This window comes from Pedobacter yonginensis (genome assembly GCF_003173595.1).
GTDB classification, from domain to species: Bacteria; Bacteroidota; Bacteroidia; order Sphingobacteriales; family Sphingobacteriaceae; genus Pedobacter; species Pedobacter yonginense.
Genome location: NZ_QGNZ01000003.1, coordinates 57,672 through 173,014, shown reverse-complemented (window position 1 = coordinate 173,014; position 115,343 = coordinate 57,672). Strand labels below are relative to the sequence as shown.

The 115,343-nt window shown below is 38.2% G+C and carries 94 protein-coding genes and 1 pseudogene (2 of these 95 cut by a window edge); 41 read left to right on the top strand and 54 right to left on the bottom strand.

The annotated features are described in order from the left end of the window. The 5 genes from DHW03_RS12400 to rlmF all read left to right on the top strand — a co-directional run. Positions 1–309 carry the end of an ABC transporter ATP-binding protein gene (locus tag DHW03_RS12400; protein WP_109926173.1) on the top strand. The gene continues 1,464 nt to the left of window position 1, outside the view, so 309 of the gene's 1,773 nt are visible here — the last part of the coding sequence; its start codon lies off the left edge, out of view; it ends in the stop codon at positions 307–309. A 96-nt stretch (positions 310–405) separates the two neighbouring features. Then, positions 406–594, top strand: a complete 189-nt coding sequence (locus DHW03_RS12395; protein WP_109926172.1) for a hypothetical protein — start codon at positions 406–408, stop codon at positions 592–594. Between the two features lie 40 nt (positions 595–634). Continuing rightward, positions 635–1,660, top strand: a complete 1,026-nt coding sequence (locus DHW03_RS12390) for an isoaspartyl peptidase/L-asparaginase family protein (RefSeq protein ID WP_109926171.1) — start codon at positions 635–637, stop codon at positions 1,658–1,660. Positions 1,661–1,834: 174 nt separating this feature from the next. After that, positions 1,835–3,103 carry a C4-dicarboxylate transporter DctA gene (gene dctA, locus DHW03_RS12385; RefSeq protein ID WP_109926170.1) on the top strand — a complete coding sequence of 423 codons (1,269 nt, stop codon included), beginning with the start codon at positions 1,835–1,837 and terminating at the stop codon, positions 3,101–3,103. A gap of 307 nt (positions 3,104–3,410) precedes the next feature. Then, on the top strand, positions 3,411–4,421 hold the full coding sequence (gene rlmF / locus DHW03_RS12380; RefSeq protein ID WP_109926169.1) for a 23S rRNA (adenine(1618)-N(6))-methyltransferase RlmF: 1,011 nt from the start codon (positions 3,411–3,413) through the stop codon (positions 4,419–4,421). 100 nt (positions 4,422–4,521) lie between these two features. On the opposite strand, the gene DHW03_RS12375 is transcribed toward rlmF, so the two are convergent. Continuing rightward, the gene (locus DHW03_RS12375; RefSeq protein WP_109926168.1) at positions 4,522–5,211 is read right to left on the bottom strand and encodes a VIT1/CCC1 transporter family protein; all 690 of its coding nucleotides are present in this window, start codon (positions 5,209–5,211) and stop codon (positions 4,522–4,524) included. 329 nt (positions 5,212–5,540) lie between these two features. Between DHW03_RS12375 and sucD the strand changes: the two genes are divergently transcribed. From sucD to fabG, 13 genes and pseudogenes are all read left to right on the top strand, one after another. Further along, the gene (gene sucD / locus DHW03_RS12370) at positions 5,541–6,413 is read left to right on the top strand and encodes a succinate--CoA ligase subunit alpha (RefSeq protein ID WP_109926167.1); all 873 of its coding nucleotides are present in this window, start codon (positions 5,541–5,543) and stop codon (positions 6,411–6,413) included. A gap of 804 nt (positions 6,414–7,217) precedes the next feature. Further along, positions 7,218–7,610: a GxxExxY protein gene (locus DHW03_RS12360; protein ID WP_109926165.1), complete on the top strand. Its 393-nt coding sequence runs from the start codon at positions 7,218–7,220 to the stop codon at positions 7,608–7,610. A gap of 362 nt (positions 7,611–7,972) precedes the next feature. Beyond that, on the top strand, positions 7,973–8,470 hold the full coding sequence (locus tag DHW03_RS12355) for a methionine-R-sulfoxide reductase (protein ID WP_109926164.1): 498 nt from the start codon (positions 7,973–7,975) through the stop codon (positions 8,468–8,470). Between the two features lie 143 nt (positions 8,471–8,613). Next, positions 8,614–8,994, top strand: coding sequence for a septal ring lytic transglycosylase RlpA family protein (locus DHW03_RS12350; RefSeq protein ID WP_109926163.1), 381 nt, complete (start codon positions 8,614–8,616; stop codon positions 8,992–8,994). 455 nt (positions 8,995–9,449) lie between these two features. Further along, positions 9,450–10,421 carry a ribonucleoside-diphosphate reductase small subunit gene (locus DHW03_RS12345; RefSeq protein WP_109926162.1) on the top strand — a complete coding sequence of 324 codons (972 nt, stop codon included), beginning with the start codon at positions 9,450–9,452 and terminating at the stop codon, positions 10,419–10,421. Positions 10,422–10,528: 107 nt separating this feature from the next. Further along, complete coding sequence (locus DHW03_RS12340; protein WP_109926161.1) at positions 10,529–12,913, top strand: ribonucleoside-diphosphate reductase subunit alpha; 2,385 nt, start codon at positions 10,529–10,531, stop codon at positions 12,911–12,913. A 121-nt stretch (positions 12,914–13,034) separates the two neighbouring features. Further along, complete coding sequence (locus DHW03_RS12335) at positions 13,035–13,256, top strand: cysteine-rich CWC family protein (RefSeq protein WP_109926160.1); 222 nt, start codon at positions 13,035–13,037, stop codon at positions 13,254–13,256. Positions 13,257–13,655: 399 nt separating this feature from the next. Continuing rightward, the gene (locus DHW03_RS12330; protein WP_109926159.1) at positions 13,656–15,623 is read left to right on the top strand and encodes an SPFH domain-containing protein; all 1,968 of its coding nucleotides are present in this window, start codon (positions 13,656–13,658) and stop codon (positions 15,621–15,623) included. Positions 15,624–15,964: 341 nt separating this feature from the next. Next, positions 15,965–16,840: a carbon-nitrogen hydrolase gene (locus tag DHW03_RS12325; RefSeq protein ID WP_109926158.1), complete on the top strand. Its 876-nt coding sequence runs from the start codon at positions 15,965–15,967 to the stop codon at positions 16,838–16,840. A gap of 223 nt (positions 16,841–17,063) precedes the next feature. Continuing rightward, a pseudogene (locus DHW03_RS19680) lies at positions 17,064–17,407 on the top strand (four helix bundle protein). 127 nt (positions 17,408–17,534) lie between these two features. After that, positions 17,535–18,611: an agmatine deiminase family protein gene (locus tag DHW03_RS12315; protein WP_109926157.1), complete on the top strand. Its 1,077-nt coding sequence runs from the start codon at positions 17,535–17,537 to the stop codon at positions 18,609–18,611. An 11-nt stretch (positions 18,612–18,622) separates the two neighbouring features. Beyond that, a complete protein-coding gene (locus DHW03_RS12310; protein WP_109926156.1) occupies positions 18,623–18,991 on the top strand; it encodes a VOC family protein in 369 nt (122 codons plus the stop codon). Between the two features lie 64 nt (positions 18,992–19,055). Continuing rightward, positions 19,056–19,799 (top strand): 3-oxoacyl-[acyl-carrier-protein] reductase, encoded by a 744-nt coding sequence (gene fabG / locus DHW03_RS12305; RefSeq protein ID WP_109926155.1) that lies wholly within the window; start codon positions 19,056–19,058, stop codon positions 19,797–19,799. Between the two features lie 109 nt (positions 19,800–19,908). Here fabG and DHW03_RS12300 read toward each other — a convergent pair whose 3' ends face one another. Continuing rightward, complete coding sequence (locus tag DHW03_RS12300; RefSeq protein ID WP_109926154.1) at positions 19,909–20,643, bottom strand: L,D-transpeptidase family protein; 735 nt, start codon at positions 20,641–20,643, stop codon at positions 19,909–19,911. Between the two features lie 113 nt (positions 20,644–20,756). Between DHW03_RS12300 and DHW03_RS12295 the strand changes: the two genes are divergently transcribed. The 3 genes from DHW03_RS12295 (at position 20,757) to DHW03_RS12285 (ending at position 24,168) form a co-directional block, all read left to right on the top strand. Further along, positions 20,757–22,841 carry a hypothetical protein gene (locus tag DHW03_RS12295; RefSeq protein ID WP_109926153.1) on the top strand — a complete coding sequence of 695 codons (2,085 nt, stop codon included), beginning with the start codon at positions 20,757–20,759 and terminating at the stop codon, positions 22,839–22,841. A 537-nt stretch (positions 22,842–23,378) separates the two neighbouring features. Continuing rightward, positions 23,379–23,858, top strand: coding sequence for a nucleotidyltransferase substrate binding protein (locus tag DHW03_RS12290; protein WP_109926152.1), 480 nt, complete (start codon positions 23,379–23,381; stop codon positions 23,856–23,858). A gap of 1 nt (position 23,859) precedes the next feature. Then, positions 23,860–24,168 (top strand): nucleotidyltransferase domain-containing protein, encoded by a 309-nt coding sequence (locus DHW03_RS12285; RefSeq protein ID WP_109926151.1) that lies wholly within the window; start codon positions 23,860–23,862, stop codon positions 24,166–24,168. 110 nt (positions 24,169–24,278) lie between these two features. On the opposite strand, the gene DHW03_RS12280 is transcribed toward DHW03_RS12285, so the two are convergent. The 4 genes from DHW03_RS12280 to DHW03_RS12260 all read right to left on the bottom strand — a co-directional run bounded on the left by DHW03_RS12280 (position 24,279) and on the right by DHW03_RS12260 (position 28,853). Further along, complete coding sequence (locus DHW03_RS12280) at positions 24,279–24,578, bottom strand: FtsB family cell division protein (RefSeq protein ID WP_109926150.1); 300 nt, start codon at positions 24,576–24,578, stop codon at positions 24,279–24,281. A gap of 157 nt (positions 24,579–24,735) precedes the next feature. Further along, positions 24,736–26,031, bottom strand: coding sequence for a phosphopyruvate hydratase (eno, locus tag DHW03_RS12275; protein WP_109926149.1), 1,296 nt, complete (start codon positions 26,029–26,031; stop codon positions 24,736–24,738). Between the two features lie 347 nt (positions 26,032–26,378). Beyond that, on the bottom strand, positions 26,379–27,782 hold the full coding sequence (gene dacB, locus DHW03_RS12265) for a D-alanyl-D-alanine carboxypeptidase/D-alanyl-D-alanine endopeptidase (RefSeq protein ID WP_109926147.1): 1,404 nt from the start codon (positions 27,780–27,782) through the stop codon (positions 26,379–26,381). Between the two features lie 81 nt (positions 27,783–27,863). After that, the gene (locus DHW03_RS12260) at positions 27,864–28,853 is read right to left on the bottom strand and encodes an aspartate-semialdehyde dehydrogenase (RefSeq protein WP_109926146.1); all 990 of its coding nucleotides are present in this window, start codon (positions 28,851–28,853) and stop codon (positions 27,864–27,866) included. 48 nt (positions 28,854–28,901) lie between these two features. On the opposite strand from DHW03_RS12260, the gene DHW03_RS12255 reads away from it, so the two are divergent. Continuing rightward, on the top strand, positions 28,902–31,511 hold the full coding sequence (locus DHW03_RS12255) for a lamin tail domain-containing protein (RefSeq protein ID WP_109926145.1): 2,610 nt from the start codon (positions 28,902–28,904) through the stop codon (positions 31,509–31,511). Between the two features lie 491 nt (positions 31,512–32,002). On the opposite strand, the gene DHW03_RS12250 is transcribed toward DHW03_RS12255, so the two are convergent. The 11 genes from DHW03_RS12250 to DHW03_RS12200 form a co-directional block, all read right to left on the bottom strand. After that, complete coding sequence (locus DHW03_RS12250; RefSeq protein WP_109926144.1) at positions 32,003–32,872, bottom strand: sugar phosphate isomerase/epimerase family protein; 870 nt, start codon at positions 32,870–32,872, stop codon at positions 32,003–32,005. Positions 32,873–32,880: 8 nt separating this feature from the next. After that, complete coding sequence (locus tag DHW03_RS12245; protein ID WP_109926143.1) at positions 32,881–33,753, bottom strand: sugar phosphate isomerase/epimerase family protein; 873 nt, start codon at positions 33,751–33,753, stop codon at positions 32,881–32,883. Between the two features lie 10 nt (positions 33,754–33,763). Next, positions 33,764–34,654: a hydroxypyruvate isomerase family protein gene (locus tag DHW03_RS12240; protein WP_109926142.1), complete on the bottom strand. Its 891-nt coding sequence runs from the start codon at positions 34,652–34,654 to the stop codon at positions 33,764–33,766. 1 nt (position 34,655) lies between these two features. Beyond that, positions 34,656–35,894 (bottom strand): nucleoside permease, encoded by a 1,239-nt coding sequence (locus DHW03_RS12235; protein WP_109926141.1) that lies wholly within the window; start codon positions 35,892–35,894, stop codon positions 34,656–34,658. An 88-nt stretch (positions 35,895–35,982) separates the two neighbouring features. Beyond that, entirely contained in the window at positions 35,983–36,663 is a 681-nt protein-coding gene (locus DHW03_RS12230) for a 3-keto-disaccharide hydrolase (protein WP_109926140.1), read from the bottom strand. 15 nt (positions 36,664–36,678) lie between these two features. Next, positions 36,679–38,136, bottom strand: a complete 1,458-nt coding sequence (locus DHW03_RS12225; protein ID WP_109926139.1) for a Gfo/Idh/MocA family protein — start codon at positions 38,134–38,136, stop codon at positions 36,679–36,681. 31 nt (positions 38,137–38,167) lie between these two features. Next, positions 38,168–38,548, bottom strand: coding sequence for a c-type cytochrome (locus DHW03_RS12220; protein ID WP_109926138.1), 381 nt, complete (start codon positions 38,546–38,548; stop codon positions 38,168–38,170). Positions 38,549–38,642: 94 nt separating this feature from the next. Further along, on the bottom strand, positions 38,643–39,695 hold the full coding sequence (locus DHW03_RS12215) for a sugar phosphate isomerase/epimerase family protein (protein ID WP_109926137.1): 1,053 nt from the start codon (positions 39,693–39,695) through the stop codon (positions 38,643–38,645). Between the two features lie 9 nt (positions 39,696–39,704). Continuing rightward, positions 39,705–40,862, bottom strand: coding sequence for a Gfo/Idh/MocA family protein (locus DHW03_RS12210; RefSeq protein ID WP_109926136.1), 1,158 nt, complete (start codon positions 40,860–40,862; stop codon positions 39,705–39,707). A 78-nt stretch (positions 40,863–40,940) separates the two neighbouring features. Next, positions 40,941–42,641 (bottom strand): GMC oxidoreductase, encoded by a 1,701-nt coding sequence (locus tag DHW03_RS12205; protein ID WP_109926135.1) that lies wholly within the window; start codon positions 42,639–42,641, stop codon positions 40,941–40,943. 24 nt (positions 42,642–42,665) lie between these two features. Next, positions 42,666–43,250: a gluconate 2-dehydrogenase subunit 3 family protein gene (locus DHW03_RS12200; protein WP_109926134.1), complete on the bottom strand. Its 585-nt coding sequence runs from the start codon at positions 43,248–43,250 to the stop codon at positions 42,666–42,668. Between the two features lie 508 nt (positions 43,251–43,758). Between DHW03_RS12200 and DHW03_RS12195 the strand changes: the two genes are divergently transcribed. Both DHW03_RS12195 and DHW03_RS12190 read left to right on the top strand, forming a co-directional pair. Continuing rightward, the gene (locus DHW03_RS12195; RefSeq protein WP_109926133.1) at positions 43,759–44,706 is read left to right on the top strand and encodes an NAD-dependent epimerase/dehydratase family protein; all 948 of its coding nucleotides are present in this window, start codon (positions 43,759–43,761) and stop codon (positions 44,704–44,706) included. Positions 44,707–44,783: 77 nt separating this feature from the next. Continuing rightward, positions 44,784–45,512, top strand: coding sequence for a YebC/PmpR family DNA-binding transcriptional regulator (locus DHW03_RS12190; protein WP_109926132.1), 729 nt, complete (start codon positions 44,784–44,786; stop codon positions 45,510–45,512). A 1,545-nt stretch (positions 45,513–47,057) separates the two neighbouring features. Here the strand turns inward: DHW03_RS12190 and DHW03_RS12185 are convergent. The 12 genes from DHW03_RS12185 to DHW03_RS12130 form a co-directional block, all read right to left on the bottom strand. Beyond that, a complete protein-coding gene (locus DHW03_RS12185; protein WP_109926131.1) occupies positions 47,058–47,837 on the bottom strand; it encodes a carboxylesterase family protein in 780 nt (259 codons plus the stop codon). A 67-nt stretch (positions 47,838–47,904) separates the two neighbouring features. Next, positions 47,905–50,202 carry a beta-glucosidase BglX gene (gene bglX, locus DHW03_RS12180; RefSeq protein ID WP_109926130.1) on the bottom strand — a complete coding sequence of 766 codons (2,298 nt, stop codon included), beginning with the start codon at positions 50,200–50,202 and terminating at the stop codon, positions 47,905–47,907. Between the two features lie 24 nt (positions 50,203–50,226). Continuing rightward, entirely contained in the window at positions 50,227–51,972 is a 1,746-nt protein-coding gene (locus DHW03_RS12175; RefSeq protein WP_109926129.1) for a discoidin domain-containing protein, read from the bottom strand. A gap of 14 nt (positions 51,973–51,986) precedes the next feature. After that, positions 51,987–53,357 (bottom strand): glucoamylase family protein, encoded by a 1,371-nt coding sequence (locus DHW03_RS12170; RefSeq protein ID WP_109926128.1) that lies wholly within the window; start codon positions 53,355–53,357, stop codon positions 51,987–51,989. Positions 53,358–53,374: 17 nt separating this feature from the next. Further along, entirely contained in the window at positions 53,375–55,039 is a 1,665-nt protein-coding gene (locus DHW03_RS12165) for a glucoamylase family protein (protein ID WP_109926127.1), read from the bottom strand. A gap of 45 nt (positions 55,040–55,084) precedes the next feature. Beyond that, entirely contained in the window at positions 55,085–56,389 is a 1,305-nt protein-coding gene (locus tag DHW03_RS12160) for a M57 family metalloprotease (RefSeq protein WP_109926126.1), read from the bottom strand. A gap of 130 nt (positions 56,390–56,519) precedes the next feature. After that, positions 56,520–57,344 (bottom strand): LamG domain-containing protein, encoded by an 825-nt coding sequence (locus DHW03_RS12155; RefSeq protein WP_109926125.1) that lies wholly within the window; start codon positions 57,342–57,344, stop codon positions 56,520–56,522. A 19-nt stretch (positions 57,345–57,363) separates the two neighbouring features. Further along, positions 57,364–58,845: a RagB/SusD family nutrient uptake outer membrane protein gene (locus DHW03_RS12150; RefSeq protein WP_109926124.1), complete on the bottom strand. Its 1,482-nt coding sequence runs from the start codon at positions 58,843–58,845 to the stop codon at positions 57,364–57,366. A gap of 13 nt (positions 58,846–58,858) precedes the next feature. Continuing rightward, the gene (locus DHW03_RS12145) at positions 58,859–61,882 is read right to left on the bottom strand and encodes a SusC/RagA family TonB-linked outer membrane protein (protein ID WP_109926123.1); all 3,024 of its coding nucleotides are present in this window, start codon (positions 61,880–61,882) and stop codon (positions 58,859–58,861) included. Positions 61,883–62,239: 357 nt separating this feature from the next. Further along, on the bottom strand, positions 62,240–65,125 hold the full coding sequence (locus DHW03_RS12140) for a triple tyrosine motif-containing protein (protein ID WP_109926122.1): 2,886 nt from the start codon (positions 65,123–65,125) through the stop codon (positions 62,240–62,242). Between the two features lie 183 nt (positions 65,126–65,308). After that, on the bottom strand, positions 65,309–66,256 hold the full coding sequence (gene trhO, locus DHW03_RS12135) for an oxygen-dependent tRNA uridine(34) hydroxylase TrhO (RefSeq protein WP_109926121.1): 948 nt from the start codon (positions 66,254–66,256) through the stop codon (positions 65,309–65,311). A 119-nt stretch (positions 66,257–66,375) separates the two neighbouring features. After that, positions 66,376–68,823, bottom strand: coding sequence for a DUF5686 and carboxypeptidase regulatory-like domain-containing protein (locus DHW03_RS12130; protein ID WP_109926120.1), 2,448 nt, complete (start codon positions 68,821–68,823; stop codon positions 66,376–66,378). Between the two features lie 246 nt (positions 68,824–69,069). Between DHW03_RS12130 and kbl the strand changes: the two genes are divergently transcribed. The 4 genes from kbl (at position 69,070) to DHW03_RS12110 (ending at position 72,433) form a co-directional block, all read left to right on the top strand. Beyond that, a complete protein-coding gene (gene kbl, locus DHW03_RS12125) occupies positions 69,070–70,257 on the top strand; it encodes a glycine C-acetyltransferase (protein WP_109926119.1) in 1,188 nt (395 codons plus the stop codon). Between the two features lie 144 nt (positions 70,258–70,401). After that, positions 70,402–71,442 (top strand): phenylalanine--tRNA ligase subunit alpha, encoded by a 1,041-nt coding sequence (pheS, locus tag DHW03_RS12120; protein ID WP_109926118.1) that lies wholly within the window; start codon positions 70,402–70,404, stop codon positions 71,440–71,442. A 2-nt stretch (positions 71,443–71,444) separates the two neighbouring features. Then, positions 71,445–71,855: a Rieske (2Fe-2S) protein gene (locus DHW03_RS12115; RefSeq protein ID WP_109926117.1), complete on the top strand. Its 411-nt coding sequence runs from the start codon at positions 71,445–71,447 to the stop codon at positions 71,853–71,855. Positions 71,856–71,857: 2 nt separating this feature from the next. Then, positions 71,858–72,433, top strand: a complete 576-nt coding sequence (locus DHW03_RS12110; protein WP_109926116.1) for a TetR/AcrR family transcriptional regulator — start codon at positions 71,858–71,860, stop codon at positions 72,431–72,433. A gap of 14 nt (positions 72,434–72,447) precedes the next feature. Here DHW03_RS12110 and DHW03_RS12105 read toward each other — a convergent pair whose 3' ends face one another. From DHW03_RS12105 to carA, 4 genes are all read right to left on the bottom strand, one after another. Continuing rightward, positions 72,448–73,131, bottom strand: coding sequence for an XAC2610-related protein (locus DHW03_RS12105; protein WP_109926115.1), 684 nt, complete (start codon positions 73,129–73,131; stop codon positions 72,448–72,450). Positions 73,132–73,235: 104 nt separating this feature from the next. Continuing rightward, entirely contained in the window at positions 73,236–74,312 is a 1,077-nt protein-coding gene (locus DHW03_RS12100; protein ID WP_109926114.1) for an ABC transporter permease, read from the bottom strand. A 109-nt stretch (positions 74,313–74,421) separates the two neighbouring features. Further along, positions 74,422–75,186, bottom strand: coding sequence for an ABC transporter ATP-binding protein (locus tag DHW03_RS12095; RefSeq protein WP_109926113.1), 765 nt, complete (start codon positions 75,184–75,186; stop codon positions 74,422–74,424). Positions 75,187–75,353: 167 nt separating this feature from the next. Next, complete coding sequence (gene carA / locus DHW03_RS12090) at positions 75,354–76,466, bottom strand: glutamine-hydrolyzing carbamoyl-phosphate synthase small subunit (RefSeq protein WP_109926112.1); 1,113 nt, start codon at positions 76,464–76,466, stop codon at positions 75,354–75,356. A gap of 509 nt (positions 76,467–76,975) precedes the next feature. Here carA and panB point away from each other — a divergent pair. Continuing rightward, positions 76,976–77,791, top strand: coding sequence for a 3-methyl-2-oxobutanoate hydroxymethyltransferase (panB, locus tag DHW03_RS12085; RefSeq protein ID WP_109926111.1), 816 nt, complete (start codon positions 76,976–76,978; stop codon positions 77,789–77,791). A gap of 74 nt (positions 77,792–77,865) precedes the next feature. After that, positions 77,866–78,552, top strand: coding sequence for an RluA family pseudouridine synthase (locus DHW03_RS12080; RefSeq protein ID WP_109926110.1), 687 nt, complete (start codon positions 77,866–77,868; stop codon positions 78,550–78,552). A gap of 24 nt (positions 78,553–78,576) precedes the next feature. Here the strand turns inward: DHW03_RS12080 and DHW03_RS12075 are convergent, their stop codons facing one another. From DHW03_RS12075 to DHW03_RS11995, 17 genes are all read right to left on the bottom strand, one after another. Further along, complete coding sequence (locus DHW03_RS12075; RefSeq protein WP_109926109.1) at positions 78,577–79,047, bottom strand: hypothetical protein; 471 nt, start codon at positions 79,045–79,047, stop codon at positions 78,577–78,579. Between the two features lie 122 nt (positions 79,048–79,169). Further along, complete coding sequence (locus DHW03_RS12070) at positions 79,170–80,585, bottom strand: glycoside hydrolase family 30 protein (protein WP_240618528.1); 1,416 nt, start codon at positions 80,583–80,585, stop codon at positions 79,170–79,172. 388 nt (positions 80,586–80,973) lie between these two features. Next, positions 80,974–82,389 carry a RagB/SusD family nutrient uptake outer membrane protein gene (locus tag DHW03_RS12065; protein WP_109926108.1) on the bottom strand — a complete coding sequence of 472 codons (1,416 nt, stop codon included), beginning with the start codon at positions 82,387–82,389 and terminating at the stop codon, positions 80,974–80,976. 11 nt (positions 82,390–82,400) lie between these two features. After that, positions 82,401–85,313 carry a SusC/RagA family TonB-linked outer membrane protein gene (locus DHW03_RS12060; protein WP_109926107.1) on the bottom strand — a complete coding sequence of 971 codons (2,913 nt, stop codon included), beginning with the start codon at positions 85,311–85,313 and terminating at the stop codon, positions 82,401–82,403. A gap of 291 nt (positions 85,314–85,604) precedes the next feature. After that, the gene (locus DHW03_RS12055) at positions 85,605–87,509 is read right to left on the bottom strand and encodes a 7TM diverse intracellular signaling domain-containing protein (RefSeq protein WP_109926106.1); all 1,905 of its coding nucleotides are present in this window, start codon (positions 87,507–87,509) and stop codon (positions 85,605–85,607) included. A gap of 62 nt (positions 87,510–87,571) precedes the next feature. Further along, positions 87,572–88,876: a sensor histidine kinase gene (locus DHW03_RS12050; RefSeq protein ID WP_109926105.1), complete on the bottom strand. Its 1,305-nt coding sequence runs from the start codon at positions 88,874–88,876 to the stop codon at positions 87,572–87,574. A 32-nt stretch (positions 88,877–88,908) separates the two neighbouring features. Next, entirely contained in the window at positions 88,909–89,586 is a 678-nt protein-coding gene (locus DHW03_RS12045) for a response regulator transcription factor (protein WP_109926104.1), read from the bottom strand. 244 nt (positions 89,587–89,830) lie between these two features. Next, a complete protein-coding gene (locus tag DHW03_RS12040) occupies positions 89,831–91,036 on the bottom strand; it encodes an aspartate aminotransferase family protein (RefSeq protein ID WP_109926103.1) in 1,206 nt (401 codons plus the stop codon). Between the two features lie 210 nt (positions 91,037–91,246). Further along, positions 91,247–91,684, bottom strand: coding sequence for a hypothetical protein (locus DHW03_RS12035; protein ID WP_109926102.1), 438 nt, complete (start codon positions 91,682–91,684; stop codon positions 91,247–91,249). Positions 91,685–91,689: 5 nt separating this feature from the next. Then, the gene (locus DHW03_RS12030; RefSeq protein WP_165825416.1) at positions 91,690–92,349 is read right to left on the bottom strand and encodes a hypothetical protein; all 660 of its coding nucleotides are present in this window, start codon (positions 92,347–92,349) and stop codon (positions 91,690–91,692) included. Positions 92,350–92,379: 30 nt separating this feature from the next. Then, positions 92,380–92,940, bottom strand: coding sequence for an RNA polymerase sigma factor (locus DHW03_RS12025; protein ID WP_109926100.1), 561 nt, complete (start codon positions 92,938–92,940; stop codon positions 92,380–92,382). A 292-nt stretch (positions 92,941–93,232) separates the two neighbouring features. Continuing rightward, entirely contained in the window at positions 93,233–94,189 is a 957-nt protein-coding gene (locus DHW03_RS12020) for a transketolase family protein (protein ID WP_025145704.1), read from the bottom strand. 185 nt (positions 94,190–94,374) lie between these two features. Further along, positions 94,375–95,220: a transketolase gene (locus DHW03_RS12015; RefSeq protein ID WP_109926099.1), complete on the bottom strand. Its 846-nt coding sequence runs from the start codon at positions 95,218–95,220 to the stop codon at positions 94,375–94,377. 57 nt (positions 95,221–95,277) lie between these two features. Continuing rightward, the gene (bcp, locus tag DHW03_RS12010; protein ID WP_109926098.1) at positions 95,278–95,742 is read right to left on the bottom strand and encodes a thioredoxin-dependent thiol peroxidase; all 465 of its coding nucleotides are present in this window, start codon (positions 95,740–95,742) and stop codon (positions 95,278–95,280) included. A 282-nt stretch (positions 95,743–96,024) separates the two neighbouring features. Further along, the gene (locus DHW03_RS12005; protein WP_109926097.1) at positions 96,025–97,758 is read right to left on the bottom strand and encodes a M23 family metallopeptidase; all 1,734 of its coding nucleotides are present in this window, start codon (positions 97,756–97,758) and stop codon (positions 96,025–96,027) included. Between the two features lie 3 nt (positions 97,759–97,761). Further along, the gene (locus DHW03_RS12000) at positions 97,762–98,373 is read right to left on the bottom strand and encodes a fumarylacetoacetate hydrolase family protein (protein WP_109926096.1); all 612 of its coding nucleotides are present in this window, start codon (positions 98,371–98,373) and stop codon (positions 97,762–97,764) included. Positions 98,374–98,449: 76 nt separating this feature from the next. Then, positions 98,450–98,944: a T9SS type A sorting domain-containing protein gene (locus DHW03_RS11995; protein ID WP_240618527.1), complete on the bottom strand. Its 495-nt coding sequence runs from the start codon at positions 98,942–98,944 to the stop codon at positions 98,450–98,452. Between the two features lie 220 nt (positions 98,945–99,164). Between DHW03_RS11995 and DHW03_RS11990 the strand changes: the two genes are divergently transcribed. Next, the gene (locus tag DHW03_RS11990; RefSeq protein WP_109926095.1) at positions 99,165–101,123 is read left to right on the top strand and encodes a KUP/HAK/KT family potassium transporter; all 1,959 of its coding nucleotides are present in this window, start codon (positions 99,165–99,167) and stop codon (positions 101,121–101,123) included. Between the two features lie 474 nt (positions 101,124–101,597). On the opposite strand, the gene DHW03_RS11985 is transcribed toward DHW03_RS11990, so the two are convergent. Next, complete coding sequence (locus tag DHW03_RS11985; RefSeq protein WP_109926094.1) at positions 101,598–103,550, bottom strand: amino acid permease; 1,953 nt, start codon at positions 103,548–103,550, stop codon at positions 101,598–101,600. Between the two features lie 285 nt (positions 103,551–103,835). Here DHW03_RS11985 and DHW03_RS11980 point away from each other — a divergent pair, with 285 nt between their 5' ends. Further along, complete coding sequence (locus DHW03_RS11980) at positions 103,836–105,059, top strand: MFS transporter (RefSeq protein WP_109926093.1); 1,224 nt, start codon at positions 103,836–103,838, stop codon at positions 105,057–105,059. A gap of 140 nt (positions 105,060–105,199) precedes the next feature. Here DHW03_RS11980 and DHW03_RS11975 read toward each other — a convergent pair whose 3' ends face one another. The 3 genes from DHW03_RS11975 to yihA all read right to left on the bottom strand — a co-directional run bounded on the left by DHW03_RS11975 (position 105,200) and on the right by yihA (position 108,578). Then, the gene (locus DHW03_RS11975; protein ID WP_109926092.1) at positions 105,200–106,906 is read right to left on the bottom strand and encodes a M3 family oligoendopeptidase; all 1,707 of its coding nucleotides are present in this window, start codon (positions 106,904–106,906) and stop codon (positions 105,200–105,202) included. 82 nt (positions 106,907–106,988) lie between these two features. Beyond that, the gene (locus tag DHW03_RS11970; RefSeq protein ID WP_109926091.1) at positions 106,989–107,852 is read right to left on the bottom strand and encodes a UbiA-like polyprenyltransferase; all 864 of its coding nucleotides are present in this window, start codon (positions 107,850–107,852) and stop codon (positions 106,989–106,991) included. Between the two features lie 102 nt (positions 107,853–107,954). Next, positions 107,955–108,578, bottom strand: coding sequence for a ribosome biogenesis GTP-binding protein YihA/YsxC (gene yihA, locus DHW03_RS11965; protein ID WP_109926090.1), 624 nt, complete (start codon positions 108,576–108,578; stop codon positions 107,955–107,957). A gap of 136 nt (positions 108,579–108,714) precedes the next feature. Between yihA and ubiE the strand changes: the two genes are divergently transcribed. From ubiE to DHW03_RS11920, 9 genes are all read left to right on the top strand, one after another. Further along, positions 108,715–109,446: a bifunctional demethylmenaquinone methyltransferase/2-methoxy-6-polyprenyl-1,4-benzoquinol methylase UbiE gene (gene ubiE / locus DHW03_RS11960; RefSeq protein WP_205941001.1), complete on the top strand. Its 732-nt coding sequence runs from the start codon at positions 108,715–108,717 to the stop codon at positions 109,444–109,446. Continuing rightward, the gene (porT, locus tag DHW03_RS11955; RefSeq protein WP_109926089.1) at positions 109,443–110,210 is read left to right on the top strand and encodes a type IX secretion/gliding motility protein PorT/SprT; all 768 of its coding nucleotides are present in this window, start codon (positions 109,443–109,445) and stop codon (positions 110,208–110,210) included. Before ubiE ends, porT begins: the two co-directional genes overlap by 4 nt. Before the next feature lie 92 nt (positions 110,211–110,302). Beyond that, positions 110,303–111,061, top strand: coding sequence for an SDR family oxidoreductase (locus DHW03_RS11950; protein WP_109926088.1), 759 nt, complete (start codon positions 110,303–110,305; stop codon positions 111,059–111,061). A 105-nt stretch (positions 111,062–111,166) separates the two neighbouring features. Next, positions 111,167–111,613, top strand: a complete 447-nt coding sequence (locus DHW03_RS11945; RefSeq protein ID WP_109926087.1) for a GatB/YqeY domain-containing protein — start codon at positions 111,167–111,169, stop codon at positions 111,611–111,613. Positions 111,614–111,997: 384 nt separating this feature from the next. Beyond that, on the top strand, positions 111,998–112,762 hold the full coding sequence (locus DHW03_RS11940; RefSeq protein WP_109926086.1) for an alpha/beta fold hydrolase: 765 nt from the start codon (positions 111,998–112,000) through the stop codon (positions 112,760–112,762). Next, complete coding sequence (locus tag DHW03_RS11935; protein ID WP_109926085.1) at positions 112,762–113,424, top strand: CBS domain-containing protein; 663 nt, start codon at positions 112,762–112,764, stop codon at positions 113,422–113,424. Before DHW03_RS11940 ends, DHW03_RS11935 begins: the two co-directional genes overlap by 1 nt. 9 nt (positions 113,425–113,433) lie before the next feature. Beyond that, the gene (locus DHW03_RS11930) at positions 113,434–114,315 is read left to right on the top strand and encodes an NAD kinase (protein ID WP_109926084.1); all 882 of its coding nucleotides are present in this window, start codon (positions 113,434–113,436) and stop codon (positions 114,313–114,315) included. 2 nt (positions 114,316–114,317) lie between these two features. Further along, positions 114,318–115,115 carry a type IX secretion system protein PorG gene (porG, locus tag DHW03_RS11925; protein ID WP_109926083.1) on the top strand — a complete coding sequence of 266 codons (798 nt, stop codon included), beginning with the start codon at positions 114,318–114,320 and terminating at the stop codon, positions 115,113–115,115. Positions 115,116–115,134: 19 nt separating this feature from the next. Beyond that, positions 115,135–115,343: the beginning of an isoprenyl transferase gene (locus DHW03_RS11920; RefSeq protein ID WP_109926082.1), read on the top strand. 532 nt of this gene lie beyond the right edge of the window; the window shows 209 of its 741 coding nt (coding positions 1–209); its start codon is at positions 115,135–115,137; its stop codon lies off the right edge, out of view.

Below are 115,343 nucleotides of genomic sequence, written 5' to 3'. Positions count from 1 at the left end.
TTAATCTCTTTTATTCGCGCCCTGGTGCATAACCCAGCCATTTTGGTTTTAGATGAGGCCACCTCATCCGTAGATACGGAAACCGAATTATTAATCCAAAAGGCGATTGATAGCTTAATGGAAGGCCGAACATCTATTGTGATTGCCCACCGTTTATCTACCATTCAAAAGGCCGATCAAATTATTGTTCTAGATAAGGGCGAAATTAAAGAACGTGGAACCCACCAAGAATTATTAAAAATAAATGGATATTATAAAAAGCTCTACGATTTGCAATTTTCATCAGAAGGAATTGCCAAAAGTTCATAAAACGTTTCGCTAACGACCTGCACTTTTTGATCCTCAATACCCATCTGAAGGCATTTGAAAGCAACTAAAATAGTACCTAAATCTTTTTAAGCAGAAATGAGTATCAGTTGGCTGGATAGGGCTGGCTGTGCCATTTGTGGCGGGGTCAGCTGTCGCTGCGAAACGGCGGCAAAAAGCTATTTTAATGCGAGTTTAATTTTTGAAATTCCTACCTCGATAAATGGTGGTGGAAACTTTAATGTTGCTAACTTTAAGTTTGGTGAAGCTACCAGTGGAAAATGGTAGTGGATATAAAGTATTTAAATACCACAATCAATAGGAGAAAATGAAAGCATTAAAATTAGTTGCAATAGGGTTAATATCAATTTTAGCTTTAAATGCTTCTGCACAGCAGAAAAAATATGTGATGGTTATTCATGGCGGTGCAGGAACCATACTTAAAAAGAATATGACACCAGAAAAGGAAGCAGCCTATATCGCTGCATTAACTGCGGCGTTAAAAGCAGGCTATGCAGATATAAAAGCGGGCAAAACCAGTTTGGATGCCGTTGAGACCACCATTCATGTGCTAGAAAACGATCCGCATTTTAACGCAGGTAAAGGCGCAGTGTTTACACATGATGGCCGTAATGAGCTCGATGCTGCAATTATGGATGGAAAAACCTTGATGGCGGGTTCGGTTACCGGTGTTACCACCATTAAAAACCCAATTTCTGCGGCCCGTGCCGTAATGGAAAAATCTGAACACGTAATGATGTTTGGAGATGGAGCAGATAAATTTGCTAAGGAAGTGGGTTTAGAAATCGTTAATCCCAAATATTTTTGGACAAAAGAACGTTGGGATGGCTTGCAGGATGCAATTAAACAAGATTCAACCAAAGCCGTTTTAGATCATGGAAGTAAAAAGTCCTCACTTTTAGGTACGATTAATCACGATTATAAATTTGGAACAGTTGGATGTGTTGCCCTAGATCAGAACGGCAACCTAGCTGCAGGCACATCAACGGGAGGCATGACCAATAAAAAATACGGCCGTGTGGGCGATGCACCAATTATCGGAGCCGGAACCTATTGCAATAATGAAACCGCAGGAATCTCTTGCACAGGGTGGGGTGAATATTATATCCGCAACGTGGTGGCAAAAACCATTTCCGATTTAATGGAATACAAAGGCCTATCAGTTGCCGATGCTTCAAAAATTGTATTGGATAAAGTTGGTAAAATGGGTGGCGATGGAGGCTTAATTGCCTTAGATAGAAAAGGAAATGTAGCCATGCCATTTAACACAGAAGGTATGTACAGAGGTACGGTTACTGCTGATGGTAAGATAGAGGTTAACATTTACAAATAATGAGGCACGCTTTTTTATTTCTATTTGTTTTATCCCTTTGCTTTACGCTGAAAGCTAAAATAGGTTTGTGAATGAATTCATTCATCAGGCATTTTTTTATTTCAAAGAGTTGAGGTGAAAATTTTTTCAGCCAAAAAAATAATCTATATTTCATTTTTTTAAAAAACTGATTGAATGAAATCGATTCTTTCCAATTTAACTTTTCAGGTTTTAGTTGCCATTACGTTGGGCATTTTAGTTGGAGCTTACTTCCCTGGCTTTGCGCCAACTGCGAAATTGATTAGCCAAGGCTTCATAAATATGATTAGTATGCTAATCGCGCCGATTATTTTCTTTACCATCGTTTTGGGGATTGCTTACATGGGCGATATGAAGAAAGTTGGTCGTGTAGGGGGCAAAGCATTGTTGTATTTTGAGATTGTAAGTACAGTTGCCATTGCGATTGGATTGTTGGTGGCGAATTTGCTTAAGCCAGGCGTTGGAATGGAAACTGGGCGTGGAGATGCATCAAAAATTGCAACCTACGCAGAACAGGCTAAAGAAATGAATTGGGCAGAGTTTTTTCTGCACATCATTCCACACAATGTTATTGCATCCTTTGCAGAAGGCAATATTTTGCAAATTTTATTCTTTGCAATCCTTTTTGGTTATGGGCTAAATAAACTGGGTAGCGAAGGGACTTCCGTTCTAAACGCTTTTGATAAAATTTCGAAAGTATTGTTTAAAATCATGAAGGTGGTTATGCGTTTAGCGCCAATTGGTGCATTCGGCGGAATGGCTTTCAGCATTGGAACACATGGTTTGCAAAGTATTTTTGGGATGGCAAAGTTAATGGGATCCGTCTATTTAACCTGCCTCCTCTTTATTTTTGTTGTTTTAAATGGAATTTGCAGGTATTACAAATTTAGTCTTTGGCAATATCTTAAATACATTCGCCAAGAAATTTTGATTGTTTTGGGTACCTCATCATCCGAATCGGCATTGCCGAGTATGATGCAAAAAATGGAAGCGATCGGTTGCGACAAGTCTGTGGTAGGCTTAGTTATCCCGACAGGTTATTCTTTTAACCTTGATGGAACCGCAATTTACTTGGCTATGGCTGTAATTTTTCTTTGTCAGGTTTTTCATGTGGATTTATCTATTGGACAGCAACTAACTATTTTAGCCATTTTGATGGTTACCTCTAAAGGTGCTGCGGGCGTTACCGGAAGTGGATTTATCGTATTGGTTTCTACACTAACGGCACTAAAAATTATGCCTATTGAACACATTTCAATTTTAATTGGCGTGGATCGTTTTATGAGTGAAGCGCGAGCGATAACCAACGTAATTGGCAATGGGGTAGCAACAATTGTAATTGCAAAAAGCGAAAATCAATTTGATGAAGCAAAATACCTGAAAGCCATTCAACCCGCCATGATTGAGAGAAACGAAGAAAGTTAGTCATGTTTTAGCCAAATCCTCCATCGTTTTGGCATGTCTTTACAAACAGAAAAGCGTTTGCAGATATATAGCCAAATTTCCGCCACGGAAATACAAGATACACGGTAATGGCAAGATGACTAAATTGAAGTTAAGCTGCGCTGGCTCTTGGTTTCTTATGGGGTTAAAGCTATCCGAAATGCTGCAATTAAACCATCTCACGTTCACCGATTCATCCTAAACCAAACCAGCAAGCAACAATCCAAGTCTTTTACGTACCTTTGCATCAGAAACATGCACACAGCTTGTTTAATTAATCCAGATCACATTGGCCCAGCAAGAACAGAATAACCGCAAAGAAAAAAGCGAGTTACACCCACGCAACAAACACCGTTCGCGTTACAATTTCAAACAACTTATTGCAACATCAAAAGAACTTAAACGCTTTGTTTTTAAAAATGAGCATAACGATGATTCAATCGATTTTGCAGATCAAAGTGCGGTTAAAGCATTAAATAAAGCGTTGTTAAAATACTTTTATAATATTGCGCAATGGGATATCCCTCAGGATTACCTTTGTCCACCAATTCCTGGGCGTGCAGATTATATTCATTATGTAGCCGATCTTTTAGGATCAAGCAATAAAGGGAAAATTCCAAAAGGCGCTAACGTTAATGTATTTGATGTTGGCGTTGGAGCAAACTGCATTTACCCGATAATTGGTCATCAAGAATACGGATGGAGCTTTGTGGGTTCAGAAATTGACCCACTTTCTGTTGAATCTGCCAAACGAATTATTGAAGCGAACAAACCATTACAGGGCGCTTTAGAAATTCGTCAGCAATCTTCAAAAATGGGGATTTTTAGAGGTGTAGTAGGAGGTAAAGAGCGTTTTGATGCAGTGGTTTGTAACCCACCTTTCCATTCCTCTTTGAAAGAAGCAGAGCAAGGCACACGTCAGAAATGGCGTAATTTGGGCGGTAATGAAAAAGAAGTAAAACACGTTTTAAATTTCGGAGGCAACAAGGCAGAACTTTGGTGCCCGGGTGGTGAACGTGCTTTTGTTGAGCAGATGATTATTCAAAGCGAGCAAATCAAAAATCAAGTATTGTGGTTTACTTCATTGGTTTCTAAAAGTGCCAATTTGAAAAGCATTTACAGTGCCCTAGTTAAGGCAAACGCTTTTGAGGTTACAACAGTTCAAATGTCTCAAGGACAAAAGATAAGCCGTTTTGTTGCGTGGACTTTCCATGATGAGGCTGCGCAAGCCGAGTGGGTAAAAGGTTGGAAAACAGAGCCCAAAAAGGAAACTGTAAAACCAGAAGTTAAAACGAAGTAATTCAACAATATAACAAAAGCCGGATTAATGATGACCGTTAATCCGGCTTTTTATTTTATCATGGCGATATTCTGTTGTGAATCAAATTGTTGTCATAAATTTAACTTGTTTTCGCATCGAAAATATAGCCAGCCAAGGCGGTAACAACCATTGCTATGGTTCCCCAAAAGCAGATTCTGATGATACCCTTCGTCATGTTAGATCCACCTGCCTTAGCGGCCAATGCCCCTGATAGAGCCAAGAAAACAATCGCAAATCCATATTGATAAAAGACCATCGATTTAATGGGTGCAAAAAGTGCTACAAGGAAAGGGAGTATGCCACCGCTAACAAATGATGCACCAGATGCTAATGCCGCTTGCAAGGGTTTTGGCTGTGTATGTTCGTTAATGCCTAATTCGTCTCTTGCATGCGCTTCGAGGGCGTCTTTTTCGGTAAGCTTTATGGCAACCTGCATGGCTAAATCTTCATCTAATCCTTGCCTTACATAAATTTTTGCAAGTTCTTTTAGTTCTACTTCGGGTATCGTTTCCAATTCCATCTTTTCTCGGGCCAAATCGGCAGTTTCAATATCAGATTGGGAACTTACAGAAACATACTCTCCTGCGGCCATGGATAATGCACCAGCAACCAAACCTGCTAATGCTGCCAATACGATAGGGCTCCTGGTATCACTTGCTGCTGCAATACCGATAACCAAACTGGTGGTGGAGATGATGCCATCGTTAGCGCCTAGGACGGCTGCCCTTAGCCAACCCGTGCGGTTCGTGTAATGCTTTTCCAATTCCATGCTGTTAATTTAAGGATGAACCCAAATTTACAGAAATACAATCCAGATTATGGATAGAATCATAATACAGAAAGATTCTAATCATAGTTGCTAACACTATCCATAACACCACTAATTTTTGGTGTTGTTTGCTTGCCAAAAGGGATGAACGTTCATATTTAAACCTGATCGGCGCGGGCACGAAGTGTAACGAAGTAAAGCAGAGAGCAGGGCTGAATGCGCCATAGGCTAATTCCTTACATTTTCCTGAAAAAAGCGGGCAAATAATGTGGTTTAAGATTTGAAATCCACTGCAATAATATTAGCTTTGCACAAAAAAATATTGATACATGAGCGTTTTAGTAAATAAAGATTCTAAGGTTATCGTTCAGGGTTTTACCGGAAACGAAGGAACTTACCACGCGGAGCAGATGCTTGCCTATGGTACAAACGTAGTTGGTGGTGTTACGCCTGGCAAAGGTGGGCAATTGCATTTAGATAAGCCTGTTTTTAATACTGTTAAAGATGCTGTTGATCAAACAGGAGCAAATGTATCTATCATTTTTGTGCCACCAGCTTTTGCTGCTGATGCAATTATGGAAGCTGCCGAAGGTGGTATTAAAGTTATTGTTTGTATTACTGAGGGTATCCCAACTAAGGATATGATTCAGGTTAAAGAATATATTTCTGATCGTGATGTTACACTTATTGGCCCTAACTGCCCTGGTGTAATTACTGCTGATGAAGCTAAAATTGGTATTATGCCAGGTTTCATCTTCAAAAAAGGTCATGTAGGCGTGGTTTCAAAATCAGGAACCTTAACGTATGAGGCTGTTGATCAAGTTGTGAAGGCTGGTTTAGGTATCACAACGGCAATCGGTATTGGTGGTGACCCAATTATTGGTACCCCGACCGTAGAAGCCATTAAATTATTAATGAACGATCCAGAAACGCACGGTATCATCATGATTGGTGAAATTGGTGGTGGAATGGAAGCTGAAGCTGCTCGTTGGATTAAAGAAAACGGTACAAAACCTGTAGTTGGTTTCATTGCTGGTCAAACTGCTCCTGCCGGACGTAGAATGGGGCATGCTGGTGCTATTGTTGGCGGTGCTGATGATACTGCTGCTGCTAAAATGAAGATTATGCGTGAGTGTGGCATTCGTGTAGTAGAAAGCCCAGCTGAGATTGGTGCAGCGATCGCTGAAGAATTAGCAAAATAAGATTTAAAAAATCTGAATAGGAGAAGCGCTTCGATTAGGTTCGAGGCGCTTTTTTTGTTTAAGGGTTGCCACGGAAAACACGGAATTAAGTAATTGATTGGTTTAGTTTGGGCGGTGTAACACCAAGTGCAAATATAATTGCCACGGAAGCACGGAAAACACGGAATTATGGAATTGATTGGTTTAGTTTGGGCGGGTGTACACCAATTGCAAATATAATTGCCACGGAAGCACGGAAAACACGGAATTAAGTAATTGATTGGTTTAGTTTGGGCGGGTGTACACCAATTGCAAATATAATTGCCACGGAAGCACGGAAAACACGGAATTAAGTAATTGATTGGTTTAGTTTGGGCGGTGTAACACCAAGTGCAAATATAATTGCCACGGAAGCACGGAAAACACGGAATTATGGAGTTGATTGGTTTAGTTTGGGCGGGTGTACACCAAGTGCAAATGTAATTGCCACGGAAGCACGGAAAACACGGAATTATGGAGTTGATTGGTGCAGTTTGGGCGGGGTGTACACCAAGTGCAAATGTAATTGCCACGGAAGCACGGAAAACACGGAATTATGGAATTGATTGGTTTAGTTTGGGCATGTGTACACCAAGTGCAAATATAATTGCCACGGAAGCACGAAAAACACGGAATTATGGAGTTGATTGGTTTAGTTTGGGCGGGTGTACACCAAGTGCAAATATAATTGCTACGGAAGCACGGAATTATGGTATTCAGTTCAGGAAAAAATGAGAAAGGTCAAATGTGAAAGATTATTATTAGTTTAGTTGAAATTTATCGTTTATGGATTATCATTTGAGTAAAGATAATCTTCCCTATAAAGATCAAACAGATTCAATTATTAATGCGGCTATCGAGGTTCACAAATCTTTGGGTTGCGGATTTTTAGAAATTATTTACAAGGATGCCCTTTGTATCGAGTTTAATAGTAGAGGCCATCTTTTTGAAAGAGAAAAACAATATCCAGTTTATTACAAAGATACTCTCCTACAACGTACCTTCTACACCGACTTCTTGGTATTTGGTCAGGTTGTATTAGAGATTAAAGCAAAAAGTGCCATCGCTAATGAAGATTTAGCACAAACCATAAATTATTTGAAATGCTCTGGCTGTCGTGTCGGTTTAATACTCAATTTCGGTAAACCTACCCTTGAAATAAAGAGAGTTGTTTTCTAAAACAATCTTTCTGTGCTTCTTAGGCAAAGCACAAATATGGTATTGGCTATCGCAAAGGGTATTTCTAGTTTTCCGTGTCTTCCGTGCTTCTTAGGCAAAGCACAAATATGGTATTGGCTATCGCAAAGGGTGGTTCTAGTTTTCCGTGTCTTCCGTGTTTCCGTGGCAAAAAAAATATGTTGCTTCGCTGAGTACATTCTAGTTTTCCGTGTCTTCCGTGTTTCCGTGGCAAAAAAACCATATGTTGCTTCGCTGAGTACATTCTAGTTTTCCGTGTAGCAACGTTTATCATCTTTTTGTAAACACTCCAACCAATCCTCAAAGCCACAAACCAAATCGAAATCTATAGCGTATATTGTACTATGAGAATGATGTTAAATAAACTATTTTTAATTTCGGCTGTTGTTTTAAGTATGAGTCTTACTGCCTGCGCGCAGAAGAAAGATAAGGGAAAACAAGAGCAATCAACAGATCAAGTTATACAAAAGAAAAAAATGAACTGGAATCCATTAACCCCCGAGGAAGAAAGAGTAATTGTTAATAAAGGAACCGAGTACCCAGGTACAGGTAAATATGAACACACAACAGATAAGGGTACTTATACCTGCAAACGTTGTAATGCTGCGCTGTATCGGTCGGAGAGTAAGTTTGATGCACGTTGTGGGTGGCCAGCCTTTGATGATGAAATTAAAGGAGCAGTTAAACGCATTCCTGATGCAGATGGTTCTCGTACAGAGATTGTTTGTGCCAATTGCAATGCACATTTAGGACACGTATTTTTGGGGGAAGGATTCACAAATAAAGACACTCGGCACTGTGTTAATTCGATTTCCATGAATTTTGTGCCAGATAAAAAATAAGGTGGGTATAGTCGGGTTAGGTAGAGGTGTACAGCGTTAGCTGTACGCCTTTTTTGTTGCCTTGTTTCCCGCGTTTTTTCCACAAATTATTGATTATAAACTAAATGCTTATATTTGCAGGCTCAATAGATAAATTTTAGCCTATGAAGTATTTTCTGTTATTAAGTTTCAGCCTTCTGTTTTTGCAGAGTAATGCACAAAAATCTGACGTTTCAAATGAGCCAGATAGCGTAAAAAAATCAGTCCTTGCTACTTATTACAATAGAAAATTCGAAGGCCGCCGAACCACTAGCGGCGCCAAATACAGAGCCAAAAAATTTACAGCCGCCCATCGATCCTTGCCTTTTGGAACGAAGGTTACGGTTACCAATCCCGATAACGGAAAATCAGTTGTAGTTAAGGTAAATGATCGAGGTCCTTTTGTAAAAAGACTCGCTATAGATTTATCAGAAAGTGCTGCAAAACAGATCGGTATCTATCGTAAAGGTATCGCACGTGTGAAGCTCAGCTACACCCTAGAGTAGTACTCTTTTTAACTCTAAATCCCCCCGCATTTACCGCCAAAATTTAAGTTATTAACACTTGTTTTGGTTTACTAAAGCCTTAAAAAGAAATGATTAGCTTTTTTTTCGCTCGAAAATGAGATTTAGCTGATTGAATTATCCACCTATTTCGAAGTAGTGTTAACAACTTTGGTTCACAGAAAAGGGCTCCTGTATATATATTTGTTATAACAAAGTTCTTTAACTTCTTGCGCTTTAAAACAAATGTAAAAGCTTAGTTTTTAGTAATTTATACGTAGATCTCTCTGATTGCAGACTTAAATTTTCCTAATTAAAAACTCAGTAGTTTGCAAAGCGACGAGGTTAGCACTTTCACAACAGCGTTTTGATAAAAGACATTACAATCATCATATAAAATTGGTGGATGCGTGCCTTTGTCGGCTCTGTGCAAATTGAAGATTAAAAAACATCAGCATATGGAACAGGAATTATTACTACAAGAAAATAAAGATAGGTTTGTGCTATTGCCGATTAAGTATCCGGCAATATGGGAAATGTATAAAAGAACTGAAGCTAGCTTTTGGACCGCAGAAGAGATTGATCTTTCTGACGATCAAAAACATTGGGATAGCTTAAACGACGGGGAAAGACATTTCATTTCGCACATTCTTGCTTTCTTCTCGGCTAGTGATGGTATTGTAAACGAAAACCTTGCGGTAAACTTTATGAGTGAGGTTCAGTTGCCAGAAGCACGCTGTTTTTATGGTTTCCAGATTATGATGGAAAACATACATGCCGAAACTTATGCCTTATTAATTGATACCTATATTAAAGATCCAGAAGAAAAAGATCGTTTATTTCATGCGATCGATACCGTTCCAGCTGTAAAAAGAAAGGCAGAATGGGCTTTACGTTGGATTGATAATGGAACCTTTGCCGAGCGTTTGGTTGCATTTGCTGCGGTTGAAGGTATTTTCTTTAGCGGAAGTTTCTGCTCCATCTTTTGGTTGAAAAAACGAGGCTTGATGCCAGGTTTAACCTTCAGTAACGAATTGATATCGAGAGACGAGGGTTCACACTGCGAATTTGCTTGTTTGTTGTACAGCATGTTGAGCAATAAATTGAGTGAAGAGGCTGTGCACGGAATTATTCGCGATGCGGTAGAAATCGAAAAGGAATTTATTACGGATGCCTTGCCAGTAGCGCTAATTGGTATGAATGCAAAGCTAATGAGTCAGTACATCGAGTTCGTAGCCGATAGATGGTTACAAGAACTGGGTTACAAAAAAATCTACAATGCAACCAATCCATTCGATTTTATGGAAATGATTTCATTGCAAGGAAAAACGAATTTCTTTGAAAAGCGTGTTGGCGATTACCAAAAAAGTGGCGTTTTAACTTCGGCAGATAATAACAAACAAGCGTTTTCTTTAGATGAAGACTTTTAAGGGATCCTATTGATACCAAACAATTAATAAAAATTATAAACGCGAAAGATTAAGTTTCGAAACTTGAAGTTCGCTAAACGATACTAAACTAAAAAATCTCATAAAATATGTTCGTACTAAAAAGAGATGGCCGCAAAGAGGCGGTGCAATTTGACAAAATAACTGCACGCATTCAAAAGCTGTGCTATGGTTTAAATGCCGATTTGGTAGATCCAATCGATGTAGCTAAAAAAGTAATTGAAGGTTTGTACGATGGTGTAACCACATCAGAGTTGGATAACTTAGCAGCGGAAACAGCCGCCTCGTTAACAACAAAACATCCTGATTATGCATTATTGGCCTCGCGTATTGCGGTGTCTAACTTGCATAAAAACACTACAAAATCTTTTTCGGGTACGATGAAAATGTTGTACGAATATTTCGACCCGAAAGCGCAAAAAGCAGCTCCGCTTATTGCTGATGATGTTTATGAGATTATCGAAAAAAATAAGGACATTTTAGACAGTAGCATCATCTATGATAGAGATTTTGGTTTTGACTATTTCGGATTTAAAACGTTAGAGAAATCTTACCTTTTAAAAGTTAATGGCAGTATTGTAGAGCGTCCTCAGCATTTATTTATGCGCGTTTCAGTTGGTATCCATAAAGAAGATATCGAAAGCGCAATTAAAACCTATAACTTAATGAGCGAGCGTTGGTTTACACATGCTACGCCAACATTATTCAATGCAGCTACACCAAAGCCACAAATGTCATCATGTTTCTTATTAACCATGCAGGATGATAGCATTGAAGGCATTTACGATACTTTAAAACAAACCGCTAAAATTTCTCAAAGTGCTGGTGGTATTGGTTTGAGCATTCACAATATCCGCGCAACAGGTTCATATATCGGCGGCACAAACGGTACAAGTAACGGTATTATTCCAATGTTACGCGTATTTAACGATACAGCTCGTTATGTAGATCAAGGTGGAGGTAAACGTAAAGGTGCTTTTGCAATCTATTTAGAGCCATGGCATGCAGATGTTTTCGAGTTTTTAGATTTACGTAAAAACCACGGTAAAGAAGAAATGCGTGCCCGTGATTTGTTCTACGCCCTTTGGATAAACGACTTGTTTATGCAACGCGTAAAAGATAACGGCGAATGGACTTTATTCTGTCCGCATGAGGCACCAGGCTTAGCCGATTGTTTCGGTGCAGAGTTTGAAGCTTTGTACACCAAATATGAAGCAGAAGGTCGCGGACGTAAAACCATTAAGGCACAAGAGCTTTGGTTTGCCATTTTAGATTCGCAAATTGAAACAGGTACCCCTTACATGTTGTTTAAAGATGCAGCGAACAGCAAATCTAACCAACAAAACTTAGGTACAATTAAGAGTTCTAACCTGTGTACAGAGATTATCGAATATACCTCTAAAGATGAGGTTGCGGTTTGTAACTTAGCATCATTAGCATTGCCTCGTTTCGTAATCAACGGTCAGTTCGATCACCAAAAACTGTACGACGTAACTTATCAGGCAACGTTAAACTTAAACAAAATCATCGATCACAACTACTATCCAGTTGTTGAAGCTGAAAATTCAAACATGCGTCATCGCCCGGTAGGCTTAGGTGTACAAGGTTTGGCCGATGCCTTTATCTTGTTGCGTTTACCGTTCGAGAGTGATGAAGCGAAACGCTTAAACAAAGATATTTTCGAAACGATTTACTTCGCATCGATGACGGCCTCTCACGATTTGGCAGTGAAAAATGGTCCATACCAAACGTTTAAAGGCTCTCCATTATCAAAAGGTAAATTCCAATTTGATTTATGGAATGTAACGCCAGATAGTGGCCGTTGGGATTGGGATGCATTGCGCAAAAAAGTAGTTAAAAATGGTGTATATAATTCATTATTGGTTGCACCAATGCCAACCGCATCTACCTCTCAAATTTTAGGTAATAACGAATGTTTCGAACCTTATACTTCAAACATCTACACCCGTAGGGTATTGAGCGGAGAATTTGTTGTGGTAAACAAACACTTGTTGAAGGATTTAGTTGCCCTAGGTTTATGGAACAATGAGATGAAGAACCAAATCATCTTGGCGAATGGATCAATTCAAGGTATTCCTTCAATTCCAGATTACATCAAAGAACTGTACAAAACAGTTTGGGAAATTAAGATGCGTAACATCATTGATATGGCTGCAGACCGTGGCGCGTACATCTGCCAATCGCAATCGTTAAACTTGTTTGTAAATGCACCAAATACTTCAAAATTAACTTCAATGCACTTCTACGCATGGGAGAAAGGATTGAAAACCGGTATGTACTACTTGCGTACTCAGGCTGCAAACCAAGCGGTTCAGTTTACGGTAGAGAACCAAGGTGGTAAAGCCATTGAGGCTGTAATTCCAGCTCAAATGACAGCAGACCAAGTGGCAGAAGAAATTGTTGACGGACCAGTTTGTTCAATGGAAGAAGGTTGCATTAGCTGTTCAGGTTAACATAAAATGAAAAAGATTAACGGCCAAAGTAAAGCCTAAATATCTTCTCATTACAAAGCAATAAATTTATAAGGTTTTGGGCAATCGCTCAAAACCTTATTTTTTGTTTATACTTTTGTGTATGTCTTCACCCATCTATAGCGCCAAGCACGAAATCATTCCTTGCGAAAGATGCAATAACGCTATTGAGTGCAAGGCCAATTCTTATACCAAATGCCAGTGTAGCGTGGTACAACTCAGCATTAACGAAGTGCAATATATCTCCGAGTTGTATGAAGGCTGTTTATGTGCCAAATGCCTTTTTGACTTACAACAAGAATATCGGGAAGAGATTGGTGGATAGGACGAAGCTTTCCTCTACAATTATTTTCAACGCTCTAAATTTTCTTCTGAATCCACCGAAATTTGTATCGTTTTCGGCACATGGCTCTAGGTCTGAAATAGGACATCATTAGATAAGTTTTCAACAAAATCACTGCCGCTGTATTCTGTAATTATTCGCCTAAACCTAAATCCTTAGTTTTTGTGGTTTTTATGCGCTATAATTCACGATTTCAAGAAATGCAAAGTGCAGTTGATATTTTAGTTAAAATCGCCCCTGAGCAGTCTCAAGGGCCTTAAATTGAATAAAAATATTGTTAAAAATATTGTTAAATCTCGTAACAAAGCATTTAATTTGCTATCAATATGGTGCTTAATAAATGGTTTATTAGGCCTAAAAAAATAGAAAATACTTAATATTATGGAAACGCTCATTTCTAATTACTGGTGGGTTTTGGTGGCACTGATGTGCATTGTTTTATACAAATATATTTTACGCTTCCTGTTTGGGATGGTGATTGTGCCAGAGGATAGAATCGGCTTAATTACCAAAAAATTTGTGCTCTTTGGTTCAGCAAAGGAATTGCCGGATGGCAGAATTATCGCCATAAAGGGCGAAGCGGGTTTTCAAGGCAAAACCTTAGCGCCAGGCTTATATTTTGGGATGTGGTTTTGGCAATACAGTGTTACCATGGAACAATTTACCATTATCCCAGAGGGAAAAATTGGATTAATTATGGCCAAAGATGGTTCTGAAATACCAACGGGAAACATCTTGGGTCAAAGGGTAGAGTGTGATAACTTTCAGGATGCAGTAAAGTTTCTTGAAAATGGCGGTCAGCGGGGTAGGCAAACCTCCTACATCACATCGGGCTCTTACCGGATCAATACCATGCTTTTTCAGGTTTCTGTTACGGATATGATTCGCATTCAAGAAAGTATGGTTGGTATTGTAACCACTTTAGATGGTTTGCCCATTGAGGCCAATCAAATTGCAGGGAAAATGGTAGAAGGGCACAATAACTTTCAGGATTTTGATGCCTTTATCAAACAAGGTGGTAATCGTGGTTTGCAACCTCAGGTAATTTTAGCAGGTTCTTACAACTTGAATCCTTGGGCCATACAGTTAGAAGAAATCCCAATGACTGAAATTGCAATTGGTTATGTAGGGGTGGTAATCTCGTTTATTGGTACGGATGGGAACGACTTAACTGGTGCAGATTTTAAACATGGTAACATTGTGGCAAAAGGTTCAAAAGGGGTTTGGTTGGAACCGCTCGGCCCTGGAAAGTACCCTATTAACAAATACATTATGAAGGTAGAATTGGTGCCTACAACCAATTTGGTTTTGAACTGGGCATCTGCCCGAAGTGAAGCACATAATTTGGATAAAAACTTATCAACCATTACGGTGCGTTCCAGAGATGGTTTCCCTTTCAATTTGGATGTTGCACAAATCATTCACGTGCCAACAACAGAAGCACCAAAAGTAATTGCTCGTTTTGGTAATATGGTCAACCTCGTTTCGCAGGTTTTAGAGCCTACAATTGGTAACTATTTCCGCAACTCGGCGCAGGGTAGCGATGTAATTGCTTTTTTAAGCACCCGTAAAGAACGTCAGGAATCTGCAAAAGAGCATATCAGAAAAGTGCTTGACGAGTATAACGTAAATGCAGTGGATACCTTGATTGGGGATATTGTTCCACCAGAATCGTTAATGAAAACTTTAACCGACCGTAAAATTGCGGAAGAGCAAAAGGTTACTTACGAAACCCAAAAACAGGCGCAAGAAACGCGTCAGGGGATGGAGAAGGAAACTGCTATTGCAGATATGCAGAAAGATATTGTTAAGGCACAACAAAGTGTTGAAATTGCCGAACGCACGGCTAGTGCTACGGTTAAAAAATCGGAAGGTGATGCAGCGGGTGTTAAACTAGCTGTGGGTGCTGAAGCGGAAGCCACGAAAATGAGAGCCCATGGAGAAGCCGAGGCAACCAAAGCGAGGGCACAGGCCGATTCTGAAGCAATTAAATTAAGAGCCTCAGCAGAGGCAGAGCAAATTTCGTTAACAGGTAGCGCAGAAGCTGGTAAAATTTTGGCCGTAGGTAAATCTACAGCTGAAGCTTACGAATTGGCTGTTAAGGCTTTAGGTGGCGAAAACTTTACCCGATATAAAATTACCGAAGAATTATCAAAAGGTAATGTTAAGCTAATTCCTGATGTTTTGATAGGAGGTAATGGCTCGCAAAACGGTGGCTCGGCCATGGATGGTTTGCTGGGTTTAAAATTGATGGAACTTATGGACCCCCAACAGCGTAAAGAAGTGGTTGCAGTTGCGGAAATTGTGGAGACAAAACCCAAACCCAAAAAGGATAACATCAATCCGTAAATCAATTTGAATAGAGAAAGACCCCGAACATTTGGGGTCTTTTCTTTTATACAATTGCAGCCCCAAATAGCAGCACAATTTTCCTTTCAATAAACGGGATAGCAGTGGCAGCCTCTTGCCGAATGGGAAAGGCAGTGCAGGGTTAGCAAGAGCTATAACGGATAGCCCGAAGGCCATAAAGCGAGCTTATGACTTTGCTTTTCTAAAAAACAATTACATAATTATGCCGTTCTACTTTTAAACAAAATAGTAACTTTGCACATTAATTTTTAATGGGTGTATTTTCCATGATCTCAATACTTTGGGGGAGATGACATTCAATAGATCAATGATTTAAAAACATGAAGAAAGTAAAAGTTGGCCTCGTACAAATGACTTGTACCAAAAACAAGCAGGAAAATTTAGATAAAGCGATTGTAAAAGTGAGAGAGGCAGCTGCGAAAGGTGCTCAAATTGTGTGCTTGCAGGAGCTTTTTACTTCGTTATATTTCTGCGATGTTGAAGATTATGATAATTTCGATTTAGCTGAAAAAATTCCTGGTCCATCAACTGATGCTTTGCAGGAAGTGGCGAAAGAACTGGGTGTTGTAATTATTGCTTCCTTGTTTGAAAAACGGGCGGAGGGCTTATACCACAATACAACAGCGGTTTTAGATGCTGATGGTTCTTATTTAGGTAAGTATCGCAAAATGCACATTCCGGACGACCCCGCTTTTTACGAGAAATTTTATTTCACACCTGGTGATTTGGGCTACAAGGTTTTCGATACAAAATTTGCAAAAATTGGCATCTTAATTTGTTGGGATCAATGGTATCCTGAAGCATCACGCATAACGGCTTTAATGGGCGCTGATATTATGTTTTATCCAACTGCAATTGGTTGGGCAACAGATCAAGACGAGGAAACCAACCAAGATCAATACAATGCTTGGCAAACCATTCAACGCTCGCATTCAGTAGCCAATGGCGTGCCTGTAGTAAGTGTAAATCGTGTTGGTTTTGAGCAAGATGGTACCATGAAATTTTGGGGGGGAAGCTTCGCAACTAATGCCCAAGGTAAATTGCTTTATTTGGCCTCTCATGATAAAGAGGAAACTGAGGTTGTGGAGTTGGATTTAGATCAAAGCGACTTTATGCGCAAGCATTGGCCGTTTTTAAGAGATCGTAGAATTGATTCTTACCAGCCAATTACCAAAAGATATATCGATAACGATTAAAGGTTAGGTGGGTGGGGAAGTCCGGAGTCTTGAGTCTGGAGTTGGAAGTCCGAAGTCGGGAGTTGGGTGTCCGAAGTCCAAGTTTGAAGTTTGGAGTTGAAGTTTACAGTTCAAAAACTGAAGTTGATTTGTTTTGGGTATTAAAAAGTGTTTAATTTGGTTTCTATTCAGTATAGATTAGAAATATACGCTTCCAAATTAGATTACAGAGTATGGCTTTTAAATTCGAGAAACTAAAGGTTGGCAAAAGGCTTTAGATTTAGCTGATGAGATCAATAGGATAACCAAAACCTTTCCGAAAGATGAAGTTTATGTTTTTTTGACCTCTCAAGTTAAACGTGCTGCTGACTCTATTTCAATGAATATTGCTGAAGGCAGTACAGGACAGAGTAACCCGGAATTTAAAAGTTTTTGCGTCATGCTTTGAGATCGGATGTGGAAGTTGTGAATTGTTTGCAATTAGCAATGAGACGAGGTTATATTGATGATGTGATTTTTAACAAACATTATCAGTCTTGCGAAGAAATCCTTATCATGATTTCAGCTCTGATTAAATCATTGCAGTAACAAAGCCAAAAATTTCCACTTTCTGAATAATAAACAATAAGATCCGACTTCAAACAACTGACTTCGGACTAATAAAAAAATACCTTCGGAGCTCGATTAACCGACTTCCGGACTAGTAAAATTATATATGTCACAATTTCCTCCAAGAAAAGATTTAAATATCAATCCATTTGATTATTCGCCAAAAGAACAGGGATTTTCTTTCCCAGCTGAATGGATTAAACATGAAGCCACTTGGTTAAGTTGGCCGCATAAGGAAGCCTCCTGGCCTGGGAAAATTGATAAGATTTACAAACCTTACAGTGAATTTATTAAGATAGTTGCCGAGGGTGAAAAAGTACGCATCAACGTTAAGGATGAGGAAATGCAGGCTTTTGCGGTATCAGAATTAACAAAAGTAGGTGCTGATTTGACTCAGGTTGAGTTCTATTTCAACGAAACTAATGATGCTTGGTGTCGCGATCACGGGCCTGCATTTTTGCTTAAGGGCAATGAAAAGGCTGTTGTAGATTGGGGTTACAACGCTTGGGGCGGAAAATATCCTCCGTTTGATTTGGATGATGTTGTTCCAACAAAAATTGCTAATCATTTCAATTTGCCCTTATTTGCTCCAGATTTAGTAATGGAGGGCGGTTCAGTTGAATTTAATGGTGCTGGAACGATTTTGACCACAACAGCTTGCTTATTGAATGAGAATAGAAACCCACATCTGAACAAAGCCGAAATTGAGCGGTATTTACTTGAATATTACGGACAAGACCAGGTTTTGTGGTTGGGAGATGGCATTGTTGGAGATGATACCGATGGGCATATTGATGATATTACTCGTTTTGTGAACGAGGATACCGTTTTAACGGTTGTGGAAAGCAATCCGCTGGATGAAAACTACTTACTCCTTCAAGAAAATCTGGAAGCCTTAAAAGCCATGAAATTAAAGGATGGGCGCGCTTTGAAGATTGTGGAACTGCCTATGCCATCACCGGTGATTTATGAGGATACTCGATTACCAGCATCCTATGCTAATTTCTATATTGCAAATTCGGCTGTAGTTGTTCCTGTTTTTGATGACGTAAACGATCAAAAGGCCTTGGATATTATTCAATCTTGCTTCCCCGATAGAAAGGTTGTTGGGGTTAACTCTGTAGATTTGATTTGGGGTTTGGGTAGTTTTCATTGCTTGAGTCAGCAGGAGCCAGCGGTATAATTGATTTTTTGATGAAACTAAGCAGAATCATTTTATTTGGTAATAATATTGAAGCATTAAAAGGATTTTATCAATCGATATTTAACTTCCCTGTAGTTGAAGAAATAGAAGGGGAGTGGTTGGTATTTGATGCAGGTGGAATGGAGATTGCTTTTCATAGAATTGGTGAACCTTATAGAAATGAGGAGCCGTTTAGGGTAGAAAGTAATACAAAATTGGTCTTTAGTATCGATGATGATTTGGTAAGTTTTAGAAAAAGACTTGTAGAAAAAAGCGTTAAAATGAAAGATGTTAAGTCTTTCGATGGCATAGATTTTATTTTTTGTGATGGAGAGGATGTTGAAGGAAACATTTTTCAGCTTAGTCAGAAAAAGGCGTAATCTTTTATTGCTTTAAATTATAACTTTACAACATTAAAATATTTCAACTTTACAACATTTCATAATGAAATTATTAGAAGGAAAAACGGCATTAATTACAGGCGCATCGAAAGGTATTGGTCGTAAAATAGCTGAAAAATTTGCCGAGCAAGGTGCGAACGTGGCGTTTACGTATTTGTCATCAGTAGAAAAGGGTGAAGCATTAGAGCAGGAGTTGCAAGGCTTTGGAACGAAAGTTAAGGGTTATCGTTCTGATGCATCTAAGTTTGATCAGGCCGAACAGTTAATCAACGACATTGTGTCCGAATTCGGAACAATTGATATCGTTGTAAATAACGCAGGAATCACCAAAGACGGTTTGCTTATGCGTATGAGTGAAGAAAACTGGGATGATGTAATCAACATCAACCTGAAATCGATTTTCAATGTAACTAAGGCTGCCTCAAAAGTAATGATGAAAGCGCGTAAAGGGGTTTTCATCAACATGAGTTCGGTGGTTGGTGTTACGGGTAACGCAGGACAAGCCAATTACGCGGCATCAAAAGCCGGTATTATTGGTTTCACGAAATCTGTAGCTAAAGAATTGGGTTCGAGGAATATACGTGCTAACGTTGTTGCGCCAGGTTTTATACGTACCGAAATGACGGAGGTTTTAGATCCTGCGGTTGTTGCGGGCTGGGAAAAAGATATTCCACTTAAACGGGCAGGCGAAACTGAAGATATTGCTAATGTTTGCGTTTTTCTTGCATCTGATATGAGCGCCTATGTCACAGGCCAAACCCTATCGGTTTGTGGCGGAATGCTTTAAAATAAAAGGATTATATGTAATTGAAGGTGGAAGGTTCCTTTCCACCTTTTTTTGTAAATGGGATTTCAATCCATGCTTGATGTAGATTACAAATCTCGACTAACTGCATTTATCTAACACTATACTTCCCATCAACTTCTTCAATGTTTGGCATTGTTTTGCTTTTTTCAAAGGCAAAATAGCCCAACTGCAAAGTCTTCCAAAAACTCAGTTGAGCAGGAAAATTAATGGCATACTTGTTTAAATTTGCATTTGTCATTTTGAATGGATAAATATGAACTGGAATTTTTTCCTGCCCAGAATTTCTGGCTTCTACGGCTAAAATATACAGCTCTTTAATTTTTTCATCAGTAAGTGGAATGCAGCCTACGGTTACGCAATCTCCATGAATGTAAATGTCTGAACCAGTCTTCCTATCTTTTCCGGTTCTGGCATAATCTACTGTATTTGGGTAGTTTAAACCAAGAGATAAATGATAGCTGCTCATCGGGTTGAAAACATTAATGTAATAAAATCCTTCGGGAGTTTGCCCATCGCCCTCAATAACTTTTGGGCCGAGGGTGCCAGAATGGGCGCAGAAATCGTAGGTGCGAAATAACGAATATAGTTTAGCCGATTTTGCTTTTAACCAAACTTCAAGTTTTCCCTCTGTTTTGTAGGCATTAATCAACATGGAAAAATCGTTGCCAAAACCACCCGTATGCACAAATTTTGCTAAATCTTCCCATTTCTCATTGTAGGCTTTTTCTACTCTTTCAAATTTAATTTGGGTTTCTTTAAAGTTATTTTGTGCATTAACCATAAAACTTAGGCATAGAAGTAACATTAAAAAGGTAAATTTCATACAATTTGGTTTGTGTAAAGCTAAATAAATTACCGCTTAAAGGGCCAATCTTCCCGAAGGGAAAATTTCTACCCGCTTTGCGATTATTAACAAAATTAGCATCTTTATAAAATATGAAAGGCTTTTTTGCTGATGCTTCTATTTTATATTTTCTGGGTTGCCTAGCGCTAGGTATTTTATATGCATGGTTGCTTTACCGAAGAAATAAAAATATTGAGCGGAAATTACTTTATGGCCTAACTGCAATCAGAATAATTGCCGTTACCGCAATCGCTTGGTTATTGTTTGCCCCCTTAATTAAAACATTAAACTATACCCCTGATAAACCCATCATCATACTAGGGCAAGACAATTCTCTTTCGGTAGGGCAGGTAAAAGCGTTGGGCTTTGATCAGAAATTGTACGAACGAAATTTAAAGGTTTTAGTGGATAAGTTATCTGACCGATACGAGGTGAAAACCTATCATTTTGGAGATGCAGTAAATGATGGATTCGATTTTAAGAACCAAGGAAAATTCACCGATGCCTCTGCTTTTTTTCAAAAGGTTAGAGATGAATATACCAATAGGAATATAGGCGCAGTTGTGTTGGCTACAGATGGTATTTTCAATCACGGGGGAAACCCGCTTTATAACATTGAGCAAATTAATGCACCTGTTTATAGTATTGCTTTGGGCGATAGCATTCCGAAAAGAGATGTGTTGATTTCGAATATCAATTACAATAATATTGTTTACCTAGATGATGATTTTACGATAGAAGTTCAAGTTCAGGCCTTTCAAAGTGGGGGAGAAAACACAATCCTGACGGTTAATCAAAACGGGGTCAAAGTTGGGCAGCAAAACATCAACGTCAACTCAAATTCGTTTCTAAAAACCATTCCGATAAAATTGCATGCCGGAAAAGTTGGGATACAAAAATGTACCATTCAAATAGCGGCGCTTAAAAACGAAATTACCACCAAAAATAACGTACAAACATTTTATATTGAGGTGATAGATGGCAGACAAAATGTATTGCTCGCCTCGGCGGGGCCTCACCCTGATTTATCCGTGCTTAAAGAAGCCATATCGCAAAATAAACACTATGAAGCTAAACTGGCACTTGGTGACGAATTAGATGCGGCAGATCCAACTAAATTCGATTTAGTTGTTCTTTATCAAGTGCCTGATGTACAAAACATTTCTTCAGGTTTTCTGCGTAAGATGAGTGGTTTAAAAAAACCAATCTGGTATATTGTTGGTGCTCAATCCAATGTTAATGCTTTTAACCAAATCCAAAATCAGGTTAATTTGGGTGCTGCAAATGGCTCGATTCAAGAAGTTTTTCCAGATGTTGCAAATGACTTTACGAGCTTTAACCTATCCGAACAAGATAAAAAGCAGTTTTCTATTTATGATCCATTGCTTTCTCCCTTTGGTCGTTTAACGCTTAACGCAAGTACTACATCGGTATTAAATCAGCGGATAGGTAAAGTAAGCACACAACAACCATTGCTGTTTTTTACGAATGATAATGGCCTAAAAGCGGGTTACTTGATGGGGGAAGGTTTATGGCGGTGGAAATTATCTGAAGCACAGCAGGAGGGGGAACAATCCACACTGATTGATTTGATTTCTAAAACCGTTCAATACCTTTCTGTAAAAGACGACAAAAGAAGGTTTAAGGTATTTACTTCCAAATCGGCATATGATGAGAATGAAACCATTCAGTTTAATGGCACACTTTATAACGAAAGTTACGAGCCTGTAAATGAAGCAGAGGTGAATCTGCAAGTCAAAAACGAGTCTGGTAAAATCTTCAATTATATTTTCTCAAAAACCGAAAAAGGTTATCAGCTTGATGCCGGAACGATGCCAGCAGGAAATTATAATTATGTTGCCAGTACCTCATTAGGTGGGAAAAAGTTTACTGCATCGGGAAGTTTTTATGTAAATGCTTTAATTACCGAATACCAGCAAACCACGGCAAACCATCAATTGCTCAACACAATTTCTAAGCAAAGCAATGGGAAAATGTTTATGCCAGCAGATTTGTTGAAGATTGCAGATGAAATTCTTAAAAACGAGAATATTAAAACCATTAGCTACGAAGACCGTAGGTACGACGAGCTCATCAACATAAAATGGCTTTTTGGTTTGATTTTGATTTTATTGAGTACGGAGTGGTTTTTAAGAAAGCGAAATGGGGAGTTGTAACTTAATCTTGATGAATTTAGATGGCTAGAGAAATTGATTGTTGGCACGAATCGGCGATTGAGTTCATAACTTGCCTTTAGATGCTGAAAATAAATTCGGCACTACGGCGGTGCCTATAAGAGCTTTTATAATCTGAGAACAACTTGACTACGTTGAAGCAATAACTATTGAAAGAATTAAAAAGGTAGTCGAACAAAACAAAAACGGTGAATTTATTTACTTAGAACTTAAAAAATACAATCAAACCTTTATTGAGCAAATTGAATCAGCTAAAGACACTAAAGCAGTTTTGAAAATTTGGGAAGAGATGAAAGCAAAATCTTTTCTTAACTACAATGTGGACTTACAAAAGCAAGAAGAACACATTGAAGAATTTAAAGCATTGGCTTTAGAAGAACAAAAAAAAGCATTTGGTTGAGTTTTTAGACAAAAACCAATTGTATGTAAATCTTTCTTCATTGAACGATAAAGACTTTGCAGTTTCCGCAGAAGAAAATAAAGTAACACAAGACTTTCACCAAATAAAAAATAAATAGAATGGAACAAGATATTAGATGGCATCAAAGGTTTTTTAACTATAATAAAGCGTTGCTTAAATTAGAGCAGGCAATTGCTTATATTAAGCATAATTTTATAGAGCACGAAGAGGACAAAATGGACTCCGAAGATTTAGGATATGTGTTAGACGAAATGATCAAAGAGGGTTTAATTCAACGATTTGAATATACTCACGAACTGGCTTGGAATGTGATGAAGGATTATGCGGAATATCAAGGGAATAATTTGGTAGGTGGTTCGAGAGATGCAACTAGAGAAGCACTGCAGTTAAAAATTATTGAAAATGGAGAAGTTTGGATGGATATGATACAAAGCAGAAATAAAACTACTCATACATACAATGAATCAACAGCCAACGAAATTTATCGAAAAATAATAGAAAATTACTTTCCTCTCTTTTTAGCATTTAAAATAAAGATGGAAGAGAAAAGAAGTGGTGAACAACAAAAGCAATTGTAAAATGAATTACGGATTATCAGTATTGCAATTTGAACAAATAGTAAAAGTCTTTGCGAGTCATAAAGAAATTGATGAAGTTATACTTTATGGTTCGAGAGCCAAAGGAACTCAAAAACCGTATTCAGATATAGATATTACCTTTTTAGGCGATAACATAAATTTTAGTTTACAACAAAAAATAGAAATTGAACTTGATGATTTATTATTACCCTACAAATTTGATGTTTCTCTATATAAATCAATTGCCAATATTGATTTAGTGGAACATATTAATAGAGTTGGGAAAACAATTTATAAGAAGGAAAGTTAAATGGCTTTTTGGTTTGATTTTGATTTTATTGAGTACGGAGTGGTTTTTAAGAAGGCGAAATGGGGAGTTGTAATTTAATCTTGATGAATTTAGATAGGAGTTTAAACTAACTAATCCTTCTTTTCTTCGTGGATGATTACAAAAACATCTTCATTATCTTTTTTCATGAAGTATTTTTCACGAGCAAACTTTTCGGCCGTGTTAAGGTTAGTGTTCAGTTCGTTTAAATCTTTTTTAACCTGAGCGGTTTCCTTTTCGAAATATTCCTTTTCCTCCTGCAATTTATTCGCCTGACTCCGGTATTCGTACTGCGACATCATATCATTTTTATCGAAAAACAGCATCCATAGGGCAAAAGCAACCGTTGCAATGAAATATTTGTTGCGGAAAAGGTCTATTAAACGTTTCATATGATGTTATGAGGTTGAGGGATAAGGCTCCCAAATCAATCGAACAAATATAGTATTAAAATAAAAACATCCGAAGATTTAAAATCTCCGGATGTTCTACAAATAAGTTTTTCAACTTCTTAACAATTTAATGCCGATAGCTTAAACTACGGGTAAATTATTTTTTTGCGTATTTAAAGCTTTTTCCGATAAAACGAGCAGTTTCACCCAATTCTTCTTCGATACGTAATAATTGGTTGTATTTTGCAATTCTATCAGAACGTGAAGCAGAACCTGTTTTAATTTGTCCGCAATTTAAAGCAACAGCTAAATCTGCAATGGTAACATCCTCAGTTTCGCCAGAACGGTGACTCATTACCGATGTATAGCCATTTGTTTGTGCTAAAGTAACTGCGTTAATGGTTTCAGTTAAAGAACCAATTTGATTAACTTTTACTAAAATCGAATTGGCTGTTTCCTCGTCAATACCACGTTGTAAACGCGTTACATTGGTTACAAATAAATCATCGCCAACCAATTGTACACGGTCGCCAATTTTATCAGTTAATGCTTTCCAGCCTGTCCAATCGTTCTCATCCATACCATCCTCAATCGAAATAATTGGGTATTTCACAGATAAATCAGCTAAATATTGAGCTTGTTCTTCGCTAGTACGAATGGCACCTTTACTGCCTTCAAATTTGGTATAATCGTATTTTCCGTCTTTGTAAAATTCAGATGAAGCGCAATCCAAAGCCAAATAAATGTCGGCACCTGGTTTGTAACCTGCTTTTTCAATGGCTTTTAATACCGTTTCAATTGCATCTTCCGTACCATCAAAAGTAGGGGCAAAACCACCTTCATCACCAACAGTTGTAGTTAAACCTCTATCGTGAAGAATGCCTTTTAAAGTGTGGAAAACTTCAGTTCCCCAACGCAATGCTTCAGAAAAAGTTGGAGCACCCACTGGCATAATCATAAATTCTTGGAAAGCAATAGGGGCATCAGAGTGAGAACCACCATTGATAATGTTCATCATTGGAATAGGTAAAGTATTAGCATTTACACCACCAATGTAACGATATAAGGGTTGGCCAATTTCATCTGCTGCTGCTTTTGCTGCCGCTAAAGAAACGCCTAAAATGGCATTAGCACCCAAATTACCTTTGTTTTCGGTAGCATCAAGGTCTAACATCATTTTATCAATTGTATTTTGTTCGAAAACATCTATACCTCTCAATGCATCAGCAATTTTGGTATTTACATTTTCTACAGCTTTTAAAACGCCTTTACCTAAATATGTAGATTTATCTCCATCGCGTAATTCAACAGCCTCGTGTTGGCCAGTAGATGCACCACTTGGTACCGCTGCACGCCCGAAAGCGCCTGCTTCTGTTACTACTTCTACTTCTAGTGTTGGATTGCCTCTCGAATCGAGAATTTGTCTGGCATGGACATTAACAATTATGCTCATTTCTATTTGATTTTTGTGATTTTTTTATCTGCTTAGTGTATAAAGTACAATTACTTAGCTCAACACCAAAGTTAGTATATTTTTTAAATAAATAAAGAGATAATAGGCTTAATGTTACGATCGTTATTCCTGCCTTTAAACTTTCCAAGTGGATTTGAAATCTCTTTTTTTGGAAAAGCAATTGCAGTGTTGCATCGGTTAAATCAGTCCCGCTTTTCGTTGCAACAAAAGCAGAAAAAGCTTTTGGTTTACACTACAATCGGGTTTGGAAAACTCGGGTTAATGCAAAATACAAAAACCCGATTTTACCACTAAAAAGCAATATTATTCTTTCTGGATTTTATTTATTATTTCAGTTCATCCAAAACTTTGAATAGTTTTTTGTTAATACCGTTACCGCTGTAGTTATTAATGTTTATTACAATAATGTATTTATTCCCAGCCGAGTCGGTATGGTAACCAGCAAATGCAGAAACATCATTAATGGTTCCGCTTTTAATTTTCATGCCGTTATACTCGGGGAAGGCCTTATAATAATCGGCAAACCAATTTTCCTTTTGGGCTTGAAACAATACATTAGCCATTGCCGAAGTGGTAATCCGATTGCCGGGCGATAATCCGCTGCCATCAATAATATTTAAGGCACTTTTATCAATGCCCTTGCCTGCCCAAAAGTTAATTGCTGTTTCAGCACCTTTTGCTGTTGATGCTGGTTTGCCAGCTTTTAAGGCAATCGTTTTCAGTAAAGTTTCGCCATATAAGTTGATGCTCTTCTTTAAAAACCAGTAGGCAATCTCGCTTAAAGTTGGCGAAGTAATGGTGCTTATTTTTTGGGTTGCAGTAGGTATTGCTTGCTTGTTTATGGCCATCAATCGTGTGGTTGTTGCTTCATTGGCCTCAATGCCTAATCTTTTTAAAGTATCTTGTAATCGGTAGGCACAATCGAAGGCCGGATCGGGCAATGCCACCGAAATACCTGATTTTCCAACACCCATGCCCCAGCTACCACGCAAGTATGCAACATTACTATAAGGCGGAAGAAAAGCATAACTTCTATCGCCCGTGCCAGATGCGCCCGTTGTCAATTCGTTAACAATCTGTAGATAAGGGGTAGTTGGAGAAGTTTTTACAATCTTAGCTTCCTCACCCGTACTCGAACCGGGTCGTAAGTGGATATCGAACTGATTTTCACGCCAAGCCAGGCCAGCGGTTCCTGCGCCATAGTAGTTCCCAATATCTTGCCAAACCCATCCCTCGGGAGTGGTCTGTGTAGCAAAAATACGATCGTCGCCGATAACCGAACCTTCAATCTTTTTAATACCAGCAGCCTTGATTGCCGAAACCCACTGTGTTAAAACCGTATTTTCTTTATTCTGGTATCTCCACGATGCAAGTGTTGGGTCGCCACTGCCAATAATGATTAAGTTTCCCTTTAAAACGCCATCGGCACTAATGTTGCCTGTATAAGCTAAAGTGGTTTGAAATTGAAAATCTTTACCCAACATACTGAAAGCGGTTGCCGCAGTTATGGTTTTTAGGGTAGAGGCAGTGGCCAAACCAATTTGCTCGTTTTTAGCAAATAAAGTTTTTCCCGTATTGGCATCTAATACACAAAGTGAAGCAATGGCGTGTTTGGCTTGCTCATCATTAAGCAAATTGTTAAATGCCTTTTCCAGATTTTGAATTCTGTTTTGAGCAAAGCCATTCAGGGCAATGAAGAGCAAAAATAGGGTGGGTTTTAAAAATTTCATTGGGTAAAATTAAATGAAATAAAAAAAGTGATGTGTAACAAACACATCACTTTCTATAACTAAAGTTGCTGGTATAAATACTTATACCAACTCTTTTTGAATTAAATATTCGGCAATTTGAACCGCATTTGTAGCCGCACCTTTGCGTAAATTATCGGCCACAATCCACAGATTTAGGGCCTTTGGTGCCGATTCATCTCTACGAATTCGACCTACAAAAACTTCGTCTCTTTCGTGTGCATCTTTTGGCATTGGGTATTTCAAATTGGCCACATCATCAACCACGATAATGCCTGGCGATTTTTCTAAAATGCTGCGTACTTCGGCTAAATCGAAATCATTTTCAAACTCAATGTTAACAGATTCTGAGTGACCACCCATTACCGGAATACGAACAGTGGTGGCGGTAACTTTAATATTGTCATCGCTCATAATTTTATTCGTTTCCTTAACCATTTTCATTTCCTCTTTGGTATAACCATTTTCCATGAAAACATCAATGTGTGGTAGTACGTTTAAATCAATTTCGTATGGATATGCTTTTGGACCATCAATGCCTTTACGCTCGTTCATTAATTGTTCAACCGCTTTAACACCCGTTCCAGTAACCGATTGGTATGTAGAAACCACAACACGTTTAATTTTGTATTTATCGTGTAATGGCTTTAAAACCACAACCATTTGGATGGTAGAACAGTTCGGGTTTGCAATTATTTTATTGTCGATGGAAAGCTCATGAGCGTTTACTTCAGGCACTATCAATTTAATGGCTGGATCCATTCTCCAAGCTGATGAATTGTCGATAACCGTTGTTCCAGCTTCTTTAAAACGCGGTGCATGCTCCAATGAAGTATTTCCACCGGCAGAAAACAAGGCGATATCTGGTCTCATCCCGATTGCAGTATCCATGCTAACGATTGGAAACTTCTTACCCTTAAAAGTAATTTCCTTACCAACACTCTTTTCTGATGCTACGGGAATTAACTCTGTTAAAGGGAAATTTCTTTCCTCCAATACTTTTAACATTACAGTGCCTACCAATCCGGTTGCACCAACTACTGCTACTTTCATTTTAAATTTTAATTATTATTTTTATAAACATTTGATATAAGCCCAAATATGAAGAAAATTCTGCTTATATCCCTATTGTTATTTTCTAAAATTTCATTTTCGCAAGTTTACGATTCATTTTATGATGGTGATTTCGCTCAAAACCCCATTTGGAAAGGGGATGTAAGTTATTTTCAAATTAATGCTCAAAAACAACTGCAATCTAACGGGCAACAAGCTGCTTCGCAAACGATTTCTCTATCTACAGTCAATAATTTAAGCTCAAATGCCAGTTGGGAGTTTTTTATGCAACTTAATTTCGACCCAACTACAAGTAATTTCGTTCGTGTATATCTCACTTCTGATCAGGAGAATTTAAAAGGGAGTTTAAATGGATATTTCGTTCAAATTGGGGAGACTGGCGCAACAGATGGCTTTCATTTGTACAAGCAAACAGGGAACTCAATTACAAGGATTATCACTGGTTCGCCGAAAGCCAGACCGAATGCGAACCTAATAATGGCGAAAGTAAAGGTAACTAGAGATGCCTCTGGTAAATGGGAGCTGCTTACAGATGTGACAGGAGGCAACGTTTTCAATTTAGAAGGGACGGTTATTGATAATGCTTTGGCTTCTTCAGAATTTGCGGGTGTGTATTGTAGGTATGTTACTGCAAGTCGTTATAATCAATTTATTTTTGACGATTTTCAAATTGAAGATCTCGTTCCTGACGTTACGCCGCCGAACCTTAAAAGCATTGCTGTGGTGGATGCCTTAAATGTAGATGTCACTTTTTCTGAACCTTTAGATTTAACATCAGCATTAAACAAAAATCATTATACCTTGTCGAATGGATATGGAAATCCTGTGCTTGTTTCCGCAACAGCTTCATCAAATGTTTATCGTTTAACTTTCTCCAATAATTTTATATCAGGTAGTTATAATCTGTTGGCGACTGATTTAAAGGACTTAAAAGGAAATGTGATTTCACCAAATAGTAGTTTGAGTTTTACGTACATCAAACCTTACTTCGCTCAATATGGCGATGTTGTCATCAATGAAATATTTGCAAATCCGGCCGGAAACCTCAGCCTACCGCAAAAGGAATATATTGAACTTTGGAACACAACTAACCAATATATTTTAACGAAAGGTTGGAAATATGCAGATCAAAGCTCTACACACACTTTCTTGACTGATACGATAAAACCCAACGAACATGTAATTTTAACGGCAAAGGCGGATGAGCCGCTATTCAAATTGTATGGGAAAACCATTGGCTTATCTCTTTGGCCAAGTTTAAATAATGATCAGGATGTTTTGACTTTAAGCAATGAGCAGGGTAAAATAATAGATCAGGTTTCGTACGCTGATCGTTGGTATAAAGATGATAAAAAGAAAAAGGGGGGCTACTCCTTAGAGTTGATCGATCCGAAGAACATCTGCAAGGGCATACAAAATTGGAATGCTTCTGTTGATGTGTCGGGCGGAACACCTGGTCGGCAGAACGCTGTTTATCAGGCTCAACTCAGTACCGAAATTCCAAAGCTACAAAGTGCACATGTAATTGATAGCGTGACCATTCAAGTTAACTATTCCAAATCTGTTGATAGCTTAACAGCTGTACAGCTTTCCAATTATTCCCTAAATAATTCAATTGGAAACCCAATTTTTGCCACCATTGAATCTTCAAACTTTAGCTCGGTGACACTAAAACTTGCACAAGAAATGGCAAGAGGAGTGGAAAATAACTTAACCATCCAAAAAGTGACTGATTGCGCGGGCAATTTCATCAGTTCTACAGAAAATTCGGCAACGTTGTTTATGGCAAAACGGATAGGTAGGGGCGACATTCTAATTTCGGAGCTTTTATTTAATCCAAGGTTTGGTGGCGCTGATTTCGTTGAAATTTATAATCATACCAATCATGTTTTGGATTTGAGGGATTTGCAGTTGGCCAATGCAGATGCTACTGGCAAGCCTTCGAACGTTAAAAATATATCCACCAAAAATTTATTTATTCCACCTAACACGTATTGGGTTATAACCACAGATGCGCTTAACATCAAGCAAAACTATGAAACCAAATTTCCCTCGCAATTTGTTCAACTTGCCAGTTTGCCAGCCTTTGGCAATGATAAGGGAGCTGTTATTTTACTTAGTCGTGGTCAGGTTGTAGATCAGTTAAATTATACTTCGGCAATTCATCACCCCCTTATTCAAGATAATGACGGAATATCCATTGAAAGGGTTTCTTTCGAGGTGGATGCAAACAATCCAGATAATTTTAAGTCGGCTGCTGCCACTGTTGGTTATGCTACACCCACGTATAAAAATTCTCAACAAGCTAGTGGGGGCGAAAATTACGTAAACCTCCTGTCAAAAACTTTTTCTCCCGATGGTGATGGATTTGAAGATGTAATGAGCCTTGAATATAAGATGGCGGAGCATGATTGTGTGGCTACGGTGAACGTTTTTTCTGATAAAGGGCATTTGGTTAGGAGATTGTTAAAAAATCAAACCATTTCTACCGAGGGTAGCTTAACTTGGGATGGTTTGGGAGATCATGGGGAGGTATGTGCAATTGGGATTTACGTTATTTCTTTTGATGTGTTTAATCCGAAAGGTAATGTGAAGCATTATAGAAATACATGTGTTTTGGCGGGAAAGTTGAATTAAAATAGGGATTTTTTTTCTTCGCAGATTTTGGTTAACTGAAATTTTCTGTGTCTTCCGTGTTTGGGGGGCAGGCAAGTGCCATATTTTTTCCCGCAGATTAAGGTGATTTAACGCAGATTTTGGTTAACCGAACTTTTTTGTGTTTTCTGTGATTGTGGGGGCAAGTAATTGCGATATTTTTCCCGCAGATTAAGGTGATTTACCGCAGATTAGGTTTAACTGAAATTTTCTGTGTCTTCTGTGTTTCCTTGGCAGACAAGTGCGATATTTTTTCCCGCAGATTAAGGTGATTTACCGCAGATTTTGGTTAACCGAAATTTTCTGTGTTTTCTGTGTTTGAGAGGTAGACAAGTCCGATATTTTTTCCCGCAGATTAGGGTGATGAAACGCAGATTTTGGTTAACTCAAATCTTTTGTATCTTCTGTGTTTCCTTGGTGGGTAAGGGCGATATCACAAAGTTTGAGTTAACCATCTTGGTATTCGGGAATTCCTAAATCAAATTCGTTTTGATGTAGTCGCAACTAGATTCTATCGATCCTATTGGATTTGGGTAATAGTTGTTTTCATGTTCTACAAAGAAGTGTTGCAAACCTGATGCTTTAGCCCTTGCGAAAATGGCTTTGAAATCAATAGAACCTTTTCCCACTTCTGTATTGAGTTCGGGTTTAGCTTTGTCCATATCTTTAACGTGCCACATCGGGAAACGACCAGGATGAGCAGAAATCAGACTCAGTGGATCGTTTCCGGAGCGAACTACCCAATACAAGTCCAGCTCAAAGCCAACCAAATTTTTATCGGTTTCGTTTAAGTACACGTTATATCCTGTTGTATCGCCAATTTTCTTAAACTCGAAATCGTGATTGTGGTAGGCAAACTTTAAACCTGATGCTTTTGCAAGCTCAGCAGCCTTGTTAAATGCAAGTGCTGTACTTTTAAAACCATCTGCACCTTTTGATGTATCCACATGCGCGCCAGCAATTGTGAAATATTTACCGCCTATTGCAGCACAAGATTCAATGTCTGCCTTTAGGGCATCCGTTTTTCCGGTTTTGATGAAATCATCCATCCCGTAATGACCACTTGGTGCCATTAGTCCGTTACTGCTTAATAGATTTTTAAATTCTTTAGGCGTTAGGCCCCAAAATTTTCCGTTTGAGTAGCCATAAGTTTCTACCTCCTTGTAGCCTGCTTTTGCTACTTTTTCGATTATACCTCTTACATCTTTCGGCAATTCGTCTCGAAGCGTATATAGCTGTAAGCCAACATTTTTATTTACTTTATCAAAGGCTAATGAGGGGATAATTAAGGCAGCGCCTGCCACCAATCCAACGTTTTTTATAAATGTTCTTCTTGAGTTCATGATGGTCTTTAAATCAATTCTTTTTTAACGTAGGCGCAACTTGCTGTAACCGAAGCCATTGGATTAGGTTTGTAATTTGTTTCATGCTCAACAAAGAAATGTTTCATGCCTGATAGCTGGGCTTCTGCAAAAATAGATTTAAAGTTAATGGCGCCTGTTCCAACTTCTGTATTTAAATCGGGATTAGATTTATCCATATCCTTAACATGCCACATGGTAAAACGTCCTGGATTTTCTTTAAATAGTTTCAATGGATCATTTCCTGAACGAACAACCCAATATAAATCCAACTCAAAATCGACTAGGTTATTATCCGTTTCTTTTAAAAGTATTTCGTAGCCAGTGGTATCTCCTTGTTTGTCAAATTCGAAATTATGGTTATGATAAGCCAACCTTAAGCCGGCATCTTTACACATTTTACCTGCAACGTTTAGTTTCACTGCAAGTTTCTTATAATCTTCTGCATTGGTTCTAATCGTTGGATCAAGCCATGGTACAGTTACATATCCGCTCTCCAAAACTTTTGCTGCTTCGATGGCCGCTTTCAATTCATCCGTGTTGCCATCAGATAAATAGGTACCCATGCCATAATGCCCGCTTGGCGCCTTTAAACCATTTGCATCCAATAGTTTTTTAAAGTCGCTTGGCGAAAATCCCCAGAACTGGTCTTTGATAGAGAAGCCATAAGTTTCTACCTCCGAGAAACCCGCTTTACCGATTTTTTCGATGGTTTCTTTTACGCCTTTTGGGAGCTCATCTCTAAGCGAATACAGCTGCAAACCAACCGCTTTTTTGCTGGCAACGCAAGCAAAAGATGGAACTAAGAGTGCGGCTGCGGCGGCCATACTGCTACTGATTATAAAACTTCTTCTTGATAACATAAGGCGAATATTAAATATCACAAATGGAAATTGCCTTTTTTAACGAGGCTATTTTATCTTCGTTTTTGGGTATAAATTCTTGTGCAACGAAACCTTTAAAGCCTGTGTCGTGTATGGCTTTCATAATGGCTGGATAATACAATTCTTGGCTATCATCAATTTCGTTTCTGCCAGGAACACCAGCCGTGTGGTAATGTGCAATGTATTGATGGTTTTCTTTAATCGTACTGATTACATTTCCTTCATCTATCTGCATGTGGTAAATGTCGTATAGGAGTTTGAAGTTTTCTGAACCCAAACGCTTACAAAGTTCTACACCCCATGATGTTCGATCACACTGATAATCTTGATGATTGACTTTGCTATTTAAAAGTTCCATCACCAAAGTAACTTTGTGTTTTTTTGCCAATGGAATAAGTTGTTTTAACCCTTCAACACAATTTGCCCAACCTGTTTCATCATCTTTGCCTCTTCGGTTTCCGCTGAAGCAGATTAAATTTTTATATCCCGCCTCAGCCACCAATGGAATCATTGCCGAATAATTTTTGATTAAGGTTTCGTGGAATTGTTTATCGTTAAAGCCATCAACCAAATTAATTTCTGCTCCGTTACACATGGTAGATTCTAAACCATGCTTTTTTAGTATCGCCCAATCTTTCGGGCCAACGAGGTCAATTCCCTTTAAGCCGATTTTTTTTGCTTCAACACAAAGGGTTTCTACATCCAAGCCGCTAAAACACCATCGGCAAACTGAATGGTTGATATTGCCTTTTAATTTCCCAAATGTTGAATTGGGTTCTACTTTATCCATGGCTAAGACAGAAAAACCCGATGAAACACCAATTGCTGCAGTTCCGGCGATGATGTTTTTCAAGGCATTTCTTCTATTTACGTTCGACATTTTAGATGGCTTTAACTTCTATTTCAGATTTGGTTTTATCATTAAACAGGACCGCAAAAAGCACGAAAACTAATGCTGCAATTCCTGCTGGAATAATCCAAACCATTTTCCAATCCGTTACGTCTCCCGTTTTATACATATCGGTAATTAAACCCGCTACTTTAAATCCGATTAGCATACCTACTCCATAGGTAGCAAGTGTAATAATGCCTTGCGCAGCACTTTTGAATTTTTCTCCTGCCTTTGAGTTTGTATAAATTTGTCCGGAAACAAAAAAGAAATCATAACAAACACCATGAAGCGCAATACCTATAATGAGCATAAAGCTTAAGTTACCTGCATTACCGTATGCAAAAAGCACATATCGAACAGCCCAAGCTAACATACCCACAATTATCGTTTTCTTAAAACCATATTTTGAAAAGAAAACGGGTATAGCAAGTAAAAATAAAGCCTCAGAAACCTGTCCAATGGCCATTTTACCAGTTGGGTTAGAAACCTTTATGTCTGCCAAGAAGAGGCCAGCATTTTGATAATAGAATGCTAGAGGAATACAAATCAGAATGGAAGAAATAAAGAAGACAGCGAAGTTTTTATCCTTCAATAATTTTAAAGCATCTAAACCTAAGATATCGCCTACTTTTATTTTTTCATCTTTAGCCACTTTTGGAGGTGTTGCTGGAAGCGCGAAACTAAATAAGCCAAGAACTAACGAAGCTATTCCGGCCATCAAAAATGTGCTTTTTAATAATCCAGCTTGAATGCCTTCAGGAGAATCCCAATGGAAAGCGAAGCTAATTAATAAACCAGCTACAATCCATCCAATTGTACCAAATACTCTGATGTTTGCAAATTCTTTTTCAGCATCTTTCATCTGATTAAAAGAAACTGAGTTAACTAGTGCAAGCGTTGGCATGAATAAAATCATATATCCTAAAACGTAAGGATAGAAAACACTTACATCAGGCGCGGTGTACATTTGGTACATTAAAACAGCACCAATGATGTGTAAAATGCCTAAAATCCGTTCTGCATTGAAGTATCGATCTGCGATAAGTCCTATAATAAAGGGGGCGATAATTGCACCCCAAGATTGCGTTGAAAATACAGAACCAATCTCAGAATTGGTTGCCTTTAAGTTGTTGTTTAAGAAAGCGCCCAGTGTTACAAACCATGCGCCCCAGATAAAAAATTCTAGAAACATCATGGTAGAGAGCTTAAAGCGAGTAGTGGTATTCATTTAGTTTATTTGGTTAGTTATTAAAGATTAAGGGTGTATGATTATGGATTTTCCGCAACCTTACACCCTCAGTCTTTAGCCTTATTTTTTAAAGTTCTTTAATGGAGATATTTTTGTACCAAACTTCATCGCCATGATCTTGCAACGCGATTTTGCCAGTCTTAAATATTCCCCAATCTTTCCAGGTTGCAAATTTACTTGCAGCAACTATTCCTTTCCAATTTTCATCCCAAAGCGTAGTTTGTACAACCGTTACGCCATTTAAAATTAATGTTAATTTTCCATTTTTGCTGATAATTTCTGCTTTATTCCATTCGCCCACTGGTTTTACGGGTTCAGAAGAACTTTTTACCAAGTCATACAAATCGCCCGCACGGTGTTTCGGGAATTTTCCATCTGGATGACCATCATTATCAATAACCTGCATTTCTAAGCCTGTAGAGTACGTGGCGTGATATTTTTGATCTTCGTGAACATAAAAAATTAATCCGCTATTTGCTTTTGGCGCTACCTTCCAATCGTACTTTAAATGGAAGTTACCATATTCTTTGTCGGTAACTAAATCGCCACCACCATCTGCACCTTTTGTGGTCAAATCTAGGTGTAACGCACCATCCTGAACTTGCCATGCGCTACCTACACCTGTTTTATTATAAGTATGCCAGCCCGTTGTTGTTTTACCATCAAATAGTGGTTTGAAACCTTTTTGAGCTTTTGTTATTTGTGTTACTGCAAGTAAGATACAAGCAGAAATCAATATTTTTTTCATCTGTGTTTTTGATAATTATAAAGTTAAGTTATTCCACCCTTTACGGTATTCGCGTTTAACGAATTGATTGGCTTCGTCAAAGTTGGTTACTTTCATGTTGTCGTTATCCCAAAGCATTTTGGTATATCTGCCAGGATAAGTTGTTTTGCCTCCAACGGTTTTTTGAATATCAAAACTTCTTATGGCTAGGTTTGCCATCAATAATGCTTCTGTTAATGGTCCAGCGATTTCAAAAGGCGAGCTCACTTCTTGTTTGCCATAACCAGCAATTGCAGCCTCTACCCATTGTTTGTAATGACCATTAGCACCATCTGGTACGCGGGCATATTTTGGAGCTACCTTAATATCTTTATTTCTACTTAAAGGTAATAATTTAGGGTTAGCACTGTAGGTTTCAGACATCATTTTGCCTTTGGTACCAATAAACAAGGTGCCGTTTCCACCATCACCAAAAGTTTCGTTGGCTTCTAATTCTTCCGGACGCTCCGGTTGGATTCCGCCATCCATCCAATGTAGGGTAACATCGCCTTGGGTTTTATTGGTTTTAGGGAATTTTAACGTTACGTGACTTGATGGAGGACAGCTTTCTGGGAAATACCCGCGCTTAAACTCGTCAACATAAACAGAGCCCACACTTGCTTCCACTTCTTTGGCATATTTTAAGTTTAGTACGCTAAAAGGTGCCTCAATTAGGTGGCAGCCCATGTCTCCAAGTGCACCTGTTCCGTAATCCCACCAGCCACGCCAGTTAAACGGAACCAATTTATCAACAAAATCTTTCTCTGGTGCAGTGCCTAACCACAAATTCCAATCTAATTCTTTAGGGATCTCTGCTTTCTTACTTGGCCAAGGAATACCTTGAGGCCATACTGGGCGGTTGGTCCAAGCGTAAACGGTGTGTACATCGCCAATTAAGCCCGCTTCGTACCATTCTTTCATTTGTCTTGGCCCATCGTTGGATGCACCTTGATTCCCCATTTGGGTAACCACTTTATATTTCTTCGCTGCCGCCGTTAAAATACGTGCTTCGTAAATATCGTGGGTTAAAGGCTTTTGAACATAAACGTGTTTGCCTAACTGCATGGCTGCCAATGCTTGAATGGCATGGTTATGATCTGGTGTAGAAACAGAAACGGCATCAAAGTTTTTATGTTCTTTATCCAGCATTTCGCGCCAATCTTTATAATATTTTGCCTTAGGAAAAGATTTTACACTATTGGCCGCGCGGCGGTCGTCAACATCACATAAGAATGCAATATCTGCTTTTCCGCTTTTTGCAAACATGGCGATATCACTTTCTCCTTTTCCCCCAGCACCAATACCGGCAACCAAGAGGCGATCGCTTGGCGCTAAAAAGCCTTTCCCACCCAATACATGGCGTGGAACAATCATAAATGCAGCGGCTGCAATGGCGCTGGTTTTAATAAAATCGCGGCGGTTACTCGCATTTTTATTTTCTTGGTCTGTTTTCATTTCAGTAGTTAAGGTTCGAAATTTTATGTTCTTATTTTTTTAATGATAAAATATATTTTACCATTAGTTTAGCATCTTCTTTTTTAACGGTTGGATGAGCTGTCATGGGCAATGATCCCCAAACGCCTGTTCCGCCCTTAATAATTTTATCGGCTAAAGCATTGATGTTTTTTTCTGTTGCTGGATATTTCTTTGCAACATCAACATAGGCCGGACCAACAATTTTATTGGTTTTGTTATGGCAGCCCATGCAATCAGACTTATTAATTAATTTTTCGCCGGCACTTACTTGAAAAGCGTGGTTTTTTAGTGTTGCTGTTGCAGCAACAGTCTTCTCCTTTGATAAATCTGCTTTAGAAAAGGAGGCCATAAAGATTACAACGGCACCTAAGATTAGAGATGTTTTTTTCATTTGTTTTATAGTTTTTAAGAATTCAGTCTGCTAAATCGTTTTATATAAATAACTCCGTTTAGCAGGTTTTCATTGTTGTGTGTGTGATATTTAATTATAAACCTAATATTTTTCTGTTAAAATTACCATCGCTACCTGATGCTGCAAAATCATCAAAAGCTTTATCTGTTACTTTTATGATATGATTTTTAATAAATTCTGAGCCTTCTCTTGCACCATCTTGTTGGTTTTTAATACAGCATTCCCACTCCATAACTGCCCAACCTTTAAAGTCATATTGAGCCAATTTACTAAAAATGGTTTTAAAATCAACCTGCCCATCTCCTGGAGAGCGGTACCTACCTGCCCGATTTGCCCAACTTTGGTAGCCTCCAAATGTGCCTTGTTTGCCTGTAGGGTTAAATTCTGCATCCTTAACGTGGAATGCTTTTATCCTTTCGTGGTAAAAATCGATGTATTGAATGTAATCTAATTGTTGCAACACAAAGTGTGAGGGATCGTACAATAAGCATGCTCGTGGGTGATTGTTAACGGCTGCTAAAAACATTTCGTAGGTTTCTCCGTCAAACAAATCTTCTCCTGGATGGATTTCATAACAAACATCCACTCCACTTGCATCAAAAGCATTTAATATGGGCATCCATCGTTTGGCAAGTTCTGCAAAACCTTCTTCTACCAATCCTTGTGGGCGTTGTGGCCATGGGTGGAAATATTGCCATAGCAATGAACCACTGAAAGTTGCATGGGCATTCAAACCTAAATTTTCAGATGCCTTTGCTGCATATTTCATTTGCTGAACAGCCCATTCGGTTCTGGCTTTAGGGTTTCCATGAAATTCTTTGGGTGCAAAGGCATCGAATAAGTCATCATAGGCCGGATGAACGGCAACCAATTGCCCTTGAAGATGTGTAGAAAGTTCTGTTATTTCTAATCCGTAAGATGCAATTTTACCTTTCAATTCATCTGCATAGGCTTTGCTTTCTGCGGCTTTCTGTAAATCAATAAAACGGGTATCTAAAGTGGGCATTTGGATTCCTTTAAAGCCCAAATCTGATGCCCATTGACAGATGTGATCTAATGAATTGAATGGCGCCTCATCACCAATAAACTGAGCTAGAAAAACCGCAGGTCCTTTTATAGTTGTCATGGTAAGTGCTTAAATTTTATAATCTGTCCATTTTTGATCTGACTGACTGGAGTTCACCACATTTTCTATAAATGCCATTCCTCTAATTCCATCCTCAGCATTTGGAAAATCGAGCATTTCAGCCGTTGGCTTTTCGTTATTTAGTTTGGCATCAATAGTTAGTGCAAAATTTCTGTAAATGTTCGCAAAAGCTTCTAAATAGCCTTCTGGATGTCCACCTGGAGTTCTGGTATTGTGTTGGGCGAAGCTGGCCATGTAGCCATTGCCTGTTCTGTAAATTTGGGCTGGGGCGTTTAACCATTTCGCAATTAAAGTATTTGGCTCCATTTGGTGCCATTCTAAGCCCCCTTTTTCGCCATAGATTTTAATCTTTAAGGCATTTTCTTCGCCAGCAGCAATTTGTGACGCTACCAACACACCATTTGATCCATTATCAAATTTCAACAACACATTTCCATCATCATCTATGGCTCTACCATCTACAACGATGTTTAAGTCTGCACATATTTTTGAAATTTTTAAACCAGAGATGTATTCTGCAAGGTGAGCCGCATGTGTGCCAATATCGCCCATGCTTCCGCTTTTACCGGTTTTAGATGGATCGGTGCGCCAAGCCGCTTGTGCATTTCCTTCACGTTCTGATAAAGTACTCAACCAGCCTTGAGGATACTCGACCATAATTTTTCGGATTGATCCCAACAAACCTTCGCTTACCATTTGTTTGGCTTGCTTTACCATCGGATAGCCCGAATAGGTATGTGTTAAGCAAAGGGTTAATCCCGTTTCTTCTACTTTGGCTTTGAGCTGTTTTGCTTCATCAAGAGTCAAAGTCATTGGTTTTTCAATCACCACGTTGAAGCCTTTATCCAGCGCCATCATTGCCGGGGCAAAGTGGGCAAAGTTTGGGGTAACGATGGTTACAAAATCAATACGCTCATTGGCGGGTAACTCACTTTCTTTAGTGAGCATTTCTTCGTAGCTTTTATAGATTCTATGGTCTGGCAGAAATAAAAGTTTTCCAGATTCGTAGCCAACCTCAGGGTTAACACTCAGCGCACCTGCGGCAAGTTCGATTAAGCCATCCATGTTGGCGGCCAATCGATGTACGGCACCGATAAAGGCGTCTTTACCGCCACCTATCATGCCCATTCTCAATTTTCTTTTCATAAAATATCAGGTTATGGCAAAAGGTTTAAGGTGTTTGGCACGATACCTTACACATTAAACCTTTGTACTTTACCTTTTTTAAATGTTGTTTTTCTTTAATTCTTTAACCGCGTAATCGCATGCACGGGCTGTAAGCGCCATAAATGTGAGTGATGGGTTTTGGCAAGCGATTGATGGCATACAAGATCCATCGGTAACGAAAACGTTTTTAACCTCATGCATTTGGTTCCATTTGTTTAGAACCGAAGTTTTTGGGTCGTTACCCATTCTTGCGGTACCTTGCTCGTGGATGGCCATGCCTGGATAGCAACCATTATCGTACGTTTTAACATTTTTCATGCCTGCTGCTTCTAGCATTTCAGCTGCATCATTCATCATGTCAACACGCATTTTTTTCTCATTTTCTTTGTATTCGCAATCAATGGCCAAAACGGGTTGTCCCCATTTGTCTTTTTTGGTTTTGTCGATGTAAACCCTGTTTTCGTAATAAGGAAGCATTTCACCGAAACCGCCTAAACCCATTGTCCATTTGCCTGGTTTAGTCATTTTTTCTTTTAAGCCGGCACCAAACGATAATTCTGCAACATCATTTTGCCAATTGCTTCTGCTTGCACCACCTTGATAGCCAAAGCCACGCAAGTAGTCTCTTTTGTCGTTATTAACATTTTGGTAACGGGGAACATAAACACCGTTAGCTCGGCGGCCGTAGGTGTATTTATCATCAAAGCCTTCAGCTTCTCCAGATGCACCACAACGGAAGTGGTGATCCATTAAGTTGTGCCCTAACTGACCGCTTCCATTACCTAAGCCATTTGGATGTGCCTCTGAAGTGGAGTTTAACAATACGAAAGTAGAACCCAAAGTAGAACCGTTAACAAAAACGATTTTTGCATAAAATTCCATCTCTTTGTGCGTTTCGGCATCAATAACCATCACACCTTTTGCTTTTTGGGTGTCCTTATCGTAAATGATGTGGTTTACGATAGAGTATGGCCTAACCGTTAATCTATTTGTAGCCATTGCTGCTGGTAGGGTAGAAGATTGTGTGCTGAAATAGGCCCCAAACGGACATCCACGACTACACAAATTTCTATATTGGCAATTGCCTCTACCTTTATGAGGAACAGTTAAATTTGCCACCCGACCAATCATCATGATGCGCTCTCTTTTGTAGCGTTCTTCCAGACGGGCTTTTACGGATTTCTCCACCACGTTTAAGTCCATTGGAGGAAGAAATTGTCCATCAGGGCATAAATCCCAGTTTTCTTTAGATCCACTTATACCTGCAAAACGCTCTACATAATCGTACCAAGAAGAAAGATCTTTGTAACGAATAGGCCAGTCGTTTCCGTGTCCATCTTTAGCATTATCCTCGAAATTATGATCGCTAAAACGATAACTTTGGCGACCCCACATCAGCGATTTTCCCCCCACGTGAAAACCACGATACCAATCGAAACGCTTATCTTCGGTATATGGGCATTCTAAATCGTTCACCCACCATTTTTCATTGGCTTCTTGATAGGGATAATCTCTTTTTTGTACTGGGTGGGTACGTTTTTGTTCTTCGGTTAGTCTCCCTGCATGCTTAAAATCCCAAGGGTTTTTCATTGCAGTTTCGTAGCCGGTTATGTGCTCGATGTTCATGCCCCTTTCAAGCATAAGCACACGTAAACCTTTTTCGGTAAGTTCTTTTGCGGCCCAGCCACCACTAATTCCCGATCCGATTACGATAGCATCGTAGGTATTCTCTTCTTTTAAATTTATATTTAAATTCATGATGTTTTGTCGTTGTAGTTTAAATTAGGTTGCCCAAGATTTTTGTCCGGGTTTTAATTTAGCATTGCCATCGTAGCGGCCAGGAATCAGCACATACTCACGCGCTTTGGTGCAACCAATTTCTGATGAGTAATAACCCAGCAAAGTCAAATCTCTAGCGGTGGTGAAGAAGTAAACTAAATCTTTATTGTCTTCTGATTTTGAATCTTTTTGAGCTAAAGAGATGGCCCTCAAATCGATCATCAATTTGGTACGTTCGGCAGGGCTTAATTCAAGATATTTTTTGCCGAAATCCTTTTGAGATTTTGCCTGTAGATCTTTGAAGCCCTGGCTAAAAGACTCTTGCATTTTTGCAGGGTAACAATCTTGCATCATCATTGGGATAAACTTGCCTAAACCAGCCGCTTTGGCACCAGCAGATGATTTGGTTGTTGGAACAATAATGTCAGCAAATTCGGCAAAAATCTTCTCATCCTGTAAAGAGTAGGACACGAAGTTTTTTTCATTTTCGGGGAGCGTAAAACTTTCAAATAGAACGCCCATCGTACTTGCGGAGATTGCTCCTCCAAGCAAGAAAGCGACGTTTTTAAGTGCTTCTCTTCTGTGCATCGTTTTTATGATTTATATACTGGTTATCGTTTGGTTTTAATAGGTAATATTAGAGAAAATAAGCCACAATTTTTAGCGATTAAAGGTTAAATTTTCGGTCTGCAATGCGATTGTTACGAGGTAGAATCATTCTAAATAATCAGATTAAATCAATATTTACTTATAACTGAAACGTTTTAGTAAATTTTAGGGCATTGAATTTTGGCGACTATAATCATTTTGTGCATCCAGAAATATTTAAGGAAGTTCATTTTAGTTTCGTTATTTATTAGTGAAGTTATTGTTCAATGATTCCTGCTAAGTCAAAACCAGTAGAGGACAATACTATTGCAAATATTTTCGGGCTCTGAACTACATTTTAAAGCAAATAACATTTCAATGGGCTTTCAATGTTTATTCCTATTCTACATCCAATATCAACTGTTAACCATAAAAATAATTTCCTTCCTGTAGATATTTTATTGCTTTTTATCTCATTTTTTTACCTTTGCTCCATCTCTATAAAACTATGCAGGAAAAAATTGTTGTTTTGGGCTCTAACGGGCAAATCGGAACCGAGTTGGTAACTATGTTACGTAAAATATATGGTGATGATCATGTAGTTGCTTGCGATATTCGCCGGCCAGATTATGACATTAAGAACTCAGCTCCATTCGAATTTGTTAACGTTTTAGACAAAGAGATGATTAAAGGCATTTTCCAAAAATATAAGCCCACACAGGTTTATCTTTTGGCCGCCTTATTATCAGCAACTGGAGAGCAAAATCCCAAATTGGCTTGGGATTTAAACATGAACGGTTTGCTCAACGTTCTGGATCTTGCTTTAGAGTATAAAACGGCAAAAGTGTATTGGCCAAGTTCTATTGCGGTATTCGGACCAAATTCTCCGAAAGACAATACCTCGCAATATTGCATTATGGATCCAAACACCGTTTATGGGATTAGTAAACTGGCAGGAGAGCGATGGTGCGAATATTATAACCAGAAATATGGTTTAGATGTTAGAAGCATTCGTTACCCAGGTTTAATTAGCTGGAAAGCGGCGCCTGGTGGTGGTACTACCGATTATGCAATTCATATTTTTCATGATGCATTAAAAAAGGGTAGCTACCAAAGTTTTTTAAATGCCGACACAGAGTTGCCGATGATGTATATGGATGATGCGATTAGGGGCACCATTGAATTAATGGATGCGCCTGCCGATCAAATTTCGGTTAGAAGCAGTTATAATTTTGGTGGGGTAAGTTTTACACCAGAGGTTTTAGCCGCAGAAATCAGAAAACATATTCCAAATTTTACGTTATCTTACACAGCTGAAAGTGATCCACGCCAACAAATTGCAAATAGCTGGCCTCGTTCTATCGATGATGGTTACGCGGCCAAAGATTGGAATTGGAAACCTGAGTTCGATTTATCGAAACTCACAATTGATATGTTAAATAATTTAAAAAAATAGGGTATAGGTTTTAGAGTCAAAGATATAGGGTTCATAACCAATCTTTATCCTTTATGCCAAACACTCAATACTAAAAAATGGGAAGAGCATTCGAATTTAGAAAAGAAAGAAAATTTAAGCGTTGGGCCAAAATGGCGGTTCAGTTTACGCGTATAGGTAAAGATATCGTAATGGCGGTTAAAGAATCTGGGCCTCATCCAGAAACCAATTCGCGCCTGCGTACCGCAATGCAAAATGCTAAGGCAGTAAACATGCCAAAAGATAGGGTAGAAGCAGCTATAAAACGCGCTTCTGATAAATCAATGGCCAATTACGAAGAAATTGTTTATGAAGGTTATGCGCCACACGGTGTTGCAGTTCTAATCGAAACCGCAACAGATAATACCAACCGTACAGTTGCCAACATCAGAAGTTATTTTAATAAAACGGATGGATCTTTAGGTAAAACGGGCTCGTTAGATTTTGTATTCAATCGGAAATCGGTTTTTAGATTTGTGCCTGCTGAAGGTTTAGATTTGGAAGAATTAGAATTCGAATTAATTGACGCTGGCCTAGAAGAATTATATGTAGAAGCCGATGAAGAAGGAAATGATGTAGCGGTAGCTCAAGGCGCTTTCGAAAACTTCGGATCGCTGCAAAAAGCTTTAGAAGAAAAAGGTATCGAACTTAAAAGCTCAAAATTAGAGCGTATTGCCCTTTCTCATCACGAAGTTACCGAAGAGCAAGCACTAGATGTTTTGAAATTAATCGATAAATTGGAAGAGGACGATGACGTTCAGGCGGTTTATCACAATATGGCTGAATAGAAATTGCTTTAAATAGTTAAAATGGGCTTGGGGATTTCTCTTCAAGCCCTTTTTTTTATAATTCATTCTTGAATAACCAGAAATTTGTGGATGTTAAACCTAATTTTTGGAGCGCAAAACCTGTGCGTATCGGAAACGATAGTCCCGCCAACAATTCAAGTCCGCAACGATGAAAAATCGTTTTGCGGGCTTTCCATTTATGTCGGGGCTAATTTACATAGGTAAACCTAAGTAAAACAAACCCAATGCGGCGCAGAACTTGATTTTTTGGTTAGTCGGGATTTTTGTTAGTCGGGATTTGCAATCCCTTCATTCTGTACTAGGGATTTTCAATCCCTAATTGTGTGGATTAAAAATCCACAGCTCATGCGGACGAGATTACAAATCTCGACCAACTTCAGGTAATTTACATAGGTAAACCTAAGTAAAACAAACCCACTGCGACGCAGAACTTGATTTTTTTGTTAGTCGGGATTTGCAATCCCGTCATTCTGTACTAGGGATTTTCAATCCCTAATTGTGTGGATTAGATATCCACAGTTCATATGGACGAGATTACAAATCTCGACCAACTTCAGGATGGAGAATTTGCTAGTTGGGATTTGCAATCCCTAATTGGCGTGGATTAGAAATCCACAGCCCATGCGGACGAGATTACAAATCTCGACCAACTTCGGGATGGAGAATTTTGCTAGTTGGGATTTTCAATTCCTAATTGGCGTGGATTAGAAATCCACGGCTCATGCGGACGAGATTACAAATCTCGACCAACTTCAGGATGGAGAATTTTGCTAGTTGGGATTTTCAATTCCTAATTGGCGTGGATTAGAAATCCACAGCCCATGCGGACGAGATTACAAATCTCGACCAACTTCAGGATGGAGAATTTTGTTAGTTGGGATTTGCAATCCCTAATTGGGGTGGATTAGAAATCCACAGCCCATGCGGACGAGATTACAAATCTCGACCAACTTCAGGATGGAGAATTTGCTAGTTGGGATTTGCAATCCCTAATTGGGGTGGATTAGAAATCCACAGCCCATGCGGACAAGATTACAAATCTCGACCAACTTCAGGATGAAGAATTTGTTAGCCGGGATTTGCAATCCCTAATTGGCGTGGATTAGAAATCCACAGCTTATGCGCACGAAATTACAAGTTTCGACCATCGACGGTTTACAGCAGTATGAGCGATTTCTCATATTGGAATGACTTGGACCGCCAAACCTATGCGTACCGGAAACGATAGTGCCCCCAACTTTCCATTTACGTCGGGGCTAATGATAAGAATTAATCATTAATATGTGGTAAAAAAACTGGTACAGCGGTGCGCAAACCCAATTTTTTTTGTTTAGGTCGGGGGAGGATATTTAGTTGAATCTGCGTAAACTAAACCTGTACAGGAGCGGCACGAAACCCGATTTTTCATCGGGTGAGTAAAGCGGATGGCAGGGCTTTGGGTACCGATGAAATACCGAAGCCTGCTTTCCAAATCAATTATTTTTTAGGAGAAATGCGCCTTTATTTTTTAGGAGAAATGCGTCTTTATTTTTTGTGGCTAAACAACCAAGGCAATAACTCTGGTTCGGCAAAGGTACTATCCCAACTGTTGTGGTTGGCATTTGGATAGAGGGTGAATTTCACCTCATCGCCTACTGTTTTTAAACGTTCTGCAATCGCCATAGAAAAGGCAGGATCAACAATATCATCTTTTGCTCCGTGGAAAATCCATAGCGGTACTTTTTGATACTTCTTGATGTTATTGGTGTTATCTCCACCGCAAATGGAAATTGCTGCGGCAAAAGTGTTGCGTTTGCGACGCAGGAGCTCAAATGTGCCCATGCCACCCATTGATAAACCACCAACATATAGCTGTTCTTTATTTACAAAAGGTTTTTTTAAGAAATCTTTAACCATGCCAACCAGTGCGTGCATGGCTTTTGTAGGTTCGCCCCCCTCAACAAAAGAAATCTTTCTCTTACCACTCTCATATTTACTGTTATTTATGTTCGCCCAAAAATCATTAGCTGGGCATTGAGGGAAAACGATAATGGCTGGAAAGTTTTTACGAACATCTTCTTTTAAAAATAAAGCCCCTCCGTGTGTCAATTGTTTTTCATTATCGTTTCCACGTTCGCCGCTTCCATGTAAAAAGAAAACAACTGGATATTTTTCAGCAGGATTAAAATTTTCAGGGAATAGAATTCGATAATAGATTGAATCTTTACCCTTAATAAAACTTCCTTTTTCGTATTTATTAAAATCTTGAGCCTTTGAAGCAAAACCCAATACCAGAAGACAGATGGTTAGAAATATATTTTTCATGTAACAAAATTAAAAAACCCCAGCTATTTTGCAACAGTCTGGGGTGAATAAGGAACCTAATAATATTTTATTTCAATGTAAATGATGCTTCTTTCACATCACGCGAGTTTGTACCGATAAACAATTTAAAATCGCCAGGCTCTGCAACAAATTTTAAATCAGAATTGTAGAATTTTAAATCGTTTTCTGATATCGTGAAACTTATTTGTTTGCTTTCTCCCGCTTTTAAACTCACTTTTTGGAAACCTTTAAGCTCTTTAACGGGACGAGTAATGCTACCCACTAAATCTCTGGTGTAAAGTTGTACAACTTCTTTACCATCATATTTTCCGGTGTTTGTTAAGGTAACGCTAGCAGTGATGGATTTGCCTTTGGTTAAAGTGTTTGAACTGAGTTTAATATCGCTATAAGAGAAGGTAGTGTAGCTCAAACCATAACCAAATGGGAATAATGGATCGTTGCTAACGTCTAAATAGTTCGAACGGAATTTTTCAAACCATTTGCCTTCTGCTAAGGGTCTGCCAGTATTCTTGTGTGCGTAATAAAGTGGCACCTGACCAACATTTTGAGGGAAAGTTGTACTTAGTTTTCCTGATGGGTTTACATTACCGAACAATACATCGGCGATAGAATTACCTGCTTCGCTACCTGGAAACCACACATTTAAGATTGCTGGGATATTTTCATTTTCCCACTTCAACGCCAATGGTCTGCCTGTAAATAAAACCAAAACGATTGGTTTGCCAGTTTTTGCAAGTGCCTTTAATAAGTTCTTTTGCGTTTCTGGAATTTGAATATCGGTAACGCTACTGCTTTCTCCTGTAAATTCAGAACTCTCGCCGATGGTGGCTACCACCACATCCGATTTTTCGGCAACTTTTAAAGCTTCTTTAATCATTTCAGCCTCAGTTCTCGAATCGCGAAGGTAGGTTGGGTTGTGGATGTTTACATATCTGTGCTCTAATACAGAATCTGCTAAGAAATTTGAACCTCGAGCGGTTAAGATTTTAGCGTCTGCGCCTAAAGCATTTTTTAAGCCTTGTAGCACCGTAACTGAGCGGTCAAACAAAGCGGCAACACTCCAAGTACCATACATATTTGCAGTATTATCTGCCAATGGGCCAATTAAACCAATAGTTGATGTTTTTTTGAGTGGTAAAATGTTATTATCATTTTTTAATAAAACAAAACTTTCTGCCGAAATCTCTCTTGCAATTAGACGATTTTCTGGGCTAAATACTTCTTTTTCTGCTCTTTGAGCATCACAGAATTTATATGGATCAGTAAATAAGCCTAATTTATATTTGGCTTGAAGAATTAACCTACAAGCATTATCAATTTGTTGGATACTCACTTTTTTCTCGGATAAAGATTTTTTCAATGTGCCTAAAAAGCCTTCACCAACCATATCCATATCTACGCCTGCGTTTAACGCTAGGGCCGATACTGTCTGCAAATCGCCCATTCCATGCGCAATCATTTCAGGGATACCGGTATAATCGGTTACTACAAAACCTTTAAAACCCCATTGGTTGCGAAGTACTTCAGTCATTAACCACTTGCTTCCTGTTGCAGGAATACCATCAACCTCGTTAAAAGAAGCCATGATACTTGCTGCACCTGCCTCAACTGCGGCTTTGTATGGTGGGAGGTATTCGTTATACATTCTAACCTTACTCATATCGGTAGTATTGTAATCTCTACCACCTTCTGCAGCACCGTATAGTGCGTAGTGTTTAACACAGGCTAATATCTCGTTGTTGGCCTGTAACTTACCTTGATAGCCCCTAACCATAGCTTTCGCTATTTGCGATCCTAAATAGGCATCTTCGCCATTGCCTTCAGAAATTCTTCCCCAACGTGGATCGCGTGCAATATCTACCATAGGAGAGAAAGTCCAGTTGATTCCGCTTGCACTGGCTTCGATGGCGGCAACTCTTGCCGATTTTTGAACAGCGTCCATATCCCAAGTACAACTCATGCCCAATGGAATTGGAAAAACGGTGTTGTAACCATGTATTACGTCCATTCCAAATAACAATGGAATTTTCATGCGACTATTCTCTACCGCAACTTTTTGAACCGCTTTTATTTTCTCTACGCCTTTAATGTTGAATAGTCCGCCTACATGCCCATCTTTAATTTTCTTGGCAATATCACTGCTGTTTGCTTGGCCTGTGGTAATGTCGCCCGAGCTTGGTAAATTAAGCTGACCGATTTTTTCATCAATGGTCATTTTTGCCAATAAGTTATTAATGAAGCTATTCATTTTAGCTTCTTCGGCAGAAACCGGTTTTTTGGTTTGCGCTGATGCGTTCAGCACTAAAATTGTTAAAAAAACAACGAAGATATTCGCTTTATTCATTCTGTGTGTGTTTATGCTTAAAATTTAATCAACTTTTTTTACTTCGGTTTTTGCTGAAACGCCATTCTCATTTATTGCTTCAATAGAGAAGTAATATGCTTTTTGACTGTCCATTGCCTTAAACCAATATTCATTAAAATCATGAATCATGATGCAGTTATACAATTTATCTGGAGCCGTGCCATAATACAGGTTATATGCAAACGCATTATCAACCGGGGTCCATTTGATATAGGCACTGCGTTTATCTTTCTCAGTTCTAAGTACAATTAGGTTTTTTACTTCAGCTGGTTTTTCTCCATTCCCATTCCCAAAAACACGTAAGCCACTAATGGCAAACTTACCTGTAGGCATGTGGATATTCACCATTTTGATAAAGCGTGTTTTAACAGGCTTAGTCAGTTCAATATAGTCATGCGGAACATCTGTCTTATTCTGGCTCTTATCTACCAAAGTCGTCCAAGTTTTACCATCAACTGAGGAAAGAATTTTGTATTGGTGGTAAGTACCCATTTGTTTTCCAAGAAACTCAACATCTTGGTCGGCATAGTTAATTTGAATAGCATTCACGGTTGCCAAACTACCGAGGTCTGTTTGAATCCACTCGCCATTGTTAGCGGTTTTTGCACTCCAATAGGTTTTTATGCTTTCATCAACCGCATTATTTGCATTGAAACTACCCAGGGTGGAGGATACAGTAACTGGTTTTTTATAATTGATGAGCATCCAACCCGGGCCTGCTGGGCCATTTTCTTTCCTTTCGGAAGGAAGATAAAGCGGATAATCGCCAAATGCGGTATTCGTCCACATTATGTCGTCTTTATCAAAGCCTGTAGGCCAAATGCCCATTCTTCGTTCCCAAGTATTTTTTACGCAGATGATACTGGTAGAGATGTGCCAATAGTTTTTATTGTTATCTTGAAAAGTTGCGCCATGCCCAGCACCGCGAGAGAAACCACCGCCTTTATAACTTAATGGATCGGATTGCGGTGTTGAGGGGCTATCATAAAACAAGGGTTTTTTACCAACCACAACGCCATCAGAGTAGCCACTAAATTCGGTTCCTGGAGCGCCATATTGGAAATAATATTTGCCATTGTGCTTGGTCATCCACGCACCCTCAGCAAAAGGATCAAGAAAGGTATCATCCATATACTCCCCAAATCGTTGCCAGCCATAGCGCCAGCTTTGGAGAATGTACATAGGCATACGCGTTCCGATGGGTTGAAAAGTTTTACGATTTAATTCAACGCCATACATTGGGTAATTGTTGCTACTCCCATTGTACATATAAAACTTTCCATCATCATCCGTAAAAAACGCTGGGTCCCAGCCACCAATTTCTAATGAATCAACCAATGGAAACCATTTATTTCCTTTTGGATCGGTACTGCCCCATAAAGTGAAGTTTTTTGTATAGGTACTTCCAAAAACCACCATGGTATCGCCAACAATTCCAACGGCTGGAGCACAAAGTTCGTCCTGCGTTTTGTTCCATGGGCGAAGAAATTTTCTTTCTTCAAATTTCCAGTTGAGCATATCAGGACTATGCCAGTAACCCCATTGGTTGGTGCTAAATAGATAAAAATCGCCTTTGTAATTTACAATTACTGGATCGGCCGTAGCACGATGTTTGCCCCATTCGGTAAATGATTCGATAGGGGTGTAGCCGTAATCTACATTTATAGGATTGCAATATGTTTTTTGCTTTTGGGCAAATAAATTTGAGAGCGATAGGATAAAAATGATGGTAAGTAAGGTCTTTCTCATGGTTTAAATCTCTTTTATTTACTCAATTCTGGCCTTTCAAAACCCAATTTTTTCAATCCTCGTTGCACATCTGAGTTCTGCATAAATAATTTCCAAAGCAAACCCGATCTATGATTTTCAATCATAACCGCCATCGGGCCTTGGTCAATACCCAAATAGCGTTTTGGATACCAGTTTTCAGTTTCTGAAAAGGCATCGTAAAAGCCATATTTCCCCCAAACTTTATCGCCTAAGTTTTCGTATAAATGTCTTATCACCTTCATTGATTCTTTAGGTGTGTAGGGTAGAGAGGAAATGGCTGCGGTTGGAGAAATTACGCCGAAATCTTCTTGTGGGTTATGTGCTGCGTAACCTTTTGTTGAATAGCTAGCCGTTAAGCCCCAATTGTTTTCACCGTATCCTTTAAAGCCTTTGGGATTAGCTACGCAATAATCGCGAATGGCTAACGTATGATTAACGTTGTTTGTCCAGTAATCGGCATATTGATCTTTTAATCCACGAGGGTCTAATCCCAAATAGGAGTAGTGTGCCCAAAATAATGGCCCTACAGAATTCTTTTGACCTTGATAGTCCATCGTAAACGGATGTCCATATAAGTCGAACTTGGCTGTAATCTCGCCCTTTCTGGCCCATCCTTCATGATACACCTCTGCCGGAACGGTATGGGTTGGTGATGATGCCGCCAAAACATACATAATCAAGCATTCGTTATAACCCTTTACTGGAAAATTCATTTCCCACTGATACTCAGGCGACCAATGCCAATACAACACATTTTGATTGCCTTTACGGTACCAATTAAAATCGATTCCTTTCCACAATTGATCTGCCTTTTCTGCTAGTTTTTTTTCTTCAGCAGTTCCATTTTTGTAATATGAGTTGATACAAATTAGCGATTGAGCCAAGAAAGAACTTTCCACCAAATCGCCACCATTATCCTTTTTACCAAATGGGTGCACTTTGCCTGTTTCTCCGTAAATCCAATGTGGCCAAGCCCCATGAAAACGATCTGCTTTATCTAAGAAGTTCAAGATTTTATCTAGTCGTTCTAAACCTTCTTTTTTGGTTACATATCCTCGATCTATTCCACTTAAAATAGCCATTAAACCAAAACCCGTAGCACCTGTGGCTACCGTACTCTTGTCGTTATCTGGATAAATGTTATCCACGTGGAAACGCTCTCTACCTGCACCTGAAGTAGGTTCGGCACCATCCCAAAAGTATTGAAATGTTTGTTTTTCAACTAAATCCAACAAAGCATCATCCGAAAGATTCTTCTTGATGGATAAATCTGGATTGTAAGGTTGATTGATCTTCTGTGCACAAGATGGAAGCGTTAAAGCAGCTAAGAGTAAAATAGAGAAGTAACGGAAAGTAATTTTCATGGTTTGTATTAAATATATTAGAGATTTGGGCTACTAAAGCCTAGATTTTTCATGCCTGCTTTTACCTCAGGTGCGCTCATAAATAAGTTCCAGATGAGTTTAGATCTATAATTTTCGATCATGACAACAATAGGACCTTGATCGATGGCTAGCGTTGATGTGGCAAACCATTGATCTTGTAGAGAAAATGCATCATAGAAACCATATTCTCCCCAGGTTTTATTGCCCAATTTATAATAGAAATATTTCAGTGCCTGTAAGGATTCTGCTGGTGTGTATGCTATAGATGAAATGGCTGCTGTTGGCGCAATTACACCAACATCGTTGCCTGGTGCACTTGCTGTATAGCCATTTTTTATATCGCTTGCCGTTAAGCCCCACACATTTTCGCCATAACCATAAAAGCCGAGTGGGTTGGCTTTACAATAGTTGTAATTTATTAAAGTATGGGCTTTTGTTTGCGTTTCATAGTTGGCATAAGCATCCGTTAAGCCAGTAGGGTTAATACCCATAAAAGAATAATGGGCAAAAAATAAAGGCCCACCATTGGCGGTTCCAAGAGGCAGTTGCACACCATAATAGGTATTGCCATTTTTCATGGCACCATTTTGTGCCCATCCATTATCATAAACAGTTTTCGGAATAGAATAAGTTGGAGAAGAAGCCGCCATAACGTAGGTAACTAAGCATTCGTTCCAACCTTTAATAGGCAGATTCATATCCCAATTGTAATTCGGACTCCAGTGCCAGTACAAGGTATTGCTGTTGTCTTTTCTATACCAGCTCCATTCTACGCCATTGTAGATATTATTAATGTCGTTTCTTAAGGTAGTTTCGGCAGCATCAGCACCATTAAAATATTGACGTGCAGTGATTAGTCCTGCCATTAAGTAAGAAGTTTCTACTAAATCTCCACCATTGTCTTTTGTACTAAAAGGAATTACTTTTCCGGTATTTCCATCCAGCCAATGCGGATAGGCACCGTGAAAGCGTTCTGCAGTTTTCAAAAAGGAAACCATCTTTTGAATACGAGCAAGACCATCGGCTCTGCTTATAAAATTCCGACTGATCCCAGTAACTAAGGCCATAATTCCAAATCCAGATCCACCAGAAGTTACCGTGTTGCCGGAGGTATTTCGCTCTCGAGCTAGGCCGCTGGTTGGGTGGCCAAAATCCCAAAAGTACTTAAATGTTTGCTTTTGAACTAAGGTTAAAAGTTCGTCGTCAGTAATTCGCGGAAATTTGTCGGTATCATCAACGGCGGTGATTAGGTTAACACTTATGGCGCTTTGTAGTTTGTTACCTGCCTTTGATAGAAGGCCAGTGTTTACCGTTAAAATATATTTTGTAATGGGTTGTAAGCTTGTTGGTGTGATTACAACTGTATTATCGTTATTCTCAAGAGTTGGTGTGAATGCGATGGCTGTGCCATTTGCATCATTTAAAGTAATATTTCCGCTTGCGGAAGATAAGTTTATAGGTGTAGAAAATGTAATTTTAATAATGGGAATGCTGTTTAATCCATAATAGGTAAACCCACTGTAGGTACCATTAACCTTCAGATCGGAAAATGAGTAGGAGGAAGGAGGGATTACTGGATCAACCGTAATAGGGGTTTCGCCTTTTTTACAGGCAAAAATAAAGAAGGAGAGGCTTAGTAGGAACAATTGGATGTTTTTCATTTTTTTTGATTTAAAAGAGGGAGATAGGTACTCTCCCTCAATTATTTAATATTTTGTCAAAGTGATTTCTTGAACGGCAGATAACACACCATCATGTTTATACTTGTTGGTAAACATTTGTACGATAACATAGTAAGTTTTGTTAGATGATTTAGGTAACAAGATGGCGGTAACTGGTATTGGATAGAAGCCCGTTTTCTTTGCCACTTGGATGTTGTTGTTGTCATAAACATACATATAAAAATAATTCCATTGTAACTTATATTTCACATTAACTTGAATTGTGTTGTCAAAAAGATTTGATAGAGATATTATTGGCTTTTCCCCTCCGCATGAGGCAACATTACGATTAAAAAGGTCACATCTTTGATTCCATAGTTTCATTGCTTGAGCATCTGCATCCTCCTGAGAAATATTTGATGTACATTCAGCAGCACTTACAGTAATTGTCGTTTCGTCTGGTTTGCCAATACCCTTACAGTTTGTTTGCGTGTATTTTTTGCTGATTGCTTTATTGATGTAACGAGGATATAGGGTTAAAAGCGCTTTTTTGTCTTTGATAGTTAGTTCTCCAATCGATCCGCAATCTTCTCCATTCATTACCGATCTAGGATCTGGCCCTGGCACACCAGGAACTTCCACAGCATCTCCTTCACCAAGAGTTTCCCAATTTGTATGCCTTAGGCCAATAGAATGCCCTAATTCATGAGCAATAAGTCTTATTCTTTGTTCTGAGTTGAGTTGGCTAGCGGCTAAAACTACTTCACTTAAAGTCACCTCTGAGCCTGGACGGCCATTAACGGGAAATTTTGCCCAACCACATGACGCATATTGGCGCGTATCATCCATCTGGATTTTAATGTCATAAGGGTCTGATTCCTCCCAAACTATGTTAAATTTAAGTCCTGATCCGACATCATTCCACATTTTGATTGCGTTTGTTATGCTAATAGAAAATTTTTGTGCTGAAGGGGTAATAAACACTCTAACATTAGTGATATTAGCTCTACCAACCAAAGACTCATATGCCTGACTAAATTTGGGAATAATCGAAGTACTCATTAATTTAGTTTCATTCATTGTTGGTGTAGTGAGCACTGTTTGTGATACCTTTAAATTTGTATCAGATGGGATTGTCATGTTTTTAGGGAAAGATATATCCCCTTCAACTAGGTACATATCACCTAAGTCCTGAATTTTTGAGGTGTCCAAGCCTAAACTTTTGATGTATTCGATTACTTTATCAGTTTTTTTTTGAACGGGTTGTAAATTTTCTACGTCTTTTTTGCAACCGTAGAAAAGAATTATAATAATGGCTAAAAGGGATGCGGTTTTAAATCTTAATTTCAAATTTGTTAAATTGTAGTATATATTAATTTATTTAATGCAGTATAGAATATCAAAGTTTTTTAAGCTTAAGGATATAAAGGGTTATCAATTGATAACCCTTTATATAGTTTTACTGCTCTATTGTTAGATCCTATTTGCCTCTACCTTCAAGCTTTTGTAATGAACTGATTTCAGTATCTGTTAAAGCTTTGTTGTAAATTCGAACTTCGTCTAATTGACCAACTAAATAACTTGCCCAATCTTGCTTACCTGTTGCAGTGGTTAAGCTTGGAGTAGTTTGAAAATGAACCGTTCCAAAAACCATTTTGCTTGCATTTTGGAAAGTTAGTGGGCCATTATTGGCGATAACTTGAGTGGCAACTTTAGATCCATTAACATAAACTTTGTAAGTGGATGTAGTTTGATCATAGCTTAGCGCAATTTGGTTCCATTTACCCCATGGACTTGTCATTGCGTAATTGCCTAACCAATTGTCGACCCCTCCATTGTTTAGATGAAATTTTAAATTCCCTGATTCAGCTGTACCACCGTTTTCGAAAAACACAGTCATGTTACCCCAAAACGATGAGGAGTTCGCAACATCAACTAAACCTACTATGCCTTTGTCATTCAATGGCATATTTTCCCACAACGTTAAAGTAAAGCTTTTTAAATTTTGAACAGCGGTTGGTGTATTTGATACTACATAACCGTTTAAGGCACCTTGTAAGCCTTTACCTTTAACGGCAGAAGCAAATGACGTACCTGTACTTACACCTACCGTATTAGATACACTATCGACTAAACTACCATCAAAAGCCCAATAAGCAACTAAGCTACTTGTTGCAACTTGCTTTGCACTGGTGTAACCACCAATGTTTAGCGCTGGAGCATAGGAGGCTGTATCGAACTCCTTTTGGCATGAAGATAACCCTAAGGTTGCAACTGCCATCAATAAAAAATATTTTGTTTTCATTTCTATTAAAAATTAGCGATTAATAACCTGGATTTTGAGTTAAAGTACCTGCGCTCAAATCGATCTCTGTTGATGGAATTGGCCAAACTTCATTTTTGCCAGCTTTCCATCCTTTAGCACCGAACACGGCAGTACCGCGACCTTGACGAATCACATCAAAATAACGATCAGATTCCATAGCCAACTCCACTTGTCTTTCTTTCCAAATGGCTTGACGCAAAGCAACTTTATCAGTGGTTGTAACATCAGGTAAAACACCTATTACACCACCTCTTGCACGTGCACGAACCCGATTTAATGAGGTTTGAGCTTGTGAAGTGTTGCCCAACTCATTCGCTGCTTCAGCATTCATTAGTAAAACATCTGCAAAGCGCAATACACGAACATTTTGCTGAGCACCTTCATTAAAACCGGTGATGATTAAGCTAAATGGTACATATGATTTTTGATTATACATTGGATTGTCTCCAGTTGCAGGAATGATATCACCTTGTGGGGTGGTTTCACCTCTAAAGATAATGGTTGCGTCTCTTCTTGTATCTCCGGCTTCATAAGCTGCAGCTAAAGTTGCTGTAGGAACGTTGAATCCCCAACCTGCTACTGAACCTCTAACGCCTTGAACTTGGCTATATTGAGAAGTTGCAGAACCCTCAATACTTGGAATAATTTCACATTGAATTTCGAAAATTGATTCAACATTATTTTCGTTATTTAAACGGAAGCTTTGTTCGTAATTTGGGAAAAGATTATAACCTAAGGTCATAACTGTGTTGGTTAATGCCAATACCTGATCCCATTTAGCTTGATACATTGCAACTTTTGCATGTAATGCTAAAGCAGCACCTTTAGTAGCCCTGCCTAAATCTGCACTCGCATAGCTTTGCGGTAATCCTGCAGCTGCATCATCCAAATCTTTTTCAATTGCAGCGTAAACTTGTGCTTTAGGCGTTCTAGGAATATTGAATTCAGAAGCATCTTTCGGCACATTTAGTCTTAGTGGAACATCTCCAAACGCACGAACTAACCTAAAATAAGAGTAAGCCCGAACAAACTTAGCTTCTGAAAGATAACGAGCTTTTAAACTTGCATCCATGCTGATCGCCGGGATGTTATCGATTACTTGATTACATAGGTTGATGTTTTGATATTGCCCTGTCCAAAATCCAGCAAGCTGTCCTTCGGTCGACCCAGCACTAAAATTATCGAAATTATTAAGAAAACTCGCGTCGTTTACCGAACTTCCTTTTTCTGCATCATCTCCTGGAATACTCTCTATTGCTAAGGCAGGGAAAGCCGTGTTTTCCCATGATCTTAAATTACCATAAATCGAATTTACAGCTTTTGTAGCATCATCCTGAGATTTAAAAAAGGTTGTTGCTGGTTGTTTTGCCTGCGGATCCACATTTAAAAAATCTTTTTTACATGCAGGCATAATCAAAATAGTTGAGCATAAAGCGATTAGCCCAATCTTTTGTATATAGTTGTTTTTATTTGTTTTCATGTTTTTATCAGTGTTAGAAAGTAACTTGAAGACCTAATCTGTAAGTTGCAGATAACGGATAAACATTTGCATCAATACCAGCATTTGTTGGGGTACCGCCAATCTCAGGCGTAAAACCTTTGTAGCCAAATAGGTTGATAGCATTTTGAGCATCAACGAATACCCTTACTTTTTTAAGGCTTATTTTGCTCATTAAGCTAGGCGCTAAAGTATATCCTAATTGAACGTTTCTCAAACGGATATAAGAACCATCCTCAACATAAAAGGAATTTGGTGCAGCATTATTTGTAGAACCTACATTTGCAGATGGATAGGTAGTTGATGTGCCCGGACCGCGCCATCTGTTATCGTAAAAGTCCTTACTAAAGTTTTCATTTCCAAAACGGAATGCAATGTTAGCGTTGTAAACATCTACATCAGCAACACCTTGAATATCCATTGATAAATCAAATTGTTTGTAGCCAAAAGTTGCATTTAAACCGTAACTGTATTTTGGGTTAGGATTTCCTAGAACAACTCTGTCTTTTCCATCAATTGCGCCATCTCCATTTACATCTACATATCTAAAATCTCCAGGTTTTGCAGAAGCACTTTGTGCAGAAGCAGCAACTTCAGCTGTATTTTGGAAAATTCCTGCTACTTGATATCCGAAGAATGAACCGATAGGGCCACCCTGAATTGTGCGTGTAGCTAGTGCACCATTAGCAATACCTGCTCCACCCGCGTAGATTGGATTTAAACCGGTAACAACTGATAGTACTTTGTTATTGTTGATTCCGATGTTTCCACTAATTGAATAGCTGAAACCACTTTTTGTCTGATCTGCATAAGAGGCTAAAAACTCGAAACCTCTGTTTTGAAAATCTGCTTGGTTACCAATTAATCTACCTGATGCAGTACCAATTGATGTTAAGATTGGAATTTCGAAAATAGCCTGTTCAGTTTTTTTGTTATAGAAACCAGTTTCGATACTTAAGCGATTATTTAAAAATTTCGCTTCTAAACCAAGATCGGTACCTACAGTACGTTCCCAATTTAAGAATGATGGAACCAATGAATTAATGTTTGCTCCTGTGTAACCCACTCCATTATAGAAAGCAACTAAATTGCCACCTTGAGCGATGGTTAAAGTTGTTGGATTAACTGGAACACCTGCATTACCTACTTTACCCCAAGATCCTTTTAATTTTAAGTAACTCACCACCTTTTGGTCTTTCATGAACTCCTCATTTGAAATTACCCAACCAGCACCAACAGCAGGGAAGTTACCCCAAAGATCTCCACCTCCATAAAATTGTGAAGCGCCATCTCTACGAATCGTTGCGTTCAACAAATAACGGTCTTTGAAAGAGTAATTTACACGACCGAAGTAAGATGCCGAAGTGGTTAGACTTCCTCCATCCGTTACAGTGCTTTTTCCAGCTGTTCCTAGAGCAAGGTATAAATCACCATCGCTAGAGAAGGGAACATCAAGTGCCGAAGAATTTAGAAAATAGTTTTTTCTACGTTGTGCAGTAGTACCAGCTAATACAGTGATGTTATGATTGCCGAAAGTGTTTTTGTAAGTTAAAGTATTCTCTAAAATCCAATTTCTATTTTCATCTCTTCTAACATCAAGCTTGCTTTGCGTATTTCTTTGTCCTTGGGTTGCTTGATAAACAGGCGCATAACCTCTAACCTCATTTTGAGCAAACTCACCACCTGCACTTGTTCTAAAAGTGAAGTGTTTTGCAAAAGTTAATTCAGCATATACGTTTCCTGTAAAACGGTAGTTTTTTGATTTTTGATTGAAAAAATCTAAAGTTACTTGAGGGTTGAAATTGTTTCCACCACCCAAACTAAAATCGTTTGCATCACCGTAGCTTCCATCTGCATAGTAAACAGGAACTACCGGGCCAGCTGCATATAACTGGCGGAAAATGCCACCATCTACATCATTTGTTCTAATTGCTGTTCCAGAAAGGGTGTAACCAACTTTCAATGGTTTTAAAACCTGAAAATCGTTAGAAAACTTTGCTGTATAACGTTTATAGTCTTGTGTTTTAACAATTCCATCTTCACCAGTGTAACCTAACGAAAAGTTATAAGTTGTTTTTTCTGTACCTCCATTAATCGATACCTGATGGTTGGTTTGCATTGCATTTCTGAAACCTTGATTATACCAATTCGTTCCAACACCATAACTTGCAGGATTAGCAAATAGAGGGGTAGCTGCAGGATCGTTTAAACTGATCAACTCATTAATGATGGTTGCATATTCTGTAGCATTGGCCATCTCTACTTGGTTGGTTACCTTTTTATAACCCACAGATCCGTTGTAGCTAATTACAGGATCACCTGATTTACCTTTTTTCGTGGTAATCAATACCACTCCATTAGCTGCTCTGATACCATAAATAGATTGTGAAGACGCATCTTTCAAGATACTGAGGTTCTCAATATCACTTGGATTTAGAAAGCTTACATCATCAAACCAAACACCATCAACAACATATAAAACGCCTGTGTTGCCATAGATTGTTCCAGTACCACGGATGGTAATTTGTGGAGACGAGCCTGGAGTACCACTATTGGTAATGTTAACACCAGCAACTTTACCTTGTAAGGCACTAATTGGGTTAACTGACGCTTGTTTCGAGATTTCCTCTCCCTTTACTGAAGCTACTGAACCAGTAACATCAATTTTTCTTTGAGTACCATAACCCACAACCACTACCTGATCTAATTGTTGTGATGAAGACTGTAACACTACATTTAATGTAGTACGGTTGTTCACAGCCACTTCTTGAGTTACATAACCCAAATAAGTAAACACCAATGTGCCGTTTGCCGGAGCGTTAATACTGAATGCACCAGTGGCATCTGTCTGCGTGCCATTTTGTGTCCCCTTGACCAACACACTTACGCTTGGAATGGTCGACTTGTCGCCTCCATCTGTTACCCTACCTTTTACGGTAATGTTCTGCGCAAACGCTACGTTAATTGCGAGTAAACAAATTCCGGCTAGAACAGAAATTCTTGTAAAGATTCTTTTCATGCTTATTTATAAATTTAGTTTAATTGTTATGTTAAATGTGGGGTTGTTTTTCTGACTGTGCAAGTCAAATCACCTCTACATTAATACATCATTTAAGTGTGTAGGGTATCTCAAGCAACAAAACCAATTGCGAATTGGGGCTAAAAACGCAGTTTTGCTAATTGTAACTGAATAATTACCACCATACAAGTGTAAAAAATACACGAAGTATTTTGTGGGGTTATTTTTTTACTTGTGAGAGGTAATGATGTAGTGGGTAGGAAACACTTTTCTGTAAAAATTCGAAAAAAAGATATTTATGCAAACGTTGCCAAGATAAGGCCTAGGTGCTTGTAAGATAATATTTGTAATGATTTTCTATAATTCCATTAAAAACTCGGTCAAGTTCTTATCGTGTGGTACCTCTAATTTTTTGCGCAAACGGTAGCGGCGTATTTCTACACCCCTTAAACTAATATTTAAGAGTGACGACATTTCCTTACTACTCATATTCATTCTGAGGTAGGCACAAAGCTTTAAATCGTTAGGCACTAAATCAGGATGTTTGGCTTTTAATTTTTTGAAGAAGCTCTCATGTGCCTCGTTAAAACTATTCTCGAATAAATGCCAATCCCTTTCGTCATTCATCCCATCGTTAATCACCTTCTGAATTTTTCGAGTTTGATCCTCGGATAATTTCTTGCCAGTTTCATCCTTTAACTTGGCAATTTCATCGCTCAATTTTTGAAGCAATTCATTTTTATACACCAAGGTCATTGCAGAATTTGCCAATTCCCTGTTTTTCGAAGCCAGTTCCGCCTGAAGCTTTTCTGTTTGAAGTTTGTGGATTTGTCGTTCATTGGCTTCAGCCTCTTTCTTCAAGATTTCATCTTGCTCCGTTTTAAGGCGATCGCTAATTTTTTGACTATCTTTTTGAAGCTTTTGCTCGTAAATGCGCTTGCCCAATACAAGTGCTACGCCTCCTAAGACGAGATAGAAAAGAATGGCCCAATTATTTAAGTACCACGGACGCAAGATGGTGAACTCATACACAGTGATCTCGCTTATAGAAGAATTGTCGGTTTTTGCGCGCACTTTAAATCTATAATTTCCACTGCTCAAATTGGTGAAATCCTTCTGGGTGGCATAACTCCAATCCGACCAGTCTTTGGAATAACCTTCTAAATAAAATTGATATTTTACTTTCGCTTGTCGATAGTAAGGCAATGCAAATGAAATGCGAATATTGTTTCTGCCGTAACTAATCTCCGTTTGATCGGAAGTATTCCCAGTCTCACTGATGTTAAAATATTTGTCGGTAATATCATCAACTCGTCTAATCAGCACTAAAGGAAGCTTATGTTTAACGGATGATGCATTTTGATTTGTATTGTAAATGACGAAGCCATCATCCACACTAATTAGATATATGGAATTACTAATTCGACTGATGTTTTCATAGTATTGAACCATTCGTCCATCTAAAAGGCTAAATTGATTAGAATCAATCTCGATTTTTCCAGGTTCAGTAAAATTGACCAAAGCCGTTTTTCCATGGTCGATAAACCAATATTTCTTACCTCCAGCGTTTATAATTTTATTGGAAGTGGAGAAAGAGCCAAGTTTTTTATTAAGCACCTCATACTTTGTAAATTTGTTGCTCAACTCATCGTAGGTGTAAAATCCAGCATCAGATGAAAAAACAATCCTGTTTTCTAAATTGAATATATTGATGTTATAATTGCCGGGTAAGCCATTTTTTTCATCAAAAGACTTAGTATTGGTTACTCTTGTATAATCTGAACTTAAAGTTAGCTTGTACAAGCCCTTATAGGCATGGGCCACCCAAACATCGCCCTTATTATCCTGCTCTACATATCGAGAGGGCGCATCAAAGCCTGCAATTTTGGTAACGAATTTCAAGCCGGCAGCTGGCGATTTTGAAAAGAGTGCAAGCCCGGTATAGGTTCCTTGTATTAAATTATTCGGGCTAGAGTTCAGCTTTTTAATTGTCCAGCCCCCGCTAGAACGGGATACCCACTCAATTTTATCGCCTAATACTTTAAATGTTCCATTATTATGGCCACAGATCAGCTCATTGTCGATAATGGCTAGTTCCCAAACCTGACCCTGAGAATTGGGAATCAAACGAAAATTAAAGGATAGTAATTCTTTATTAGGTGCCCACTCGCTATAAAACAACCCTTGATTTGTTCCCAGGTAGATTTTCCCATTGAAGATAATACTCGAATAAACGGTTCCAAATTGTCCAGTTTTATCGAAATAGAAGTACAAAGGTGAATTTAACTCAATTCTATCAATGCCATTATCCAATCCCGACCATAAATTCTGTTCATTATCGGCATATAAACTCAGCACGGTATTGTTTTGTAAGCCACTCGATTTATTTATTTTTTGAACAATACGTCCATCTTCATCAATAATAATTAAACCATTCAAAATGGTTCCATAAGCATAATATTTTCCTAATAAACTTACTCCATTATTAAGTTGATACGTTTTTAAATAGTTGTTTGCGAGGGTATTTAAGGCAGTAAAATTTTTGCCATCGTATGTAAACAGTCCGTTTTTACTGGTGCCGATGATAAAGCCCCCGTTTTTATAAGGTAAAATGGATAAAATACCTTCCTTGCCGAGCTGATCGCTTTTGGGTAAAAATTCTAATCTATTTCCTTTCAGTTCATAAAGACCCTTATCTAATACTTCAATAAAATAGCGATTGTAAACTTTGTGCAGGAACAGAAAGGAAGAAGGTGATTTTACGATTTCAATTTTATTGTTAGCGTAAATAAAAATTTTAGAAAAAGATTGAAAGATTATTCTGTTTTTATCGACATATATCTTCCAAACCTCATCCGTAACCGTTACGCCTTTAGGTAAAAGATTAGTGAGCGTGTTGTAGGTAAGTTTATTGTTTTTTACGGCCCAATACCCAAATTCGCCAAAGCCACCTGTGTAAATTCTTCCTTTGTTATCTGTTGCTACAGATCGAACAATTTGTCTGTTTGGCATTTTATACTTCTGCCAATATCGTCCGTCAAAAGTGAGCAAACCTTCCGCATTTCCAAAATACATTACCCCGTTTTGGTCTTTTGCGATGCTCCAATTCTGATTGCCAGAAGCGTAAGCGGCTTTTGGGTAATTTTCGATATAAGGAACGCCAATACTTTTAATATCGGTAGCAAAAAGATTAAATGAGACTAGGGCAAGGGATATTAGAAGTAAACTTAATTTTTTCTGCATAGAATGGTTATTTGGACAAGCCATTTAGCACAAAGTAAATGAAAAAAAGTTGATATACAGCATTATGCTCTATACTCAAAAACGCAATAGAATCGTAAATGTAGGTGCTCTTTTGTGTTTTTTGTATTAAAAATCTGTTTGATTTATTCCATTAAGATTAATTTATCAGCAAGTTAAACTGGTTTAATCAATAGCTTGTGCTTTCTTATTTACGGGTTGAGGCACTTTAACATAATAACCTGTACCATCGTAAGGGCGTTTTCTTGGGTTGGTGGTGCAGGCGGTAGAGCAACATCCTTCCAAAGCATCTCCACATTCATCGCATTGTGTAATGTGCTCATTGCACTCCGGGTTGGCGCAATTGATCATTTTTGGCGTTGTTTTACCGCAATTGTAACAAACCGAAACTATGGTCGGATTTACTTCATTAACATCAACCGCAATTCGGTTATCAAAAACATAGCACTTACCCTCAAAATCTTTACCTCCAGCTTCTTTGCCATATTTTATAATTCCACCATGTAGTTGGTACACATCGTTAAAACCATGATGTAAAAGCAAAGCAGAGGCTTTTTCGCATTTTATTCCTCCGGTACAGTAGGTTAGAACTTTTTTGTCTTTATACTGAGCCAGTTGATTGATTTGTTCTGGAAAATCGCGGAAATTCTCTATATCTAAAGTAATTGCATTTTTAAACTTGCCTAAGTTATGCTCATAGTTGGAACGAACATCCAGGATAATTACATCTTCATCATCCTTCATTTTCATAAAATCCAGAGGTTCTAGATGTTTTCCAGTTTGTTTATTTGGGTTAATGATCGAAGTGTCTCTTAAACCAGAATGAACAATTTCTGATTTATAACGGCAATGCATCTTGATGAAAGAGGGCTCTTCTACGTCATCAATTTTAAATTCTGTTTTGGCAAACCGTTCGTCTGCATGAATGGCATCCATGTAGGCTTTGCAGGCTTCTGTAGTGCCAGATACCGTTCCATTTAAACCTTCATCTGCCACGATGATACGGCCGACTAATTCAAGCGACTTGCAAAATTTAAGGTGATCTGCAGCAAATTGCTCCGCATTTGCTATGTAACTATAGCAATAGTAAAGTAGTGTTTGGTATTTTTTCATAACGCTGTTGATACCGTTGCAAACGGCGTTTAAAGCGCTGCAAAGATAACAAAAAAGGATGAAGGTTAAAAGTTATATGCACCTCTTTCGGCAAAGTGTTATGTTTAGCGGCAAAGAACCTAAAATCCGTAACTGATTCTAAATCCCTGTGTAAGCTTACGAGCGCCATCATAAGCAAAGCCATAGCTTGCTCTCAATACCAATCGTTGTAAACCGAAGTAAAATTCCTTATAGTTTCTTTTTTCTGGTGAGGACAAATAGCCACCGCCAATAAATTCTTCGAGTTTGGCCTTTCGCAACAGGGGAACTTTGTTCATAAAAAATCCTGCAAAATTGTGCTCTAAATGCGCCTCAAAATACTGTTGGTTGGTGCTAAATTGATAAAAATCTAAATATTGGAACTTCCTGATGTTGGGTGGAAAAATAGTTGAAATGTTTCCGGAGAAATGCTTATACTCTGGATAAAATACCGATTGATTATTTAAGAATTTTCCAGCGCCAACCAAGAACGAGGTATAGCCCCATAAACCCAATCCAATTCTATCTTGGTATATTTCTGCCTTAACAAAATCATAATCCACATCACTATTTAGTACATCTTTAAATCCTTTTTTGTATAAAACGGTGATTTTAGGAAATTTAGATTCGGTATAAAACTTGCCATCAGGGCGGGTAATGTATTTTTGTCCGATGGTATAAACCAAACTTGCTGTGGCACTGAACGAATTGTAGGTTGGGAACAATGGGGTCTCCACATCTGGTGTAAATGGATTGTTGGATGTAAACTCTCGATCCTTTGCATCAAAAAATTTGAAAGAAGAACTATTGGTAAGTGTATGATTTCTAGCATAATCAACACTAATACTCCCCTGTAAGCCGCTCGCCAGTTCGCGAGTTGTGTTTACGGTAACGAAAGCCTTTTCGTAGTATTTGGGAAAGTTCTTTTCGTACAATAACGAGTTGATGGTATTTCCAAGCAAGGTCATAGAACCTAGATTGTTTAAATCGAAAATTCCATTTCCAAAAGATGCGCCTACGCTTGCCCTTTTCAATGGGTCGTAATAGTAACTTCCGGTTAAACTTCCGGTTAATTTTTTATTGGCAAAGCCATACCGTATTTCAGGCCGGATGCTGTACGACTTTCTGTTTTCGAAATCTTTACGATAAGTTACACCATATCTTATGGCAAAACCTTCAACTGTGTTGTAAAATATCGATCTTAAAACAGGATCGAAAGTGTAATATTCTTTATGATATCGGTCATTTTTGCTATAACCCCTCAGCAATAATTTTCCAATACCAAATTTGTTGTTGTCCTTTTCTATTGAGTCTAGGTATTTTTTAGATTCTTTAAGCTTCGCAACGCTGTCTCTTTTAACATAGTTCAATTTTTCATCTATCGTTAGTGGAATGGGGCGATTATTTGTCCAATAGCTTGAATCTTTTTTATTAACCATTTCGGTTATTTTTAATATTTCGCCATTAAAGAAGTTTTTTGGGAACTTGGGTTCCAAATTGTAATTGCTGTAAACCCCTACATAATAGCCAGCAAACTTAAAGCCCAAAACATTTCCGGCAAATTGGAAATTGATATTGGTGGGCATGTAAACGTCTTTTACCTTGGTAAAAGACTGATTAATGTTTAAAGTATCAATAAAATTGATGCCCGCATTTTTGGTAAGAAACAAGTCGGTATTGTAAATCCTCCAGCTCTCATCCATAATGTATATGATGCCTCTAAAAACAGGGTCGTTCTCACGGCGGGGGATAACCTCAATTTTATGAATGAGTTCTCCATTTTCTTTCGTTTCGCCTAAAAGCTTATATTTATAATAAAAGAGCGCATTGTCGGCAATGGGCGAAATGTACCCTCTGGCGCTTAAGGTGTTTTCTAACAGGTAGTTGTCGTAAAAATTTATGATTAAATCGGAGGCTTTGTTAAAGCTGAATGCGTTATTTCTTCCAGCTACCTTAGATGAAATCATTTCTTCGTGTACATCATTTGGGCGCCTGAAACTAAATTTACTTTCAGATTCTGAGAGATAGATAATTCCTTTTCTATTGGTATCGAGTTCGAGGATTTTTTGAATATCCTGACCAAAAAATTTCTTTGGAGCACCTTTTAATCGCTGAACCCCTTTTATGTAAACATTACACTCAAAGGCGTTTACTTCTGTTAAGTGCTTTTTACGCTCTTTTATCGCTTTACGGATAATGCCATAAGCAGGATCTTCTGCATTTCCTCTAATGGTAACATTATCAAGCGTATAGCTTTCTGATGATAGGGTAACGTCGAGATTTTGGTTTGCTTCTAAATTGACGATGTGCTCTTGCTGCTTGTAACCAACCGCCCTAAAGCTTAGGGTTTGCTGGCCTTTGTTTAATCTGATGGCGTATTTTCCATCAATATTGGCCGAAGTACCTTGAGTTGTATTTTTTAAATAAACTGAAGCAAATGGAACGCCCTGTCCGCTAGAATCCTTTATAATGCCAGTAACTGTATATTGTTGGGCAAATGCAAAACTACTTACTGAGGTTAAAATAATGAGTGCGCAGAATCTAAGCATAAATGGATTTGTAAGCTATAAATATCGAATAAGTTTTAACACTATACATACAGTTGTGTGTTAAAGTTTGTTAAGTTGAAAAAAAAATAAATTTTTGGCTGTTTTGTTGGCTTAAAAAGTGTGGAGTTATCACATCAGGATTGAATCAAATGGTTGTTATTTAGGTGTTTACCAAATATTGGCTTTTTAGGACTGTAAGGAGTTTTTTTATAACTTTGATGCAAAATCAACCATTAGTAAAAACCCATGTATAAAACATTACAACCCGCCCTCCAAAAAGAGTTAGAGGAGATAGAAAACGCTGGATTATTTAAACGCGAACGCATCATTACTACACCACAAGGTGCTGATATTAAGGTAAGTGGAGGAGCAGAAGTAACTAACTTTTGTGCAAATAACTATTTGGGTCTTTCTTCTCATCCAAAGGTGATTGAGGCTGCAAAGAAAGCGATTGACGACCATGGCTATGGAATGTCTTCTGTACGTTTCATCTGCGGAACACAAGATGTACATAAAGATTTAGAAGCCAAAATTTCTAAATTTTTGGGTACCGAAGATACCATTCTTTATGCAGCGGCTTTTGATGCCAATGGCGGGGTTTTCGAACCTTTGTTTAATGCTGAAGACGCAATAATTTCTGATGAGCTGAATCACGCATCTATTATTGATGGCGTTAGGCTTTGTAAGGCACAGCGTTTCCGTTACAAAAACGCAGATATGGAAGATCTTGAAAAGCAGTTAATTGCAGCCAAAGATTGCAGACATAGAATAATTGTAACTGATGGTGCTTTCTCTATGGATGGATCTGTAGCGCCTTTAGATCAGATTTGCGATTTGGCAGACAGATATGAAGCCCTTGTGATGATAGATGAGTCGCACTGCTCTGGATTTATTGGCAAAACCGGTCGGGGTACCCACGAGCACTTTAATGTAATTGATAGAGTAGATATCATAACCGGCACCTTAGGTAAGGCTTTGGGCGGTGCATCTGGTGGCTTCACCTCAGGTAAAAAGGAAATTATTGATATGTTGCGCCAACGTTCTAGACCATATTTATTCTCCAATACTTTGGCGCCTGCGATAGCGGGGGCATCTATCGCAGTATTGGATATGTTGAGCGAAACGACTTCACTAAGAGATAAATTGGAAAGCAATACAAAATACTTCCGTGAGAAAATGACAGCGGCTGGCTTTGACATTAAGCCTGGTTTCCATCCAATTGTGCCAGTAATGCTTTACGATGCAAAAGTTGCCCAAACCTTTGCCGCAAAAATGTTGGATGAAGGTATTTACGTAATCGGATTTTTCTATCCTGTAGTTCCGCAAGGTAAAGCAAGAATTAGAGTGCAACTATCTGCCGCACATGAGCAACACCATCTAGATAAAGCCATTGCAGCCTTTACGAAAGTTGGTAAAGCACTTGGTGTAATATAAAATACTCCTGTTTAGAATATGCAAAAGCTACCCAAAGGTAGCTTTTGTTGTTTGGGTTCATTTTGTTGAATAATTACACTTAAATGGAATATTTGAACCCACCAACCCTAAAAATTTTAGAAAATAAGCCGTATATTTGAAGCCATGTTACAAGATAAAATAACACAATACACGGAAAAAATTAATGCTTTTGTAACTGAAAAAGCAGACGAATTAGAGCAATTCCGAATCAAATATTTAGGAAGCAAAGGAATCATCAAGGAAATTTTTGATGATTTTAAATCGGTTTCCGTCGAAGAAAAAAAATCGTTAGGCAAAGTTTTAAATGAATTTAAACAACTAGCCGAATCAAAATACCTTACCTTAAAAGAATCTACTGAGCAGGCCAATGTTAAATCTGATGATTTGAAACTGGATATGACCCTACCGGGAGAAGGTTTCGAAATTGGCTCGCGCCACCCACTTGCCTTGGTACGTAGGGAGATTGTAGAAATTTTTGCAAAACTTGGTTTTAACGTAGAAGAAGGGCCTGAAATTGAGGATGATTGGCATAATTTCTCTGCCCTTAACTTTCCTGAAGAACATCCTGCAAGAGATATGCAAGATACTTTCTTCATTAAAAAAGGCGGAGAGAAAGGTGATATCGCTTTGCGTACCCATACTTCATCGGTGCAAGTTCGAATGATGGAACAAGGAAAACCACCATTTAGAGCAATTATGCCAGGACGTGTGTACCGTAATGAGGCTATTTCTGCAAGAGCACATTGTTTTTTCCATCAAATTGAGGGTTTGTATGTTGATGAAAATGTTTCATTTGCAGACTTAAAACAGACGCTATTTTACTTCGTTCAAGAGCTTTATGGTGAAGGGACAAAAGTTCGCTTCCGTCCATCATACTTCCCTTTCACGGAGCCATCTGCCGAAATGGACATCTCTTGCACCATCTGTAGCGGATCGGGTTGCCAATTGTGTAAATATAGCGGTTGGGTAGAAATTTTAGGTTGCGGTATGGTTGATCCAAATGTTTTAGAAAACTGTGGCATCGATTCAAAAAAATACAGCGGCTTTGCCTTCGGAATGGGTATAGAGCGTATTGCCAATCTTAAATATGTGATAAAAGATTTACGCTTGTTTTCTGAAAATGATGTCCGTTTCTTAAAGCAATATAAATCGGCTTTGATTTAATAATGAGGTATTTACTTAGCATAGTGTTCGTATTTGTGCTTCTATCTGGTTGCGGAAAGGAAGAAGATTTTATTCCAGATGTAGCGGTAAATTACAGCACCCTATTAACCGATCCGAGCTTAACGGGTTTAAGTTCTGGCAAAGCAATTGTTGTTAACGGGCATGGCATAGCGGGCTTAATTTTATATAGAAACGTTGCTGGAAAATATTTGGCTTACGATCGGTGTAGCTCGGTAAATCCGCAAAATAAATGTGCAGTTGTTGTAGATGATTCTAACATCACAGTAACCGATCCATGCTCTGGCGCTAAATTTTTGCTCGAAGATGGAAGTCCTGCTAAAGCTCCAGCAGAAAAATATTTGAAACAATATACTGTAGGGATTACAGGAAATACAATACGTGTAAGCAATTAAAGATGGAAGCGGATAAAATCAAGGAAACGGTAAAGAAAGCCGCAAAAGAGCTTTTTAGAAAGTACGGATACCACAAAACAAGTGTTAATGAGATTGCTAAAAAGGCAAGAATTGCTAAGGCAACCATTTACAAGTACTTTGAAAGCAAAGAACAGGTGTTGGATAGCATTTTGATGGACTACCTTGATTCAAATCTTCACGAAATTTTACACAATAAACTGAGCTATGCTTCTGAAGAAGAGCATCTTAAAGCCTTAGTAATGAAAACCAGCAGACTGTCTTTTACAGCCTGTAACGAGTTTATCGGTTGGGATTTTGTAAGAGAAAATGCCAATTCTCAAGAGTTTTTAAAGCATCTATCCGATCAATTAGAAGCCCTTCTTTTGGCGGCTTACCTTCAGCTGGATAATTTCAAGAATAATCCCGCAAGGAGGGAAGGATTGGCTTTTCTATTAAAAGCGAGTAAAAGCATTGTTTTTTCCTTCGCCTTTACCTCCGTTAGCGATTCTGACGTGCGAAAAAACTTTGTAAGTTTCCAGAAGGAAATACTACCGTTTTTAGTGAAAGCGGCACTATAAAAAGGTATGTGAGTTTACTGTTTGTAGTAATCTTTAATTTTAAATCTCTCTACCTTTCTTTTCACTTTCCCGTCAACCATTTTTTGAGTGATGACCGTTACGTCATCTCCAATACTCGAATCTTCAATAACTGATGACACTTCTGTTAGACCTTTTTTATTATCGTAGCTATAATTGATGGTTTTGTCATAACAGCAACCATCTTTTTGATGTATGACAAGTTGTTTTAATTTTCGATCAACATCAAACATGCCTAAGTTATCGCTTGCCAATTTGGTAAGCGCTTCGTTCAAAACAAACTTATTGCCGTTGCCGTTCAAATAAACATCGTATGAGGGTTCATTATACGCACCCCGACTCCCATTTCTAATGGCAAGATCTTCGAAGCCATCAAAGTTAAAATCTCCAAAAACAAGCGGTGTTTGGTATTTTCCTAAATCTAGCCAACCCAAATTTGCATTCTGATTGGCGCTTAATGTGAAATCTAAATCACTAGAATTGAAGGTTTGTAGCTCTGCTTCTGTAGCTTTATCAAATAGAATTATGGTCGCTTTTCCACCACAAACGCCGTTTGCACAATCGGCTACAAATATTTTGGCTGTAAATTGATTGGAACTGTTTGTCGCTAGAAACTTGTATTGTGCTTTAGCATAAGTTGTTGCAAAAACTAAAACACACAAAACGAGGATATTTTTCATTCGTTGATATTTTTGGTAAAAGTACTTCAATATCTACGCGCTAAAAGTTAAAAAAGGTTAACGTACTCGTCCTTATCTTTTTGGATTGGAAACTAAACGAATTCCTATTCCCACTTAAATACTTTAACAGCCACCGCATAAATTCCAATACCCCAAATTACAAGAATCATAATTTGAAACTTTACATCCCACAGGCCAGCCCCTTCAAAAGCAACTTTGCGCATGGCATCATTTAAGTAGGTTAAGGGTAAGGCCCTGCTGATGGGTTGTAACCAACTCGGAAAGGCCTCGATCGAAAAAAACGTGCCCGATAATAGAAACTGTGGTAAGGTAACAATGTTTGATATTGGAGGCACCATACTTTCGTTTTTTGCGATGCCAGAAATGATAAAACCAAAACCCATAAAAACAATCACGCCCAGCGTTGCCAAAACAATCATATTAATTACCGTTACAGGTCCGTGAACAAGTGTAAAGCCAAAGAAGAAGTGACCAATTAAGATGATAAATAATGCACCCAATAAAGCAAAACCAATTCTGGCGATGCCTTCGCCAATTACAATGCTCGATCGTTTAACGGGCGTAGCAAAGAAGCGTTTAATCACCAAGGTTTGACGCAGGCTTAAAAAAACAAATGCCGTTCCGAAAACGCCAGTGCTTAATAGCGAGAAACCTAACTGTCCGGGTAAAATAAAATCTATCGTTTTATATTCGCGACCATGAACCGTACTTTCCTTAATTTCTGCTACAGATGGTTTTAAATTTTTATCGTAAAAAAGGTTGTTCAAAACTGATTTTAAGATGTTTCCTTTATCCATAGAGGCTGAAGTATAAACTATATTTACGGAATAGGCCACCGAATTCACTTTTCTATGCACGTCAATCATCGCATCTACATTGCCCTTTTCCAATAATTTGTCGAAATCAGCCTTTGATTTATTTTTAACCAAACGAATCATTCCAGTTTTTTCGAGCATTCCAATCACTGGATTTTTGAGGTCAGAGCCAGGCGTAATGCCCACATCAATATGCATTCCTCCGCCCCCTAGAAAACCAAAAACCAAGATAAAAATAAGTGGAAAGGCTAAGGTAAAAACCACTGCCGAGGGACTGCGCATAATGGAACGGAAGCTGGCTTTTGCAAGGGCAAACGTTGCTTTTGTATTGCTGTATTGTTTCATTTACGATTTAGTTAATAGTTGTAGGTTGCGTTGTTTGTAATTAATGGTGGTTCAGAGCAAAGGAAAAATTTAAAGCGAAATATTGGCTTTTCTTCTAGTTTAAGCGGAATTACTCTCTCCACTCTTTGCCTGTTAGGTTGATGAATACATCTTCGAGATTGGCCTTTTTAACCTCTTTCTTTCGTTCGAAACCACTGTTAACCAATTGATCAATTAGGTTGTCTGGTGTATCTAAGGCGATGATTTGTCCACGTTCTACGAAGGCTACTCGATCGCAAAGTTGTTCTGCCTCATCCATGTAGTGTGTTGTAATTACAACGGTTGTCCCAGCATCTCGTATTTCTATAATTAAATCCCAGAGGTTTCTTCTAGCCTGAGGATCTAAACCTGTTGTAGGCTCATCAAGAAAAATAATTTTGGGTTGATTAATTAAAGTAGTGGCAATAGAAAAACGCTGTTTCTGTCCGCCTGACAGCCCTTTGTACTTCGCTTTGGCTTTGTCTTGAAGATTTACTTTCTCCAGCATTTCCATAGGTTTAACGTCGGCACCGTACAATCCAGCAAAAAGTTCTAAAAGTTCTACCAAATTTAGGTTTGGATAATAACCAGCGGCTTGTAACTGTACACCAATGATTTTTTTGATATTTTGTGCCTGCTTATCAACGGAAAAACCATCAACAATAATTTCGCCCGATGTTTTTTCTCTTAAAGTTTCTATGATCTCTAAAGTGGTGGTTTTTCCCGCTCCGTTTGGTCCAAGCAAACCAAAAATTTCGTTTTCATAAACCTCAAACGTCAGGTTTTGAACTGCAACAAAATCATCATATTGTTTTACCAGATTTTTTACGCTGATAATGGCCTTTTTTGTTTCCATAATGCGAATGTAAGGAGCTTTAAATGAATTTAATCACAATGTCGGTAAAATGATGTTTTTAGTAGGTAAGAGATTGATAATAAAAAAAATCTGCGAATCTTCCGCTAGACTTAGCCGGAGATTCACAGATCATGTATCATTTTTAAGTGGGGGTATTTCGAATTTCTTTACCAGACCAATTCGCCTTTCATCACGTTTACGAAATCGTCAAATAGGTAACGAGAATCGTGAGGACCTGGAGAAGATTCAGGGTGATATTGTACCGAGAATGCTTTTTTGCCTTTAACGCGAATGCCTTCTATTGATTTATCATTTAAGTTTACGTGGGTAATTTCAACTTTGTCTGAATTTCTAACTTCATCTGGAATTACGCCGAAACCATGATTTTGAGAAGTAACCTCACAGTGGTTTTTAATGATGTTTTTTACTGGATGGTTTAATCCACGATGACCGTTGAACATTTTCATGGTACCGATGTCGTTCGCTTCTGCCAATAACTGATGACCTAAACAAATCCCAAATAATGGTTTGTCTTCGGCTAAAATCTCTTTGATGGTTTCGACAGCGTAAGGCATTACCGATGGATCGCCAGGACCGTTTGAAATGAAATAACCGTCTGGATTAAATTTCTCCATCTCGGCAAATTTAGTTTTAGCTGGAAAAACCTGCACATAAATGTCGCGATTTTCGAAGCTACGAAGAATGTTTTTCTTGATGCCTAAGTCCAATGCAGCAACTTTTAAGCTAGCCTCTGGGTTTCCATGAAAATAAGGCTCTTTTGTGCTTACCTGTGATGAAAGCTCTAAACCTTCCATCGATGGAACCTCAGCTAGTTTTTGTTTTAATTCATCTAAATCTGTAATCTCCGAAGAAATAATGGCATTCATTGCGCCTTTATCTCTAATGTGTCGAACTAAAGCACGTGTGTCTATATCAGAAATTGCAACCAAGTTATCGTTCTGAAAATAATCCTGAATGGATTCTGTAGCCTGTTTGCGACTGTAAACAATGTTATAGTTTTTACAAACCAAGCCAGCAATTTTTATCGAATCAGATTCGATTTCATCTTTCTGGATTCCATAGTTGCCGATATGAGAATTCGTGGTAACCATTATCTGACCAAAATAACTTGGGTCGGTAAATATTTCCTGGTAACCTGTCATCCCGGTATTAAAACAAATTTCGCCGGTAGTGGTTCCAATTTTTCCAGCAGCTTTGCCGTAAAAAACTGTGCCGTCGGCCAGTAATAAAATCGCAGGTAACTTGGTGTAGTTAGTCATGGTAATTACAATATGGATTTTGATTTAAAAAACAGTTTAAAAAGGGAGTGGTTTCAGCAATAAAGCTGTTTTTGCGGGGTGCAAAAAAAGATGAATATTTCCCTTTCATTTCGGGGTACAAAGATAGGTTTTAAGAATGGGAATCTAAAAAGAAATGTAAAATACTATCGCTTGGATTGGCGGTTTGTCTCACACTTTAGGTCTTTCCATTTTTTTCAACCACAAAAGAAACAAAAGAACGCAAAAGTTTATTGACTCTTCAGCTTTAGATCTTTCCGCTTTGGTCTTTAGTCTACAGTCTTTCCGCTTTGGTCTTTTTGCTTTAGTCTTCGGTCTTTAGTCTTGGGACTTTCAGCTTCAGTCTTTCAGCTTTGGTCTTTCAGCTTCAGTCTTTCAGCTTCGGTCTTTCAGCTTCGGTCTTTCCACTTTAGTCTTTTCGGCTTCATCTTTCCGCTTTACCCTTTCTGCTTAAATAAAAAACAATACTTTTGGGGTAGAAAACAAAAAGCATGTCAGTACACAAAGAAATTAAACGGATAACCACGCACATTTTGCAAGAAATGAAGCAACGTGGCGAGAAAATATCTATGCTTACCGCTTACGATTATTCCATGGCAACCATTTTGGATGATGCTGGGTTAGATGTTTTACTGGTTGGCGATTCTGCTTCAAATGTCATGGCTGGCCATGAAACCACTTTGCCAATTACTTTAGATCAAATGATTTATCATGCGGCCTCCGTAATTAGGGCAGTTAAACGTGCTTTTGTGGTTGTCGATCTGCCATTTGGTTCCTATCAAGGAAATTCAAAAGAAGCCTTGAATTCTGCTATTCGCATTATGAAGGAGTCTGGAGCGCATGGTGTTAAATTGGAGGGAGGCGAGGAAATTATAGAATCTGTACAGCGCATTATCACTGCCGGTATTCCTGTAATGGGCCACTTAGGGCTTACGCCTCAATCTATTTATAAATTTGGTACCTATACCGTACGTGCGAAAGAAGATGAAGAAGCAAATAAGTTGAAATCAGACGCTTTAGCTTTGCAACATGCAGGTTGCTTCGGTATTGTTTTAGAAAAAATACCGGCCGCTTTAGGGAAAGAAGTATCAGAAAGTATTCAAATTCCAACCATTGGTATTGGTGCTGGACCAGATTGTGATGGACAGGTATTGGTTGTGAATGATATGATTGGATTAACCAAAGGATTTAAGCCACGTTTTTTACGCCAGTATATCAATCTCTATGATGAAATTCTGGGTGCTGCACAATCTTATATCCGGGATGTGAAGGCAAACGATTTTCCAAACGATAAAGAGCAGTACTAGCAGATTGATGTCTCTCAATACTGCCGAATGAAGCCTTAATGTAATCGATTACCATTTAATCAGTTTAACCAATAATGCCAATTACCGACAAGGACATACTTTTTGAAGATAATCATTTAATTGCCATCAATAAGCGGGCTGGCGATATTGTACAAGTTGATGAAACTGGCGATGAGCCTTTGGATGAGCAAGTTAAAAAGTACATCGCTAAAAAATATAATAAGCCTAACGGCGCCTTTTTAGGTGTAGTACACAGATTGGATCGCCCGGTAAGTGGTGTTATTCTCTTTGCTAAAACCAGCAAAGCCTTGGAGCGGATGAATGCGGTATTTAAAAATCGTGAGGTTAAGAAAACCTATTGGGCGGTAGTTAAGAATAAGCCCGAGGTAGAGTCGGGTACACTGGTGCATTGGTTGGTTAAAAATCCTCAAAAAAACGTAGTAACCTATTATAAAACAGAAGTTCAAGGCTCGCAAAGAGCAGAACTTTCCTATCGCTTAATTGCGCAACTTGGCGATTATTATTTGATCGAGGTTGATCCGCTTACGGGCCGTTCCCATCAGATTAGGGTACAGCTATCCTCTTTGGGTTGCCCAATTGTTGGGGACAACAAATACGGCTACCCAAGAGGAAGTAGAAAGGGAAGTATTTGTTTACATGCTCGTAGATTAAGATTTGAACATCCCGTTAAAAAAGAACCCGTAAACATTTTTGCTAAATTACCAGTTGATGGCTTTTGGGAACGTTTTGAAAATCTTTAAATCCTAATTTAGTAATTACAGATTTTATTTACATTCCACGGGGTTAAACTGCAAAGCGTTTGTAAAACTCAGTTGACTGATGTTTTTAAATCTCATTTTGCCATCTGTCTCTTCAATGTCTCCAAAGCCTTCTAAGAGTTTTCCATCTTTTTTCAACCAAACTACCTGTCGAACCGATTTAGATCCTTCAGAGTTAAAGGTATAATCTGCAATAAGGGTATCGCCTTTTACAATGCCGCTTATTGTTCCATTATTCTTATCTTTTTCATAAAAATTGTAGCTCAAATCGCCAGAAATGGAATCGTTTACCTCGACCAGTTTTAAGTTTGCGGTATCACGATTTTTGATGTACTCAAAGCATTGATCCGCATTCTTTGCATGATCTACAGAGGTTGTCATTGTAGAATCGGTAGTTGTTGTCGTTTTCGTGCTGGTATTTTGGCAGGATGCAAATAATGCAGATGCCACAACTAAGGTGGAGATGATATTTTTCATTAGATTATTAAATTGATTCGCATATTTTAAGCAAAGCCCTTGCCAAGATTTCTATTCACAAAATCCTTAAAACTAGAAAGCCCCGCAAATGCGAGGCTTAACTAAACAAATAAACAAGGTTTTTACCACATATAGGTTGCTACAGCGCCTTTTTCTAAAGTGCTGGTTACGATTTTATTGTTGTATTTAATATTGAATACGGTAGCATCGTTGTTGTTGTTGCAAACGATTAAAACATTTTTTCCATCCGGCGTTTTAAAAGCAACGTTTTGTAAGTTGCTAATTACATTAGATGCGATGCGTACCGAACCTGGTTTGACAAATTTAGAAGCATGGCCAATAACATAATAGGCAACATTTCTACTCACCGCAGGGGCTACGGTAATGGCACCCAAGCAAGTGGTACATCCACCTTTATCGGTATGCGGATTATAGTTTTGATCGGCGGCTAAATTCCATTCTAAAACATTACGACTCCAATTACGGGTAGCGCCAACAATTAGGGTAGAAACATGCCATTTTAAGTCTTCTTGGAAATTACCAGGTCCACCAACCCACTGCTCGGTGAAATATACATTCTTATCTGGGTGTGCATTATGCACTTGTGTTAACGCAGAAATACTCCCTGCATATAGGTGGAATGCAGAACCATCAACATATTTCTTCGCCTCTGCATCGTTTAATATGGCTATAGGATATTCTGGCTTATCAGCATTGTGATCGTAAACAATGATTTTTGTAGCGATGCCTGCTGTTTTGAATATTGGACCCAAAGCCGTTTTAATGAAGTTTGCTTGATCCAAAGCTTCCATATACATACTTGGATTGTTACCTGGGTGGAGCGGTTCATTTTGAGGGGTAATGGCGTCTATTGTAATGCCTTCTGCCTTCATGGCCTGAATGTATTTCACGAGGTACTTCGCGTAAGTTTGATAGTATTCTGGTTTTAAGCTGCCACCAATGAAACTCTTATTCGTTTTCATCCAAGTTGGAGCTGTCCAAGGAGAGCCTAGAATTTTTATCGATGGATTTACGGCAACAATTTTTTTAAGGATTGGAATCAAATCAGCCTGCTCTTTTGCTAGTGAAAATTTAGCAAGTGCTTCATCTGTTTCTCCATCTGGTAAATCATTATAGGTAAAAGTGCTTGCACTTAAATCTGAAGCACCGATGCTTATTCTCAAATAACTTACACCTATGGCATCTTCGGCAGTTCCGAATAGCTCATTGATGAGTTTATCTTTATCTGCTGTTGGAAGTGCGTTGATTAAACTTGCGCTTCCCCCTGTTAGGGTATAACCAAATCCATCAATACTTTGGAAAGTTGTTGAGGGATCAACTTCAATAGTTGGGTTGCTGTTGCTTGTAGCTGTAAAATTAAGTGCGATGTTTTGTTTCTTCAGAAGAGCGGTTTGGTCGCCTTTTGTTAGCCAGAATCCGACTTCAGTTTTTACAGGTTCATCAGAAACTGGTGTTTGTTGGGATGTGGTACTTTTTGGGTTTTTTGTGCATGCACATGCGGCTAGTAATATGCACATTGTAGCTCCCAAGTTGTAAATAGGTTTCATAATTATAGTTTTGGTTAGGGATTTTAGGGTATCGATGCTCATTGAAAATAATAGAAATATTGCGATAGTGATGTACTCAAAATATGCTTGTTGGTTACAAGCTCTTTTGTTTTGCCAAAAGGCAATTGGTTACTGTGTGTGTTTAAACGGGTTTGATGGCGAGTGGGTTATCTCAGCAACATCAAGTTTGTTTTTGTAGGTTTTTAGCAATGCTTTAGGGATTTAATAAGGGATTGTGGATTAACCTCTTTCTTGTTTGGGTGTTCTGAATCAACAAAGAGTGATATAAGCCCGTCTTTAAAGATAAACCTCAATCTAAGAAGAAATAATCATTCCCCTTAGATTGAGGTTTAAAAAACTAACGTACGTTAGGATTTTTATCTATTTCATCTTGTGGAATAGGGAAAAGTAATTTTGCCGTGGTTACGTTGTAATTTAAGTTGGCGCCTGCGCCGTCAGTTTGGGCATTCATTACAGCAACCGCTCTATTGGTTCTTAACAAATCAAACCAGCGATGACCTTCGAAAGCCAATTCTAAGCGGCGTTCTTTTTCTATGGCTAAACGCATACTTGCCTGATCAGTAGCTGTAGTGGCACCTAAACCAACACGATTACGAATGGTATTCACAATTGTTGCTGCAGAAGACCATCCACCAGCACTTAACTCATTCAAAGCTTCCGCTTTTAAAAGCATAATATCTGCTAATCTCAAAATATAGTTATCCGATTTATCGTCAGCACGGAACTTATTGATGTACGGATAGCTAGCTTTATTCCAGTAAGAATCGCTCCAACCTTCTGAAACCACATTGTTAAATTTAATGCTTGAAGCTTTACGAATTGCATCGCCCTCATTATCAAAAGCTTTTGATAAATCGTTTGTTGGTGTATTGAATCTTTTCCATCCTGTTCCAACTAGAACACTAGGCATCCAATTTCCATGTTTTCCGCCCCAGCCATCGTATTGCATTTCCCAAATGGCTTCGCTGTTATTTTTGTGGTTAGAATCCCAAAGGAAATCATAATTTGATACCAAAGAATAACCTCCGTTGATTACAGCATCGCAATAAGTACTCACTTTGGCCCAATCTGGGGTGCTTTTTGTGGCATAAACTTTCGCTAGTAGCGCATTTGCAACACCCTTTGTCATGATTCCTTTATTAGCCGATGTAGTTTGGGCATTGGCTGCACCATATTCTAAATCACTAATAATTTGCGCATAAATGGCGTCAACACTAGCTTTTGCAGGGTAGAAATCTGCTCCTTCTGAAGGAATTTTAGTTACCAACGGAACTGAACCCCAAAGCCTTACTAAGTTAAAATACATGTAAGCTCTTAAAATGCTTGCCTCTGCTAAAATCTGATTCCTTCTATTGTTCACTTCAAGTTTTGAATCTTTAATGTTAGGCACATTAGTTAAGATTAGATTGCAGTTTTTAATATCGCTATACAATGAATTCCAATCTCTTAGAACGTTTCCATTTGTAGAGTTTACAGTAAATAAGTCGATTTGAAAGTTTGCTGGATTGTCGCCACCAGAATAAGCATTGTCTGATCGTACATCCCCATTGGTTTGATAATCCCAGATGTGGTAATCGTTATACATACCATCATATGCGCCCTGAATTAATTTTTCAGCGGCTGCAGCATCAGCAAACGCTACATCTGGTCCAACCTGAGTAATTGGAGTTTGATCTAAGAAATCTTTTTTGCAACTGCTTAGCGCCAGAGAAACAGTGCTAACCGCAATTAGTGAATATATTTTTAGTTTCATCTTTGTTTAAATTAAAATCCTACGTTAACACCAAATAAAAATGTTCTTGATTGAGGATAAGTACCATAATCGATTCCCATTGCCGGACCGTTGGCTGAATTTACGTTAACCTCTGGATCAAATCCTGTATATTTTGTAAAAGTTAATAAATTGTAGCCGGTTGCATACAGCATAAGCTTACTCATTTTTAATTTACCTAAGCTCATAGCCCCAAAGTTATACGAGAGGGTGGCTGTTTTTAAGCGTAGATAAGAACCATCTTCTACAAAACGGCTAGATGTGTAGGTATTGGTGGTATTATCTTTAATTGCTTTTGGAATGCTCGTAATTTGACCTGGAGTTGTCCAACGATTCAATACCGTTGTAGATTGATTTTTAGAATCATTCATTCCCTCAAGTTCCATTCTAGAAGCATTAAACATATCATTACCTTGAACGCCTTGGAATAAGAAATTTAAACCGAAATTTCCATAGGTGAATGTGTTATTTACGCCATAAGTAAAGCTTGGCTGTGCAGATCCAATAAATGTTCTGTCGGCTGGGGTGATGGATCCATCGCCGTTAATGTCTTGATAACTGATATTTCCTGTTTGAGGATCAACGCCATTTGAAACATAGCCATAGAAACTACCCAACGGGCGATCAGTCACTACTCTTATCGCGGCATCACGCTCATAAATTCCACCAAAATTAATTGAAGAAACGCGATCTCCAAGACTGGTTACCTTATTTCTGTTTAAAGAGAAGTTAAGGTCGGTATTCCAGGTAAATTTATCGCGGATAAAGTTTTTCGTTGACAAAACAAACTCAATACCCTTGTTTTCCATTGCACCCACATTTCTGGTAATGCTTCCAAAACCGGTTGAATTTGGAATAGGTTGTTGAATTAACAAACCATCTGTTTTCTTCAAGTAAGCATCAGCTGTAAATACAATACGACTATTAAACATCGATAAGTCTAACCCAATATTGGTTTGAGTTGTTTCTTCCCAACTTAAAGTAGGGTTAGCCAATTGTGAGAAGTTATATGATCCTTGTGTGGTAGGCGTGTACAATTCTAGGTAAGAATAGTCTCCAATACCTTCATCGTTACCAACTTTACCCCAGCTGGCTCTTAACTTTAAGTCGTTAATAGATTTCACATCTTTTAAGAAATTCTCACCTGAAATTCTCCATCCGATGGATGCCGAAGGGAAATAACCATAGCGGTTTGCAGGAGCAAAACGAGATGAACCATCCGCTCTAAAGTTCGAGCTGAATAAATATTTGCCATCATAAGCATAGGTAACACGGGCTAAATATGATCTTTTAGACCATTGTGACGCAGTTGGTAACTGAACTGGAATTGAAGTTCCACGATCCAAAAGCTGCCCACTTGTACCAATGAAATTTTGTTCATTATAACCCAAATAGTAATATTTTGATTCTTGCAAGGTCATACCACCTGTTGCAGTGAAAGCATTTTTACCCACGTTTTTGGTGTAGTTTAAGATGTTTTCATTTAACCAAACATGATCGGTACTAAAGTTTGCATTTCTTATTCCTTTCTGTGATCTACCATAATCAGTCGAGTACGGATCAAGGAAGTACGAATAGCGGCCATCGCTGTTATTTGTACTGATGCTTGATTTGAAAGAGAGTGCAGGCGTAAAGTTTATCTCTGCTGCAAAAGCGCCCAAGAAACGGAAATTTCTATTGCTATTTTTAGCAGCCATCGCATTTGCTATTGGATTTTCTGATCCACCTTTGTAAGGGTTGAAAGCATAAGTTCCGTTTGCTGCATAAATACCGATAGTTGGTGGTGTAGTTAAGGCAGATAAAATTGTTCCACCTCTTGCTACGTTTGCATTATCAGAAACATCAATCGAGTTACTTTGAGTTATAGCAGCACTTCCTGTTAATTTTAACCACTTGGTAATGCTTTGTGATCCATTAAAATGTGCAGTATATTTATCAAGTTTAGCTGGAGCAACTACTCCCTTATCTTGTTGATAACCTGTAGAAAATGAATATACTCCACCTTTAACACCCCCAGATACCGATGCTTGGTAGCTGTTTTGAGTGCCTGTTCCAAATGTTAAATCTTGCCAATCTGTATTTTCGTTGCCTAAGCCACTCACACCATAACCCAATTCACTCATCAAAGCAATGTATTGATCTCTGTTTAAAACATCTTGTTTCTGCCATAAGTTAGAAAAACCTGTAAAAGCATTAAAGGCAACCCTAATTTTGTCTGAACTTCCTTTTTTAGTTGTAATTAAAATCACACCATTGGCACCACTAGATCCATAAATTGCAGCTGCCGATGCATCTTTCAAGATAACTAGGTTTTCAATATCCGTAGGATTTAAAAAGCTCGCATCTCTTGATGTAACTCCATCAATAACATATAAGGGACTGTTCGATGCATTAATTGAAGTGTTACCACGAATTGTAATGGCCACACCTGAACCTGGTTTACCAGATTGAGAACTGATTTGAACACCAGCAGCTCTACCTTGTACCGCCTGTAATGGGTTCGTAACAGGTTGGTTTTCTAAATCTTTTGAGGAAATAGAAACCACAGCAGTGGTTAAATCTTTCTTGGTTGTTGTACCGTAACCAATTACCAAAACTTCATTCAGTTGTTGATTGTCGTCAGATAGGGTTACGTTAATGGTTGTGCGATTATTTACAACTTCCTCAATGGCCTTAAAACCGATGAACGAAAATTCTAATGTCGCGTTTTGTGGTGCACTAATGGTGTAGGTACCATTATCTGCAGTAGAAGCTCCTTGGTTAGATCCTTTTACTTTAACGGAAACGCCAGGTAGTGGCAGACCCTTCTGATCTTTTACTTGGCCCTTTACAGTGATATTCTGTGCCCAACTCAAAGAGATTCCGCATAGAATACACACCATAAGTAATGTAAACTTTTTTCTCATAATTTTTTGCTCTTATTAAAATAATATGAGGTAAAGTTAACACCGATTTAATGTAAATAGCAAGCTTTTTAAATAAAAAATCCGATGTAACTTGTTGATAATAAGTGTTTTGTACGAAAATTAATACGCTTTAATACCGTAAATGTTTTTTGCCCTTTAGGCTTGATTATCAGTGTTTAAGCACTGCAATGAAGATGCACTGCGGACTGAGTTTGATACGCTTAAATACCTATTGATTTTTTTGATAAAAAAGGTGTTTTAATGCTTTTTTAGACACTAAAAATTGTGATATTATTCTATCACAAGTTGGCTCCAGCCATTTTTTGCAGATTTTTTCAGCGTTTTCTTCCGATCTTCCATCACCTTTTTTATGCGGGCGCCAAAAGTCCAGCAGGTGCTTTGCCTAATGGATAATAGTTCTGATAGTTTATGAGAAGAGATTTTTCCCTTTGTAGAGTAGATTAGGAAAATCATATAGAAAGCTTTATTAATGGGAATCCTCATATTATGAAAAATGGTATAGGTAGTAACCGATTCTTCATAGCCACATTTACTGCATCTGCGACTGTATAAGATATGGCCGTTAAAATAATGATCATTATTGCACTTCTTACAGTGATAACCTTTAGCCCATTTTAAATCTGCCAAAAATTGGTAACAACTTTCTTTGTCGGGATAAATTTTGCTAAACTCCTCGAAATCAACTTCAGTATTCATTACACGATCGCGAGTTACTTTCTCTACATTGGTTTGAAGTTCAATGTTATCATGTTCAAGCAATACATTCATTCTCGAAATTTCTTCAGCTTGTTGTTGCAATAGCAAGTTTGCCTCCTCTAAAGCTTGATTTTTACTTTCAATAATTAAGGATTTGTGGTAAACTTCGCGTGTGCGTTCCTCAACTTTGCTCTCCAACTCTCGGTTAATGGTATCTTTCAGCTTGGCATTAAGGGCCATTTGCCTGATGATTTTTTGCTGTGCTTTGTCTTTCTTTACTTTCAAAATCCGCACCTTATCGCCAATCGCAAATGATAAAAATACCATTTCCAAAACGAAGCAAAAGCTTAAGCTATAATAGCTAATTGCACCAAAATTTAGCCAGCCAATGCCGAGCATAATTAAGAACTTCAATGTAAAGCCAGCAAATAGGAAACTATAGCCCAACACAAAGAATCGGGCGGGCTGATAACCGTTTTTGTAGATGTAAATCCCTGTAAAAAAGGCAACCGATAATGGCACGGCTTCAATAAATTTGTAACTGAATAAAGTTTGATCAAATAAATAGCAGTAAACAAAAAATATTAAGCGGATGGTAATCACGCCAATAATCAATTGGTTTAATTTGGGTGCCTTAGCTTTAACATAAAGCAGTTCTCTAGTAAAAAGGAGGGCGAAAATGCTGGTTGCACAGAGCGCAAATGCATAGGCAACTTGATTCCAGCCGGGTGCATTTGGCCAAAGGTATTGGTAGGCAATACCATCAGTACTCATTTCAAAAAAACCTACACTCAAGTTGTAAAGCACATAATATAGGTATTGCTTTTGCCTAATGGCGATAAACATAATCAGATTGTAGAAGCTGAAAACGAGGATCATCCCATAAAAAATACCAAAATAAAAATACTCATCTAATGCATAAGAGATAAACCATTCTGCGGTTCTCAAAACAATAATCACATCAGATATCTGCGAAGATTTGATTTTGAAATAATAAATCTGTGCAGCGTTGCCCTTATTTTCTATTGGGATCTCAAAGTTTTTATGATGGATTAAGCGCTTGCTAAATGCATTTGCATCCCCCAGTTCCTCAATTTTATAGCTATTATCGCCTTGCGGAATGTATGCGGTAATGTGGTCTATCGTTTGATCAAAAAACTCCAGAATAAAAGGTTTTTTAGCGATTTCGTTTTTCTTTATCTTGATTCGAAACCAATAGGTTTTGCCGAGTTCTTTGGTTTGTGGTGTGCTCGATTTGCTTGCCTTGAACTTACGATCGAAATTTCCACTTTTAACATCGTTGAAAGACATGCTGCCCTTAGCATCTTCTAAAACCTCAATTTGTTTAAAGGTAAATATGCGCTGAGGAACTGAATCTTGAATTTCAACCGTTTGCTGAGCTTTGAGGCCAGAGATTGAGCAAGTTAAAAGTACTACTACAAGCAGAAATACGTTTTTTATATAAGATGGAATCAACATCAATAGCAAAGGTACAAAAATGTATGAATTTGATAATTATCAAATAACCGCGGGATTTCTGCTTAAAAAACTAACGAAATACTCGTTCCCTTTCCTTCTTCAGATTTGATCTGGATGTCGATTTTATGAAATTTGGCGATACTTTGTACAATGGCTAAACCCAAGCCAAAACCGTTTTCATCTGTATTTCCACGTTTGAAACGGTCAAAGGCATCCTCCACTAAAGCCGCACTCATGCCCAAACCTGTATCGATGATGGTTAAAACATAGTTTTGATGATCTTTTTTGCCAATGATTGATAATGTTCCGCCATTAATATTGTACTTAATAGCGTTGTTGATGATGTTGATAAGTAAGGTATGAATTAGGGCCTTATTACCCGTAAATTTAAAATCCTCATCTAAATTTAAATTGTAGGCGATTTTTTTATCCGAAATTCTATCTTCTAAATCCTCGTAAATATCTATCAGTTCTTGCTTTAAGTCAATCTCTTCAGTTTTTAAGTATTGATTGTTTTCGACTTTGGAGATCAGTAACAAGCTGTTTATGATTACTTTTAGACGATTTAAAGTTTTTAATGACGCGTAAATTTTAGTTTCATGTTCAAGGGGAATCTCTGGCGTACTGAGCATGTTTTCGAAACGTGTACTCAATATCGAAATCGGTGTGAGCAACTCGTGCGAAACGTTAGCGATGAACTGCTTCTCCAAGGCAAAAAGCGTATTAATTTTACGCATTAAGGAATTTACACTATTGTCTAAAATTTTGAAATCATCGGTATTTGTGGGTATATTCTCGTAATTATAATGTGTTGGATCATCAACCCGATTGATTTTCTTATCGATTATTAAGTAAAAGGGTTTGAGCAGAAAATTAGAAAAGGCATAATCGGTTATTAATGTAATCAGCAAGGCCCCCACGAGCACAACCAACATATAAAATCGAATCACATTCTTAATGGATTCCAAGGTCGTCATGGTTTCTCCAATTTCTAAATTGTACCAATTGGTGTGGTATAAAAATTTATAGTTTAAGATTCGGTAAACCTCTACATCACCTTCAATTTCTCGTTTCTCTGAATATATTTGGGCAACAGAATCTTTTTGATTGTCTGGAATGTCAGTTAATACAATGAATTCTTCCTTCAGGATATTATAATCGGTAAAAGATTGCTGATTGTTTAACAAACTGTCAATTTCGTCATCATTTAAATGTTCGATGATTTTATTTTTCTTTTTTAAAAGCCTATTATCGAGTTGGTTGTAGGCCAGTTTGTCTAGCGAGAACAGGATAATAGCGCCCAACACCACGATAATGGCGATTTTTGTAATGGCGTTATACAAGGAAAATTTAACCTGTAACTTCATTTTGTTAGTGGATAACAATTAAACCAAAAACATTAGTAATTTATTCTGTAACCAATGCTTCTCACGGTTTCAAACCAATCGATTGGTGTAATTGCAGCCAATTTTTTTCTTAGATTTTTAACATGCACATCAACAAAATTAGAATCTGAATTTACTTCTAAAATATCGCCCCATACGTGTTCAGTCAAACTCATTCTGGAAACCACGCGATTTTTATTCAGTACGAGGTAGTTGAAAATTTCAAATTCTTTTTTTGTAAGGTTTAATCTTTCTTCGCCAAATGAAACGGTTCTGTTTTGGATGTTCAGCAAGAAATCGTGAATGTTGATCTCATTTTTTTCTAGTTTATGTTTCCTTCTGGTAATGGCATGCATCCGGGCGAGCAATTCATTTAAAGAAAAGGGTTTGGGCAGGTAATCATCTGCGCCTTCATCCAAGCCCTTAATTCGATCATCAACGGCACTTCTGGCTGTCAAGATAATCACGGCATCATCACGATCTTTTATGGCTTTAAGTTGTTTTAATACATCAAATCCATCACCGTCAGGCAATCCTAAATCCAATAAAATAAAATCGTAGTTGTTTACAAAAATCTTTTCCTCAGCTGAGGCTTTTTTCCAGGCATGTTCTACTATGAATCCTTCATTGCTTAAGAATTCATCCATCTCCAAGGCCAAGCTTTTTTCATCCTCAACGATTAGTACATTCATTTTAGTTGTTGGTTGTTAGGTATTTTGTTGGGTGTATATAGTATCGAGTATTTGGTATCAAGTAGCAGGTATTTAGTATCAAGTAACAGGTATCAAGTATCTAGTAGCAGGTATTTAGTATCAAGTAACAGGTATCAAGTATCTAGTAGCAGGTATTTAGTATCGAGTAACAGGTATCAAGTATTCAGTAGCGGGTATCATAAAGTGGTTTTCGGGATTGAGTGAAATTGATTTGGGCTTTATTTTAGGCTTCAACCTTTTGCTCAAGAACGAAGTTAATATTTTTTAGGATGATTGAACATGCTTCTTCTATTTCTTCTTTGGTGATGATTAGGGGAGGGGCAATGCGCATAGAATTGCTGCAATGCAGAAACCAGTCTGATAAAAGGCCATCTAAAATACAGGCATCGATAATTTTTTTATTGGTTTCAAAGCTATCAAATTCAACAGCAAGCATTAAGCCTTTACCTCTAATCTCTTTAATTGCAGGGTGTTTTAACAAAGTTTTAAATAGCAAGCCCTTTTCTTCTACCTCATCAACGATTTTCTGATTGACCAAGGTATTTAAGGTTGCCAAGCCTGCTGCGCAGCACACTGGATGTCCACCAAAGGTTGTCATGTGGCCCAATATAGGCGTGTGCGATAAAACCGACATTATTTCCAACGAACTGATAAAAGCTCCAATCGGCATACCACCACCCATTCCTTTAGCCAAAAGTAAAACATCAGGCACAATACCATAGTGTTCAAAGGCAAACATTTTGCCACTTCTACCAAAACCAGATTGAATTTCATCAAAAATAAGCAAGGTTCCAGTGGCGTTGCATTTAGCTCTTAAAGCCTGCATATAGTCCAAATCAGCAACTCTAACGCCAGATTCGCCTTGTATGGGTTCGATAAAAACGGCGGCAATTTCTGGGGTAATTTTTTCTAAATCGGATATTTTATTGTGTTCGATAAAGCTAACATGAGGCAGGAATGGCCCATAACCCGCTGAATAATAGTCGCTTTCCATTAAGCTCTCTGCACCATGTGTACTGCCATGGTAGGCGTTTTTGCAGGCAATAAAGCCTTTCCTACCGGTGTATCGTTTGGCTAACTTCATGGCGCCTTCTACAGCTTCCGTTCCTGAATTTAAAAAATAAGTACAACTCAGGCTCTCGGGCAAGATATCGGCTAAGGCCTTGGCAAAATTAACCTGTGGACTTTGTACATATTCTCCATAAACCATTAGGTGCATGTAGGTTTCTGCCTGCTCTTGTATGGCTTTTACGACCGCTGGATGGCAATGGCCAACGTTACTTACGCCAATGCCAGCAATCAAATCAATATGCTTTTTGCCTAACGAATCGTAAATATATATGCCTTTTGCACGAACAAATTCTAGCAATAGCGGTTCGGTAGAGGTTTGTGCATTGTGTTGTAAAAATAACTGACGTTGTGTTAGCATAATGCAAAAATACGGAAATGTATTTTTTATCGCCTAGTTTTTCTGTAGGCCTTTTAGAAAATGACTTTCATAAAACGCCCCCCATCTTTTGTACAAAAAGTTACTTTCATTCATTCTTTGCAATCAAAAATAGGTTGTCTAGATCAAAAAAAAAAGGTCTATGATTTTCTAATTTCATAGACCTTTATTATAGAAAATGTGTGTTTTATTTTATTTCGGACCGCCTCTATATCGGTTAAGTAATTCCCTTTTAAATGCTTCTTGAGCTCTAAAATATTTTCCTACGATTTTAATTGGTAAGGAAGATTTGAATTTGTTGTAGTATTTTTTTTCCAGATTTAAGTCTCTCTGTCTGAAATCCAGTTCGCTCGTAATCAAACTTTGAACTTGCGCATCACTTAAATTATCAATTTCGGTCGTTTTCCTAAAGGAGATCATTTTTTGCATCCGCTCTTTACGTAAAGCCAACTGTTCGCGTTGCATCTCGTTGTAAATTGGCCAAAAAATCTTGGCTTCATCTGGCGATAAATCAAGCTTTTGGGTGAAATAGGCAATTTTTAGCGATTCTATTTCCTCTCCCTTTTGGCGTTGTGCCAAAAGCATAGTAGGTAATAGGAGTAATATCGTGGCGAAAAATAAATTCTTCATTTTAGTTAATTATTTAATTCCTGAGTTAAATCGCTCGAAGAGTAGTTGTTCAGGATGTAGTTTTCCATATCTGTATCTGACTCAGATTTGGTATTGGTTACCGATGATTTAACGTTTTGTGATTCGATGTGCTCAATAATGGTATGCTCATCAATATCGTACAACATTTGTTCTGCATAAACATCTGCCGATTGCGTAGGAAGGGTTTCAGCAGTTGTACTGTTCTGATAGAAATATAAACCGAAAGAGGCAACTAATAAAAAGCAGGCAGCGCTTGCGTACTTGAAAAAGCTTTTCCTCCACATCGGGATAATTTTCGCTTCTTTCTTTACCTCAGATGCTTCAATTTTACCTGCAATTCTACTTTGTAAGGTATCAAAGTAGTTTTCTGGTACGGCAAAAGCATTTTCGGCTTTAGCGATTTGACTGATTGCTACATGTGTGGTAATGCGTTCCGTTAATTCTTCAAAATAATTTTGAGGAACTTCAAAACTATTGTCTTTTGTTTTTTGCTTTATTCCATCAATAAAAATGGAAGAAAAAATAGCCTCGTCACAATTTTCGAAATACCCATCAGGAACGGAGAATGGATTTCCGTTACGCATGGCCGCTAAGGTCGGCGCTTCATTCATCCAATCGTTATTTTCTATATTTTCGTTCATCACAGATATATGATACAATTAAGATCAAAAGGTTTAATAGTCTATTTCATCATTTGTTATAATTGCTTCGATTTTTTTCGCAGCGATGTGAAATGATGCCTTTAAAGCACCTACAGAGGTTCCGAGCACTTCAGATATTTCTTCATATTTCATATCATCAAAATACTTCATATTGAAAATAATTCTTTGTTTTTCGGGGAGGGTTAGAATTGCCTTTTGTAGCTTGAGCTCCAATTTATCTCCATTAAAGTAAGATGAAGCCACTAGGTTATCGGCCAATTCTGAAGAAACTTCATCAAGTGGCGTATTGTTGCGTTGCTTTTGCTTGTTTAGGAAGGTAATGGATTCGTTCGTAGCGATTCTGTAAATCCAAGTATATAGTTGAGAGTCACTTCTAAATTTGTCTAGATTTTTCCAAACCTTAACAAAAACCTCTTGAAGCAGATCATCACAGTCATCATGGTTTAGAACCAACCGGCGAATATGCCAATATATTTTTTGCTGATACTTTTTTAAAAGCAAGTTGAAAGCTTCATTTCGAGTTTTCTCGGCAGCAAAAAGGGCAAGAATTTCCGAATCTTCAACTTGTTTCATTGCTTATTTAGATGTGAGATATGAAATATGAAATATGAGATATGAGATATGAGATATGAGATATGAGATGTGAGACATGAGATGTGAAATTTGAGCCAGGCGACGGAAGACCTAAGATATTAGATATAAGTCAGAGGACGGAAGTCGGAAGAAGCTAGATGTAAGAGGGGGTTTTAATAACCTTGTTGTAAAGTCACCAATTTCTAATCTCCCGACGTCTCACTTAAGTCTCCTGATTTCTAACCCCCGACTAAATTCTTCTGACTTCCGTTTCGCTTTTCAAGTCTTTTTTCTATTTTTTTCTACCAATTACTTTTTGAACCGCTTCAACAATATTAACTGCATCTAAGCCGTATTTTGCCATTAACTGATCTGGTGTTCCGCTTTCTCCAAAAGTATCGTTAGTGGCAACAAACTCTTGTGGAGTTGGCAATTCTGTAGTTAATAAACGTGCTACACTTTCTCCCAAACCACCAAACTTGTTGTGCTCTTCGCAAGTTACAACGCAACCAGTTTTCTTTACTGATTTTAAGATGGCTTCATCATCCAAAGGTTTAATGGTGTGGATATTTATAATTTCCGCATCAATGCCCAATTCTGCTAGTTTTTCTCCCGCTTCTATTGCTTTCCAAACCATGTGGCCGGTTGCAATAATGGTTACATCAGTACCTTCGTTAACCATCCAAGCTTTTCCAATCTCAAATTTTTGATCAGGATCGGTAAATACAGGAATCACCGGGCGACCAAAACGCAGGTAAACTGGTCCTTCATATTCTGCAATGGCCAATGTAGCCGCTTTAGTTTGGTTGTAATCGCAAGGATTTATCACCACCATACCAGGCAACATTTTCATTAAGCCTATATCTTCTAAAATTTGGTGTGTTGCACCATCTTCTCCTAAAGTTAAGCCAGCATGCGATGCACAGATTTTAACGTTTTTATTTGAATAGGCAACAGACTGACGGATTTGATCGTAAACACGACCAGTAGAAAAGTTTGCGAATGTTCCGGTAAAAGGAATTTTGCCACCAATGGTCATACCTGCTGCAATACCGATCATGTTTGCTTCTGCAATACCAACTTGGGTAAAGCGCTCAGGAAAATCTTTAATAAAAGCATCCATTTTTAGCGATCCAACTAAATCGGCACATAAGGCAACAACATTTTCGTTTTTCTTACCAGCCTCATGCAAGCCAGCGCCAAAACCCGAACGTGTATCTTTTTTTTCTGTGTATGTATATTTTTTCATTTTGTTTTAGATATTAAATATGGGATTTTAGGGCCAAGATTGAGCGCCAATGTGTCTCAAATCTCATACTATCGTCTCCAAGCTAGTTTATTATCAGGATTTTATCGTTTTTTGATGTGAGATTTTCGAATTGAGATTGAGCGATGAATCATTAACAATCACAGATCTATCCTCTCCAATCTAGTTTAATAGTCTCCCAAGGTTTCTGGTAATTGCGCTAAGGCTGTTGCCAATTGCTCATCATTTGGAGCAGTACCATGCCATTTGTGCGAACCCATCATATAATCTACACCAGCACCCATTTGCGTGCTCATTAAATTTAAAATAGGTTTTCCTTTGCCAGTTAATGTTTTAGCGTAGTGTAAACCTTCTACTATCGATTGCATATCGTTACCATCGGTATTGATTACATGCCATCCAAAAGCTTCAAATTTAGCCTGCAAGCTATCTAAAGAAAGTACTTTTTTCGTTGGTCCATCAATTTGTTGGCCGTTATAATCTACACTGCAAATTAAACGATCCATTTCGTGGAAAGGTGCGAACATGGCCGCTTCCCAATTTTGGCCTTCTTGTAATTCTCCATCACCATGTAAGGTAAATACGTAAGAATTATCACCGTTTAATCTTTTAGTTAATGCAGCACCTATAGCTACCGACATACCCTGACCCAACGAGCCAGATGCAATGCGTATCCCTGGTAAATGTTCGTGTGTAGTTGGGTGGCCTTGCAATCTAGAATCTAACTTACGGAAAGTTGCCAATTCACTTTTATCAAAATAACCTGCATGTGCAAGCGTACTATACCAAACTGGAGAAATATGTCCGTTAGAAAGGAAAAACAAGTCTTCACCAACACCGTCCATGGTAAATTCCTTTTTGTGGTTTAACACCTCAAAATATAAGGCAGTAAAAAAATCGGCACAGCCGAGTGATCCACCTGGGTGGCCTGATTGACATCCGTGAACCATTCTTACGATATCTCGTCTAATTTGCGAAGCGATATCTTCTAGCTCTTTAATTGTATGTTTCATTAAAATAAGAGGTTGTTGTTACATAGCAAAGGTAATATTTTACCCGCTATATCATAATTAGTTATTGATTAAATCGAGTACCTGTTGTGTAGCGTTTTTAGTGTCAACTTTATTGATAATGTGCGCAATTTTGCCATCACCATCAATAATAAAAGTGGTGCGTACGGTGCCCATATATTTTTTGCCATACATGTTTTTTTCTGCCCACACACCGTAGTCGTTAACAATTTTTTGGTCTGTATCAGCCAGCAAAGTGAAAGGTAAACTGTGTTTGGTTACAAATTTTTGATGAGATTTTTCATCGTCAACACTTACGCCCAAAACCACAATTCCCTGAGCCGTTAAGCCTTGGTAATTATCTCTAAAATCGCAAGCTTCGGCGGTACAACCTGGGGTATCATCTTTTGGATAGAAATAAAGCACAACTGTTTTGCCCTTATAATCGCTTAGCGAAACCTCGCTGCCGTTTTGGTCTTTTGATGTTATTGCAGGTGCAAGGTCACCTTCTTTTAACGTTGCCATATTTATAATTGAATTTTAATAAATGAATCGTTTTGATCAATTGATTTTGCAATTTAAACAGATTAAATCGTTATTATGTTCCACCCTTAATAAAATATGACTTTAACCTGCGGTGAAGCAAGGATAATCTTTTAAAAGCATTTTGAAAAGCAATTTCAGCATTTCAATTTAGCGGTAGTCCCGTTTTTTGCTCATACCTGCCCACCGCAGGCAGGCACATGCAGGCCTTAAGCACGTTCCGGTATCCGCGTCAGCCGGGTTTAAACGGCAAAAACAACCAAATTATTTAAAGAAAGCTATGCTATACTTTCGGGTATTTTCTTTCATATCCATCACAACAATTTCCAGTTCATGTTTGCCTTTACTTGTTCGCTCATCAAAACTATGCCACAGCGTTGCCGATTTCGCATCAAACTCCATTAAAATCCACTTGCCATCTAAATAGCCATTAAAGCTTTTTATGCCGGAAAGGTTATCGCTTATTTTAAAAGTCATTTTTGATAATCCAGCCATGCTTTTGCCAGGCGTAATGTTAACAGGAATTACTCTGGGCGCGATGGTATCCAAAGCGATGTAGAAAGTTCCGAAATTTTTTGGCGTTGCTTTTACATATCCATTATCAAAATAGCCACCTTGCGAGCTCCCATTAGCATTCACAATTAACGCTTTGCTTCTCGAGTTTTCCGGAATTTGATCTGCCTTAATCCACAAGTCGAACCCGGTATGAAGTGGCGTAGAACGATTGTGTATTTGATGCATTGCCGACCAAGCGTTTCCTGCAGGTTTAGGTAGTTTTTTATAAGTGAAGGTTAAGTCGCTATAAAGTGTACCCTTTGAGAAGATTACTTTCAAATCGTCTTGATTAAATTCGTTAACCTTATTGTATGGGAAAATTATCCCAGCGGGAACGCTAGGCAATAGGTTGGGCGCAGAGCCAGCATTTACTGTAAAAGGCAGTACAGCAGAATTTCCTTTTGAATCTGTTACAATATAACGAAGTTGATGTGGAACACCATCATTGAAATTAATGCGTCCGCTGTTTACCAAACTGCTGTATATTTTTAAAGGGTTTCCAGGCTCTACAAAACTTTTTTGAATGCTTCTTTTGGTATTTAAATATGTTGGGTAATCGATATGGGAGTTTATCGCCTTGCTGTCCTCAAAAGCAAAGCGTTCAAGTGCAGAGGTATAAACCGTTTTCCCATCAACTTCTAACTCAATAGAATACACGCCATTTATACCCGACATGCCGTTGTGCCGATCCGTTGTTACAATTCCAAAACCAACTTCGCCAGTTAGGCTAATTGGAGCAGTAGCTTTGTAGGTACCATTTGCACCTGCAATGGCAATGGCTTGCTTTGGCGTATTCTCATTAAAAGGCTTTCCGTTCAATCGGTAAACATATAAACCATGGATAGCCGGGGGGATATTATCAGGAATAATAATTCCAAAAAATTGTGGGTTTACGGTTTCTTCTGTTTTTGTATCTCTAATTTCGAAGTGCAAGTGGGGGCCTCCAGAACTGCCTCTATTTCCAGACCAGGCAATAACTTCGCCCTTACGTACCGGAATTAAAGTCTCATTCGGGAACTCATCGATCTCAAAAGATTTTTTCTCGTATTCTAAGCTTTTTACAATAGCTGCTATTTTAGGTGCAAAACGTTGTAAATGACCATAAACGGTAGTAAAACCATTTGGATGATTGATGTACAGTGCTTGTCCGAAGCCACTGTTTTGAACCCTTAACCTGGAAATGTAACCATCAGCTACAGCATACACGGGGTAACCTTCCCGTTGGTTGGTTCTAAAATCAATACCAGAATGGAAATGATTGCCCCTTATTTCGCCAAACGAACCTGCAAGTGCAGGTGGTGTAATGTCTAAGGGTTGCCTAAAATCGGTAATCGGATATCTATTATTGCTGAAAATTTTTTGTGCTTGGACTAAATTAGAAGTAAGAAGAAAAGTAAATAAAAGCGAAAGGTTAAGTGTTTTTTTTATCGGATTGTTAATCATGCTTTACTTTACATCAAAATTTAAAAGTTGTTTACCTTCTAGCCATGCTTCTAATTTGTCACCTTTATTGGTTTTGCCAACGCCTTCTGGTGTACCGGTAAAAATTAAATCGCCTTTTTTTAAGGTAATATATTGCGAAACAAAGCTGATAATCTTGTCGAACGAGAACAACAAATCTTTAGTATATCCATTTTGACGGGTTTCGCCATTTACCTTCAATTCAAAATTCAGGTTATACAAATCTTCGAAATCACTTTTAGGTAAAAATGTACTGATGGGGGCAGAATTGTCAAATGCTTTGGCTAGCTCCCAAGGTAAACCCTTTTCTTTGTGCCTACTTTGAATGTCTCTGGCTGTAAAATCAATGCCTAAACCGATTTCATCATAGTAATTAGGCGCGAATTTTTCGGCGATATGCTTGCCTTCCTTGCAAATTTTCAATACCACCTCCAACTCGTAATGAACATCATCAGAAAAATCGGGCAAATAGAAAGGCTTATTATCTTTTAAAACAGCCGTATCGGGTTTTAAGAATATAACTGGCGTGGTTGGAACGGGATTGTTTAGTTCTTTGGCATGCTCTGCATAATTGCGGCCAATAGCAATGATTTTCATATCTAAATAAGGTTTGAGAAAATAGGAGGGACATTCAAAAAATCCCAATTATTCAAAAATAGAAAAGAAAATGATGTTATAAAACAGATATGCGTTTTACTTGACTTTCTGAGCCTGACACAACTCTTAAAAAGTAGATACCTGCATTTAACCTACTAGGTAGTGCAAAGGTTTTGGTTTGTTCGCCAGCATTTAACCGCTCGTTAGAAAGCGTTACCACTTCATTTCCGAGTAAATCAATGATTTTGATTGTGGTTTGAGTACCATCTTTTGCGATGGATAAGATTATATTCAACTGATCTTCTACCGGATTAGGATAGATTTTAACGATTGTTAGAAGTTTATCTTTTGAAGTAGAGAGGCTTGTAGATTTCGATGTTCCGGAGTAAGTATTGAACATGCTAGAACCTCCGAATGTATTGTAAAGTGGTTTATAAGGCTGGATGTTGGCTTTAATTTCGGGTATTCTGCTTACCTTTTTCGTTTTATTTTTAAAGCTAACCCTAATACTATCAGGTTGTTGAGCCAAAGAACTAAGACTGCATAGCAAAACAATGCACATTGTGTACATTATTTTGGAGAGGAGCATTATCTTAGTGTAGAGTTTCATCAAATTGGTATTACAAATGTATTAATTTTAAACAAAGAAATTAAAAGATTTTATACAAAAGCTATATTTTAACACATTTTAACAATAATAATTGTTTTTATCATCTATAAAAATACTCAATAATTTGGTTGTTAAATTGTTATAGTTAGTTTACTTTTGCCGCACTAAAAATATCAACGAAGTGTCAAATCATAAAAATGTCAACGCATTAACCGCCGGCGGAGTTCTAATTAGTTTGGGAATCGTGTTCGGTGATATTGGTACATCACCCCTATACACCCTAAATGCAATCTTTACAACCATTTTGGGTGGTAAACAAGATATAAATCCAACAAACGTGCTCGGAGTGCTTTCCTGTATCATCTGGACGCTTACTTTACAAACCACCATTAAGTACGTTATCATTACATTAAGAGCTGATAACAAAGGTGAGGGTGGGATTTTTTCTTTATTTTCTTTGGTTCGTAAAAAGGCCAAGTGGTTGGTAGTGCCCGCGGTTGTGGGTGGTTGCGCCTTGCTTGCCGACGGGATTATAACCCCAAGTATCACCGTAACTTCGGCAATCGAGGGATTAACCAATAAATTTGATGTTCCGGTTATACCGATTGTATTGTCTATCTTAACCTTATTGTTTATCATTCAGCAATTCGGAACAAACCTAGTGGGCAAGCTATTTGGCCCGGTTATGTTTGTTTGGTTTGCAGTTTTGGGTGTTCTCGGTTTGTCTTTCATTGTTAAAGACCTTAGTATTTTAAAGGCCTTTAATCCTTATTATGCCATTCACCTATTGGTTACCAATAAGTTAGCCTTTGTAATTCTAGGTGGCGTATTCTTATGTACAACGGGTGCCGAGGCATTATATTCCGATTTAGGTCATTGCGGTAGAAATAACATTCGCATCAGTTGGATTTTTGTTAAGCTTACCTTGATTTTGAATTACCTGGGTCAAGGCGTTTGGATTTTACAAAATGCAAGTTCTTATCGTCCGGGCGCTACAATGAATCCATTTTTTGAGATTGTTCCTGGGCAGTTTCAAGTGGCGATGGTAATCTTGGCCACAATGGCCGCGATTATTGCGAGCCAAGCTTTGATAAGTGGTTCGTTTACTTTAATCGCCGAGGCCGTTCGTTTAAATCTTTGGCCAAAAATTAAGATTGTTTATCCATCGGTTTCAAAAGGACAGTTATATGTTCCCTCAATCAATTGGATGCTTTGGATAGGTTGTTGCGGCATTGTGTTGCTGTTCGAAAAGGCAGAAAAAATGGATGCTGCTTATGGTTTGTCCATTACCATTGCAATGCTAATGACCACTATTTTGGTTAGTTTTTACCTTAGAAGTAAACGTTTCCCTAAGGGATTGATTTTTACCTTCTTTTTTACTTATGTAATTATTGAGGGTACTTTTTTAATCAGTAATTTAACCAAATTCTTACACGGTGGTTGGGTAACGGTATTAATTGGTTCCTTATTATTCACCATTATGTGGAGTTGGTTCGTAGCCAGAAAGATTAAAAACCGCTTCGTAAAATACGTAGAAATAGAAGATTATTATCAAATCTTAACAGAGCTTAGCAGCGATGAATCTGTTCCGAAATATTCCTCTCAGCTGGTGTATTTAACCAGTGCAAACTTTAAAACAGAAATCGAATCCAAAATCATTTATTCCATCATTCAAAAAGAGCCTAAACGTGCGGATGTGTATTGGTTAGTGCATGTTGATGTAATGGACGAGCCTTATACATTAGATTATAAAGTCGAATTCCTGATTCCGGGTAAATTAATCCGAATCGATTTTAGATTGGGTTTCAGGGTAGAGCAACGTGTTAACTTACTCTATCGTAAAGTGGTAGAGGAGTTGGTTAAAAATGGCGAAATTGACATTACGAGTCAATATACCTCCTTAAACAAACATAAAATTGCCGGCGATTTCCGCTTTGTGATTCTAGAAAAGCATTTATCTAAGTTTACTAAGCTTTCTTTCTACGAAAGAACCATTATGGATTACTACTTCATTTTGAAGAAACTGAGTTTATCTGAAGAACGAAGTTTTGGTTTGGATAGCAGCTACGTAGATGTAGAAAAGGTGCCTTTGATTTTTGTTACGCCAGATGATATTGAATTGCACAGGTTGCCTGTATAACGGATGAGAAGAACTGTAATAATCTTTGCGATTTGCCTTTTCCTGGTCGGTCCTGTTGCTAAAATTTCACATTGGCAGAACGAAGATCGATATATACTTGCTTCAGGTATCGGTTTACTATTGGTAACAGCTATGGCTTTTGTTAAACTGAACAAGAATAAAACAGATTAAAATCAATTAAGATGCTGAAATAATTTCAGCAGCAAGGAGGCGTCTTTAAGATGTTTGTATGGCGGGATTGACGGGGCCTGTATCATAATTCAATTTTCGTTTGAGTTCGCCAAAATAATATTCTGCAACAAATAGCTCAATTGATTTTAAATTCAAATTTGCGCGTGAATTTCGCATCGCTACTTTTGTGTCCTATGTGGTTCAAAATAAAATTTTGTCTGCCACACTCAATTTGGCTTACGATACAACTACAATAGCTACCTTGAGGGTTGGCTTAACGAACCTAACTTTAACAGGTCATCATTAATCGGCCTGTACTTGAGCCAGTTTGCTATGTTTGTAGCCATAAGCGAAATAAACTACCAAACCGATTATCAGCCAAATTCCAAAACCAATCCAATTCGAGATACCAAGTTCGCACATCATATACAAACAACTTATCAAGCCTAAAACTGGAATTAACGATAAATTTTTAGTGATGCAATAGTAAGTGATTATGATGCAGATGATTAAGAAAATCCACATTGGTATTTTGTGTTTAAATAAGCCCCAGCCGCTTTCATATTTTTTATCTACAGAAACTTTTGATGCAGAGATAAACTGCTCGTAGCGGTCGCCTGGCAAAGCACTTAGGTAAGATTCGGCATCAACTTTATCCGTTAAGATTAATTGAGGTGCCGCATTTTTAATAATTTCTTCTTTCACAATTCTTAATTCATCACCACTTAAAGAGGTTACAAAGCTTACGGTTTGGATGGTTTTTGGAGAGTTGAACAGAAATGCTTTTGTTTCTTTACCGAATTTGGTAAACGCAAAGGCTATTGTGGCAACAAAAACAACTGGTATAATGTATTTACTATTTACGTAAGGAATTTTGAATTTGCCACGTTGTACATCTGGTCTATTTTGAAGCACCAGTACGCCGGCGCAAACCAATACAAATGCAAACAAGGTACCGATGGAACAAAGATCTGTAACGATGGTTAAATTCATAAATAAAGAAGGAACTGCAACCACAAAACCCACAACTACTGTAGCGAAAGACGGCGTTTTATATTTTGGGTGAATTCTTGAAAAAGCTTTAGGCAATAAGCCATCTCTGCTCATGCTCATCCATATTCTAGGTTGCCCCATTTGAAATACCAGAAGCACACTGGCCATAGCAAACACTGCACTAACGGCAATAATTCCACTCATTAATTTTAAATCAATCTGATCGAAAACAAATGCCAATGGATCGCCAACAGCTAAGGTATCCGATTTAACGATTCCGGTTAATACTAAAGCGATAGCCACGTACAAAATGGTACAAATGATAATGGCCCACATCATACCACGTGGTAAATCTCTTTGTGGATTCTTGCATTCTTCTGCTGTGGTAGAAATGGCATCGAAACCGATATAAGCGAAAAATACAGCAGATACACCTTTTAAAACTCCAGAAACGCCGTTCGGGGCAAATGGATCCCAATTTTTGGTATCAACATAAAATATTCCAACGGCTAAAACCAAAAGAATTACAGCTAGTTTAACCACGACCATAGCGTTGCTGGCATTGCGGCTTTCTTTCATTCCTCTGTAAATTAACCAGGTAATGAGGATGATGATTCCTAGCGCTGGCAAATCGGCAACAACGTGGAAACTTCCAATTAATGGCGCAGTTAACCATGCATTGTTGGCTAAAGCCGTTGCTACATCTAAATCAGCCATGTTTTTTCCAGCGGCCAACAGCGCTTCGGCATGCTTATGCCCATTGTAAGCACTAAGGTAATCCATTGTCATCCAATCTGGAACATGAATACCATTTATACCGAGAAAGGGAATTTTGATGGTGGAAAGGAGTCCTGTAAAATAATCTGACCAAGAGATCGCTACGGTAATGTTTCCAATGGAATATTCCATAATGAGCGACCATCCGATGATCCATGCAATAAGTTCTCCAAAGGCTACATAAGAATAGGTGTAGGCACTTCCAGAAACTGGAACCATGGATGAAAATTCTGCATAAGCAAATGCAGCGAAGCTACATGCAATAGCCGTAAAAATAAATAGAAAGATTACCGCTGGGCCTCCATCTGCGCTTGCCTTGCCAATGGTACTAAAAATCCCCGCACCGATAATTGCTGCAATACCAAAAGCGGTTAAATCTCGAACGCCTAAAGTTTTGTGAAGTGTATTTTCATGGTCGCCATAACCATTTGCTGCATCTTGGAGTATTTTGGAGATAGACTTCTTTCTAAATAGCTTTTCGAACATCGTGATTTGCTTGTTGTATTCTTCAAACTTAAAAAAATATCGTTTAAAAACCTCTAAAGGAGTATATAAATTTCATAACAGCCCAATCTACAGCGCATTATTTGGATAGCCAGTACTCACGAACAACTTTATAGAACCAAAGTCAAAATTTGAAATCGAGGTGTATTCTATAGGATTTGTTGGTTTATCATGGCGTTAAAATTCTACTTTTGCCATCTAAATCGTGGCGTGGTTGGTTGAGGTTGAGAATTGCTTTAATTTAAGACCGCCTTGAGTTTATAATTTATGGCATCGACAATACAGAATACAAAGTATATAAAAGAAAAGAACCAGGGTTTAGCCACCCTGCTTGCCTTCGCCTTAATTCCGCTTTCGGGTTTTGCGACGGATATTTATATTCCATCTTTACCCACAATGGCTGGAGAAATGGGCGTAAGTAGTATTCAAGTTCAGCTTACCTTAAGTATTTTCTTAATCAGTTATGGCGTTTCGCAGCTTTTTATCGGCAGTGTTTTAGATAGCTTTGGCCGTTACAAAATTGGCCTATATGCGCTTTTAATTTTTGCCGCGGCGAGTTTAATCATTGCAACTACGCATAACATTTATCTAATTTATTTGATGAGAATTGTGCACGGTTTAACCGTAGGGGCAATTGTGGTTGCGAAAAGAGCTTATTTTGTCGATTTGTTTAGTGGCGATACGCTTAAACATTATCTCAGCTTATTCTCCATCATTTGGTCAACAGGGCCAATTGTTGCTCCTTTTATTGGAGGATATTTACAAAGTGCTTTTGGTTGGGAATCAAATTTTTATTTTCTTGCTGGCTTTGCCCTTCTCTTTGCGCTTTTAGAATTCTTGTTTAGTGGCGAAACGTTAAAATTCTTCACCGATTTCCAAATGAAGAAAATTGCTGAAATCTACCTTAGCATGATTAAAACCACCAGTTTCACTTTAGGTATTGTGATGCTTGGCTTGGCGTATTGCATGGTGATGGTGTATAACATGACGGGGCCATTTGTTATCGAACATCAATTGCATTTCTCACCAGTGGTTGCAGGCTACAGTTCCTTAGTTTTGGGCTTTGCCTGGATGGTAGGTGGCTTTATTGGTAAAGCAACCATCAATAGGCCATTTTTTAAACGTTTGGCCATCAATTCGTTATTGCAAGTTGTTTTTGTAATGGCCATGATTTTTAGCTTAAACTTTATTTCGAACCTTTATTCGCTGATCGGTTTTGCCTTCATCATACATGTAGGTGCTGGTTTCACGTTTAATAATTACTTTACCTTCTGTTTGAGCAAGTTTCCAAAAAATGCGGGCATAGCTGGGGGCTTAACGGGTGGAATCACCTATGTAATTGTTTCCTTTTTAAGCTATGGCATTGTAAATGTTCTTCCCGCAAAAGACGAACGAAACTTAAGCTTGAGCTATCTTATTATGATTCTCCTTTCAGTAGTGGTGATGTTTGCCATTTTAAAGCTTCGAAAAAAGGAGGAAGTTTTGAGCTAATGGATAAGGGGTAATAGGATTCTGCAACTTCACTTCATCGTTCTGCTCAACGATTTTTCTCAAAAAATAGGAAAAAAAAGTCGTAACCACAGGCCACGACTCTTTTCAATTTGTGTTTCTGAAGAAACAATAATGGATTTCTATCCTAATTTTTCTAGCTCTGCTTTCACGAAACTTGCCAACTCTTTCACATATTCCGCACTAAAATCAAATTTGATTCCTGCGGTTTCGTAAATTTCGTTCATGGGTTTGGTGTAGCCTAAAGATAAGGCAGACAAATATTGTTCTAACGCTTTCGCTGGATTTTCTTTGTAATTTTTCCAAACGGCAATCGCACCTAGTTGCGCGATTGCGTATTCAATGTAATAGAAAGGCACTTCAAATAAATGCAATTGTTTCTGCCAAACGTTGCCGAATTCCTGTTCCAATCCATCCCAATTGGCAAAGCTTGCCCCGAAGCGGCTGAAAATCTGTTTAAAAGTTTCTTCTCTATCGGCTGCGGTATGATTCGGGTTGGTGTACACCCAATGCTGAAATTGGTCAATCACTGCAACCCAAGGCAAAGTTTTTAATACATCGGCCAGTTGTTCTTTCTTAGCCCGATTTAATTCCTCAGGATCATCAAAGTACACATCCCAGTTGTCCATTGAAATCAATTCCATGCTCATAGATGCGAGCTCGGCAACTTCAGAAGGGCAATGTTTGAAGTCGTTCAACTCCAAATTTGCAGTTAAGAAAGTGTGTATGGCATGGCCGCCTTCGTGTACCATTGTGGTTAAATCGCGAAGTGAGTTTGCCGAATTCATAAAAATAAAAGGTGCGCCTGTTTCTGCCAAAGGATAGTTGTAACCCCCTGGTGCCTTACCTTTTCTACTCTCTACATCAAACAAGTTGTTGGCTTTCATTGTGGCCAACTTCGATCCGAGCTTTTCATCAATGGCGTTAAAACAAGCAATACTTTTATCAATAAGTTCTTCTCCATTGTTAAAAGGTTTTAAAGCCGGTTTTCCGCTGATGCTTACATCCAAATCCCATGGTTTCAAAACCTCCAAACCCAATGCTTGGCGACGCTTTTCTGCCTGTTCTTTCAGTATCGGAACAATTTCCTGCTCAATTGCATTGGCAAAGTCATAGCAATCTTGCGGAGTATAATCAAAACGGCCCAAGGCTTGAAACATATAATCGCGGTAATTTTCAAAACCCGCATTTAAAGCAACTTGATTGCGTAGATGAATCAGTTCATCATACAAGATGTTTAAATCATCCTTGTCAATTAACCTCCGCTGCTGAATGGTTTTCCATGCATTTTCACGAACTTCCCTGTTTAAATCTTTAATGAAGATTGAAGCCTGTTCTAGTGTATATTCTTGTCCGTTAATTTCGACGCTCATAGCGCCGGTTATCCCTTGGTATTTTTGTTGTTTAACTTGAAGCGCGGTAAAGAGCTCAATGTTTTCTTCACGATAGAGTTCAAGCGCTTTTTTAATTGCCCTGCTGTAAACAAAGAATTTTTGCTTATCCAACTCGTCCATATAAGGGCTTTCCACAAATTTTTTATTCAATTCGTTTCCCAGTGGAGAAATTTTCGGTTCAATTTCGGTAGCAAAATATTGAAAGTTTTTTACCAACTCCTCATTTGCGGTGTCGCAACTCATTTTAATGTAGCGCCAAGCGAAATCCTCCTCCAAGGCTGCTTCTAATTCGGAACGATCTTTAAGCCATTGCTCCAGTTCAGCAACGCTATTCAGCTCACGGTTTTGTAATTCAGCAAAAAGTGGTTCTAAACTATCCCATGTTATGGTTAAATCTTGCGGGATATATGTTCTGGTTTTTTTATTGATCATCATAGTCGTATATGTTGTATCGGGTTCTTCTTAAATAAGTTAAGTGGCTCTTTTCAGGTTATTTTACTCATTGAAAATCTATCCATTATTTATTTCTTAAATACGCATCAAGTAGAAAGCAAAGTGCAAAAACTACAGATGCCATTCCATTTGTGGTTGCAAAGGCTTTATTTACCTTGCTGATGTCGGTCGGCTTTACCAATAAATGCTGATAGGTGAGGGCAAAGCAGAAAAATGCTACTCCTATGTAATATGGCCAGCCAAAAATATGAGGCATTAAAAAAATAGGTGCAATTACGCATGCAGCCGAAAAAATGTGCAGCACAACCGAAACATTTAAAGCATTTTTAATGCCAAGCGCTGATGGAATGGAATGTAAATTTTCTTCCCGATCAAAATCTTCATCCTGCAAGGCATAGATAATGTCGAAGCCACTCACCCAAAATAATACGGCGAAAGAATATAATACAGGTACTAGAGCAAACTGCCCGGTAACCGCAATGTACGCGCCGATAGGGGCAAGCGATAAACCCAAGCCCAAAACTAAGTGACAAAGTGCCGTGAATCTTTTTGTGTAACTGTAAAATAAAACCACGAACAGCGCAATGGGCGAGAGGTAGAAGCAAAGACTATTGATGAAGTAAGTGGCGATTAAAAAAAACACACAATTGGCAATTACAAAAATCAGCGCTTCGTTAGCCGAAACCTTGCCGGCAGGAATGTCACGCATTTTGGTTCGCGGGTTTTTAGCATCGATATTTCGATCCAGATAACGGTTAAAAGCCATAGCAGCGTTCCGGGCAAAAACCATACACAGCAAAACCAAAATGAGCTTTTGCCATTGAAACGGATTTTCAGTTGTGGTTACACCCAAAAAGAAACCAATCATTGCGAAAGGCAAGGCAAAGATAGAATGGGCGAATAGTACGAGCGAAAAATATTTTTTCATGGATTACAGGTAAATATAAAAAGGACAATGCTGATTTTTAAAATACTTTCGGCCTTGGTTTTGAAGGCCAATACCGAATCATCTAGTCATAACAATCATCTCTTAGAACTTTTTATATTCTTGTGGAATCACAAAATCTTTATTTACTTCGTGAATGAAACCTAAAATTTCATCCTTTCCAGTTCCTTTTTCTGCCGAAGACACAAAAGTTGCGGGAATCTCCTCAAAAAAATCACCAAGCTTTTTCTTAAAGGCGGCTACGTTTTTCTGGGTAGTTGTCATTCCTTGTTTATCTGCTTTTGTAAAAATTAAAGAAAAAGGAATTTGCTTTTCGCCCAACCAGTAACAGAACTCAATATCAATTTGTTGGGGTTCTAAACGGCTATCGATTAAAACGAAAACACATTGTAAACTTTCTCGTTTGGTAATATACGCACGAATAAATTTCTCCCACTTTTCTCTGCTTGTTTTAGAAACCTTGGCATAACCATAACCTGGTAAATCTACAATATACCAAGAGTCATTAATTAAGAAATGATTAATTAACTGAGTTTTTCCTGGCCTTTGAGAGGTTTTTGCTAAACCGTGCTGATTAACCAGCATGTTAATTAAAGAAGATTTGCCCACGTTTGAGCGACCGATAAAAGCATATTCGGGCATAACCGGTGGTGGAAGCGCCGAAATTTGGGTGTTGCTGCAAACAAATGTTGCCGTTTTGATAACCATTTGGCAAAGGTAGTAATTTTGTGATGATGGTTAAGCCTAACAGCTGTGTAACTCTTTGCAGGTTTTTGTAAGTTGACAATTAACGGATTAAAACAATTTAAACAATTAAACAATAAACTTATCTTTGCCTCACATCATGAATCAGAACATTACTCCATATCAAATTGCCGATGCAACCAAAAAAGAACAGGTTGCAACCATGTTCAACAACATCTCTGGCACTTACGATTTTTTAAATCATTTCCTTTCTTTGGGAATAGACGTTTTGTGGCGTAAAAAGGCAATTAAGGAATTGGTTTCTACACAGCCTAGAATTATGCTTGATGTGGCTACAGGAACGGGCGATTTTGCATTCGAGGCAATCAAGAAGCTACATCCTGAAAAGGTTGTTGGCGTAGATATTTCGCAGGGGATGCTCGATGTAGCCAAAAAGAAAATCAATGAACGCAGTCTGCACGAGGTGTTTTCTGTTCAGTTGGGCGACTCTGAAGGATTACATTTTGATAATGACACCTTCGATGCGATTACAGTTGCCTATGGCGTACGCAATTTCGAAAACCTTGAAAAAGGTTTAGCCGATATGTTTAGAGTGCTGAAACCAAATGGCAAAATTGTGGTTTTAGAATTTTCGAAGCCAAAAGCTTTTCCAATAAAACAATTGTATAGTTTTTATTTTAAAAGGGTAACCCCATTTTTTGGAAAGCTGTTTTCTAAAGACAGTCGGGCTTATACGTATTTGCCAGAATCTGTTGCTGCTTTTCCTGATGGAAGCGATTTTACAACCTTAATGGAAAAAGTAGGGTTTAAAAGTACCAAACAGAAAATTCTAACGTTTGGAATAAGTTCGATATACACCGGTACTAAATGATTAAAAAATTAAGCCTCATCATCCTCTTCTTTGCGATTTCTACAACTACTTTTGCTCAAAACTGGGGCGGAGGTGTAGATGATGAAGATTGGAGTTGGGGGTTTAACTTCCAATACATATCTGCCGAATTTAAAATTCTGAAAAAAGCAAATTGGCAAACTCCTTACCCTGACCCATTGAATGCTCGTCCGGTGACTTCGACGCCAATCTCCATCTCTAGTCCGCCCTCACAAGGTTTTGGTTTGGGTTTTGTGATGAATCGAAACATCAATAATAACTTCGATATACGTGCAACACCATCCCTAATTTTTAGCGATCGGGTGGTTCGTTATGAATATGAAGCCACAGCTCCTGAAGTTTTGCCTAACGGCGAAACCAAAACTTACCCAACATCTATCGATAAAAAAATACAGGCTTCAATGTTTGAATTTCCTTTGGGCTTAAAGGTTAAATCGAATAGAATGAACAACTTTAGGGCCTATTGGTTAGGTGGAGTAAAGTACTCTATGGATATCGCATCAAGAAGAAAAACCTTTGATGATGACGAAACTGCAATTAATAAATTGCTTAAAACCAAACGAAGCTATCTTTCTTACGAAACGGGCATCGGCTTTGATTTGTATTTCGAGTATTTTAAAATGTCGCCCGAAATTAAGCTTGCCTACTCAACAAACGATTTGCTTTTGCATGATGATACCGCATTTGCCAATCCGATTGATAAGTTAAAACTGCGTCAATTAACCTTCAGTTTGATTTTTCAGTAGCCGTACAAAACAAAAAAACTTACCTTTGCCTCGTTGGTAAATCAATGGCATTTTTTCAATTTATTTTGCCCCCGACTTAAAAATTCATATACATGTCTAAAATAGCATTAATTACAGGCGCAACTTCTGGTATTGGCGAAGCATGTGCGCACATATTCGCTCAGCAAGGTTACAATCTTATATTGCTGGCTCGTCGTGCAGATCGCTTAGCTAAAAACGCTCATCATCTTGAAGATAAATATGGCATCACCATAAAGCAGGTTCTGGCTGATGTTAGAGAAAAAGAGAATTTATCAACTGCATTAGAAGCATTACCTCAAGAATGGAAAAAAGTTGATGTCTTGATAAACAACGCAGGCTTAAGTCAAGGATTAGACCCAATTGATAAAGGTAACACCAACGACTGGGACACCATGATAGATACCAATGTAAAAGGTTTGCTTTATGTAACCAAAATTGTATCCAATTGGATGATTCCTAATGCTTCAGGTCACATCATCAATATCGGTTCCATCGCGGGTAAAGAAGTTTATCCAAACGGAAACGTATATTGTGCAAGTAAACATGCGGTTGATGCCTTGAGCAAAGCCATGAGAATTGATCTTTTGCCGTACGGAATTAAAGTTACAGAGATTAACCCAGGTATGGTTGAAACTGAGTTTTCGGTGGTTCGTTTTAAAGGCGATGAAGAAAGAGCTAAAAAAGTTTATGAAAATTTAGAGCCCCTAATCGCCGATGATATTGCTGATGCAATTTGGTACGTGGTAAGCAGACCAAAACATGTAAACATTAACGACATGCTAATTATGCCTACCGCACAAGCTACAGCCACCATTATAGATAGAAAATAGAACCGGTTTAAGAAAATCATTTAAATCACACATCATATTTTGAAAACCAGAACTGGCCTTGGGTTAAGCAATTGACCTAATTAATCCATTCAAATTATTAACAGCATGATATCAAATACAATAGATCAAGAAATAAAAAAAGCCATGTTGGCTAAAAATAATGCTCAATTAAGAGGTTTAAGAGCAATAAAGGCCGCTTTTTTGTTGGCTAAAACAGAAAAAGGATCATCAGAAGAAATTACAGAAGAAACAGAGCTGAAAATTCTTCAGAAACTAATAAAACAGCGTCGCGAATCAGCAGATATTTACAAACAACAAAACCGCGAAGATTTGTACCAAGTAGAAGAAGAAGAGATTGAAGTTATTAACCGATTTTTACCACAACAACTGGGAAGGGATGAAGTTGCCGCAATAATTGAAGGGGTAATCAAACAATCTGGCGCCACATCAGTTAAAGATATGGGTAAGGTTATGGGCTTGGCAAACAAAGAACTTGCAGGCAAAGCCGATGGAAAATTAATTGCCGAAATTGTTAAAGAAAAACTTGCTTAAAGACTAAAGCTGAGAGACTAAAGCTGAAAGACTAAAGCTGATAGACTAAAGCTGAAAGTCCAAAGTGGAAAGACCAAAGCTGAAAGACTAAAGTGGAAAGATGGGAGTCCGAAGTTGGGAGACTAAAGCTAAAAGCCTAAAGCTAAAAGAATAAGCAATAGATAAACTTTTGTGTTCTTTTGTTTCTTTTGTGGTGAAGGAAAAGCTGAAAGCTCAAAGTGAAAAGACTAAAGCTAAAAGATTTAATCCTCAACTTTTGCTTTTGGAAGCTGTAATACATGTTTTTGTACCGTTTTCAATTTTATTTCAATAAATTGGTACAGAAATGCAAAAATTTAATTTTACTCTACTAACTTAGTAGAAAAGTACCATCTCGAATAGAATATGACCTACCAGATAATAGAAGAAGACGGATTTAAATTCATAGAAGCCGGAAAAGGTGAAACGCTGGTGTTACTTCATGGCCTAATGGGCGAATTAAGTAATTGGGAGCTGGTTATCGAACATTTTAAAGATCGTTACCATGTTGTCGTTCCCATATTACCCATTTACGAATTGCCAATTTTAACCTTGGGTGTTAAAGCGCTATCAAGATATGTGCATCGCTTTTTAAAATATAAAAACTACAATCAGGTAGTATTGATTGGAAATTCTTTAGGTGGCCACGTAGGCCTCGTATTTACCGTTGCACACCAAGAGTTTGTTAAGGCATTGGTACTAACAGGTAGCTCTGGCTTATACGAAAACGCCTTCGGCGGATCATTTCCACGAAGAGAAAGTTACGATTACATTAAAGAAAAAGTAGAATTTACCTTTTACGATCCGGCAACCGCAACCAAAGAACTGGTTGATGATGTATTCAAAACTGTTAACGATCGTTCAAGAGTCATCAGAATTTTAACGATGGCAAAATCGGCAATTCGACACAACATGAGTAAAGAATTGTCTAAAATTACCATCCCCGTTTCCTTAATCTGGGGTAAGAACGATAAGGTTACTCCACCAGAAGTTGCTGAAGAATTTCACCAATTATTACCCAATTCGGAATTAAACTGGGTAGATAAATGCGGCCATGCCCCAATGATGGAACATCCGGATGTTTTTAACAATTACTTAGAGAAATTTTTAGATAGAATTTTACTTAAATAATGTTTGCCGAAGAAATCATATCGAATGCAATATCACCCTTAAAACCCGATGACACGGTGCAAAAGGCTTTAGATCGTATGAACGAATTTAAACTAAAGCATATGCCAGTGGTTAACGAAGGTGCTTTTTTGGGTTTACTTGCTGAAGATGATTTACTTAACCTTCGCGATCATGATACCCTAATCAAAGACATTGCTGTAAACCTGCTCAACGTTTTTATCCTAAAAGATGCCCATACCTATGATGTAATCAGACTGTTAAGTCAACTTAAATTAACAGCCGTCGCCGTTTTAGATGCGCAGAAGAATTATTTAGGCTTAATTTCGATTAACAACATGGTTGATGCCGTTGCCGAGCAATACGCCGTGAGTGAGCCCGGAGGCATTATCGTGCTGGAAATCAGCAATCGAGACAACTCCTTAGCCCATATTGCCCAGATTGTTGAGGCAGATAATGCACAAATTTTATCATCCTATGTAAACGCCTTCGAAGATTCTACTCGTTTGGAGATTACACTAAAAATAAATAAAACAGAAGTAAGTGGTCTTGTAGCCTCATTTGAACGATACAACTACCTAGTGAAAGAAGTGTATAACAATACACAAATTGATGATGGTTCTCAGGAACGTTACGATTCTTTCATGAACTATTTAAATGTTTAAACCCTAATTATGAGGATTGCAATTTACGGAAGGGATTTTAATGATTCAGTTTTACCTTATATCCAAGAGGTTTTCGATCATTTAAAAAGCCACAACATCCAACCCGTTCTACACCATAAGTTTAAAAATTCATTACATGGCAAAATCAAATTGCCCGCAAATACGGTTATCTTCCATAATCACAAAGAACTTAAACTCCATGCCGATGTGCTTTTAAGTTTGGGCGGAGATGGAACATTGCTTGATACACTTTCATTAATCCGCAATTCTGGTATTCCAGTAATCGGCATCAATTTTGGCCGATTGGGCTTTCTAGCCAGCATCAATAAAAATGAAATTGGTTCAGCCCTCCATGCGCTAATTAACGAAGAATATACTTTGGATACACGGTCTCTTTTGGTTCTGGAATCAGAAAATGGCTTGTTCGGAGAGGAGAATTTTGCCCTTAACGACATCACCATCCACAGGAGAGATAATTCTGCCATGATGATTATCCATGCTTCTATGAATAATGAGTTTATTAACTCTTATTGGGCTGATGGATTGATTATCGCAACACCAACGGGCTCTACAGCCTATTCGCTTAGCTGCGGTGGACCAATTATTTACCCCGATTCGGAAAATTTTGTCGTTACGCCAATTGCCCCACACAACTTAAACGTTAGGCCAGTAGTATTGCCTGATGATAATGCCCTGTCTTTTGAAGTGGAAGCACGCGAATCCAAATTTCTAGTTTCTTGCGACAGTAGAACGGTAACGGTAGAGCGATCAGTAAAAATAACCATAAAAAAAGCCGACTTTTGCGTAAATCTTATTCGCCTTAACAATGAAACGTATTTAAACACGTTAAGGAATAAATTATTATGGGGCATAGATACCCGTAACTACTAAGTATGACGCTAAACAAACTCCTAATCATCATCCTCATAATTCTTTTCGATGTACAGCTTTCAAATGCACAAGTTGCAAGTTGGGAGCTTGGAGTACATGCAGGTGGCGCCGGCTATCTTGGCGATTTAAACCAAAACAATCCACTGAAAATTAGTGGATTTAATGGCGGTGCCTATGTAAAACGAAACTTCAACCAATACTTGGGTGTACGCCTAAATTATACTTATGGGCAAATTCAAGGCAAAGACTCACAATCCAGCAACGAACAATTTCGCGAGCGAAACCTAGCGTTTAAAACATCGCTTAATGAGTTTAGTGCCTTGATAGATTTCAATTTCTTCGATTTTAAACTCGGTGGAGGAACAAGACGCTTTACACCCTATCTTTTTATGGGCGCCGGGGCTTTGCTTTTTAAACCAACCGCTCAATACGATGGAAATACGTACAGGCTAGATCGACTCAACACCGAGGGACAGGAAAATGCTTATAGCAACGTGGTTGTAACCATTCCGTATGGAGTGGGTCTGCGTTATAATTATAAAAATGCTTGGAGTGTTTTTACCGAGATTGGGTATCGAACTCCGCTAACCGATTATATTGATGATGTAAGTGGCACGTATCCTGTAAACCCAGTCATAGTAGGCAGTTCCTCAAATCCAATCAATTTAACTGATCCATCCATCAACCAAATTGGTAAAAGTGGAATGCAAAGAGGAGATTTCCGAAAAAGAGACACTTATCTATTTGTTAGTGTTGGCATATCTTTTACCTTTGTATCCTCAAAATGCTATTCCTTTTAAGCTGATTTTGATATAATTAATGGGATTTAAAGAACAAATAGACTATAACCGCCTGCCAAAGCATATCGCCGTAATTATGGATGGTAACGGCCGTTGGGCCAAGGGCCAAGGTAAAATGCGTGTTTTTGGTCACGAACAAGGCGTCTTATCAGTAAAAGATATTGTAGAAGGCTGTGTAGAAGTTGGGATTGAATATCTTACGCTTTACGCTTTTTCTACAGAAAACTG

Bases quoted from the DNA above. Each gene is read 5' to 3' on its own strand.
- ubiE (WP_205941001.1), top strand. From the start codon at position 108,715: ATGAATCAGAACATTACTCCATATCAAATTGCCGATGCAACCAAAAAA.
- DHW03_RS12050 (WP_109926105.1), bottom strand. From the start codon at position 88,876: ATGAAGTTACAGGTTAAATTTTCCTTGTATAACGCCATTACAAAAATC.
- DHW03_RS12315 (WP_109926157.1), top strand. From the start codon at position 17,535: ATGTCACAATTTCCTCCAAGAAAAGATTTAAATATCAATCCATTTGAT.
- DHW03_RS11970 (WP_109926091.1), bottom strand. From the start codon at position 107,852: ATGAAAAAATATTTTTCGCTCGTACTATTCGCCCATTCTATCTTTGCC.
- DHW03_RS12190 (WP_109926132.1), top strand. From the start codon at position 44,784: ATGGGAAGAGCATTCGAATTTAGAAAAGAAAGAAAATTTAAGCGTTGG.
- DHW03_RS12075 (WP_109926109.1), bottom strand. From the start codon at position 79,047: ATGAAAAATATCATCTCCACCTTAGTTGTGGCATCTGCATTATTTGCA.
- DHW03_RS12025 (WP_109926100.1), bottom strand. From the start codon at position 92,940: ATGAAACAAGTTGAAGATTCGGAAATTCTTGCCCTTTTTGCTGCCGAG.
- DHW03_RS12175 (WP_109926129.1), bottom strand. From the start codon at position 51,972: ATGAGAAAGACCTTACTTACCATCATTTTTATCCTATCGCTCTCAAAT.
- DHW03_RS12080 (WP_109926110.1), top strand. From the start codon at position 77,866: ATGCCAATTACCGACAAGGACATACTTTTTGAAGATAATCATTTAATT.
- DHW03_RS11995 (WP_240618527.1), bottom strand. From the start codon at position 98,944: ATGTACACAATGTGCATTGTTTTGCTATGCAGTCTTAGTTCTTTGGCT.
- DHW03_RS12220 (WP_109926138.1), bottom strand. From the start codon at position 38,548: ATGAAAAAAACATCTCTAATCTTAGGTGCCGTTGTAATCTTTATGGCC.
- DHW03_RS12015 (WP_109926099.1), bottom strand. From the start codon at position 95,220: ATGAAACATACAATTAAAGAGCTAGAAGATATCGCTTCGCAAATTAGA.
- DHW03_RS12225 (WP_109926139.1), bottom strand. From the start codon at position 38,136: ATGAAAACAGACCAAGAAAATAAAAATGCGAGTAACCGCCGCGATTTT.
- DHW03_RS12395 (WP_109926172.1), top strand. From the start codon at position 406: ATGAGTATCAGTTGGCTGGATAGGGCTGGCTGTGCCATTTGTGGCGGG.
- DHW03_RS12115 (WP_109926117.1), top strand. From the start codon at position 71,445: ATGAGGTATTTACTTAGCATAGTGTTCGTATTTGTGCTTCTATCTGGT.
- DHW03_RS11950 (WP_109926088.1), top strand. From the start codon at position 110,303: ATGTCTAAAATAGCATTAATTACAGGCGCAACTTCTGGTATTGGCGAA.
- DHW03_RS12255 (WP_109926145.1), top strand. From the start codon at position 28,902: ATGAAGAAAATTCTGCTTATATCCCTATTGTTATTTTCTAAAATTTCA.
- DHW03_RS12185 (WP_109926131.1), bottom strand. From the start codon at position 47,837: ATGAAAAATATATTTCTAACCATCTGTCTTCTGGTATTGGGTTTTGCT.
- DHW03_RS12300 (WP_109926154.1), bottom strand. From the start codon at position 20,643: ATGAAATTTACCTTTTTAATGTTACTTCTATGCCTAAGTTTTATGGTT.
- dctA (WP_109926170.1), top strand. From the start codon at position 1,835: ATGAAATCGATTCTTTCCAATTTAACTTTTCAGGTTTTAGTTGCCATT.
- DHW03_RS12360 (WP_109926165.1), top strand. From the start codon at position 7,218: ATGGATTATCATTTGAGTAAAGATAATCTTCCCTATAAAGATCAAACA.
- DHW03_RS12335 (WP_109926160.1), top strand. From the start codon at position 13,035: ATGTCTTCACCCATCTATAGCGCCAAGCACGAAATCATTCCTTGCGAA.
- DHW03_RS12070 (WP_240618528.1), bottom strand. From the start codon at position 80,585: ATGTGCATATTACTAGCCGCATGTGCATGCACAAAAAACCCAAAAAGT.
- yihA (WP_109926090.1), bottom strand. From the start codon at position 108,578: ATGGTTATCAAAACGGCAACATTTGTTTGCAGCAACACCCAAATTTCG.
- DHW03_RS12170 (WP_109926128.1), bottom strand. From the start codon at position 53,357: ATGAAAATTACTTTCCGTTACTTCTCTATTTTACTCTTAGCTGCTTTA.
- bglX (WP_109926130.1), bottom strand. From the start codon at position 50,202: ATGAATAAAGCGAATATCTTCGTTGTTTTTTTAACAATTTTAGTGCTG.
- DHW03_RS12260 (WP_109926146.1), bottom strand. From the start codon at position 28,853: ATGAAAGTAGCAGTAGTTGGTGCAACCGGATTGGTAGGCACTGTAATG.
- DHW03_RS12340 (WP_109926161.1), top strand. From the start codon at position 10,529: ATGTTCGTACTAAAAAGAGATGGCCGCAAAGAGGCGGTGCAATTTGAC.
- DHW03_RS12055 (WP_109926106.1), bottom strand. From the start codon at position 87,509: ATGTTGATTCCATCTTATATAAAAAACGTATTTCTGCTTGTAGTAGTA.
- DHW03_RS12130 (WP_109926120.1), bottom strand. From the start codon at position 68,823: ATGCTTAGATTCTGCGCACTCATTATTTTAACCTCAGTAAGTAGTTTT.
- porG (WP_109926083.1), top strand. From the start codon at position 114,318: ATGACGCTAAACAAACTCCTAATCATCATCCTCATAATTCTTTTCGAT.
- DHW03_RS11940 (WP_109926086.1), top strand. From the start codon at position 111,998: ATGACCTACCAGATAATAGAAGAAGACGGATTTAAATTCATAGAAGCC.
- DHW03_RS11930 (WP_109926084.1), top strand. From the start codon at position 113,434: ATGAGGATTGCAATTTACGGAAGGGATTTTAATGATTCAGTTTTACCT.
- DHW03_RS11945 (WP_109926087.1), top strand. From the start codon at position 111,167: ATGATATCAAATACAATAGATCAAGAAATAAAAAAAGCCATGTTGGCT.
- DHW03_RS12200 (WP_109926134.1), bottom strand. From the start codon at position 43,250: ATGCACAGAAGAGAAGCACTTAAAAACGTCGCTTTCTTGCTTGGAGGA.
- DHW03_RS12230 (WP_109926140.1), bottom strand. From the start codon at position 36,663: ATGAAAAAAATATTGATTTCTGCTTGTATCTTACTTGCAGTAACACAA.
- porT (WP_109926089.1), top strand. From the start codon at position 109,443: ATGATTAAAAAATTAAGCCTCATCATCCTCTTCTTTGCGATTTCTACA.
- DHW03_RS12375 (WP_109926168.1), bottom strand. From the start codon at position 5,211: ATGGAATTGGAAAAGCATTACACGAACCGCACGGGTTGGCTAAGGGCA.
- DHW03_RS12345 (WP_109926162.1), top strand. From the start codon at position 9,450: ATGGAACAGGAATTATTACTACAAGAAAATAAAGATAGGTTTGTGCTA.
- DHW03_RS12215 (WP_109926137.1), bottom strand. From the start codon at position 39,695: ATGACAACTATAAAAGGACCTGCGGTTTTTCTAGCTCAGTTTATTGGT.
- DHW03_RS12045 (WP_109926104.1), bottom strand. From the start codon at position 89,586: ATGAATGTACTAATCGTTGAGGATGAAAAAAGCTTGGCCTTGGAGATG.
- DHW03_RS11935 (WP_109926085.1), top strand. From the start codon at position 112,762: ATGTTTGCCGAAGAAATCATATCGAATGCAATATCACCCTTAAAACCC.
- DHW03_RS12205 (WP_109926135.1), bottom strand. From the start codon at position 42,641: ATGAATTTAAATATAAATTTAAAAGAAGAGAATACCTACGATGCTATC.
- DHW03_RS12100 (WP_109926114.1), bottom strand. From the start codon at position 74,312: ATGAAACAATACAGCAATACAAAAGCAACGTTTGCCCTTGCAAAAGCC.
- DHW03_RS12040 (WP_109926103.1), bottom strand. From the start codon at position 91,036: ATGCTAACACAACGTCAGTTATTTTTACAACACAATGCACAAACCTCT.
- kbl (WP_109926119.1), top strand. From the start codon at position 69,070: ATGTATAAAACATTACAACCCGCCCTCCAAAAAGAGTTAGAGGAGATA.
- bcp (WP_109926098.1), bottom strand. From the start codon at position 95,742: ATGGCAACGTTAAAAGAAGGTGACCTTGCACCTGCAATAACATCAAAA.
- DHW03_RS12350 (WP_109926163.1), top strand. From the start codon at position 8,614: ATGAAGTATTTTCTGTTATTAAGTTTCAGCCTTCTGTTTTTGCAGAGT.
- DHW03_RS12310 (WP_109926156.1), top strand. From the start codon at position 18,623: ATGAAACTAAGCAGAATCATTTTATTTGGTAATAATATTGAAGCATTA.
- fabG (WP_109926155.1), top strand. From the start codon at position 19,056: ATGAAATTATTAGAAGGAAAAACGGCATTAATTACAGGCGCATCGAAA.
- DHW03_RS11980 (WP_109926093.1), top strand. From the start codon at position 103,836: ATGGCATCGACAATACAGAATACAAAGTATATAAAAGAAAAGAACCAG.
- DHW03_RS11985 (WP_109926094.1), bottom strand. From the start codon at position 103,550: ATGTTCGAAAAGCTATTTAGAAAGAAGTCTATCTCCAAAATACTCCAA.
- eno (WP_109926149.1), bottom strand. From the start codon at position 26,031: ATGAGCATAATTGTTAATGTCCATGCCAGACAAATTCTCGATTCGAGA.
- DHW03_RS12140 (WP_109926122.1), bottom strand. From the start codon at position 65,125: ATGCAGAAAAAATTAAGTTTACTTCTAATATCCCTTGCCCTAGTCTCA.
- DHW03_RS12250 (WP_109926144.1), bottom strand. From the start codon at position 32,872: ATGAACTCAAGAAGAACATTTATAAAAAACGTTGGATTGGTGGCAGGC.
- DHW03_RS12060 (WP_109926107.1), bottom strand. From the start codon at position 85,313: ATGAGAAAAAAGTTTACATTACTTATGGTGTGTATTCTATGCGGAATC.
- DHW03_RS12000 (WP_109926096.1), bottom strand. From the start codon at position 98,373: ATGAAAATCATTGCTATTGGCCGCAATTATGCAGAGCATGCCAAAGAA.
- DHW03_RS12285 (WP_109926151.1), top strand. From the start codon at position 23,860: ATGAATTACGGATTATCAGTATTGCAATTTGAACAAATAGTAAAAGTC.
- carA (WP_109926112.1), bottom strand. From the start codon at position 76,466: ATGACTAACTACACCAAGTTACCTGCGATTTTATTACTGGCCGACGGC.
- DHW03_RS12105 (WP_109926115.1), bottom strand. From the start codon at position 73,131: ATGAAAAATATCCTCGTTTTGTGTGTTTTAGTTTTTGCAACAACTTAT.
- DHW03_RS12245 (WP_109926143.1), bottom strand. From the start codon at position 33,753: ATGTTATCAAGAAGAAGTTTTATAATCAGTAGCAGTATGGCCGCCGCA.
- dacB (WP_109926147.1), bottom strand. From the start codon at position 27,782: ATGAAATTTTTAAAACCCACCCTATTTTTGCTCTTCATTGCCCTGAAT.
- sucD (WP_109926167.1), top strand. From the start codon at position 5,541: ATGAGCGTTTTAGTAAATAAAGATTCTAAGGTTATCGTTCAGGGTTTT.
- DHW03_RS12035 (WP_109926102.1), bottom strand. From the start codon at position 91,684: ATGAAGAATTTATTTTTCGCCACGATATTACTCCTATTACCTACTATG.
- DHW03_RS12005 (WP_109926097.1), bottom strand. From the start codon at position 97,758: ATGATTAACAATCCGATAAAAAAAACACTTAACCTTTCGCTTTTATTT.
- trhO (WP_109926121.1), bottom strand. From the start codon at position 66,256: ATGAAAAAATACCAAACACTACTTTACTATTGCTATAGTTACATAGCA.
- panB (WP_109926111.1), top strand. From the start codon at position 76,976: ATGTCAGTACACAAAGAAATTAAACGGATAACCACGCACATTTTGCAA.
- DHW03_RS12330 (WP_109926159.1), top strand. From the start codon at position 13,656: ATGGAAACGCTCATTTCTAATTACTGGTGGGTTTTGGTGGCACTGATG.
- DHW03_RS12095 (WP_109926113.1), bottom strand. From the start codon at position 75,186: ATGGAAACAAAAAAGGCCATTATCAGCGTAAAAAATCTGGTAAAACAA.
- DHW03_RS12280 (WP_109926150.1), bottom strand. From the start codon at position 24,578: ATGAAACGTTTAATAGACCTTTTCCGCAACAAATATTTCATTGCAACG.
- DHW03_RS12065 (WP_109926108.1), bottom strand. From the start codon at position 82,389: ATGAAACTAAAAATATATTCACTAATTGCGGTTAGCACTGTTTCTCTG.
- DHW03_RS12355 (WP_109926164.1), top strand. From the start codon at position 7,973: ATGAGAATGATGTTAAATAAACTATTTTTAATTTCGGCTGTTGTTTTA.
- DHW03_RS12235 (WP_109926141.1), bottom strand. From the start codon at position 35,894: ATGAATACCACTACTCGCTTTAAGCTCTCTACCATGATGTTTCTAGAA.
- DHW03_RS12110 (WP_109926116.1), top strand. From the start codon at position 71,858: ATGGAAGCGGATAAAATCAAGGAAACGGTAAAGAAAGCCGCAAAAGAG.
- DHW03_RS12295 (WP_109926153.1), top strand. From the start codon at position 20,757: ATGAAAGGCTTTTTTGCTGATGCTTCTATTTTATATTTTCTGGGTTGC.
- DHW03_RS12325 (WP_109926158.1), top strand. From the start codon at position 15,965: ATGAAGAAAGTAAAAGTTGGCCTCGTACAAATGACTTGTACCAAAAAC.
- DHW03_RS11975 (WP_109926092.1), bottom strand. From the start codon at position 106,906: ATGATGATCAATAAAAAAACCAGAACATATATCCCGCAAGATTTAACC.
- DHW03_RS12165 (WP_109926127.1), bottom strand. From the start codon at position 55,039: ATGAAAAACATCCAATTGTTCCTACTAAGCCTCTCCTTCTTTATTTTT.
- DHW03_RS12210 (WP_109926136.1), bottom strand. From the start codon at position 40,862: ATGAAAAGAAAATTGAGAATGGGCATGATAGGTGGCGGTAAAGACGCC.
- pheS (WP_109926118.1), top strand. From the start codon at position 70,402: ATGTTACAAGATAAAATAACACAATACACGGAAAAAATTAATGCTTTT.
- DHW03_RS12290 (WP_109926152.1), top strand. From the start codon at position 23,379: ATGGAACAAGATATTAGATGGCATCAAAGGTTTTTTAACTATAATAAA.
- DHW03_RS12195 (WP_109926133.1), top strand. From the start codon at position 43,759: ATGCAGGAAAAAATTGTTGTTTTGGGCTCTAACGGGCAAATCGGAACC.
- DHW03_RS12020 (WP_025145704.1), bottom strand. From the start codon at position 94,189: ATGAAAAAATATACATACACAGAAAAAAAAGATACACGTTCGGGTTTT.
- DHW03_RS12145 (WP_109926123.1), bottom strand. From the start codon at position 61,882: ATGAAAAGAATCTTTACAAGAATTTCTGTTCTAGCCGGAATTTGTTTA.
- DHW03_RS12155 (WP_109926125.1), bottom strand. From the start codon at position 57,344: ATGAAAACAAAATATTTTTTATTGATGGCAGTTGCAACCTTAGGGTTA.
- DHW03_RS12240 (WP_109926142.1), bottom strand. From the start codon at position 34,654: ATGTCGAACGTAAATAGAAGAAATGCCTTGAAAAACATCATCGCCGGA.
- DHW03_RS12150 (WP_109926124.1), bottom strand. From the start codon at position 58,845: ATGAAAACAAATAAAAACAACTATATACAAAAGATTGGGCTAATCGCT.
- DHW03_RS12390 (WP_109926171.1), top strand. From the start codon at position 635: ATGAAAGCATTAAAATTAGTTGCAATAGGGTTAATATCAATTTTAGCT.